Below are 113,979 nucleotides of genomic sequence, written 5' to 3'. Positions count from 1 at the left end.
GCAGGTCTGTCGCCACCTCGGCGATCATCCTGCGCATCCACATCACATCAGGCGCAGCATGGCAGCGCTCATGCCAGAGCTGGTAGAACCGCATGCGCGGGAAGGCCACCGGCGAGGCCACCATCCGGATCGGCAGGTATTGCGCATAGTGCGCCGCGAACTGGCGGCCTGTCGTGAAGACCATGTCCGTCTTCATCAGTACATACGGCACCAGCCCGAAATACGGCAGCGTCACCTGGATATTGCGCTTGTAGCCCTGCTCCGCCAGCGCCTGGTCGATCATGCTGCGCTGCATCGAGGCATACGGCGCAGGTGCCAGATGCGGCATCTCCAGATAGTGCTTGAGCGTCAGTCCCTTGCGCGCCAGCGGGTGCTGGGCGCCGAGCATGCAGACCACCTCGTCGTCGAACAGCGGCGAGATATGCAGATGCTCCGGCGGGGAAAGCCAGTTGCCCACCACGATGTCCAGCTGCCCCTGTTCCAGGTCCTCGAGAAAGTCGCTCGACGAGGTCATCGGATGCACGAACAGCTTGGCGCCCGGCGCCAGGCGGCGCACGCGCTCGACGATGTTTGGCAGGAAAAAGGCGTCCAGGTAGTCAGGCGCGCCCAGATGGAAGGTGCGGGTCGTCGTGGCCGGATCGAACTGCTGGGGCGGGCGGGCGATGCGGTCCATCGCCGCCAGGCTCTGCTCGGCCAGCGCCAGCAGTTCGCGCCCCCGCTCGGTGGGCACCATGCCGTTTTTGCCCCGCACCAAAATGGCATCGCCGGTGATCTCCCGCAGCCGCTTTAGCGTGTTGCTGATGGCCGGCTGGGACTGGCCCAGGCGCACGGCAGTACGGGTCACGCTCTGCTCGGTCAGCAGGGTGTGAAGCACCCGCAGCAAATAAGTATCGAGATGGTCGCGTCCGTGCATGGCGATGGGAGTCCTTCCGGCCGGGGCTGGATGGGTGGCGTGGGGGATGGGAACGGCGCATAGTGTATGTCACGCACCCCGTAATCGGTCAAATCCGGCCACGCCCTGTCCACTTGCCGGCCATTTGCCGCCCAACCGGCGTGCCTGCTGATGGGGCATATCACCTGGGCCGAATATTGCATGAATGGCGCCAATGCTATGTTTCCTCCATCACAGAAAGAGAGAAGACCATGGAGACGCAAACCATCCGCTTTTTCCACCGCGGCCAGGTCCAGGAAGTATCCGACGCCCCCGTTACCCGCACCGTGCTGCAGTACCTGCGTGAAGACGCGCGTTGCACGGGCACCAAGGAAGGTTGCGCCGAAGGCGACTGCGGCGCCTGCACCGTCGTGATCGGCGAGCTGCAGGACGGCGGCGATGTCGAATTCAAGGCTGTCAATTCCTGCATCCAGTTCCTGCCCACGCTCGACGGCAAGGCCCTGATCACGGTCGAGGACCTGCGCCAGGCCGACGGCACCCTGCACCCCGTGCAGGAAGCCATGGTCGAGTGCCACGGCTCGCAATGCGGATTCTGCACCCCCGGCTTCGTGATGTCGCTGTGGGCGCTGTACCAGCAATACACGCCGGGCAGCGAAGCGCCCTCGCGCACGACCATCTGCGACGCCCTGACCGGCAACCTGTGCCGCTGCACCGGCTACCGGCCGATCATCGATGCCGGCGAGCGCATGATGGCCCTGCCCGCCCCGCACGCAAGCAAGCTCAATCCGAAGCAGATCGCCGACACGCTGCGCAACCTCAAGCGCGGCGAGACCTTCCGCTACAGCGCGCAAGGCCAGAACTTCTATGCCCCGCGCACGGCCTCCGAATTCGGCGCCATCAAGGCCGCCGAGCCTGGCATCCGCATCCTGGCGGGCAGCACCGACGTCGGCCTGTGGGTCACCAAGCAGTTCCGCGAACTGGGCAACCTGCTTTACGTGGGCCAGGTGGAAGACCTGCAAACCATCGAGGAACGCGACGGCATGACCGAGATCGGTGCCGGCGTGACGCTCGAGAAGGCCTACGCCGCGTTGAACGCCGTGCATCCCGAGCTCGAAGAAATGTGGAAACGCTTCGCCTCGCTGCCGATCCGCAACGCCGGCACGCTGGGCGGCAATATCGCCAACGGCTCGCCGATCGGCGACTCGATGCCGGCCCTGATCGCCCTCGGTGCCGAAGTCGTGCTGCAGCATGGCGGTACGCGCCGCACGATGCCACTGGAAGACCTCTACCTGGCCTACCAGAAGACCGCCATGCAGGAAGGCGAATTCGTCGCGGCCCTGCGCGTGCCGGTGGCCGGCCCGCAGCACTTCAGGACCTACAAGCTGTCAAAACGCTTTGACGAGGACATTTCCGCCGTGTGCGCTGCATTTGGCATTACCGTCGAAAACGGCGTGGTCACGCAGGCACGCATCGCCTTCGGCGGCATGGCCGCCACGCCCAAGCGCGCTGCCGCGACGGAAGCGGCACTGACCGGCCAGCCCTGGAACGAAGCGACCGCGCGTGCCGGCATGGCCGCGCTGGCACAGGACTACACGCCGCTTTCCGACATGCGTGCAACCGCCTCGTACCGCACCCGCGGCGCCGCCAACCTGCTGTACCGCTTCTGGCTGGAGACGCGCGCCGATGCGCTCCCTGCAGCCTCCGTCAACGTCCGCGCCATCGGCGCCGGCACCACTGCAACCGTCACGGCCTGAGGAGAGATCGGCATGAACAAGCAAACCGAACCCTTCCTGCTCGACGCCAGCGTTGCCGCCGAGTCCACCCCGCAGGTGGGCATCTCGCGTCCTCACGAATCGGCGCACCTGCATGTGGCGGGCACGGCGACCTATACGGACGACATCCCCGAACTGGCCGGCACGCTGCACGCCGCGCTCGGCATGAGCACGCGCGCCCACGCCCGCATCAAGTCCATCTCGCTCGACAAGGTGCGCGCCGCGCCCGGCGTGGTGTCGGTGCTGACGGTGGACGATATCCCCGGCACCAATGACTGCGGCCCGATCATCCACGACGACCCGATCCTGGCGCGCGACGTGGTGCAGTTCATCGGCCAGCCGGTCTTCATCGTGGTGGCCACCTCGCACGACGCGGCACGCCGCGCCGCATGTCTGGGCGTCATCGACTATGAGGACCTGCCGCCGGTGCTGTCGCCCGAAGCCGCGCACCAGGCCGGCAGCTATGTGCTGCCGCCGATGCACCTCAAGCGCGGCGACGCCGTGCAGCACATCTCCGCCGCCGCGCACCAGGATGCCGGCAAGATCCGCCTTGGCGGACAGGAACAGTTCTACCTGGAAGGCCAGATCTCGTACGCCGCGCCGCGCGAGAACGACGGCATGCATGTGTGGTGCTCGACCCAGCACCCTACAGAAATGCAGCACGCCGTGTCCCACATGCTCGGCTGGCATGCGCACCAGGTGCTGGTCGAATGCCGCCGCATGGGCGGCGGCTTCGGCGGCAAGGAATCGCAGTCGGCGCTGTTCGCGTGCTGCGCCGCGCTGGCGGCGTGGAAGCTGATGTGCCCCGTCAAGCTGCGTCCGGACCGCGACGACGACATGATGATCACCGGCAAGCGCCATGACTTCGTGTTCGGCTATAAAGTCGGCCATGACGATGCAGGGCACATCGAAGGCGTGAAGGTCGAGATGGTGTCGCGCGCCGGCTTCTCGGCCGACCTGTCCGGCCCGGTGATGACCCGTGCCATCTGCCACTTCGACAACGCCTACTGGCTGCCGAACGTGCAGATCGACGGCTACTGCGGCAAGACCAATACGCAGAGCAACACCGCCTTCCGCGGCTTCGGCGGCCCGCAGGGCGCATTCGCGATCGAGTACATCCTCGACGACGTAGCGCGCAACGTCGGCAAGGATTCGCTGGAAGTGCGCCGTGCCAACTTCTATGGCAAGGGCGAGAACAACGTCACGCCTTACGGCCAGACCGTGGAAGACAACGTCATCCACGAACTGATCGATGAGCTGGTGGCCACCAGCGAATACCGCGCCCGCCGCGAGGCCACGCGCGCCTTCAATGCGACCAGCCCGGTCCTGAAGAAGGGCATCGCGATCACGCCGGTGAAGTTCGGCATCTCGTTCAACGTTGCCCACTTCAACCAGGCCGGTGCGCTGGTGCATGTCTACAACGACGGCTCGGTGCTGGTGAACCACGGCGGCACCGAGATGGGCCAGGGCCTGAACACCAAGGTGGCAATGGTGGTGGCGCATGAACTGGGCATCCGCCTGGAACGCGTGCGCGTGACCGCTACCGATACCAGCAAGGTGGCCAACACGTCCGCCACGGCAGCCTCGACCGGCGCCGACCTGAACGGCAAGGCCGCGCAGGACGCCGCCCGCCAGATCCGCGAGCGCCTAACCGCCTTTGCCGCACGCAAGGCAGGCGTCGAACCGGAAGACGTGCGCCTCAATGATGACCTGGTCGTCGCAGGCGAGCTGCGCCTCTCGTTCGGAGACCTGGCGCGCGAAGCCTATGTGGCGCGCGTGCAGCTGTGGTCGGACGGTTTCTACACCACGCCGAAGCTGCACTGGGACCAGAGCAAGCTGCATGGCCGTCCGTTCTACTACTTCGCGTACGGTGCGGCATGCTCGGAAGTGCTGGTCGATACGCTGACCGGCGAATGGAAGCTGCTGCGCGCCGACGCCCTGCACGATGCCGGCCGCTCCCTGAACCCGGCGATCGACATCGGCCAGGTGGAAGGTGCGTTCATCCAGGGCATGGGCTGGCTGACGACGGAAGAACTGTGGTGGAACCAGGACGGCAAGCTGATGACGCACGCGCCTTCCACCTACAAGATCCCGACGATCAACGACTGCCCCGAGGAATTCAACGTCCGGCTGTTCCAGAACCAGAACGTGGAAGACAGCATTCACCGCTCCAAGGCAGTGGGCGAGCCGCCGCTGCTGCTGCCGTTCTCCGTGTTCTTCGCCATCCGCGATGCGGTGGCAGCCATCGGCGACTACAAGGTGAACCCGCCGCTGAGCGCCCCCGCGACCAGCGAGGCGATCCTGAACGCGGCGGATGCCGTGCGCGAAGCCATCGCGCAAGCGGCCTGATGCGTCGCGCCTGCTGACGCCTCCGGACTTTCCCCCCTCGACCGTCCATCGTGGCGGCCGGGGGGCCGGAGGCAGAGGCAGGCGCGCGCTCCACGCCCGGAACACAAAGCAGCAAGAAGAACAACTACACCTGCACCAGACAGCACCCAGACCAAGGCCCCCGATCATGCAGGACGCTCCACTCAAACCCTTCCGCTTCGCCGACGCCGCACGCATGGTGCGCACCGGCGTGCCGGTGGCGATGGTCACCATCGTCGAAGTCAAGGGCTCCGCGCCACGCGAGCCGGGCATCCGCATGCTGGTCAGCGCCAACGACCTGGTCGGCACCATCGGTGGCGGCCATCTGGAATGGCGCGGCATGGACATTGCCCGCGACATGCTGACTACCGGTGAGCAGCGGCGCATCGAACGCATTCCGCTCGGGCCAGCGCTGGGCCAGTGCTGTGGCGGCGTGGTGCAGCTGGCATTCGAAGTGCTGGGCACGGCCGACCTCGCCTGGCTCGATGCGATCGAGACGGCCTTTGCCGCGGGCAAGCCCGTGCAGCGCCACGTGCCGGCATCGGGCCCGGTGACTTACTCGGCCAGCCGCGCCGTGGTGCCCGGCGTGACGCTGGAGTCCGATGGCACATGGGCCGACACCCTGGTGCCCGACGAAATGCACGTGGTGCTGTTCGGCGCCGGCCACGTGGGCCACGCGCTGGTCAAGGTGCTTGCCACCCTGCCATGCCGCGTGCACTGGGTCGACGAGCGCGACACGCTGTTCCCGGGCGGCCTGCCCGACAACGTCGAGGCCGAAGCCAGCGACACGCCGGAGGCGGTGGTCGCGCAGGCGCCGGCCGGCAGCTACTTCCTGGTCATGACGCACAGCCATGCGCTCGACCAGACCTTGTGCGAGGAGATTTTCAGGCGCACGGACTTCGCTTACTTCGGCCTGATCGGCTCGAAGACCAAGCGCGCGCGCTTTGAACACCGCATGGCCGAGCACGGCATCGACCCGGCCCGGTTTGCAGAAATGACATGCCCGATGGGGGTTCCAGGGATCACGGACAAGGCTCCGGCTATGATTGCGGTTGCGATCGTCGCCCAGATGCTCCAGGTCCGCGACCAGCGCCTTGCCGCGCTGAACGCGAGCCTGGCGGAGGCGGCGCATCCTTAACCCGAATAGCCCTCGGCAAGCGCCGACAAGACCCCATACGAGGCCCCACATGACCATCGACGCCGCGCTGGCGGACAAGATCCGCCGTACCCCGAAGGCCGAGTTGCACGTGCATATCGAAGGCACGCTCGAACCGGAACTGATCTTCCGGCTGGCCCAGCGCAACCAGGTCCAGCTTCCCTACCCAAGCGTCGAAGCCCTGCGCGCCGCCTACGCGTTCACCGACCTGCAGTCCTTCCTCGATATCTACTACGCAGGCGCCAGCGTGCTGCTGACCGAAGAGGATTTCTTCGACATGACGATGGACTACGTCAAGCGCGCCGTCGCCGACAACGTCCGCCACGCCGAGATCTTCTTCGACCCGCAGACGCATACCGCGCGCGGCGTGCCGATCGGCGTGGTGATCGACGGCATTGCCGACGCCCTGGCCCAGGCACGTACCGAGTACGATTTTTCGAGCAGCCTGATCCTCTGCTTCCTGCGCCATCTTTCCGAGGAAGACGCGTTCGCCACGCTCGAAGCGGCGCTGCCATATCGCGACCGCTTCGTCGGTGTCGGTCTGGACTCGTCCGAGCAGGGCAATCCTCCGGAGAAGTTCGCGCGCGTGTTTGCCCGCGCCCGCGAGCTGGGCCTGCACCTGGTGGCGCACGCCGGCGAGGAAGGCCCGGCACAGTACGTCACGGATGCGCTGGATATCCTCAATGTCGAACGCATCGACCATGGCGTGCGCGCCGTCGAAGACGCCGCGCTCATCGAGCGGCTCGCCAGCGAACGCGTGGCGCTGACGGTGTGCCCGCTGTCGAACCAGAAGCTCAAGGTCTATCCCGACCTGCGCGACCACCCGCTCAAGCGCATGCTCGATGCGGGCGTCATGATCACGCTGCACTCGGACGACCCGGCCTACTTTGGCGGCTACATGAACGCCAACTGGGAGGCCACGTTCGAAGCGCTGCCGCTCGACGCGGCCGATGCCCACAAGCTGGCGCGCAACAGCTTTGAAGCGGCCTTCCTGCCCCCGATGCAGAAGGCCGAGTTCCTGGCGGAAGTCGACCATTTCTGGTCCGCTCCGCCCACTTCCCCGCCCGCGACGGCTCCTGCAGCCTGAGCGCGGCACATACCAAGAGCCCGGCCTGCCGCCTGCGCGCGGCGCCGGCCTTATGAGACAAGCCATGACGACCACTCCCCCGACTCCGTCCCTCTCTCGTGCGATCCGCGGCCGCGTGCTGCATTTCCTGCGCGATCCGCAGTTCCATGAGGACGCCTATCAGTATTGGGAGGATGGTCTGCTGATCGTCACGGCCGGCCGCATCGTGGCTGCCGGTGACTACACGCAGCTGGCTGCTCGCATTCCCGCCGGCGCGGAAGTGATCGACCACCGCGGCAAGCTGATCGTGCCGGGCTTTATCGATACCCATGTGCACTACCCGCAGACCGACATTATTGCGTCGCCGTCGCCCGGCCTGCTGCACTGGCTCGACACCTACACCTTCCCTGAAGAGCGCCGTTTTGCCGAGCCCGAGTACGCGCGCGCCGTAGCCGGCTTTTTCACCGACGAACTGCTGCGCAACGGCACCACCAGCGCGGTGGTCTGGAGCACGGTGCACAAGGCTTCTGCCGAAGCACTCTTTGCCGAGAGCGAGCAGCGCAACCTGCGCATGATCACCGGCAAGGTGATGATGGACCGCAACTGCCCCGAGTTCCTGCGCGATACCGCCGAGACCGGCGCGCGCGATTCGGCCGACCTGCTGTCGCGCTGGCATAACAAGGGCCGCCTGGCCTACGCCATCACGCCGCGCTTTGCCCCGACCTCGACGGAAGCCCAGCTCGCCGCCTGCGGCGAACTGGCGCGCGCCTACCCGGACGCCTTCATCCAGACCCACGTGGCCGAGAACCGCGACGAGGTGAAATGGGTGGCCGAGCTGTTCCCGGATGCCCGCAGCTACCTCGACGTGTACGACCGCTACGGCCTGCTGCGCCCGGGCGCGTTCTACGGCCACGCCATCTACCTGGATCAGGACGACCGCCGCCGCCTGTCCGACAGCGGCGCCGCCGTGGCACACTGCCCGACCTCGAACCTGTTCCTCGGCAGCGGCTTCTATGACTTCCACCAGTCCGACGCCAACCGCCTGAACGTGACCCTGGCCACCGACGTGGGCGGCGGCACTTCGTTCTCGATGTTCCGCACCATGAACGCAGCCCACAAGGTGGCGCGCATGGGCGGCTACCACCTGACGGCCCTGCGCATGTTCTACCTGGCCACCCGCGCCGCCGCCGATGCCCTGGGCTGGGCCGATCGCATCGGCAGCTTCAGCGAAGGCTGCGAGGCCGACTTCATCGTGCTGGATCCGCAGGCCACGCCGCTGATCGCCCGCCGCAGCGGCCGCTCGGAAACGCTGGAAGAGCAGTTGTTCGCCTTCGCCATGCTGGGTGACGACCGCGTGATCGACAGCGTCTATGTGATGGGTGAGGCTGCCCACGTGCCGGCCCTCTGATCCACCCGCCACTCGGCCTGCCGGCAATACCCGGCAGGCGGCCAATACCCGGGACTGTCACCGGCTGGCTTGATGATGATCAAGATCACCCCGGACAAAGCCTTCTAATCTTTGCGGTTTCCAACGTGCGTCGTTTGAGCGACGCGCGTCGACGACCGCCAACAGAAGGTTTTGCATGACCGCCAGCCAATCCGCGCATCCCGAGGTACCGCTTCCCGAACCGATTGCCCCCGACCAGCCCCTGCCCTCGCGCAAGATCATCCGCGGCTGGCTGATCCCGCTGGGTGCGCGCAGCACGCCGCACGCACTGGCGCTGTTCGCACTGGACTATGCGCTGTTCGCTGCCGTCCTGGCCGGCGTGGTGCTGGCCTCGCACTGGCTGGCCAAGCTCGCCCTGGGCGTGCTGGCGGGCCTGATCATCGCGCGCCTGTTCATCATCGGCCACGACGCCTGCCACCAGAGCCTGACGCCGCGTCGCGGCCTCAACAAGTGGCTGGGCCGCCTGACCTTCCTGCCTTCGCTCACGCCGTACAGCCTGTGGGAAGTCGGCCATAACGTCGTCCACCACGGCTACACCAACCTGAAGGGCTTCGACTTCGTCTGGGCGCCCTATTCGCTGGAAGAATTCCAGGCGTTGCCGCGCTGGCGCCGCGTGATGGAACGCATCTACCGCACCGGCTTCGGCCCCGGCCTGTACTACCTTGTCGAAATCTGGTGGTGCAAGCTGTTCTTCCCCAGCAAGCGCCAGATGGCCACGCGCCGTTCCATCTTCACGATGGACTGCCTGCTGGTAGCGGCCTTCGGCATCGCCTGGATCGGCGCGCTGGTGTGGCTGGCTATCGTCACCGGGCAATCGGTCTGGATGCTGGTCGGTGCCGGCTTCGTGCTGCCCTTCCTGGTGTGGAATGCCACCGTCGGCTTCGTGCTCTATGTGCACCACACCCACACCAGCGTCGCGTGGTACGACACCAAGGCCATGTGGGCCAAAGCGCAGCCGTTCGTCTCGACCACCGTGCACCTGCGCTTCCGCCATGGCATTGGCACGGCGCTGCATCACATCATGGAGCACACCGCCCACCACGTGGACATGAGCGTGCCGCTGTACCGCCTCAAGCGCGCCCAGGCGATGCTCGAGCACGCACTGCCGGGCCGCATCATCATCGAGAACTTCTCGTGGCGCTGGTACTTCGATACGGCGCGCCGCTGCAAGCTGTATGACTTCAAGGCCCTGTGCTGGACCGATTTCCGCGGCCGCCAGACCAGCGACAACTCGCCGGTGCCGGCCTGATCACTCCGGTCCGACCGGCGGTGGACGACCATCGCCTCAGCCGCTATAATCGCGACTTCCATTGGGGAGTAGCCGCCCTGCTCTCACCGCGCCGCGCAATGCGGACTCCGGAGGACAGGGGCGTACGTCAACAGACTTGACCGCTTGCGGTTATGGCGTGCGCAGCTCAGGACCCGTCCGGCCAGCGTCGATCAAGTGCTGGCCCGACAGCGTCCAATGCCTGGCGAGACCGATGACCATACCTTTCTGGCCGGGCCGGGAAAGGTGTGCGTCATTGGCATCTCGCGATGCATGCGGCCCGGTTACTCACAAAACAACATGGAAGCCTTCTTCGTCTCCACTGGCATCGTCGCGCTCGCTGAAATGGGCGACAAGACGCAACTGCTGTCGCTCGTCCTGGCCGCGCGTTATCGCAAGCCGCTCCCCATCATCCTCGGCATCCTGATCGCCACGGTGGTCAACCACGGCTTTGCCGGCGCGCTGGGCGGATGGATTACCCACGTGCTTGGCCAGGATGTCCTGCGCTGGATTCTCGGCATCGGCTTTATCGCGATGGCAGGCTGGATGCTCATTCCCGACAAGCTCGACGACGCCGAGCAGGCCAAACCGGTGAAAGGCGCCATCGGCATCCTCGGCACCACCATCGTGGCGTTCTTCTTTGCGGAGATGGGCGACAAGACGCAGATCGCTACCGTGGCACTGGCCGCACGCTTCAGCGGTGAAGTGGTAGCCGTCGTGGCCGGCACGACCTTCGGCATGATGCTGGCCAACGCACCGGCTGTGCTGCTCGGCGACAAGTTCGCCAACAAGATGCCGATCGGGCTGGTGCACAAGATTGCAGCGGCGATCTTCCTGGCGCTGGGCGTGCTGGCGTTGCTGAATATCGGCGGTTGAAAGACAACTGAAAGGCAAGCGGCACCGTGGCGTAACACGCCCTTACAACACGGTGTACCGCCAGGCACATGCTCACCCGTTATCGAAGGCATCCGCACACGTGGACGCCCCTTATCAATAACGAGGAGAAACCGCAATGCCAAGCACAACCCTCCGCGCGCAGCGGCGCCTGCCCCAGCTCTGGAAGCCCGCGCTGGCGGCGCTCGCTGTCGCCTGCTCGCTGACCGGCTGCGTGACCGAGCGTGTAGTCGTTCGCGAACCCGCGCCGCAGCACCAGATGGTGCGCACCATGCCGCCGCCGGTGCACGAAGAGCGCGGACCCGCACCGGGCTACGGCTGGAACTGGGTGCCGGGGCACTGGAGGTGGGCCGGCAATGACTGGCTCTGGGTGCACGGCAAATGGGTGCAGCAGCCGGTGCCGCCAATGCCCGCCGTGATCGTCGAGCAGGTCACCGTGACGCCCGCCCCCCATGCCTACTGGGTGCCCGGCCACTGGGTATGGCGATATGACGCCGGCGGCGGCTGGATGTGGGTAAAGGGCGGCTGGCACTGAACGCAGGCGAGCGCGCCGCACGAAAAAAAACGGGGCTTGCGCCCCGTTCAAACCCTCGCCGGTCCGGTACTGACGGTTGCCAAACTGCACAACCCTCCGGACCGTCGATCACCGATGCTCGGTTTTCGTGGACCGACTCCGCGAGCCGGTCCGCATGTCTTTCAGTTCGATCACACCTCAATTGGTGGTCTTGGCTCCGCCTTCGAACCACTGGCCCAGCAGGGCGCGCTCGTCGTCCGTAATCTGGGTCACGTTGCCCAGCGGCATCGACTTCTGCTGCACGGCCTGCTGATAGATCAGCTGTGCGTGCGCCTTGATCTCGTCCGCGGTATCGAGCTTGATGCCCTTGGCCGCGGTCGGCATCATCTTGGGCGCCTCGGCGTGGCACTGCACGCAGCGCGTGTTGATGACTTCCTGCACCTTGGCAAAATTCACCGCGGCTGCAGCAGCACCGGCAGCATCGCCCTCTTTGCCGGCAACCGTTGCACGCGGTTGCGGCGCGATCAGCACGGCCACCACGGCCAGCACGGCAACGCCGGCTGCAGGCCATGCCACATTGATCTTGCCCTTGTGCTTCAGGATGAAGAACTGGCGGATCAGCACACCGGCCAGCATGATCAGGACCAGCACAGCCCAGTTGTACTTGTAGCTGTAGGTCATGCTGTAGTGGTTCGACAGCATCGCGAACAGCACCGGCAGCGTGAAGTACGTGTTGTGCACGCTGCGCTGCTTGGCGTTCTTGCCGTGGACCGGATCGACCGGCTGTCCTGCGCGCAGCGCGGCAACCACCTTGCGTTGGCCCGGGATGATCCACACCAGCACGTTGGCGCTCATGATCGTGGCGATCATCGCGCCGGTCAGCAGGAATGCCGCGCGGCCCTGGAACAGATGGCACGCCACGAAGGCAGCCACTGCCACATAGATCGCCACCAGCACGCCGACGGTACGGTCGCTCTTGCCGAAGATGCGGCAGATGCAGTCATACACGACCCAGCCCGCGCCGAGGTAGGCCAGCGCCAGCCCCACTGCCGCGCCCGGCGACATGTCGTAGACGTTCTTGTCGATCAGGTACGTGCTAGCGTTGAACAGGTACAGCACCACCAGCAGGCCGAAGCCGGTCATCCAGGTCGAATAGGACTCCCAGTAGAACCAGTGCAGGTTCTCCGGCAAGGTCTTCGGCGCGGTCAGGTATTTCTGCGGGTTGTAGAAACCACCGCCGTGCACGGCCCACAGTTCGCCGCCGACACCCTTTTCCTGCAGGTCCGGGTCAGAGGGGCGGGTGAGGCTGTTGTCGAGCCAGACGAAATAGAACGAGGAACCGATCCACGCGATTGCCGTGATGACGTGCACCCAGCGCAGCAGCAGATTGGCCCAGTCGAGAATGTAGCCTTCCATGACTTGTCTCCTGTTTCCCTATGCCACCGCTTCAGCTGCCGCGGTAGGTCGAGTACGACCAGGGCGATACGAGGAGCGGCACGTGGTAGTGCGCGGCCGTGTCGGCAATGCCAAAGCGCAGCGTCACCACGTCTAGGAATGCCGGCTCGGGCAGCTTGGTGCCCTGCGCACGGAAATAGTCGCCGGCGCCGAATTCCAGTTCGTACACGCCGACAGCGAGCGCTTCGCCTTCCAGCAGCGGCTGGTCGCAACGACCGTCGTGGTTGGTCACGACCGTCTTCAGCTTTTCGCGGCGATTGTCGACAATTTTATGCAGGGTAATCGACATCCCTTGACCGGGCGTGCCGGCGGCGGTGTCGAGAACGTGAGTGGTCAAGCGTCCCATCCTGTTTTTCCTTGGAGGTTTGGGTTGTGAGGGGCGCCGCTGCCTTCACTAGCACCATTGGTGGGAATGGTGCCCGCTCGGTACGTCATCTAACGCATCCCGGCGCTGGGTTGGTGCGTGGCGACAATGCGCCTGCACCTACCCGGTTGGCAACTCAGGGATTACCCGGAGTTGTCGAAAACCTGAGTCGGTTTTGTTGACAATATTGAATGCCCAACCAAATAATTGTCAACAATTTTCGGATCACCGCCTCCTGATACTCAGGATTTCCGGTGACCTGGCAAGGCCGCGCAATCCGCGCCACGCCTGCCTGAGCAATACGCAACGATGCGATGGTGCAACGATGTCCAAGAGCCTGAAGCTGATCGCCGGTGTCACTGACACCGCTCCTGCCGACCCGAAGCCCGAGAAGCCCGCACGCAAGGGCTCGGTCGAGGAGCGCATGTACCACGAGATCTACGACGCGATCATGGAGCACCGGCTCCCGCCGCGCACCAAGCTGACCGAGCACTCCCTTTGCGAGATCTATGCCACCGCCCGGCACACGGTGCGCAAGGTGCTGTCGCACCTGGCCGCCGACGGCATGGTGGACCTCGAACCCAACCGCGGTGCCTTTATCGCCAGCCCTTCCACCGACGAGGCGCACGATATGTTCGAGCTGCGCCAGATGATGGAACGCGCGGTGCTGGAAAAGCTCGCCGCCATGCCCGACGTGAAGGCCGTCATCACGCCGCTGCGCAAGATGGTGGCAACCGAGCGCCAGGCTTTCCTCACGCATGACCGTCCCCGCTGGATCCGCCTGTCGGCCGAATTCCACACCGCCCTGGCCGAGCTCTCGGGCAACGCACTGCTTGTCAACATGATGCGCCGGCTGGTCTCGCGCACCACATTGATGATTGCCAGCGTAGAGGCCCCCGGCAACAACGCCTGCTCGTTCGACGAACACGAAGAGATTCTTGACGCACTCGAACAGGGCGACGCCGCGCTGGCGCAGGCCCGCATGGCGCACCACCTTGGCGCCTGCGCGGACCGCGTGCAGCCGGACGAGCCAGGCAATTTCGATCTTCGCAGCGTACTAGGCCGCTCCACCTAGCACGGTGTTCCCGCCACCCGCCCGCATAAGGCCAGGTGTACGCCGGCAAGACAGCGCCCACGAGAGCGCGAGGACGGCAGATCCGACAAGAAGGCCAGGACGGTGGCGTTCCCATCAAACCAAAGGAGAGGAGACGCACCAATGACTTCCGCAAGCACTACGGTCCCCACGGACCTCACCAACGAGCGTTTGCCTTCCGGGCGCCTGCTCGCGCTTGGACTGCAGCACGTGCTGGTGATGTATGCCGGCACCGTCGCGGTTCCCCTGATCATCGGTGGCGCACTCAAGCTGCCGAAGGACCAGCTCGCCTTCCTCATCAACGCCGACCTCTTCGCCGCCGGCCTTGCCACGCTGATCCAGGCCTTTGGCTTCTGGAAGTTCGGCATCCGCATGCCGGTGATGATGGGCGTGACCTTTGCCTCGGTCGCGCCGATGATCGCCATCGGCACCGATCCCAATGTCGGGCTGCTCGGCATCTACGGCGCGGTGATCGCCTCGGGACTATTCGGGATCCTGGTTGCGCCGTTGATGGGACGGATGCTCGGGTTGTTTCCACCGGTGGTGACCGGCACCGTGATCACGCTGATCGGCGTGTCGCTGATGCGCGTCGGCATCAACTGGGCGGCCGGTGGCCAGCCCACCACGCGCGCCGTGATCGATGGCGTGGCCAAGGAAGTGCCCAACCTCGCCTACGGCGACCTGAGCAACCTGAGCATTGCCGCGCTGACGCTGGTAATCATCCTGCTGCTGACCAAGTACGGCCGTGGCCTGGTGGCCAACTGCGCGGTGCTGCTGGGCATCATCGCCGGCACGGTGGTGGCAATGGCGATGGGCAAGGTGTCATTCGAAGGCCTGAGCGAAGCCAGCTATATGGCCGTCATCACGCCGCTGCACTTCGGCATTCCGACCTTCGAGCTGAGCGCGATCCTGTCGATGTGCATCGTCATGCTGATTACGCTGGTGGAATCGACCGGCATGTTCCTGGCGCTGTCCGACATCACCGGCAAGAAGCTGAGCAATGAAGAGCTGACGCGCGGCCTGCGCGCCGACGGCCTCGGCACGGTGATCGGCGGCGTCTTCAACACCTTCCCGTACACCTCGTTCTCGCAGAATGTGGGCCTGGTGACCGTGACCGGCGTGCGTTCGCGCTACGTGGCAGCGGCCGGCGGCATCATCCTGATCGCTTTCGGCCTGTTCCCGAAGATGGCACACGTAGTGGCCTCGGTGCCGCAATTCGTGCTGGGCGGCGCGGGTATCGTGATGTTCGGCATGGTGGCCGCCACCGGCATCCGCATCCTCGGTTCGTGCGATTTCAACCGCAACCGCCACAACCTCTTCATCGTTGCCATCTCAATCGGCTTCGGCATGATCCCGACGCTGGCACCGACGTTCTTCCAGTACCTGCCGAAGTGGACCGTCCCGTTCACCCACAGCGGCATCGTGCTGGGCACCATCGTGGCTGTCGCGCTCAATCTCTTCTACAACGGCATCCAGTCCGCCGAAGAGGCCATGCGCAATGCCGCTGCTAACTCGCACGGTACAGAGTAAGCCAAGTATCTGGAGCCACGCAGACGCGAAGCGGCGCAACTGGCACGTTCATTGCGTAGATTGCGACGCTTCCGGGCGTCGCGGCATGGCTCCGGGCCGGACATCCGAATGGGTGGCCGGCCAGTTCCCTGAAGCAGAAAAGACTCATGACAAACCAGACCTATCCACGCGATCTCATCGGTTACGGCAGCCAGCCGCCGCACGCCCGCTGGCCCGGCGGCGCGCGCGTTGCGCTGCAGTTCGTACTCAACTACGAAGAAGGCGGCGAGAACAACGTGCTGCACGGCGATGCCGGCTCCGAACAGTTCCTGTCCGAAATCATCGGTGCCGCGGCCTACCCCGACCGGCACATGAGCATGGAGGGCGTCTACGAATACGGCTCGCGCGCCGGCGTCTGGCGCATCCTGCGCGAGTTCGAGAAGCGCAGCCTGCCGCTGACCATTTTTGGCGTGTCGATGGCGCTGCAGCGCCATCCGGAACTCACGCGCGCGTTCGTCGAACTCGGTCATGAAATCGCCTGCCACGGCTGGCGCTGGATCCACTACCAGGGCATTGACGAGGCGACCGAGCGCGAGCACATGCGCATCGGCATGCAGATCATCAAGGACCTGACGGGTTCGATGCCGCTGGGCTGGTACACCGGCCGCGACAGCCCCAACACGCGCCGCCTGGTGGTGGAGCACGGCGGCTTCCTGTACGACTCCGACTACTACGGCGACGACCTGCCCTTCTGGACCGAAGTGGAGGTCACCGGCGGCGAGAAGAAGCCGCACCTGGTGGTGCCGTACACGCTGGACTCGAACGACATGCGCTTTGCCACGCCACAGGGCTTCAACACCGGCGAGCAGTTCTTCCAGTACCTGAAGGACGCGTTCGACGTGCTGTACGAAGAAGGGGATCCCAGCGGACAGGACCGTCCCAAGATGCTGTCGATCGGCATGCACTGCCGGCTGCTCGGCCGCCCGGGCCGCTTCCGCGCGCTGCAGCGCTTTCTCGACTATGTGCAGGGCCACGACAAGGTCTGGATCTGCCGGCGCGTCGATATCGCCCGCCACTGGATCGACACCCACCCCTACACGCCCCGGAACCAAGCATGAGCCAGACCTACACCATCGCCCAACTCAACACCATGCCTGTCGCCGGGTTCGTGCAGGTCCTGGGCGGCATCTACGAACACTCGCCCTGGTTTGCCGAAACCGCCGCTGCGCAGCGCCCCTTCGCCAATGCCGCGGCACTGGCCGAAGCCCTGCGCAACGCCGTAGACCAGGCCGGTGAGGCTGCCCAGCTCAAGCTCGTGCGCGCCCACCCGGAGCTGGCCGGCAAGGCCGCCGTGCGCGGCGAGCTGACAGCAGAATCGACCCGCGAACAGAGTGGCGCGGGCCTGAACCTGTGCACCCCGGAAGAGTTCGACCGGCTGCAGTCGCTAAACGCCCGCTACAACGAGAAATTCGGCTTTCCGTTCATCCTTGCCGTGCGTGGCTACGATCGCCACGGGATCATTGCCGAGTTCGCCCGCCGCGTCGAAAACTCGCCCGAGGTGGAGTTGCAAACTTGCATCAACCAGATCCACCGCATTGCGCAGTTCCGTCTCGACGACTTAGTATCCGCCTGAGCCAAAAAAGGCACCACCTGTATAACAAAAACGCTGTACCCGATGCCGCCGGCACCCATGTCACCCGAGCCCAAGCCAGGCAGCACGAACAGAAGCGAAAAGACAAGAAGAACCCGCCAGGGACCCAGTACACAACGTTCTAAAGCAGGATCAACCACGGAGGTCTAACAATGCAGAAGCAGTACAAGCCGGCAATGAAGCTGGCAGCGGTAGCGGCTACCCTTCTTTCCGGCGCAGCCATGGCGCAGTCCAGCGTCACGCTGTACGGCCAGGCTGACATGTTCGTCGGCGGCGTAAAGAACCCGGGCTCGGGTGATCGCGCGTGGGTTGCCAACTCGGGCGGTATGCAGACATCCTACTGGGGCATCAAGGGTACCGAGGACCTCGGCGGCGGCACCAAGGCCGTCTTCGACCTGAACGGCTTCTTCCGTACGGACAGCGGCAGCACGGGCCGCTTCAACGGCGACTCGATGTTCAGTCGCAACGCGTATGTGGGTCTGCAGAACGACAAGTTCGGCGCGCTCAAGCTGGGCCGCAACACGACGCCGTACTTCGTGTCGACGATTCTGTTCAATCCGCTGATTGACTCGTACGTATTTTCGCCGACGATCTTCCACACGTACTTCGGCGCTGCCAGCAACGGTGTTGTGGATCCGGGCATCATCGGCGACTCGGGCTGGAACAACTCGGTGCTGTACTCCACCCCGAACTTCGGTGGCCTGACCGCAAACCTGATCTACTCGACGGGTGAGAAGCCCGGCGCGGCCGGCAAGAACAAGTGGGGCGGCAACCTGATGTACTTCAACGGGCCGTTCGCCGCCACCGTGGCCTACCAGCAGGTGCGCTTCGATGTGGTTGCCGATGACCTGGCAACCGCTGGCTTCAGCCGCCAGGATGCAGTGCAGGCCGGCATCTCGTATGACTTCAACGTGGTCAAGCTGTTCGCCCAGGGTCAGTACATCAAGACCAAGGCCACCACGGCCGCCAGCGGCGACATCAAGCACACCAACGGCCAGTTCGGCGCCTCGGTGCCTATCGGTGCTGGCAGCCTGCTGGCGTCCTACGCCTATGACAAGACCGAGAACTCGGTGAGTGACTTCAAGCGCAACACGTTTGCCGTTGCCTACGATTACAACTTGTCCAAGCGCACGGACGTGTACGCCGCGTACTACTACGACAAGATCACCGGGATCGAGCACGGCGACACCTTCGGCGTGGGCGTGCGCCACAAGTTCTGATCGAAGAACGGTCTGACCGTGGTCCTGAGCCCGCCGCAAGGCGGGCTTTTTCATTGCCGCCCCGGAATCACATTCGGCATAAACGCGTCGCTGGGATGCTGCATTGCGATATGAAGTGCCAGCGCGTCACCAGATTGGAAGTCGCCCTTTCATAGCGGTATTCAATTGGCACCGCCCCGGCACGATGCCTAGATTGATCATCCGGACTTCGAAAACCATAGCGAGACAGGTGACTCATGCGGCGATATGCGAAAACCCGGTCTGAACTGATGGCCATCCTGAACCAATGCCTGGACAACAACCCGGAGTGCGGCGAATGCGAGCTGCACGCCGTCCGAATGCACCAGCCTGACCATACCGGTTGCAACTGGAGCGCCGAAGTCGACTTTCCGCACGAGGAAGTCGAAAATCTTGGTGGCCAGCTGGCCGCCGCCAAATCGATCATCGTGGTGATGCGCGAGCAGTACAACGTGCTGCAGTAGCGCCTGCTGCGGCGCTGCGATCGCCGCGTTGCAACAAACAAAAAGCCGGGTCGTCGACCCGGCTTTTTGTTGTCCGCGCCGCCGCGGAGCGGCGCGGTCATGCGGTCACTTACCGGTGCGCATTGGACTCCGCCACCGCTACGGCCGTCATATTGACGATCCGGCGCGTCGTCGCCTGCGGGTTCAGGATATGCACCGGCCGCGCCGCGCCCAGCAGGATCGGGCCCACCGTCACGCCCTGCCCACCCGTGATCTTGAGCAGGTTGAACGCGATGTTGGCGGCATCCAGGGTCGGCATGACCAGCAGGTTGGCGCTGCCCGCCAGCTTGGTCGACGGCAGGAAGTGACGGCGCACGTCTTCGTCCAGGGCGGCGTCGCCCTGCATCTCGCCCTCCACTTCCAGGTTCGGCGCGACGCGTGCGAGGATCTGCGCGGTCTCGCGCATCTTGCGCGCCGACGGACGGTTGGACGAGCCAAACATCGAGTGCGACATCAGCGCGACCTTCGGATGCAGGCCAAAGCGCGCGATTTCCTCCGCGGCCAGCTGCGTGATGGCTGCCAGCTCTTCCGCGCTCGGGTCGTCATTGACGAAGGTGTCGGTGATGAACAGCGTGTGCTTCTCGAGCATCAGCGCGTTCATCGCGGCGAACACGCAGGCCCCCGGCGCCAGGCCGATCACATCGCGCACGTGCTCCAGGTGCGCCTCGAAGCGGCCCACCGTGCCGCACAGCAGCGCGTCGGCGTCGCCCATGTGCATGAGCATGGTGCCGATCAGCGTATTGGAGCGGCGCAGCGCGACCTTGGCCATGTCCGGCGTCACGCCGTCGCGGCCGCGCAGGTGATGGTATTCCTCGTGGTAGGCGCGGTAGCGCGGATCGTCTTCCGGATTGATCAGCTCGAAATCGACGCCCGGCTTCAGTCTCAGGCCGGCCTTTTCGATGCGCATCTGGATCACATGCGGACGGCCGATCAGGATCGGGCGAGCCAGGCCTTCGTCCACCACGGTCTGCACCGCACGCAGCACGCGCTCTTCCTCGCCCTCGGCATAGGCTACGCGCTTGGGCGATGCCTTGGCGGCCGAGAACACCGGCTTCATGATCATGCCGGTGTGATAGACGTACTGCGACAGCTGCTGGCGATAGGCTTCCAGATCCTTGATCGGACGCGTGGCCACGCCGGACTCTTCAGCCGCCTTGGCCACGGCCGGCGCGATCTTTTCGATCAGGCGCTGGTCGAACGGCGTCGGGATGATGTAGTCGGGGCCGAACTTCAGCTCGCGGCCGCCGTAGGCTGCGGCCACGGCGTCGTTCAGCTCGGCTTCGGCCAGCTCGGCGATCGCCTTGACGCATGCCAGCTTCATCGCTTCCGTGATCTTGGTCGCGCCGCAATCGAGCGCGCCGCGGAAGATGTACGGGAAGCACAGCACGTTGTTGACCTGGTTCGGATAGTCCGAACGGCCCGTGGCGATAATGCAGTCCGGACGCGCAGCCTTGGCGACTTCCGGGCGGATTTCCGGCTCAGGGTTGGCCAGCGCCAGGATGATGGGCTTGTCGGCCATGGTCTTGACCATTTCGGCGCTCAGCACGCCGGCGGTCGAGCAGCCCAGGAAGACGTCGGCACCCTTGACGATGTCGGCCAGCGTGCGGGCCGAGGTGTCCTGCGCGTAGCGGGCCTTGTTGGCTTCCATGTTGGCGTCGCGGCCAACGTAGATCACGCCCTTGGAATCCACCACCGAGACGTTCTCGCGCTTCACGCCGAGGCCGACCATGGTGTCCAGGCACGCAATGGCCGCCGCGCCGGCGCCGGACACGGCCAGTTTCACCTTGCCGATATCCTTGCCAACTACCTTCAGACCATTGAGCAGCGCCGCGCCCGAAATGATGGCCGTGCCGTGCTGGTCATCGTGGAAGACGGGAATGTTCATGCGCTCGCGCAGCTTCTGCTCGATGTAGAAGCACTCGGGCGCCTTGATGTCCTCGAGGTTCACGCCGCCGAGCGTCGGCTCCAGCGCGGCAACGATCTCGACGATCTTGTCCGGGTCGCGCGCGTCGAGTTCGATATCGAACACGTCGATGCCGGCAAACTTCTTGAACAGGCAGCCCTTGCCTTCCATCACCGGCTTGCCGGCCAGCGGGCCGATATCGCCCAGGCCCAGCACAGCGGTACCGTTGGTGACCACGGCCACCAGGTTGGCGCGCGAGGTGTACTCGGCGGCGGTCGAGGGATCCTTCGCGATTTCCTCGCAGGCGTAGGCCACGCCGGGCGAGTAGGCCAGCGACAGGTCGCGCTGGTTGGACAGGGCCTTGGTGGCGGTTACCTGGATCTTGCCCTTGGTCGGGCTGCGGTGATATTCCAGCGCGGCGAGACGCAGTTGCGCTTCGGGACTATTGGGGGCATGTTGCGGTGCATCACCGCTGGTCTTGCTGCTCATTGGCTCGTCCGGAAAATGGCCCTGCTCCTTTTCGAAGTCCGCGCGCATCCCGCCATGGATCACTGGGGCGCGACGGCCGGCAGCGAAAGGCAGCATCCTGACGGGCTCCGGCGGCATGGGCCGGAAAATCGAGCAGTTATTCTAGCCCACGTGCACTCTCCTGGAGCCCCCTCACAAGGCCGAAACGCCGGTTTTTCGGTCGATTCCTCTAGTTAAACAGCTTTTACCAACGGGTATGCAATGGCATGCCGCCGCGTGCGAGTGAAGGCATTGCTGCGCCGCCCGCTACTTCGCGTCCTTGTCGACCGTCAGGGTGACCTGCCGCGGCCTGCCGCTCTCGGCCGGGAAGTCGGTGAAGGCACTGCGAATGAGGTAAGGCATCATTGCGGCAACGTTACCCCCCTCGCTCTGGTTCTGAGCGGTAACCTGGTACACCCGCTGACCAGTGGCCGCATCCTTGAAATACACGCGCAGGCTGGCGAAGGTTACCGGCACATCACGCACCACGGTCTGCGGCGGCCAGTAGCCCGGCCCCCATCCCCACGGCCCCCAGGGCCGGTAGAAGCCGTACGGACCGTACGGGCCCCACGGGCCATACCAGGGATCGCCGGGGTAAACGGTTTCAGCCACGCGGACAATGCCGGGAGCCGAATCGTATTCCATGCTGACGCGGTAGCGGGCCTGCTTCGCCGGTACCTGTTCGAAGCCCAGGCCGGCCAATGTGCTGGCCAGCCATTCCTCATACGTCTGACGATCCAGCTCGGCCGCCTGCGCGGCGCTGTGCTCGAAGCTGTAGGTGCGCGGTGCCTCGTTCTGCCAGCCGGGCTGGCGGAACGCCGTGACATCAGTGACTACCGTGCTGGCGCAACCCGACAGCAGCAAGGCACCAAGCAACACCAATCCGCATGCCAGCCTGCCAAAGGTCCAGTTCCCGCCAATACCCCCACCGCTGCCGGCGCGGCCAATCCTCTGCCACATAGAGAAGCCTCTCTTGTTGTTGGTTCGTGCATGCCGCACGTGTCTCTGAGACCACGCCCGCCGCACGGAATTCCCACGCGCGCTCCGGGAACGGCCTGCGGCGCTTGGCTACAATGGTTACTTCAGCGCCCACTCTTCACTGCCGAGGAGCCGCGCCCTTCTTTACGGTCTTCCGAAGACAGGATTCCTCCATGCTGCGCACCGATACGCCCGTTACCGTCTATCGCAAGGACTATACCCCGCCCGCCTTCGCCATCGACCACGTCGACCTGGTGCTGGACCTGGACCCGCAACGTAGCGTCGTCACCAGCACGCTGCGCTTTGCCCGCCATCCGTCGGCGGCGCAGGATGCACCGCTGGTGCTTGCCGGCGAAGAGCTCGAACTGGTCGGCGTAAGCCTTGACGGCAAGCCGGTCGCGAATGCCACGCAGGAAGCCGGCTCGCTCACCGTGCCCGGCCTGCCCGCGCAAGGCACCCTCGAAATCACCGTGGCCTGCCAGCCAGCTGCGAACACGTCGCTGTCGGGGCTCTACGTCTCGAACGGCAACTTCTTCACCCAGTGCGAGGCCGAAGGCTTTCGCCGCATCACCTATTTCCTTGACCGCCCCGACGTGATGACCACCTACCGGGTCACGCTGCGCGCCGACCGCGCGGCCTACCCGGTGCTGCTGTCCAACGGCAACCTCGTCGGCGAACGCGAACTCCCCAACGGCCGCCACGAAGCAGTCTGGGAAGATCCGTTCCGCAAGCCTTCCTATCTGTTTGCACTGGTGGCCGGCAAGCTGGAGTGCATCGAGGAACGCATCCGGTCCGCCTCGGGCAAGGAAAAGCTGCTGCAGGTCTGGGTCGAAGCGCGCGACCTTGAAAAGACCCGCCACGCCATGGATTCATTGATCCACTCGATCCGCTGGGATGAAAAGCGCTTCGGACTGGAACTGGACCTTGACCGCTTCATGATCGTCGCCGTAGGCGACTTCAATATGGGCGCGATGGAGAACAAGGGCCTGAACATCTTCAATACGAAGTACGTGCTGGCCAACGCGCAGACCGCCACCGACACCGACTTCGCCAATATCGAGGCCGTGGTCGGCCATGAGTATTTCCACAACTGGACCGGCAACCGCGTGACCTGCCGCGACTGGTTCCAGCTCTCGCTCAAGGAAGGCCTGACCGTTTTCCGCGACCAGGAATTCTCGGCCGACATGATGGGCTCGGAATCCGGCCGCGCCGTAAAGCGCATCGAGGACGTGCGCGTGCTGCGCCAGGTGCAGTTCCCCGAGGACGCCGGCCCGATGGCGCACCCGGTGCGCCCTGACAGCTACGAGGAAATCAACAACTTTTACACTGTCACGGTGTACGAGAAAGGCGCCGAAGTCGTGCGCATGTACCAGACCCTGCTGGGCCGCGACGGCTTCCGCAAGGGCATGGACCTGTACTTCAAGCGCCACGACGGGCAAGCCGTCACCTGCGACGACTTCCGGGCCGCCATGGCCGATGCCAACGGCCGCGACCTGACGCAGTTCGGCCTGTGGTACAGCCAGGCCGGCACCCCGGTGGTGACCGCGCGCACTGCCTGGAATGCCAATGACGGCAGCCTGACGCTGACGCTGTCACAACGCTGCCCCAAGGTCGGCATCGAAACCCACGCCGGCACGCCGGACAAGCAGCCCTTCCACATTCCGTTTGCCATCGGCCTGCTCGGTGCGGACGGCAAGGACCTGCCGCTGCAGCTGGAAGGTGAAGCCGCACCGGCCGGCACCACCCGCGTACTGGATTTCACGCAGGCCGAGCAGACTTTCCGCTTCGTCAACCTGCCGGCCGGTGCCGCCGCACCGCTGCCTTCACTGCTGCGCAATTTCTCGGCACCGGTGATCGTCGATGCGGAGTACACCGACGCCCAGCTCACCTTCCTGCTCGCGCACGACAGCGACGCCTTCAACCGCTGGGAAGCCGGGCAGCGCCTTGCCACGCGCGCGCTGCTGCAGCTGGTGGCGGACGTGCAGGCCGGCCGCGAGCTGAAGCTCGATCCGGCACTGGTCAGCGCTGTGCGCGCCGTGCTGACCGATGACACGCTCAGCCCCGCCTTCCGCGAACAGGCGCTGGTGCTGCCGGCCGAAGCCTACCTGGCCGAACGCATGGGCGTGGCCGATCCCGCCGCCATTCACCGTGCCCGCCAGTTCATGCGCGAAGGCCTGGCCCGCGCGCTGCAGGCCGACTGGCTGGCCGCCTACGAGGCCAACGCCACTCCCGGCACGTACAGCCCGGATGCCGATGCGTCAGCCCGGCGCGCGCTGCGCAACCTTGCGCTCGGCTACCTTGCGGACAGCGGCAGCGCCGCCATGCAGGCACTCGCCGACGAGCAGTACCGGAATGCGGACAACATGACGGACCGATTCGCCGCGCTCGGCGCGCTTGTGAACAGCTTCGCACCGGGCCGCGAAGCCGCGCTGGCGGACTTCTACGAGCGCTTCGAGGACGACGCCCTCGTCGTCGACAAATGGTTCTCCCTGCAAGGCATGCAGCGTGGCGAAGTCGGCCCGCGCGCCGGCAAGCGGACCATCGACACCGTCCGCGCGCTAATGGAGCACCCGGCCTTCAACCTGCGCAACCCCAACCGGGCGCGTTCGCTGATCTTCAGCTTCTGCTCGGGCAACCCCGCGCAGTTCCATGCCGAAGACGGCTCGGGCTACCGCTTCTGGGCTGACCAGGTGCTGGCGCTGGATGCGATCAACCCGCAAGTGGCCGCGCGCCTGGCCCGCGTGATGGACCGCTGGCAGAAGTACGAACTGACGCTGCGCGACCGCATGCGCGCCGAACTGGAGCGGGTGGCGGCATCGAGCGAGTTGTCCCGCGATGTCCGCGAGATCGTCAGCAAGGCGCTGGCCGCCTGAGCGCACGGAGGACGGGAACGCCGCCCGCACTTTCGCCCCCCGGCCACGTCCGGGCACGCCGCCAGCGCGGCCCGGCCTGCCAGGCATGTAGAATTGCGGCCATCCAAGGAGAACCATCATGACCCGCATCAGCCTCACCCGCTACCTGGTCGAGGAGCAGCGCAAACACAATACGATCCAGCCTGAACTGCGGTTGCTGATCGAAGTGGTGGCGCGCGCCTGCAAGGCCATTTCCAACTCCGTCAACAAGGGCGCCCTGGCCGGCGTGCTTGGCTCGGCAGGCACCGGCAATGTGCAGGGCGAAACCCAGCAGAAGCTGGACGTGATCGCCAACGAAGTCCTGCTCGACGCCAACGAATGGGGCGGCCACCTCGCCGCCATGGCCTCGGAAGAGATGGAATCGTTCTACGAGATTCCCAACCGCTATCCGAAGGGCGAATACCTGCTGATGTTCGACCCGCTCGACGGCTCGTCCAACATCGACGTCAACGTGTCGATCGGCACTATCTTCTCGGTGCTGCACATGCCCAAGCCCGGCCAGACCGTGACCGAGGCCGACTTCATGCAGCCCGGCACCCACCAGGTCGCCGCCGGCTACGCCGTGTACGGCCCGCAGACCACGCTGGTGCTGACCGTCGGCAACGGCGTGCACGTGTTCACCCTCGACCGCGAGGCCGGCAGCTTCGTGCTCACGCAGTCCGATGTGCAGATTCCCGAAGACACCAAGGAATTCGCCATCAATATGTCCAACATGCGCCACTGGGCCCCGCCCGTGCGCCGCTACATCGACGAATGCCTGGCCGGCGAAGAAGGCCCGCGCGGCAAGAACTTCAACATGCGCTGGGTCGCCTCGATGGTCGCCGACGTACATCGCATCCTCACGCGCGGCGGCATCTTCATGTACCCGTGGGACAAGCGCGAGCCGGGGAAACCCGGCAAGCTGCGCCTGATGTACGAAGCCAACCCGATGGCCATGCTCGTCGAGCAGGCTGGCGGCGCCGCCACCAACGGCCACGAACGCATCCTGGACGTGCAGCCCGAAAAGCTGCACCAGCGCGTTTCGGTGATCCTGGGCTCGAAGAACGAGGTCGAGCGCGTCACCCGCTACCACCAGGAAGAAACCGCCAAGGGCGCCTGAGGGAGGACTTCGGCTGAAGAGAACGGGGCGCCACTGCGGTGCCCCGTTTTTCTTTGAAGGCCGCCCACACCGGCATGGCCGGCACGACACAAAAGCTTCCCACGGCGAAAAAACGCTGTTATTATTGCGGGCTGTTCCAGTTCACCGGAACATGTTGCCGAAGTAGCTCAGTCGGTAGAGCAGCTCATTCGTAATGAGAAGGTCGGGGGTTCGATTCCTCTCTTCGGCACCAAAAGAATTCCATGGCAATCGCAGCATTGCCCACGCAAACCCGGACAGCTCAAGGCGCTCCGGGTTTTTTGTTGCCCGCCCCTCCCGCATGAGCAAACAAAGCCCGCCTTCCGGCGGGCTTCCAGACCGGCACTGCCCAGGATCGGGGCCAATCTCTAGTGCCGGTGAATCAGATGATCGAACCAGTTGCGTACTGACTGTTCCTGAGCCGACAGCAGCGTCGGGTTCTTCTCGCGCAGTGTCCAGATGACAAGCACGGCACAGAGCGCGAGGCCGATGATCAGTAGCAGAGCTACGGTGAGGGTGGCAACCATAGCAACCTCCTTGGGAAGTGGTTGCACCTTCAGTGTAGGTCGATCCGCGGACAGCGGGCAGAAACAGAAAGGCCAGCCTTCAAGGCTGGCCTTCCGCAATCCAGTGCCACGTGAGTCGGTTCCATGTAACGCTTTCACGGATTGCTGTTCCGCTTCCGCATTCACTGCCCAACACTAGCTATCCCATCGCCGATCCTGCGGCACCCCAGGACACAGTTTCAGGATAGTACAAATTCGACGCCGCAGCGCCACGTCCCGATCAGCTCACTGTGATGCGATCGTCGACAAGGCGAATCTGGCCGCCCGGTTTATCTTCCATCACCTTCAGCACGCGGTTGCCGACCTGCAGCGTGACGCCGCCGTGGATGCGGCGGCCGGCTTCGATGACGGCGCCCGCAGCGGGCTGCATCTGCTGGCTGAGTTCGTTGAGGCGCGTTTCGAGCTCGAAGAGATCCCGCGAAGACTTGAACAGCGTGGCCCGGGCTTTTTCGCGCAGGTCGCCGACTGCCTTTTCGGGGTGCTTGGTGAAGAAATCGACCAGCTGCTTCACCTTCGCCTGTTCTTCGAGCATGCGGCGGCGATCGGCTTCGAGTGCGGCGCGCTGTGCATCGGCATACGGATTCAGGCCGACCTGGACGCTGGTGGCACTTCCTGCCGGCGCGCCCAGTACCGCTGCGCTCACCCCCAGCAGGGCGCGGGTGCGGCCGCCGCTGATGCTGCCCTGCCCGCTTTTCCCGCCCACGGCAATGCGCGCGCCCGCCGCCACGTCGCTCTGGCGGATGCCGCTTTCCACGTTCACTTCGGTGCCGGCTTCGACCACGGCGTTTTCGATGAAGCGTGCCTGCACCGAGCCCTTGCAGCGCACGCTGGCGCGGCTGATGGTGCCGTCGCTGCGACCGGTTTCGGTCTTGCCGATGATGCCGCCCTTGACGACGACGTTGCCGCCGGCCTCGATTGTGGCCGCTTCGATCGTGCCTTCCACCACGACGTCGCCGCTGACGCGCACCGACATGCCGGTGCGGACATCGCCAGACACGCGCAGCGTGCCATCGAATGCGACATTGCCAGAATGCAGGTCGACCGACTCGACCTGCACGACGGGGCTCACGGCGATACCATGCACGCCGACCACGGGCGAGCCTGCGATCACGGCAACCAGCAGGTCCGGATCATCGGGATCCGCCGCGGCACCGGTCAGTCCCTCTGCGAAGGGATAGTCGTCGACCGGATCCGCCGCCAGTGGCTTGCCGAAGACATCGATGCCATCGCTGCCTGCCACCGCGGGCTCGCGCCGCATCAGCGGCGTGCCGGGGCTGACCAGCAGGAGACTGCCAAGATCACGCAAATCCATGCGCGCGGCTTCATCTTCGGCCTGCGTCGGCTTGCGCGGCTCTAGCAGGTTGATGAAGCGTGCCGCCTGGCCCTGCCTGGGAGCGACGCCGGCCGCGATCACCTGGTACTCGCAAGCGCCCTGGTCCAGGGCGGCGTCCAGCGCGAGCGTCTGCACCTGCGCGACGACGCCGCGCTCGGCAACGGCGCGCCGGATCTCGTCCGCGCTCACCGGGCGGCCGCCCTCCGGGGGAAACAGCGTCAGCCGCACGGCGAGGCCGTCGGCGGTGATATCGAGCTCGAACGCGCCGTCGATCAGCGCGCCGATATTGGCGTCGATCTCGTGATCGGTGTGCTGGCACTGGCTGAGAAACTGCCTGACTGCGGCCTGGTCCAGCCGGGCGCCGGCCCAGCCATGGCTGGCCAGGCACGCATTCAGGCTGGCGTGATCCGGCGGTAGCCGTCCCGCTTCCGGTACGTAGCGCGCACGCACCTGCTCGCCTGGCTCGCTGAGCTCCAGGCGCAAACCCGACTCGTGATCCATGAGTCCCCCGAACTTCTCGTATGCCATGGTGCCGGCAACTGCCGCGGCACCTGGCCTGCGGCAGCTTTTGCGGAGCAATCGCCATGGATGCCCTGGGCATCCGTTACGTTTGTCACGGCTGTAACGCCGCCGGCACTTCTGCTTGTTGTCGATCTATTACCTACGGCAACGGGGCCAAGAACTTGAGGAGGACCAAACCCTCCTGTAGCGGGGCGTCGGGCTGGCCGGCCCCTGGATTGCGCCGCAGAAGCGTGCCCGCGGCCGGGGTCATGGAGAGTTTTCGGTAAACTGTCGGGGTCCGGCGCGCTCCGCGCCCCCGCCATTCCCCCCGCAGTCATGCCAAATACCCACGAAATCCGCCCCGGCCAGTCGATCGAGCTGCTCAAGGAACTCCACATCCTGACGCGCGACGGCAAGATGAACCAGGACAGCCGGCGCAAGCTCAAGCAGGTCTACCACCTGTTCCAGTTCATCGAACCGCTGTTGCAGGAAATCAAGGCCGAGCGCGGCCGCGTCACGCTGGTGGACCACGGCGCCGGCAAGTCCTATCTGGGCTTCATCCTGTACGACCTGTTTTTCAAGACACTGCAGGACGACTCGCACATTTTCGGCATCGAGACGCGCGAAGAACTGGTGAAGACCTCGCAGGCCCTGGCGGCGCGGCTGGAATTCCCCGGCATGTCTTTCCTGAACCTGTCGGTGGCGGACTCCATCACGTCGCCCGAGCTGCCTGCCACGGTAGACGTGGTCACTGCCCTGCATGCGTGCAATACGGCGACCGACGATGCGATCCGCTTTGCGCTGGCCAAGCAGGCCCGGCACATCGTACTGGTGCCGTGCTGCCAGGCCGAGGTCGCCAGCGTGCTGCGCAAGAACAAGGGCAAGCTGCTGGCGGGCAACCCGCTGACCGAGATCTGGCGCCATCCGCTGCACACGCGCGAATTCGGCAGCCAGGTGACCAACGTGCTGCGCTGCCTGCAACTGGAGGCGCACGGCTATCAGGTCAGCGTGACTGAACTGGTCGGATGGGAACACTCGATGAAGAACGAACTGATCATCGCGCAGTTCAAGGACCTGCCGCGCCGTCGCCCGACGGAGCGGCTGGAGAGCGTGCTGGGTACGCTTGGGCTTGAAGAGATGCGTGAGCGGTTCTTCGCCACGCCCTGAGCAACGCCGGCTCCGGGTTTACTGTTCCGCGTCGTCGCCCTTGCCAGCCATCCAGCGGCGCCAGCCTTCATGGCCGAGGCGCCGCATGGTTTCCTGGTTGCGCTCGTAGATGTCCGCCGCATCGGGAAACGCAGCCGCCGCGCGCGCGATGCTGTCTTCCCGCAGCAGGTGCAGGATCGGATACGGGGCGCGGTTGGTGTAGTTCTCGATATCGTCCGGCTCAGTGCCGCTGAACTGGTACTGCGGATGGAAGCTGGCGATCTGCAGCGTGCCTTCCAGGCGCAGGCTCCCGAGCAGGCGCTCGGCAAAGTACAGCAGGTCGTTGTAGTCGATGAAATCGGCCAGCGCGTCCGGCACGATCAGCAGCGTAGTGTCGATCTGGGCCGGATCGGCGTCGGCCAGCAGCTTCAGTTCGCGCTCGAGGTCATCCAGCACGTCCGGCGCTTCGGTCGCCGTACTGACCACATAGCGGACCTGTTCCTTCACATACACGCTTTTCGCAAACGGGCAGAGGTTGAGCCCGATCACGGCGCGCTCCAGCCAGTGGCGGGTGGCGGCGATTACGGCGTCGGCGGGGCTGGTGACTGAAGACATGGCGGCGATGCGGAGGAAACCGTCATTTTAGCCCCGGCGCAGGCTCTATAATCCGCGGCGGAAGCGGCCGTTGGCCTGACGTGTGTCCGCACCGCCCGACTCCCCCATTTCCTCGCCCCCCGATGCCATCAGCTGAAACCTCTCAAACCACGCCCGCCACCCACTCGTCCAGCATCGAAGTCGCCGTGATCGGCGGCGGTCCGGCCGGGCTGATGGCGGCGGAGGTGCTGGCGGCGCGCGGCACCAGGGTTGCGGTCTACGATGCCATGCCCTCGGTCGGCCGCAAGTTCCTGATGGCTGGCAAGGGCGGCATGAACCTGACGCACTCGGAAGCCGGGCCCGCTTTCCTCGGCCGCTACGGCGAGCGCGCGCAAGAGATTGCGCCGATGCTGGCCGGCTTTGGCGCGCAGGCGTTGCGCGACTGGGTGCACGGTCTTGGCATCGAAACCTTTGTCGGCAGCTCCGGCCGGGTCTTCCCGACCGACATGAAGGCCGCGCCGATGCTGCGCGCATGGCTGCACCGCCTGCGCGAAGCGGGCGTGCGGTTCCATATGCGGCATCGCTGGCTGGGATGGGAGGCTGGCGCTGTCGATGGCAACAACCGTCATACGCTGCGCTTTGCCACGCCGCAGGGCGATGTCAGCGTCGAGGCCAATGCCGTGGTCCTCGCGCTCGGCGGCGGAAGCTGGGCCCGGCTCGGATCGGATGGAGCATGGGTCCCGCTGCTGGCGGCGCGCGGCGTCGATATCGCGCCGCTCAGGCCGGCCAACTGCGGCTTCGACGTGGCATGGAGCGAGGTATTTGCCGAGCGCTTTGCCGGCGAACCGGTCAAGCCGGTCGCTATCGCGATAACCGACTGCGGCGGCCAGGAACACTATCGGCAGGGGGAATTCGTCATCAGTGCCGGCGGCATCGAAGGCAGCCTGGTCTATGCCTTGTCGGCCCCGATGCGCGACCTGGTCGAGCGTGACGGCGAGGCCGTGATCAGGCTTGATCTGCTGCCAGGCCAGAGCGCAGGGCACGTCAACGCGGAGGTGATGCGTCCGCGCGGTGCCCGCTCTTTGTCCAGCCATTTGCAGAGCCGATTGGGCATTACCGGCGTCAAGGCGGGACTGCTGCGCGAATGCTTGTCGAAGGATGCGATGCACGACCCTGTCACGCTGGCCGCCGCTATCAAGGCACTGCCGTTGCGACTGCTGCGCGCGCGGCCGATCGACGAAGTGATCAGCAGCGCCGGGGGCATCCGCTTTGAAGCGATGAACGAAAGCCTGATGCTGTCGGCATTGCCCGGCGTGTTCTGCGCCGGCGAGATGCTCGACTGGGAAGCCCCCACCGGCGGCTATCTGCTGACCGCCTGCTTCGCCAGTGGGCGGACCGCCGGCCTCGGCGCGGCGGCCTACCTCAGCGGAGTTTAAGCACCGCGCTGGCCGTTGACGATGCTCAGCGCCACCGCTTCGGCCACTTCGATGCCATCGATCGCGGCGGAATAGATGCCGCCGGCATAGCCCGCGCCCTCGCCCGCCGGATACAGGCCCTGCACGTTGATGCTCTGGTAGTCGTCATTGTTGCGGCGGATGCGCAGCGGCGACGACGTACGTGTCTCCACGCCCGTCAGCACGGCATCGTGCATCGCGAAGCCTGGCAGCTTCTTGTCGATTTCCGGCAGTGCTTCGCGAATGGCTTCGATCACGTAGTCGGGCAGCGACGTGCTGAGGTCGGTCGGCGTCACGCCCGGCTTGTACGAGGGCTCGACGGAGCCAAGCGCCGTCGAAGGCCGGCCAGCGATGAAATCGCCCACCAGCTGGCCCGGCGCGCAGTAGTTGCGTCCACCCAGCTCAAACGCGCGCTCTTCCCAATGCCGCTGGAATTCAATGCCGGCCAGCGGTCCGCCCGGATAGTCTTCCGGCGTGATACCCACCACGATGCCCGCATTGGCATTGCGCTCGGCCCGCTTGTACTGGCTCATGCCGTTGGTCACCACCCGGCCCGGCTCCGACGCCGCCGCCACCACCGTGCCGCCCGGGCACATGCAGAAGCTGTAGACGGAACGGCCGTTGCTGCAGTGATGCACCACCTTGTAGTCGGCCGCGCCCAACAGCTTGTTGCCGGCAAACTTGCCGAAGCGGCTGCGGTTGATCAGGCCCTGCGGATGCTCGATGCGAAAGCCCAGCGAGAACGGCTTGGCCTCCATGAACACCCCGCGGTCGTGCAGCATCCTGAAGGTGTCGCGCGCGCTGTGGCCCACCGCCATGATGACGTGGTCGCACTCCAGGTATTCGCCGTTGGACAGCTTCAGGCCGCGCACCTTGCCGTTCTCGATATCGATGTCGTCCACGCGCGTTTCGAAGCGGACCTCGCCACCCAGCGCGAAGATCTCGGCCCGCATCTTCTCCACCATGCTCACCAGGCGGAACGTGCCGATATGCGGGCGCGCCTTGTAGAGGATGTCTTCCGGCGCGCCGGCGCGCACGAATTCATCGAGCACCTTGCGGCCGTAATGCTTCGGGTCCTTTATCTGGCTGTACAGCTTGCCGTCCGAGAAGGTGCCCGCGCCGCCTTCGCCGAACTGCACATTCGATTCGGGGTTCAGCTCGCTCTTGCGCCACAGCCCGAAGGTGTCCCTGGTGCGCTCGCGGACTTCCTTGCCGCGCTCCAGGATGATCGGGCGAAAGCCCATCTGCGCCAGGAGCAGCCCGGCCAGCAGCCCGCACGGTCCCATGCCGATCACTACCGGGCGCGGGTGCACGCCGCCCTCCGGCGCGCGCGCGACGAAGTGGTACGTCATGTCGGGCGTCACGCTCCAGTTGGGCTTGCCCGCCATCCGTTTGATCGCCGCGGCCTCGTCGCTGACCTCGATATCGATGATGTAGGTCAGCTTGATATCCGAGCGCTTGCGCGCATCGTGGGCGCGGCGGAAAACGGTATAGCCGATCAGGCCGTCGCCCTGGACGCCGATCTGCGCCAGGCTGGCGCGCACGACGGCATCCAGGTCGCTTTCGGTATGGTCGAGCGGGAGTTTGACTTCACTTAGACGTAGCATGGGGAACCAGGAAACTGCGGCCGGGGGGTTGGGCACGGGAACGTACCAGGCCGGCCGGAGCGCAATTTTATAGTTTTTCGGGCGCCGGGGCCGGGAATCGGCGTGAGGAACAGCGACGCCGGCGGTCCGGACAGGCAGGCGCGCACTCGCTGTGCTTCATACATCTCCTGGCGCACCCTCCCTTTTTGCAATACCGCTCCCAATTTCCGGTGCGCTGGCCTATCCTAACGCGCTGGCGCAGATACCCTTTCCCGGCTGGTCCCCGGGGCGAAAGACGGGTTTTCGCTGCGCAAACGGGAACGAAAAAGAAGAAGGGATATGGCCTTGAGCAACGCATCCGCAGCGTCGTGCCTCGACGACGACTATCAAATCTTGTTTCAGCTGGCGCCGGTTTCGCTCTGGCTGGAAGACTTCAGCGCAGTGCGGCGATATTTCGAGCGCCTGCGCGCCGACGGCGTCACCGACCTGCGCGCCCACCTGCGCGCCAACCCGGCCGAGGTCGCGCACTGCTCCTCGCTGATCCGCGTGATCGCGGTCAACAAGCGCACGCTCGATCTGTTCCGCGCCGCCGATCGCGAGGATCTCGTCGCCAATCTCGACACCGTCTTCCGCGACGACATGTTCGATCAGCACGTGGAAGAACTCGGCCAGCTGTGGGATGGCGGGCAACGTTTCTCCAGCCAGACCGTCAATTACACGCTCGATGGCGAGCGCCTGGACATCCGTCTGGAAGCCACCGTGATGCCCGGCCACGAAGGCACGTGGGAACGCGTGCTGCTGTCGATCGAGGACATCACCGCACGCGTGCGCACCGAGCGCGAACTGCGCCGCGGCGAGCAGTACGCGCTGGGGCTGTTCGAGCATTCGCCGGTGTCGCTGTGGGTGGAAGACTTCAGCGTCGTGAAGATGCTGCTCGATGAAGTCCGCGCGGCCGGCATCACGGATTTCCGTACCTTCCTCAACGTGCATCCGGATTTTGTCTCGCGCTGCATGCAGGAAATCCGCGTGCTCGACGTCAACCAGCAGACCCTGCTGATGTTCGGCGCGGCATCGAAGGAGATCCTGCTGTCCCGCCTTGGCGACGTCTTCCGCGATGACATGCGGATCCACTTTGCCGAGCAGCTGATCGATCTCTGGCATGAGAAGCTCTGGCAGCAGCGCGAGGTCATCAACTATGCGCTGGATGGCCGCGCGGTGGACGTATTCATGCAATGGTCGGTCTTCCCTGGCCGTGAGGCCGAATGGGACCAGGTGCTCGTGTCGCTCACCGATATCACGGCGCGCAAGAAGGCCGAGGCCTATGTGGAATTCCTCGGCAAGCACGACGTGCTGACCAAGCTCTACAACCGGGCCTTCTACGAAGACGAGCTGGCCAGGCTCGGCCGCAAGGGGCCGTGGCCGGTCAGCGTGGTGGCGGTGGACCTGAACGGGCTAAAGACGGTCAATGACCAGTTCGGGCATGGCGACGGCGACGCACTGCTGCGCCGTACCGGCGAGGTGCTGAAGAAGGCGGTCGGCGAGCAGGCGTGCGTTGCCCGGACCGGCGGTGACGAATTCATGGTGCTGCTGGCCGGCCGCGACGAGCGCGGCGCGGCTACGGTCGTCGAGCAGATCCAGCAGGTGGTGGAGCTGAACAACCAGTTCTATCCCGGCACCGGCCTGAGCTTCTCCATCGGCACAGCCACGTGCACGCAGGGCGAACGGCTCAGCGACATCGTCAAGCTGGCCGACAGCCGCATGTACGAAGCCAAGCGCGCGTACTACGAATCGCTGGGCGACGACCGGCGCGGCGACTGAACGGGCATCAACCCGGCGCGCAGTCGCCGCGCATCAACGCCCATTCCTCGCATTGCTGGCCGGACGGGAAGGTGCAAATGCCGACCTGGCCGGCGGGCGTCGACACAATGCTCAGCTTGCCGCCGCGCTGTGTGCAGTTGACCGACGCAGGGTTCGCCATGCCGACAGGCGCTGCGTCCTGCGCAGGCATCGCGGTCGTGCTCGCGGGCGTGGTGTTGCACGCGGCAAGGCCGACCGTGGCAGCAATCAGGCACAGGCCAATGCAATCACGCATGAAAATCTCCGGGTCGGAATGTGAGTAAGCGTTGGCGGCGGCAACCGGCCGAACGCAAAGAGCCGGCTTGCGCCGGCTCTCTTGCTCATCACAGGTAGACGATCAGCGCCACACCCGCCACGATCAGCCCGAACTTCGTCACGTAATACAGCTTGCGGTTCCACGCCTTGTAGCGGCGGCGGTACTGCCCAGCTATCCAGACGAAGCGGAACAGCCGGTTGATCATGCCCGTCTTGTCATTCTCGTCATTCGGCGAACTGGCCGCGGTCATCACCTTGCGGCCCAGCCAGCGGTTGACCTTGCCGGCCCAGCCATAGCGCATCGGACGTTCGATATCGCAGAACAGGATCAGCCGGTTGGCGTCGCTCTTGTTTTCGGCCCAGTGGAGGTAGGTTTCATCGAACACCACGCCCAGCCCGTCGCGCCAGCTGTGGCGCTCGCCGTCCACCTCGATAAAGCAGCGGTCGTCGTTGGGCGTGGCAAGGCCCAGGTGATAGCGCAGCGAACCGGCAAACGGGTCGCGGTGCGGATTCAGCTTGCCGCCAGGCGGCAGCTCGGCGAACATCGCGGCCTTCACGCTGGGCAGGCCGCGCAGCAGTTCGACCGTCTTCGGGCAGAGCGTCTCGGCCGATGGGTGATGGGCTTCGTACCATTTCAGGTAGAAGCGCTTCCAGCCGTACTTGAAGAAGGAATTGAAGCCGGCGTCGTCGTTCTTCTCGGCGGCCTTGATCTTGCGCATCGTGGCCAGGGCCAGGCCCTCATCGCGAATCTCCGGCCAGGCGGCGCGGATCTTCTCCAGCTCAGGGAACTTCTCCACCGGAATGTAGGGCGTACGCGGCACGCCCGAGAAGGCGTACATAAAGCAGTTCACCGGCGCGACCAGCGCCGAATGGTCCAGCAGCTGGCGCCAGATGCGCAGTCGTACCTTGCCGCGGAAGTGCACATACAGGATGGCACCGAGGTAACCCGCGACGATTATCCACTTGATCACCCGAAATCCTCCAAGTCAGTCCGAAACCGTGCCGCCCGCTCGTGCGGGCGCGCGACAGTATAGCCGTGAGGGCGAAAACCGATATTTTAGCGAAACGCAGCCTTGCCGCACCGTGAAACGGCAAGCGCACATCGGAATGTGACCCGGGCCGCCCGGGCGAGGCGGCTACAAAGCGGCCCGATTCGCTCAGGGCTGGCCGCGAGACTGGCGTGCAATGCGCTCGATCAGGGCCCTGGCATCGTCCGGCATGCCCTGCAGCGTCAGCAGGCGGGCATTGAGCACCATGTTCTCGAGCACCAGCTTGGCGGTCGATGCCCACATGGTGGCCAGTAGCGCCTCGACCGGCATGCCGGAGGCCTCCATCTGCACCGAGCGCTCGGCGATCAGCTTGCACGCCAGCTGGCGCAGCGCGGCGTCGTCGAACGGCAGGTTGGCATAGTCGATGGGGTCTTCCTTCTCGACCTCCACCATGAGTTGCAGCAAGGTGTCTTCAGTCATCCAGCCATTCTCCTTGCGAGTCACTTCACCACGACTTCACGCTTACACGCGGAAATCCGCCGCCATGTCCGCATCGGTGCGGGCTTCCAGCCGTCCGGAGCGGCACGCCGCCACGAAGCGCTCGTAGTCCTTCTCGACCTGATCGGCATAGGCGTTCGAATAGGCTACCATCGTTTCGGCCATGCGGTCGCTGCGGCCCAGGTAGCCGGTGATCTCGGCAGCCAGCCCCCCCGCCTTGGCGTGGCCGCGCGCCAACACCCAGCCGCACAGCGCGGCGTACTTGCCAAGCAGTTCGGCGTCCATCAGTTCGATCTGGGGCGACAGCTTCATGTCCCGCAACTGGCGGAAGTAGAAGTGGCGGCCGAAGGGGCCCTTGCCCCAGCCCAGGAAGAGGTCACTGGCCGCCTGCATCAGGCGCTGCCCTTCGACCACGCGGCGGCCTTCGTGCGTCACCGCCGGGCCCTTGAAGTAGCGTGCAACCACCGAGCGGCTGGCCTCCTTCACCTGGAGGAAAAGGGGCTTGTCGTGGCGGTCGATCATCAGCTGGATCAGGCAGCGCGTGCCAACGCTCCCCACCCCCACCACCTTGAAGGCCACGTCGTGCCGCGTGAAATGGGAAAGCAGCTCGCGGCGATCCGGCGCCAGCGTGGCGAGGTATTCCTTGAAGACCTTCTCCACGGAAGCGGTTGCCTCCGCGTCGTCCTTGGTCATCCAGTCGTCGTCCTTGTCGAACAGGGTCTGCTTGCCCCGCACGTGGAAGAGCGCCGGCGGCGCATCCAGGATGATCCATCTGTCGCCGACCCGTTCCGCCAGCTTCGGCAGCAGGGATTCGTGGGTCCGGTCGGCGGCGCGTTCGATGCCGCGCCGGATCCGCTTCTGGACAACGGGCGACGTTTCTTCTTCCAGCAACCGGTCGAACGTGATCCGGTCATACCAGGTGTCCAGGATGCTCATTTCGGCATAGGACTGCATACGCGACTGGTAGCTGCGGACCAGCTGGTAGACCAGATCGTCGGCAACGCCGGGGCTGTGCCGCAAATGGCGCGCAGCCACGATGAAGCTGGCAGCGACGCGCTTCAGGTCCCATTCCCACGGGCCGAAGCTGGTTTCGTCGAAATCGTTGAGATCGAAAATGAGCGCCCGTTCGGGCGAGGCGAACCCACCGAAGTTGGCAAGGTGGCAGTCGCCGCAGATCTGCATGTGCAGCCCGGAATTGGGCGTACCGGCCAGGTCATGCGCCTGGACGATGGCGCTGCCGCGGTAGAAGGCAAAGGGCGATTCGATCATGCGCCCGTAGCGCAGCGGCACCAGCCGGGGCACGCGTCCTTCGCTGCTGAGCTCCAGCAACTCGACCGGATCGCGGTCCACGTTGCCGATTGCGGTGTGCGCGCCGCGCGGAACGTGCCGGCGGACCGACTTGCCATTGTCACGCCGGACCTCAGGGATTTCCGGTGCCTCCACAATGCCTCCACGCCGGCGCCGCCGGTCCAATTGTGCAGTATCTGCAACTGAAGCTAATGCACCGGCATGGCCTTGTCAATCAGACCGATGTGGAGGTTGAACCGCGCTCAGACCGCCGGCGGCTGGAGGCGGAAACCGACGCCAAAGCGGTTCCACGCATTGATGGTGGCGATCAGCAAGGTCAGGTCGGCAATTTCCTTGTCCGAGAACACTTCACGCACGGCGTTGTAGTCGGCATCTGGCGCCTGGCTTTGTGGCAACAGCGTCAATGCTTCGGTCCAGGCCAGCGCGGCACGCTCGCGGGCGTTGAACCAGCTGACCTCGCGCCAGGCCGGCAGCACATGCAGGCGGCGTTCGTTCTCGCCGTGCTTGCGTGCATCGGTGGCGTGCATGTCCAGGCAGAACGCGCAACCGTTGATTTGCGAGGCGCGCAGCTTGACCAGTTCCTTCAGGCTGGACTCCAGCCCGCAGCGGGCCAGGTAGATTTCCAGCCCGACCATCGCCTTGTAACCCTCGGGGGCCGCGTCCTGCAGATTCAGTCGTTGTTCCATGGAGTTCTCCTAGTTTGTGGCCGGGGCACGGCATTGCGCCCTCAGTGGTATGTACGATAGACGGCGAGATTGGTGCCGTACACTGCCAATTCTTCACAAGATTGGTAGACCAATTTCCTGGTTCGCATGGAATTCCATCTCTCGCTCGACAACAGCCACGACCTGACCGCCCAGATCGTCCACCAGATCCGCGACGCCATCCAGGCCGGGCGCCTGCCCGCCGGCCAGCGGATGCCGCCGACGCGGCTGCTGGCCGGCCAGGTGGGCGTGGCGCGCAAGACCGTCACGACGGCGTATGAACGGCTGATTGCGGAAGGCTGGCTGCGCGCGCGCGTGGGCGACGGGACTTATGTGGGAGACGGCCTGGCCCGCCCGCCTGCCATTGAGCCGGCTGCACGGATCCTGCCAGCGGGCGTGCGACGCTGGATGGCGGTCGACACGCCGTTTCTCGAGCCCGGCGGAGGCGGCGCCCGTTACGGCTTCCGCCCGGGGCAGGCGGACACCACCCGCTTTCCGCACGACGCCTGGGCGCGCTGCGTGCGTGCCGCACTGGTATCGGAACGAAATCGCGCCCCCGGACCCGCCGAGCCTGCGGGCGAGATGGTGTTGCGGCAGGCGATCTCCCGGCATATCGCCTTCACCCGCGGCGTGTTGAGCGCCCCGACCGACATCATGGTCGCCAATGGCGCGCAGCAAGGAATCGACCTGATGGCCAGGCTCCTGCTTGGCCCCGGCGCGGTGGTTGCCATGGAGGAGCCGGGCTACCCCATGGCCCGCGCCCTCTTCCAGGGGATGGGCGCACGGGTAGTGCCGGTGCCTGTCGACGCTGAGGGTCTTGTCGTCGATGCCCTGCCCCAGGACGCCGTCATGGTCTACGTGACGCCCTCGCACCAGTCTCCGTTAGGCGTTCCGATGAGCCTGGCGCGCCGGCAAGCCTTGCTCGACTGGGCGACACGGCGGCACGCGGTGATCCTGGAGGATGACTACGACAGCGAGTTCCGCTACGGCGGGCAAGCCCTCGACGCCCTGCAGACAATGGACCGCCACGATCGCGTGGTGTATCTCGGCACATTCTCGAAGACGCTGGTGGCCAACCTGCGCGGCGGCTATCTGGTGGTGCCACCGTGGCTGATGCCGGCCGCGCGCAAGGTCCGGCACCTGATGGACTGGTACACGCCCACCCTCACGCAGCAGGCGCTGGCGCGCTTCATGTCGGAGGGCCATCTGCTGCGCCATATCCGCCGCTCGCATGTGCGGCACGCGCAACGCCGGACGCGCCTGCTGAGCCGGCTCGGCGGCGACCTCGCGCGTTGGCTGGAGCCGCTGCCGGCGTCCGCCGGTTTTCATCTCGCGGCACGGCTGCGGGTGCCGCTGCAGGCAGACATGCTGGTGTCGCTTGCCCGGCTGGCAGACCTCGACCTCGCGACGCTGGATCCCTTCTACGCCAATCCGCCCGAGTCCTGCGCCGGGCTGCTGTTCGGCTTTGGCGCGATCGACCTGCTGGACATCGATCCGGCGCTCGACCGGCTGGGAATGGTACTCTCAGGACTGGCTCCCGACCGGAGTGGCTGACCCGGCGCAAGATGCGCCGGTGCGTGCCCCAAGCCGCACAAAATGCAGCCCATCGAGGGTTTTTCCCGGTGTATCGCGAGATGCACTGAACGAAGCGAACGAGCTATAGTCTCATCCGCATTCCATCAGGAGAGTCGCGTTAATGACCAAGCGTTTGTTATCCGCCATGCGTCAGTACGCATGGTTTGCAGGAGTAAAGCATCACGTTGTCCAGGGCGTCGAGGCGCTGGCAGAACTCCTCAAATCCCCTTCCGTTGCGGCGCGTGCCGTGGCAGCAATCATTTCCGAAACCGAGCACGGTGTTCAGGTCTGGGTTTCGTATTTTGGCAAGCCACTGGACCCGCACACCAACTACGTGCTGTGGCCGAACCGCGTGCTCAGGCCGGCGCGACGGCGAATCCAGCCACACCCGCTTGAACACTTGCGAGATCGTCGCTGACAACGCTCGACGCCGGCTTCTGCCGGCGTTTTGCTATGGCGGCTCAGGCGTCAGCCCAGCGCCGCAGCAGGTTGGGATACACCCCGGTCAGGCCGATCACGGCATCGTGCTCCTGGCCCATTTGCTGGGCGACCTGGCGAATCCGTCCATCCAGTTTGAACAGCATGGCGCGTTGCCCGTCATCGCGGACCATGCTCTGCATCCAGAAAAACGACGACACCCGCGCGCCGCGCGTGACGGGCGTGACATGGTGGATGCTCGTCGCGGGATATAGCACAAGGTGTCCTGCCGGCAGCTTCACGTGCTGCTGCCCGTAGGTGTCCTCTATCACCAGTTCGCCACCGTCGTAGTCATCGGGCTCGGTCAGGAACAGCGTCGCCGAGAGATCGCTGCGAATGCGAAACTGGTGCCCCGCAGGTAGCGGATCGCGTTGTCGACGTGATTGCCGAAGGTGTGGCCACCCTCATAGCGATTGAACAGCGGTGGATATACCTTGAGCGGCAGCGCCGCGGAAAAGAACAGCGCGTGGTTGCCCAGCGCGTCCTGGATCAGTTCGCCAACCTGCCGCGCCGCCGGCGATCCCTCGGGCAGCTGCTGATTGCGCTTGGCCAGGGCCGACTGATAGCCGGAGGTCTCGTTGCCATCGGTCCACTCCGCTGCGTCGATGATCTGCCGGCATTGGGCGACCTGCGCCTTGGATAACACGTCGGGAATTTGCAGCAGCATGATGGCGACAACCTCTCGGAACAAGGAATTGCTGGTGGCCGCACGGGTGCGGGCGGCACGGAATCGGGAATTGTAAGAGAAAGATCAGTAGCTCATAAACAAGAATCATTACTATTTGATTTGGAGCAGGCGCCTGCTCCACTACAATGACTGGGTATGGTCCCGCCATCGACAAGGAGACGACATGCCCGAACCGCTACATGACGAAGCGCTGGTCAATCTCTACCTGGAACGTGTATCCGCCCTGTCAGTCAGCGCCTTCGACGGCGCCGATGTCAGCAAGGAACTTGACGCGACGATCGGCGAAGCCGTGACGAGGTGCCGCGCCGATGGCGATGCAAGATCGAGCGGCACACTGGCGGTGCTGGCGAAACGCCTGCGCGAACGCGCCGATGCCGCAGACCGCGAAGGCCAGCCGCTTGTGAGAGACACCTTTGCGCGCGCGGCCAGTCTCGCAGGCACGCCTGCATAGGCTTGCATCGCGAGGCCGCTCAATGACGCGGAAAGCGTGACCGCAGACGCGAGTCATCCGCCTGCGGACAGGCAACTAACAAGTTTGGGAATTGCGGCCGGACGGCCTGAGAACAACAAGAAAGGCGTTGGTTGCGGGGGCAGGATTTGAACCTGCGACCTTCGGGTTATGAGCCCGACGAGCTGCCAGACTGCTCCACCCCGCGTCTGAAGGAGACGGATTATGGGTGATCCTCGCGCGCAACGCAAGCACTATCTTTCGCTGCGCGCGAAATCGACGCATCAACGCTCTGGCGTGCATCGCGCGAGGGGCAATAGATCATGACATGATATAAGCCATTGCCAGCACCGCAATAAAGATGGAATGCGGCGCGCAAGCCCGCCAGGCGCTGCAAAGTGGCTATTGCGCGGGGCCGAGCAACCGGTCGACCAATGCGTAGCCGGCGCCGAATGCCGCGACTTCCGCAGCGTGGCGCGTGGCGAAGTACTGCTCGCCGCTGGTCAGCAATTCGGTGTCGCCCGCGTCCGCAGGATCCGCACCTTCCTGGCACACGCGCACTTCATAGCGCCAGCGCCCCGCAACATCGAGACTGCGCACACCGTAATCGTGCTGCTGGGAAACCAGGGCATAGACATCCATGCCGCGATACGCTTCCACACGCCACTCAGCATCGCCCATGCTTTTCTCCGCTCATGATGAAGTCGTGCCTGACTTCGAGCCTAGGTGCGTGAGCGTGTGACTTCAAGGCCAGCGGCGTGGCATTGGCAGGCAGCCCCGACCTGATGCAGGGCGAAGCAACGCGAAAAGCGGAGAATTGGGGAGAGGAAATGAAAAAGGGCTTCCGTTTCCGGAAGCCCTTTTAATAGGTGGCGCGGCTGGCAGGATTCGAACCCACGACCCCTTGGTTCGTAGCCAAGTACTCTATCCAACTGAGCTACAGCCGCACTCGAGAAAAAGATTATATCTGAATTTTTGGATTTGTGAACCCCCTTGGCGCACATTTTGTCGGTTTGGCTCGCCCGCAGCCGATTTTCTATAATGACTACCCCAAGAAGTGATCCGGACCATGAACAAGGCATTTGTCAAAGAGTCGTCAGGCGACGAGGACGACGACCTTCCCGAAGGCGCAACGCCACTCCCCCCCGGCACCAAGAACTACATCACTGCCAGCGGCTACCAGAGACTGCGCGATGAGCTGATGCACCTGATCGACGTCGACCGGCCCGACGTCGTGCAGATCGTCTCGTGGGCGGCCTCCAACGGCGACCGCTCCGAGAACGGCGACTATCTCTACGGCAAGAAGCGTCTGCGCGAGATCGACCGGCGCATCCGCTTCCTGACGCGCCGGCTGGACAAGGCTGAAGTCGTGGATCCGTCGCTGCAAGGGGACAACGACCAGATCTTCTTCGGCGCGACCGTCACCTACGCCAACCGCGCCGGCGAGGAAACCACGATTACCATCGTCGGCATGGATGAGGTCGATCTCGACACCAACCACGTCAGCTGGATCTCCCCCATCGCCAAGGCGCTGATCAAGGCGCGCGAAGGCGACACGGTGCCGCTGCGAACACCGGCAGGCGTCGAACAGATCGAGATTCTGGAGGTCCGCTATCCGCCGCGAATTGCGCAGTGAGCGTGGAGGCCGTTTCAGGGCGAAGCGCAGCGGTTCTGGCTAGGGCGAAGCAGGGAATTCGGCTCGCAAGCGAGCCGCCTGCGTAGCGGCATGCGCCTGCCAGCGCATGCGCGCCCTGCAAGGGTGCGGCCGCAGACAGTACAAGCCGGTACGGCAAGGCCGCGCAACGACGCCAGAATCGTCCTGAAACGGCCTCCTAGCCGTCGTTGCGGTCGCGGAAGATGCGAATAACGTCAGGATTGCGGCGCAGTGCCCGCATCACGTTGGCCAGGTGCAGGCGATTCTGTACCTGGATGACGAACTGCATGTAGGTCGCTTCCTGATGGCTGCCGTCCTGCTGCTCCATCGCCACGTGCGCGACGTTGGCATCGGCCGCGGTCAGGTCGGCAGCCACGCGGGCGACGATGCCCCTCACGTTGCGCACCATCACCCGGATCGACACGTCGAACGCGCGCGCGGTCTTCTTGGCCCACATCACGTCGATCCAGTGCTCGGGGTCCTTGCTGTGCAGGCGCTTGGCCACCTTGCAGTCCTGCACGTGGATCTGCAGGCCCTCGCCCTTGCCGAGGTAGCCAACGATCGAATCGCCGGGAATCGGGCGGCAGCAGGCCGAGAAGACGATCGACATGCCTTCGTCGCCGGTGATAGCCACCGCGGGCGCTTCTTCGCCGGCGAAGGTCTGCACCGCGGCCAGCAGCGCACTGTCGACGTCGCCGGAGAGCTCCTGCAGCAGGATCTCCATGCGCTTGGCCACCACCGCCGGCACGCGGCGGCCCAGCGCAAGGTCGGCGAAGATGTCTTCGCGATGCTTGTTGCCGGTCCACTGGATCATGCGGTCCCAGATTGACTGCGGCACCGCCTTCAGCTCGATGCCGAGCTGGCGCGCCGACTGCTCCAGCAAGCGCTCGCCAAGCTGGATGGCCTCATCGAGCTTGGTGGTCTTGAGGTAGTGCCGGATCGCCGCGCGCGCCTTGCCGGTACGCACGAATGCCAGCCATGCCGGATTCGGCTTGGAATACGGCGCGGTCACGACCTCGACGATATCGCCGCTCTTGAGCTCGGTGCGCAGCGGCAGCAATTCGTTGTTGATCTTCACCGCCACGCACTGGTTGCCCAGGTCGCTGTGCACGGCATAGGCAAAATCGAGCGCGGTCGCGCCGCGCGGCAAGGCGCGGATATGGCCCTTCGGCGTGAACACATAGACCGCGTCGGGGAACAGGTCGATCTTGACGTGCTCGAGGAATTCCTGCGAATCGCCGGTCTGGCTCTGGATATCGAGCAGCGACTGCAGCCACTGGTGGGCCTGCTGCTGGATATCGTTGGCATGGTCGGCCTGATGCTTGTACATCCAGTGCGCGGCCACGCCTGCCTCGGCGATCTGGTGCATGTCGCGCGTGCGGATCTGGAACTCCACCGGCGTGCCGAACGGCCCGACCAGCGTCGTATGCAGCGACTGGTAGCCGTTGATCTTGGGAATCGCGATGTAGTCCTTGAACTTGCCGGGCATCGGCTTGTACAGGGCGTGCAGCGCCCCCATCGCCATGTAGCAGTGCATCTGCGTCTCGACCACCACGCGGAAGCCATACACGTCGAGCACCTGCGAGAACGACAGCTGCTTGTCGTGCATCTTGCGGTAGATGCTGTAGAGCGTCTTCTCGCGCCCCGAGAGCTCAGCGACGATGCCAGCATCGGCCAGCGCCTTCTGCGCGGCCTCCAGGATGCGCCTCACAACCTCGCGCCGATTGCCGCGCGCGGCCTTGACCGCCTTTTCGAGCGTGGCGTAGCGGAACGGCGAGCCGACCTTGAACGACAGCTCCTGCAATTCGCGGTAGATCGTATTGAGACCGAGCCTGTGCGCGATCGGCGCATAGATCTCCATGGTCTCCAGCGCGATCCGTCGCCGCTTTTCCGGCGGCACGAAATCGAGCGTGCGCATGTTGTGCGTGCGATCGGCCAGCTTCACCAGGATCACCCGCACATCGCGCGCCATCGCCAGCAGCATCTTGCGGAAGCTCTCCGCCTGCGCCTGCTCGCGGCTCTGGAATTCAAGCTTGTCCAGCTTGGTCAGGCCATCCACCAGTTCAGCGACCTTGGGGCCGAATTTCTCGGCTAGCTCGCTCTTGGTGATGCCCTGGTCTTCCATCACGTCGTGCAGCAGCGCCGCCATGATGGACTGCACATCCAGTTTCCAGTCGGCGCAAAGCTCGGCCACCGCCACCGGATGGGTGATATACGGCTCGCCGCTCTGGCGGTACTGGCCCAGGTGGGCCTCGTCGGAAAACTGGAAGGCCTCGCGCACAAGCGCCTGGTCGGGCGCCTTCAGGTACGCGAGCTTTTCCATCAGCCGGGTGATGGAAATGACCTGCTGGCGCGGCGGAACCGCCGGCTGCGAGGTCGGGCCGAAGAAGTGCCGGTATGACTCCGCCAGCACTGCATCGATAAAAAGATCGTCACCGGCGGCCGCCGGTGGTGCTTCCTGCACCGCAGCCAGCTCGTCCCGCGCCGCCGACGCGGCCGCCCGTGCCTTGCCCTGCGCCATCGGAGGCACAACGGCTCGCTCGCCGACAACATTGTCGCCGAGCGGATCAGGCAGGTTGGGAGCGCCGGTGCGCGCGTTCACGGATGACTGGCCGGGGGTGGCGCGCTTACGCGCAGGTGCCGGGCCAGCTTCGCTGCCCGTCTCGGCGCGCGGGAGCGCAGCGCCGGCCGGATGGCCGGGCGGGACGGTGGGCGAGGAAGGCTGGGAAGAAGGCATAAGGGCGGCCCCTGGAATCCGGATGGATGCTTGAGGACACGATGCAAGGCTGAACCACGGCCGCCCCTGAAATCAGGTCGGGACCTTCTTGAGCATCTCGATGCCAACCTGGCCCGATGCGATTTCGCGCAGCGCGACCACAGTGGGCTTGTCCTTGGCTTCGACCTTGGGAGTATGGCCCTGCACCAGCTGCCGTGCACGGTACGTGGCCGCCAGTGCGAGCTCGAAGCGGTTCGGGATGTGTTTCAGACAATCTTCGACGGTAATACGCGCCATATCAAATCCACCTTGGGACAAAACCTGTTCGTTGGGTAGCCATTTTACAGCACCCTGCGGAAAACGCTCCGGAGGCGCGCTAGCTCAGTGAATCCCGAGCTCGATAAAGAGCTCGGTGTGCCGGGCCTTCTGCGACGAAAAGCGCAGACGGGTAGCACGAACCACGTCGCGCAGCTGCTCCAGCGCGTCGGCAAAGACCTCGTTGATGATGACGTAGTCCGACTCCGACGCATGTGACATTTCACTGCCGGCGGCCAGCAGGCGGCGCACGATCACATTCGGCTCGTCCTGGCCGCGCTTCTTCAGGCGCTCTTCCAGCGCCGTCAGCGAAGGCGGCAGGATGAAGATCTCGACCGCGTTGGAAAAACGCTGGTGCACCTGCTGCGCGCCCTGCCAGTCGATCTCAAGCAGCACATCGTTGCCCTGGGCCATCTGTTCCTCGATCCACACGCGCGAGGTCGCGTAGTAGTTGCCATGCACTTCGGCCCATTCCAGGAATTCGCCGCGGTCGCGCGCGGCGCGGAAGGCGTCGACCGTAGTGAAGTGGTACTCGCGGCCATTCTGCTCGCCGGGGCGCGGCGCGCGCGTGGTGTGCGAGACCGACAGGCGGATGGCGGAATCTTCGGCCAGCAGGGCATTGACCAGGGTCGACTTGCCGGCCCCCGACGGTGCCACCACCATGAAGAGGTTGCCGGGGTAGACGGTATCGATGGCAGTGTGAGACGTGTCGCTCATGATGTTTCTTGAATCGTTCTTTATTCGAGGTTCTGGATCTGTTCGCGCATCTGCTCGATCAGCAGCTTGAGCTCCATCGAGGCATCGGCCAGCTCCTTGGCGGCAGCCTTGGAACCGAGCGTGTTGGCTTCGCGGTTGAGCTCCTGCATCATGAAATCGAGCCGCTTGCCGACCTGACCACCCTTCTTCAGGATGTGCCGGGTCTCGTTCAGATGCGCCTGCAGGCGCGACAATTCTTCCGCGATGTCGATGCGGATGCCGTAGACGGTGGCTTCCTGGCGGATGCGCTCGGCGATTTCATCGCGGCTCATCGACGGCATGCCCTGCGGGGCGGCCAGGTTGAAAGCCTCTTGCAGGCGCTCGGTCAGCTTTTCCTGGTGGTGTGCGATCAGTTGCGGGATCGTCGGCGTCAGGCGCTCGACGATGGCCAGCATGGCCTCGATGCGCTCCACCAGCGTGGCCTTGAGCGCCTCGCCCTCGCGGCGGCGCGCCTCCAGCAGCTGGCTCAGGGCCTCGCGCGCGGCGCCCATCACGGCTTCGCGCAGCGATTCCTGCGACAGTTCGGGCTCCACCAGCACGCCGGGCCAGCGCAGGATCTCTCCCATGCGCAGCGTGCCGGCGCCGCTGAAGGTTCCGGCCACGGTGGCTTCCAGCGCCCGGATCTGGCCCAGCAGGTTTTCGTTCAGCGCCAGCGTGGCGCCGCCGGTATCGGTGCGCTGCAGGTTGATGCGGCATTCGAGCTTGCCGCGCGACAGTTCGCCCATCAGCATTTCGCGCAGGGCCGGCTCAAAGGCGCGGCATTCCTCAGGGGCCCGGAACAACAGGTCGAGAAAACGCGAATTGACAGTACGGAATTCCACCGAAACGGAAGCCGTCCTGCCGCTGGGCTCGCCCTGCGCGTTTGTCAGCGGTGCCTGGCGGGTTGCCAGGCCATAACCTGTCATGCTGTGGATCATTGGATGTTCTCGCGAAATGGCGGACGGGCCGAAGTCGGTCGAAACGACGGCCGGCCCGCCTGAAAGGCGGCTTGATAACGCCGAAATGGGGCAAAAAAGCCCGCTATTGTGTTCTTTACAAGTGACCGATTAGCCGTGACAATCCGGAGGCAATTCAGGTCCCTATACCTATGACAGAATCCAAGGGCACTACACAACCCAAGAGTGCACCACTGCCCGTCGGCACGCTGTTGTCCAACTATCGTATTGTAAAGAAGTTGGCCAGCGGGGGGTTCAGTTTCGTCTATCTCGCTACCGATGAAACGGGGGCGCCGGTAGCCATCAAGGAATACCTGCCATCGTCGCTGGCGCGCCGCAACCCGGGGGAACTGATCCCGGTGGTGCCGGAAGAAAACGCCGCGTCGTTCCGGCTGGGCCTGAAATACTTCTTCGAAGAGGGCCGCTCGCTCGCCCGTATCTCGCATCCCAGCGTCGTCCGCGTGGTGAATTTCTTCCGCGAGAACGCCACCGTCTACATGGTGATGAACTATGAGATGGGCAAAACGCTGCAGGAGCATATCCTTGCCGCCCGCCAGCAGGGCCGCGCCAAGGTGCTGCGCGAGCATTTTATCCGCAAGGTTTTCCACGACCTGATGAGCGGGCTGCGCGAGGTGCATATCCACAAGCTGCTGCATCTGGATATCAAGCCCGGCAACATCTACCTGCGCGAAGACGAATCGCCGATCCTGCTGGATTTCGGCGCCGCGCGGCAGATCCTGACGATGGAAGCCGCCCGCTTCCAGCCGATGTACACGCCCGGCTTCGCGGCCCCCGAGCTGTACGGCAAGCACAGCGAGCTCGGCCCCTGGACCGATATCTACAGCCTGGGCGCCACGCTCTACGCCTGCATGGCCGGCATGCCCCCGCAGGAAGCCAACCAGCGCGAGAAGGACGACCGCATGGCCGACGGCATTACGCGCCTGCGCAGCAGCTACACCGGCGGCCTGGTCGACCTGGTCGAATGGTGCCTCAGGCTGACGCCGTCCGAGCGCCCGCAGTCGGTCTTCCGGCTGCAGAAGGAGCTGCGCGAGCAGACCAACGCCCTCGGCGAGCAGGCAGCCGCGGCGGTCGCTGCCCCGGCCGAGCGCCCGGCACCCACTTCCCGTTTCATGACCTTGCTGCGCCGTCGTGACGAACCCGCCGCAGCGATGCCACAGGGCACCGCCAGCACGAGCGGCGACTAAATCACCCGGCAATCGCCGACCAACCGACTTCCCCGAGCCAACATGCGATTCTCCGTCTACCAGGAAAGCAGGAAAGGCGGCCGCCGCGTCAATCAGGACCGCATGGGCTACTGCTTCACGCGCGATGCCCTACTGATGGTGCTGGCCGACGGCCTGGGCGGCCATGCGCATGGCGAAGTCGCCGCGCAGCAGGCGCTGCAGACGCTCGCCCGCCAGTTCCAGACGCAGGCCCGGCCGGCCATTCGCAATCCGGCCGACTTCCTGCAGGACACCATCATGCTGGCCCACCGCGAGATCCACCGCTACGCCGAAGCCCACCGGCTGGATGACGTCCCGCGCACGACGGTGGTGTGCTGCCTGGTGCAGCATGGCCAGATCCACTGGGCCCATGCCGGCGACTCGCGCTTCTACCTGGTGCGCAAGGGCCGGCTGCTCACGCGCACGCGCGACCATTCGAAAATCGAGAACCTGCTGCAGCAGGAACGCGTGCTGCCGATGGAAGTGGCCAACCATCCTGAGCGCAACAAGCTCTACAACTGCCTGGGCTCGCCCAACCTGCCGCTGATCGACATCGGCGGCCCGGTGCGGCTGGATCCGGGCGACGTCGCCCTGCTCTGCTCCGACGGCATGTGGGGCAGCCTCGAGGAGCCGGTGCTGGTGGACAGGCTCACGCGGCTGTCGGTCGTGCAGGCGGTGCCGGAGTTGATCGAAGCGGCCCTGAACAATGCCGGCGAAGGCGCGGACAATACGACCGGCATCGCCATGATGTGGGAACACGATGCCAACGCAGCCAGCGAGGATTCGGTGATGACCGACACGCTGCCGCTGAACGCCTTTACCACGTCAATCCTCGAGCGCAACGGCAATGAGGGCGACCTGCTCTCCGAAGAGGAAATCGAGCGCTCGATCGCCGAAATCCGCGCCGCCATCGACAAGACCAGCAACCTGATGCGCTAGCGGGAATGCCCGCCGGGTGCGGGCACGCGATGCCCGGCGGCGTTAGAATCGCGGTCTCAACCCGATTCCAACGAAAGATTCCCATGCGACCCAGCGGCCGCGCAGCCGATGCGCTGCGTTCCATCAGCCTGACCCGTCACTACACCCGCCACGCCGAAGGCTCCGTCCTGTGTGCCTTTGACGATACCAAGGTGCTGTGCACCGCCAGCGTGCTGGCCAAGGTGCCGCCGCACAAGAAGGGCAGCGGCGAAGGCTGGGTGACAGCCGAATACGGCATGCTGCCGCGCGCCACCCACACCCGCTCGGACCGCGAGGCCGCGCGCGGCAAGCAGACCGGGCGCACGCAGGAAATCCAGCGCCTGATCGGACGCGCCATGCGCTCGGTGTTCGACCTGGCGGCATTGGGCGAATACACGATCCACCTCGACTGCGACGTGCTGCAGGCAGACGGCGGCACGCGCACGGCCGCGATCACCGGCGCCTTCGTGGCCGCGCACGACGCGGTCTCGACCATGCTGCGCGATGGCCTGATCGCCAAAAGCCCGATTCGCGACCATGTCGCTGCCGTATCGGTGGGCATGGTGGACGGCGTACCGGTACTCGATCTGGACTACGCCGAGGACAGCAACTGTGACACGGACATGAACGTGGTCATGACCGGCAGCGGCGGCTTCGTCGAGGTGCAGGGCACCGCCGAAGGCGCGCCCTTCAGCCGCGCCGACCTGGACGCCATGACCCGCCTGGCCGAGGCCGGCATTGCACGGCTGGTGCAGTATCAGCGCGACGCCCTGGGCCTGGCGTCGTAAAGCGGAGCCGGCATGCAACGACTGGTCCTGGCCTCCAACAATCCCGGCAAGCTGCGCGAGTTCGGGGCGCTGCTGGCGCCACTTGGCTTTGACGTGGTGCCGCAGGGCGAACTCGGCATTCCCGAAGCCGACGAGCCCTTCTGCACGTTCGTCGAGAACGCGCTCGCCAAGGCGCGTCACGCCAGCCGCCTGTCCGGCATGCCGGCGCTGGCCGACGACTCGGGCATCTGCGTGCATGCGCTGGACGGCGCGCCGGGCGTCTATTCGGCGCGCTATGCGCAACTGGTGGGCAAGGCAAAGTCCGACGAAGCCAACAATGCCCACCTGATTTCGCAGCTGGCGGGCAAGCTGGATCGCCGTGCGCACTACTACTGCGTGCTGGTGATGGTGCGGCATGCCGACGATCCGTGCCCGATCATCGCCGAAGGCATCTGGGCCGGCGAAGTCGTCGACGCGCCACGCGGCGCGGGCGGCTTCGGCTATGACCCGCATTTCCTGCTGCCGCAACTCGGCAAGACGGCGGCCGAGCTGCCACCGGAAGACAAGAACGCCATCAGCCATCGCGCACTGGCGCTGCAAACGCTGATCGCGCGCCTGCAGGCAGACGGATCGCGAGTGATACGTCAATGATTCCGATCGTTCCCGCGCGCGGGCAGGCAGCAACGCCGGCCGCAGCCGACCGCAACCAGCTGTGGCTCAAGCCCGGGCAACTCGCCCTGCCCGGCTCGCCGCCGCTCTCGCTGTACGTACACATACCCTGGTGCGTGCGCAAGTGCCCGTATTGCGATTTCAACTCGCACGCGGTCCCAGGCAAGGCCGACAGCCACGAGATTCCCGAAGACGCCTATCTCGACGCACTGCGCGCCGATCTCGAGCAATCGCTGCCGCTGGTCTGGGGCCGGCCGGTGCATACCGTCTTCATCGGCGGCGGCACGCCCAGCCTGCTGTCAGCGGCCGGCATGGACCGCCTGCTGTCGGATATCCGCGCGCTGCTGCCGCTCGATGCCGATGCCGAGATCACCATGGAGGCCAATCCCGGTACGTTCGAAGCGGAACGCTTTGCCAGCTACCGGGCCAGCGGCATCAACCGCCTGTCGATCGGCATCCAGAGCTTCAACGACCGCCACCTGGAGGCGCTCGGCCGCATCCACGGCAGCCGCGAAGCGCGCGCCGCGATCGACATCGCGCAAGCCAGCTTCGACAACATCAACCTCGACGTGATGTACGCGCTGCCGGGACAGACGATCGACGAATGCCGGCAAGACCTCGAAACGGCGCTCTCGTACGGCACCACGCACTTGTCGCTGTATCACCTCACGCTGGAGCCGAACACGCTGTTCGCCAAGTACCCGCCTGCATTGCCGGACGATGATCTCGCCTATGCGATGCAGGACCTGATCGAGGCCCGCACGGCCGAGGCCGGATACCGGCACTACGAAACGTCGGCCTACGCGCGCCCGCATCGCGAAGCGCGCCACAACCTCAACTACTGGCGCTTTGGCGACTACCTCGGCATCGGTGCGGGTGCGCACGGCAAGCTGTCGTTCCCGCATCGCATCCTGCGCCAGATGCGCCACAAGCATCCGGCCACGTATATGGCGCAGGCGATGGCAGGCAATGCCGTGCAGGAAGCCCGCGACGTCACCGCCGACGAGCTGCCATTCGAGTTCATGCTCAACGCGCTGCGCCTGACCGACGGCGTACCGGCCTCCAGCTTCTACGACTACACCGGACTGCCGCTGCATACCATCAGCCGCCAGCTTGCCGCGGCGGAAAAAAAAGGCCTGCTGGAAGCGGACCTGACCACCATCCGCCCGACCGAGCTGGGCCGGCGCTTCCTCAATGATCTGCAGGAGATGTTCCTGAAGGACTAACGGCGCCGCGCAAACGAAAAAAGGGCCATGCATCGCATAGCCCTTTTTTCTGCCGGGACGGGATCAGTACGGCGTCGCCATATCGTTCGCAACGCGTGCGCGCATGCCAACCTGCAGGTTGCCGATATTGCTCTGCGTCACCGTGGCCACGCGGCCATCGTCCAGCCGCACGTTGACCCGATACACGGTCTGCGTGTTGGTGGCGGCACGCTTCTCGACCTGGTTGCCAGCCACGGCGCCGAGCACCGCGCCGCCGATGGTCGCGACAGTCTGTCCGGTTCCGCCGCCAATCTGATGGCCGATCAGGCCGCCGGCAGCGCCACCGATCACGGTGCCGAGAATGCCGGAGCTGTTCTGCGTGGTGGTGACCGGTTCAATCGATTCCACGCGCCCGTAGTACACCGACCCAGCCGGTGCCTGCGTGGTATTGGGGTCCTGGTATCCGGTATTCGGCGGAGGCGGCGCGTTGTAGCCGTTGTTGTAGCCACCGGGCGCTGCACAGCCCGCCAGTCCGATGGCCGCTGCGGCGGCCGTCAGGGTCAGCCAGTTCTTGGGTTTTCCGTTCATTCGAGTTTCTCCTCTGTTGCCAGGTGAAAGCCGGGAAAGCAACATTCGCGGATCCCGCCGCCGCCCGGCCACGCCAGTATGAGCCCGAAGCCCGTCATAAGGTTCCGCCATGTCGGACAGACACCGACACGACTGGCTTTGCATTCACACAAGAAACCGCGCGACCCTTGTATAATGCGCGGCCGGCACGCAGCGCGATCCGCGCTACAATGCCCGCACTTTTCCAGGAAGCGTGGCCGAGTGGTTTAAGGCAGCAGTCTTGAAAACTGCCGATGGGGTGACCCATCCGTGAGTTCGAATCTCACCGCTTCCGCCAGGCAAGAACGGCCCGGGCAACAGCTTGCCCGGGCCGCTTTCATTCGTGGCCGGAACGCCCCTCCGTCAGCAGGCGGTACGCTTCGCTCTCGGAAATCTTAAGCCGGTACTTACGAGCCAGCACGCGCGCGAGCCCATGCGCCGCATCGGGTGCGCTGTGCCTGAGCTGCTCCCGGTAGGCTTCGACCTCATAACGAAGCCGCCAGCGCCGGCTCGCAAGATAGAGCACACCCATCAGCCCCCAGCTGCGCCAGAATTGCCGGACGTGCACTTTCTCGTGCTCGATCAGCGCATCGCTGGCGCCGGGGCGCACCAGGATGACCGGCCCGGGCGTAAAGCCGTCGAAGCCGCGTGGGATCAGCCAGCGGGTCTCGATCAACAGGCACAGGGGCGAACGGCAATAGCGGACCATGCTTAGAGCATACGCTTTGCCGACCGGCGGGCTCAGGCGGCCGCGCGCATTGCCTCCTGCATCACGGCGGCATTGCCGCGCGAACGGCCGGAGCTGAGATAGCCGGCAATCGATTCCTGCGTGACTTCGCCCAGGTAGGCGCCGTCACCGTCGACCACGGGCAGCCAGCTCGTGTTGTGCTGGTACATGCGCGACAGCACGATGCGCAGGTGCTCGTCGAACGCCGCCGTCACCGCAAACGGCCGCATGACGCTTGCGCATGGGCCCGAGCCGGAGCGCGCGTCGCGGCGCGTGACGTAGCCCACTGCGCGCTGCAAGTCGTCCACCACCGGGAGGTGCCGCACGTCGGCGTCGTCCATCACACCCAATGCCTCGGACAGCGCCATGTCCGGGCGGCAGCTCGGCGGCATGGTGGCCGCATCGCCGGCGCGCACCAGCAGCAGGCGCTTGAGCGTGTTGTCGTGGCCGACGAAGGCCTGCACGAATTCATCCGCCGGGTGCGCCAGCAGCGCGTCCGGCGGATCGAACTGCACCAGCTTGCCGCGGCGGAACACCGCCACCTTGTCGCCCAGCTTGATCGCTTCGTCGATGTCGTGCGAGACCATGATCACGGTCTTGCCGAGCTGGCGCTGCATCTGGAAGAACTCGTTCTGGATGCTCTCGCGGTTGATCGGGTCGACCGCGCCGAACGGCTCGTCCATCAGCAGCACCGGCGCATCGGCCGCCAGCGCGCGGATCACGCCGATACGCTGCTGCTGCCCGCCCGACAGCTCGCGCGGATAGCGGCTGAGCATCAGCCCGGGATCGAGCTGCACCATCGCCATCAGTTCGCGCGCGCGCTCGCGGCATTGCTTCTTGTCCCAGCCGAGCAGGCGCGGCACCACCATGATGTTCTCTTCGATGGTCATGTTCGGGAACAGGCCGATCTGCTGGATCACATAGCCGATCTTGCGGCGCAGCGTCACGCCGTCGATGCCCGAGGTGTCTTCGCCCTCGATGCGCACAATGCCCGAGGTGGGCTGGATCAGCCGGTTGATCATCTTCAGCGTGGTGGTCTTGCCGCAGCCGGAAGGCCCCAGGAACACGCAGATCTCTCCGCGCGGCACCGTCAGCGAGACCGCATCGACGGCACGCACTTCAGAGCCGTCTTTCTGCGGGAAGGACTTGGTGAGTTGGTCGAGTGCGATCATAGCCGGATTCCTTTTGGCGTCAGCGCCCGCTGCAGCCACTGCAGGCAGGCATCCGCCACGATTGCGAGCAGGCTGACGAGGACGGCGCCCATCGCCAGCTTGCTCATGTTGCTCTGGCTGATCGCTTGCAGGATCAGCACCCCAAGGCCACCCGCGCCAATGATGGCGGCAATGGTGGCGACCCCGATATTCATGACGACGGCCGTGCGCACGCCGCCCAGGATCACCGGCACCGCCAACGGCAGGTCGACCAGCCGCATGCGCTGCCAGGTGGTCATGCCGATGCCGCGGCCCGCTTCCTGGATGCCGGGGTCGACATTGGCCAGGGCGGTGTAGGTATTGCGCATGATCGGCAGCAGCGAGTACAGGAACACCGCCGTCACCGCCGGCACATAGCCCAGCGCATGGCCGAAGCGCGCGAAGATCGGGATCATCAGCCCGAACAGCGCGATCGACGGCAGCGTCAGCACAATGGTTGCCAGCGCCAGCAGCGGCGTGGCCAGCCAGCGGAAACGGGTGATGACGATGCCCAGCGGCACGCCGGTCAGGATCGCCAGGCCCACGGCGGAGCCAACCAGCGCCAAGTGCTGGCCGGTCATTTTCAGCAGCGTGGGCCAGCTATGCTGCAGGTAAGAGAACAAGTCCATGCGGCCCTCCTCAGATCAGTCCGTGGCTGCGCAGGAAGTCCTCCGCGACCTTGTCCACCGGCTGCTGGCCGATGTCCACCTTGTGGTTCATATCGGTCATGCTCTCGTTATCGAGCGTGGCCGCCAGCGCGTTGAGCAGGCCGGCCAGCTCCGGATGCTGGTCCAGCACCGGCTTGCGCACCACCGGCACGGCGTTGTATGGCGGGAAGAAATGCAGGTCGTCTTCCAGCAGCACCAGGCCAAAGCCCTTGACGCGGCCGTCGGTGGCGTACACCAGGCCCAGTTCCACCTGATTGTTCTTCAGCGCCGTGTAGACCAGGCCCGGATCGAGCTGAATCACGTCGCGGCGCGAGAACGGCAGCTTGTACAGTTCCTTGAGCGGCTCCAGGCCGTCCGGGCGCGCGGCGAATTCCATGTCGACCGCGAACGGGTGGCTGGCGTCGGGGCCGGCCTTGCGCATCTGTTCGGCAAAGCCGGACAGCGTGGTGACGCCGCTGCCGGCGCGTTCCTTCGGCATCGCCAGCGCGTAGGTGTTGTTGATACCGGAGGCATCCAGCCACACCAGCCCGCGCGCGCCGTCCATCTGCCTGACGCGCTCGTAGCTTTCCTTGGCACCCAGCTTTTCCTGGACCTTGTTGAACACGATCAGCGCGGTGCCGGTGTAATCCCAGACCACGTCGAGCTGGTTGCTTTCCATCGCCTGGCGCATCAGCGTGCTGCCCAGCCCCGCGGTCAGCTCGGTGTCGAAGCCTTTGGCGCGCAGGTACTTCGACGTCATCGACGACAGCAGCAACTGCTCGGTGAAATTCTTGCCGCCCACGCGGATCGGCGCCCTGGCGGACTCGGCGGCATGCGCGTCCGGCGCAGTGGCCAGCGCCAGGCCTGCCGCAAAGGCCGTGACGGCGGCCACCAGCATGGCGATGCGCCGCGCACGACGTCGGATGAATTGCATTTGGTCCTCCATATCGGTCCCCCGTTCAGCGCGCCAGCCCGTGGCGGCGCAAGTACACCTGGCCGGCGGCGGCGAAGAGCGCGTCAAGTGCCAGTGCCAGCAGCGCCGTGGCTGCGGCACCCAGCAGGAGCAGCGACTGGTTGTTCAGGTAGATGCCCGGGAAGATCAGCTCGCCCAGGCTGTTGGCGCCGATCAGGAACGACAGCGGCACCGTGCCGACATTGATCACCAGGCTGATGCGGATGCCGGCCAGCATCACCGGCAAGGCATTGGGCAGCTCCACGCGCACCAGCCGCTGGCACGGCGTCATGCCGATGCCGCGCGCCGCTTCCAGCAGCGTGGGTGAAACATTGCGCAGGCCTTCATAGGTGTTGCGCACGATCGGCAGCAGCGACGCCAGCCACAGGGCCAGGATGGCCGGCCGCTCGCCGATCCCCAGCACTGCCAGGGCCAACGCCAGCACGGCCAGCGACGGCACTGTGTTGCCGATATTGAAGATCTGCATCAGCCGGTCGGCCCAGCGCCGCATGCCGGGACGGCTCAGCACGATGCCGGCCGGGATGCCAGTGGCCAGCGCCAGCGCCATCGAACATGCGACCAGGCGCAGGTGATCGGCCACGTCGTAAAACAGGCGGTCCTGGTGCTGACGGATGACATCGACACCGATCCACGCCACCAGTCCTGCCAGCGCGGCCAGCGTCAGGCATCCCCAGGCAAGCGCCCGTACGGATTGCTTTGACATACTCCCCCTCGTTCCGCATGGAAATGCACAATGCGCCACTTCCCGGTAGCGGAAAACAGTTTGGGCCAGGCGGTTGCGAGTGGGGCGCCGCCGGCCCAGTTCAGATTGCATTACCGCCATGACCGGCAGAGGCGCCGGCGGACGGTGTCGGGGTTCCATGCCAGGCGGCAGGAAGCCCAATTGACGGGATGCCGGGTCTGGAGACCAGCGACAATCCCTGAAGCGGCGCAACCGAAAAACGGTTGGCCAGTGGCAGCGCAAAAATTGAAGGTTCCGACGCGCCGCCGGATCAATCGGCCGCTGCTGCGCAAGGCCGGCAAGGTGCCGGACGCATGCATTCCGCAGCAACGGATGACAACGAGAGCACTATTATACACATCTTCAGCGATCTTGTCACATCCCACCATTCCCAGCCCGATCCGGCGCGGATTTTCCGACTTCTGCACGGTGCGTCTGCCGCTGTTTCCGGCACGAGAAAGCAGCAGTCGTATCGTTTCATTTTCGGATCGTACGAGCAAGGAATCGGAGCATGGATAGAACAATGTGTTCCCTATGCGCCCTCTACTCTTTCCCCGCCAAACCTCTACATTGTTGAGGTAGCTGAAACGACGAGGTTCGGCGGCAGCGGCAAGCGTGCCGCCCCTGCCGGCCCCGCCCACAGGAGAGAATGACCATGGATACCCGCACCACCCTCGCCACCGTCCCGGCCACCGCCACGGAGAGCGTGCAACGCTCGCGCACGGTGGATCGCGTCGTACGCGGCATCGCCACCTCGGATGGCGCCGGCGTGAAGCTGACCCGCGTGCTGACGCAGAACCTGCAGCGCCGGCTGGATCCGTTCCTGATGCTCGATGCCTTTGGCACCGACAGCAAGGACGACTATATCGGCGGCTTTCCCGATCACCCGCACCGCGGCTTCGAGACCATCACGTACATGCTGGCCGGCCGCATGCGCCATCGCGACAGCGCCGGAAATGAGGGCCTGCTGGAAAACGGCGGCGCGCAATGGATGGTGGCCGGTGCCGGCGTTGTCCACTCGGAAATGCCTGAGCAGGAAGACGGCCGCATGGAAGGCTTCCAGCTCTGGCTGAACCTGCCGGCTGCCGACAAGATGACGGCGCCGTGGTACCGCGACCTGCCCGCCACCGACATTCCGACGGTTGCGCTGGACAACGGCGGCACCGTCCGGGTGCTGGCCGGCGCCACGCATGGCGTGGCCGGAGCCATCACGCGCCCGGTGACCGAGCCGGTCTACCTGGACGTGTCCCTGCCGGCTGGCCAGCAGTTCCGGCAGGCATTGCCGGCCGGGCACAACGCCTTTCTCTACGTGTACCGGGGCGAAGTGTCGGTCGGTGACGGCAGCGACAAGGCGGTGGTGGAAGCGCAGCGCATGGGCGTGCTCGACAACGCAGGCCGGGCCGATGGCGTCGTCATCAACGCCGAAGTCGATGCGCGCTTCCTGCTGATCGCCGGCAAGCCGCTGGGCGAGCCGATCGCGCAGTACGGGCCGTTCGTGATGAACACCCAGGAGCAGATCTACCAGACCCTGGCAGATTTCCGGGACGGGCGCTTCGCCAGCATCCCGGCGTCCACCGGCGCCTGACCAGCCGGGCATTCGGCCCATGGCCGCCGTCCTCCGCAAGGAGGACGGCGGCCTTTTTGCTTTAGTGCCCGGCATGCGACTTGCAACCAGCCCCCAACCGTTGCGGAGACTGGACAGTCACCGGATTCGGCCCGCCTGGACCCCGCTCACTTATATAATTCGTAACCAATATTGGGCATCACCAGACCATGATGACAGCTGCAATGCGTCGCGGCCATGCTGCGCCACGCACTGCCGCTGATTGACTCATTTCCACGTTGCTGCCAATACAACAACCCGAGCCGCCTCAGTGACATCACAAATACCCCCCAGGCTGGCGCTAGCTCATATCAGCAAGCGCTATCCGGGCGTCGTCGCCAACGACGACGTCAGCCTCAGCGTCGGGCCCGGCGAAATCCACGCCGTCCTCGGCGAGAACGGCGCCGGCAAGTCCACCCTGATGAAGATCATTTTCGGTGCGGTCCGGCCCGATGCCGGCGAGATGCACTTCAACGGGGCACCGGTCACGATCAACAGTCCGCACGACGCCCGCAACCTGGGCATCGCCATGGTGTTCCAGCATTTCTCGCTGTTCGACACCCTGACCGTCACCGAGAACATCGCACTCGGCCTGCCCGGCGGCAGCGAAGGCGCAGGCGGGGCCGGCATGAAACAACTGGCCGAGCGCATCCGCGCCACGGCCGAACGCTACGGTCTGCCGCTCGAGCCGAATCGCCATGTGCACACCCTGTCGGTCGGTGAGCGCCAGCGCGTGGAGATCGTGCGCGCGCTGCTGGCCAATCCGCAGTTGCTGATCCTGGACGAGCCCACGTCGGTGCTTACGCCCCAGGCCGTCGAGACCCTGTTCGTCACGTTGCGCCAGCTCGCCGCCGAAGGCACCAGCATCCTGTACATCAGCCACAAGCTCGACGAAATCCGCGCGCTGTGCCATCACGCGACCGTGATGCGCATGGGCAAGGTCACCGGCGTTTGCGATCCGCGCCAGGAAAGCGCGGCATCGCTGTCGCGCCTGATGATCGGCGGCGAGCCGCCGCGCGAAGCGCGCATTGCCGCCCAGCGTGGCGCCGTGCGCCTCAGCGTGCAGGAATTGTCGCTGCCGCGCTCCCATGCCTTTGCCACCGAGCTGCACAAGATTTCGCTGGATGTCCACGCCGGCGAAATCGTCGGCATCGCCGGCGTCTCGGGCAACGGTCAGCAGGAACTGCTTGCCGCGCTGTCCGGCGAGGACGTGCGAGCCGGCAACCAGTCGGTGCTGCTTGGCGGCAAGCCGGTGGGACGCCTTGACGCGCGCCAGCGCCGCCGCGCGGGCCTGGCCTTCGTGCCGGAAGAGCGGCTGGGCCGCGGCGCGGTGCCGGGCATGAGCCTGTCCGCCAATATCCTGCTGTCGCACCAGACGCCGCCGTACGTGCGGCAAGGCATGATCTCGCCGAAGGCCGCGACCGGGCTGGCCGCGGCCGTCATCAACCGCTTCCGCGTCAAGGCGAGCGGCCCCGACGCCCTGGCACGCAGCCTGTCGGGCGGCAACCTGCAGAAATTCATTGTTGGCCGCGAGATCGAAAGCGGCCCGAAGGTACTGATCGTGGCGCAGCCGACGTGGGGCGTGGACGTCGGCGCGGCCGCGCAGATCCATAACGAAATCCTGGCGCTGAAAGCTACCGGCTGCGCCATCCTGGTGGTCTCGGAGGAGCTGGACGAACTGTTCGGGATCTGCGATCGGCTGCACGTCATCGCCAAGGGCCACCTGTCGCCCTCGGTGCCGACCGAAACCGCCACGCGCGAGCAGATCGGGCTCTGGATGAGCGGCTTGTGGGATGGCGGCCCCGCGCAAGGGCAACACGATGCGGAGGCCGCGAATCATGGCTGAACTGCGACATATCCTGCCCCGCTCCCCGATCACGCTGGCGCCACGCGGCACGCCGTCGCGGGGCATGGCCTATGCCTCGCCGGTGATCGCGCTGGCGCTGACACTACTGTTCGGCGCCCTGCTCTTCCTGGTGCTGGGCAAGGACCCGGTGGCCGCGCTCAAGGTATTCCTGGCAGATCCGCTCAAGGACAAGCGCGCGATCGGCGAGGTGCTGCTCAAGACCGTGCCGCTGGTACTGTGCGCGCTCGGCCTGTCGGTCTGCTACCGGGCCAATATCTGGAACATCGGCGCTGACGGCCAGCTGATCCTCGGCGGCATCTTCGCAGGCGCGACCGTGCTGGTTTTCGACGTGCCCGGCCAGACCATGAACGGCACAGCGGTGCTGGTGCTGGCCTCGCTGGCCGGCATCGTCGGCGGCATGTTCTGGGCCGCGATCACCGCACTGCTCAAGGACAAGTTCAACGCCAACGAGATCCTGGTTTCGCTGATGCTGACCTATATCGCGCAGCAGCTGATGCTGTGGGTGGTCAACGGGCCGCTGAAGGACCCCAACGGGATGAACTTCCCGCAATCCAAGGTCTTCTCGTCGGAATACCTGCTGCCAAACCTGCTGTCCGGCTCCCGCCTGCACGCCGGCTTTGCGGTGATGCTGGTGCTGGTGGTGGTGATGACGGTGTTCATCTTCCGCAGCTTTGCCGGCTACCGCCTGCAGGTGGGCGGCACCGCGCCGGCCGCGGCACGCTATGCCGGGTTCTCGGCACGCAGCTCGCTGTGGAGTGCGCTGCTGATCTCGGGCGCCACCGCCGGCCTGGCCGGCGCCTTCGAGGTCACCGGCCCGATCGGCCAGCTGCTGCCGTCGATCTCGCCCGGCTATGGCTTCACGGCCATCATCGTCGCCTTCGTCGGCCGCCTGCATCCGGTCGGCACCATCTTCGGCGGCATCATGATGTCGCTGTTCTATATCGGCGGCGAAATGGCGCAGTCGCGGCTGGGCCTGCCGTCGGCCATTGGCTGGGTGTTCCAGGGCATGCTGCTGTTCTTCCTGCTGGCCTGCGACACCCTGATCGAAAACCGCCTGCGCTGGCGCGCCACGGCAGCCTGAGCGGAGCTACACAACAATATGGAACAACTCGCTCCCCTCATTGCCACCGCCATCAATGCCGGCACGCCGCTGCTGCTGGCGGCGCTGGGCCTGCTGATCAACGAGCGCTCCGGCGTGCTCAACCTGGGCGCCGAAGGCATGATGCTGGTCGCCGCCGTGGCTGGCTTCATGGTCGCCTACCAGACGCAATCGCCGCTACTCGGCTTCGCGGCGGGCACGCTCGCCGGCATGCTGATGGCCACGCTGTTCTCGTGGCTGGCGCTGGTGCTGGCCACCAACCAGGTCGCGACCGGCCTGGCGTTGTCGATCTTCGGCACCGGGCTGTCTGCCTTCATGGGCCAGCGCTTCGTCGGCTTCGCCATGCCGGCGCAAGCCAAGTCGATCCCCGGCCTGGCCGACCTGCCCTTCGTCGGGCCGGCCTTCTTCCAGCATCACTGGATGGTGTATTTCAGCCTGCTGCTGTGCTTTGCCATCATGTGGTTCCTGTTCCGCACGCGCGCGGGGCTGACGCTGCGCGCCATTGGCGAATCGCCCGAATCGGCGCACGCGCTTGGCTACCCGGTGCGCACTATCCGGTTCTGCGCGCTGCTGTTCGGCGGTGCCTGCTGCGGGCTGGCAGGCGCCTACCTGTCGCTGGTCTACACGCCGATGTGGGTCGAGAACCTGGTCGCCGGGCGCGGCTGGATCGCGCTGGCGCTGACCACCTTTGCCACCTGGCGCCCCGGACGCGTGCTGGTGGGTGCGTGGCTGTTCGGCGGCGTGACCATCCTGCAGTTCTACCTGCAGGGGATCGGCGTGTCGGTGCCGTCGCAGTTCCTGTCGATGCTGCCGTACGCGGCGACCATCGTGGTGCTGGCGCTGATCTCGCGCAACCCGGCGTGGATCCGGCTGAACATGCCGGCCTCGCTTGGCAAGCCGTTCCGCCCCGGCAATGCCTGAATTTTTCTGACGGAAATCCCTGAGCAGTCCAAACAATTCATCACAAGGAGAAATCATGATCGTCACGCGCAGGAAGACCCTGGCGGCACTTGCCGCCACCGCAGTGCTGGCCCTGGCCGGCTGCGGCAAGAAAGAGGCCGAGAAGCCTGCCGAGACCGCGGCACCGGCCTCCGCGCCCGCTGCCGAGCAGAAGGCCGAGCCGCTCAAGGTCGCCTTCGTCTACATCGGGCCGGTGGGCGATGCCGGCTGGACCTATGCGCACGACGCCGGCCGCAAGGCCGTCGAGGCGAAGTTCGGCGACAAGGTCAAGACCACCTACGTCGAGAACGTGCCCGAGTCCGCCGCTGACGCCGAGCGCGTGTTCCGCGACCTGGCCAGCCAGGGCAACAAGCTGATCTTCGGCACCACGTTCGGCTACATGGAGTCGATGCTCAAGGTCGCCAAGGAATTCCCGGACGTGAAGTTCGAGCACGCCACCGGCTTCAAGACCGCCGAGAACCTCGCCCAGTACGACGTGCGCACCTATGAAGGCGCGTACCTCGCCGGCGTGGTGGCAGGCAAGATGAGCAAGACCGGCAAGATGGGCGTGGTGGCTTCGGTGCCTATCCCCGAAGTGATCCGCAACATCGACTCGTTCACGCTCGGCGCGCGCAGCGTCAACCCGAAGGCCACCGTGAAGGTGGTGTGGGTCAACAAGTGGTTCGATCCGGGCAAGGAGCGCGAGGCCGCCACCACCCTGATCGGCCAGGGCGTTGACATGCTGATGCAGAACACTGACTCCGCCGCCGTGGTGCAGACCGCGCAGGAGAAGGGTGTGTACGCCTTCGGCTGGGACAGCAACATGAGCAAGTTCGGCGAGAAGGCCCACCTGGCCGCCTCGGAAATCTCGTGGGGCGTCTACTACAACAAGGTGGTCGAAGACGTGCTGAACAACCAGTGGAAGAACAACACCACGTGGTGGGGCCTGAAGGAAGGCATGATCGACCTGAAGGACTTCAACCCGGTCGTGACTGAAGAGGCGAAGAAGCTGGTCGAAGAGCGCCGCAAGGGCGTGATCGACGGCACCGCCCCGATCTGGAAGGGTCCGATCAAGGACAACACGGGCAAGGAACAGCTCGCCAAGGACCAGGTTGCCGACGATGGCTTCCTGCACGGCATCAAGTTCTACGTCGAAGGCGTGGAAGGCAAGATTCCGGGCTGATCAAAGCCGCTTGCCGGGCCGCGTGCCAAGCTGGCACGCGGCCTCGCCCCCCGCTTCGTGCGGGGGCGCATCGTTCACCCTTTCTGTCTCGCCTCGGCCCGCTTCGGGCAACTTCCCCCTCCCCCGCTCGCATCCGGAACTTGAAGCCGTCCCGAACGGCCCAAGCTATCTGTGCATGCGCCAGTGACCGGCGCCCGCAATGTGAAGGAGGCCTCTCATGTGGAAGCGATTTTCGGCCCTGTGGACGCTGGTGCGCCGCGACGGCCGCCTGTTCTGGTTCGCACTGCGCCATCCGGACGCCCCGCCATGGCTGAAGCCGGCCGCCGTCGGGCTACTGCTCTATGCGATTTCGCCGATCGACCTGATTCCCGACTTCATCGCCGGTCTTGGCATCGTGGATGATGTCGTCCTGATTCCGCTGGCCGTGCACCTGATTCTCAAGCGGCTGCCGCCGCATATCCTGCGGCAGGCCGAAGCACGCGCGACAGCCACTACGGTCAGGCCGCACTGATTCGCCGCTAAAGAAAAACCCCCGGTGCCCCTCCGGTGCTCCGGGGGTTTTCTTTGAAGCGCCGCGCCGCCTGCGTCAGTTCGGCAGCAGGATGGTCGAGCCCGTCGTCTTGCGCGACTCCAGGTCGCGATGCGCCTGAGCCACGTCGGCCAGCGCGTAGCGCTGGCGGATGTCGATCTTCACCTTGCCAGTGGAAACGGCATCGAACAGGTCAGCCACCATCGGCTCCAGCAGTTCGCGATGCACCACGTATGTCATCAGCGTGGGCCGCGTCAGGCGCAGCGAACCCTTGCTGCCCAGCACCGAGAGATCGAACGGCGGCACCGGCCCCGATGCATTGCCGAAGCTGACCATGGTGCCACGCGGCGCCAGGCAGTCGAGCGAGCCGTTGAAGGTATCGGCGCCGATCGAGTCATACACCGCAGGCACGCCCTTGCCGCCCGTAATTTCCTTCACGCGGTCCACGAACGATTCGCGGGTGTAGACGATGGTGTGCGTGCAGCCGTTCGCACGCGCCAGCTCGGCCTTCTCGTCGCTGCCGACCGTGCCGATCACCGTCACGCCCAGCGCCTTCAGCCACTGGCAGGCAATCAGGCCGACGCCGCCGGCGGCAGCGTGCAGCAGCACCGTGTCCCCGGCCTGCGCCCGATAGCTGTCGCGGATCAGGTACTGCGCGGTCAGGCCTTGCAGCATCATCGCCGCACCCTGCTCGAACGAGATCGATTCCGGCAGCCGGACCACGATATCGGCCGGCATCACGCGCACCTGCGCATAGGCACCCGTAGGACGGCCCGCGTAGGCCACGCGGTCGCCCACCTTCAGGTGGGTCACGCCTTCGCCGACAGCCTCGACCACGCCGGCGCCTTCCATGCCCAGCCCGGCGGGCAACGGCTGCTTGTAGAGGCCGCTGCGGAAATAGACATCGATGTAGTTCAGGCCGACTGCCTCATGGCGCACGCGCACCTGGCCGGGGCCGGGCTCGCCCACCTCGACATCCACCCACTGCATCACTTCGGGACCGCCGGTCTGCTCAATCCGGATGGCTTTGCTCATCTGTCTTGCTCCTGTTGTTGTGTGGGGATTTTCAGGCCTGTGCCTGCTGCGACACCGTGCGGCAGAGTTCCACGATCAGCATGTCGGCCGTCGCCACATTGGTCGCGCATGGCACGTTGTGCACGTCGCAGGCGCGCACCAGCGCGTTGATGTCTGGTTCGTGCGGCTGCGGGGTCATGGGGTCGCGCAGGAAGATCACCGCCGTGACGCGGCCCTCGGCCAGCTGCGCGCCGATCTGCAAGTCGCCGCCCCAGGGGCCAGACAGCATGCGCGTCACGTCCAGCCCGACTTCGTCGACCAAGCGGCCGCCAGTGGTGCCCGTGGCAAGCAACTCGCATTGCGACAGGAAATCGCGGTGGCGGGCGGCAAAGGCGACGATGTCATCCTTTTTCCGGTCATGGGCAATCAGTGCGATGCGGGGGCGGCTCATCAGTAATTCCTTGTGACGAATGAAGCGACTGCGGAATGGAAATGATCAATGCAATGCGGCCGCACATGGCGGCCGCAGTCGGACTCAGAACGTGCCGGGGTACGCTCCGCCGTCGAGCAGGATATTCTGGGCGGTGATAAAGCCGGCGTGACGGCTGCACAGGAACGCACAGGTGGCGCCAAACTCGGCCGGGTCGCCAAAGCGGCGCGACGGGTTCTGCGCGGCGCGGCGCTCCGCCACCTCCTCGACCGACAGGCCGGCCTTCTTGGCACCGCCTTCCATGGTCTTGAAGAGGCGGTCGGTGTTGAACGGTCCCGGCAGCATATTGTTGATGGTTACGCCGTGCTGCGCCACTTCGCGCGCCACGCCGGCCACGAAGCCAGTCAGGCCGAAACGCGCACCGTTGGACAGGCCAAGCACGTCGATCGGTGCCTTCACCGCCCCGCTGGTGATGTTGATGATGCGGCCCCACTTGCGCGCAATCATGCCGTCCACGGTGGCCTTGATCAGCTCGATCGGGGTCAGCATATTGGCGTCGAGCGCTGCCAGCCAGTCATCACGATCCCAGTCGCGGAAATTGCCCGGCGGCGGGCCACCGGCGTTATTGATGAGGATGTCGAGGTCGCCAAGCTTGGCCGCTGCGTCCAGCGCCGCCTTGCGGCCGGCGGGCGTGGAGATATCGGTAGCCACCGCGACCACGCGGCGGCCGTGGCGGGCGCGCAGGCCGGCGGCAGCCTTCTCCAGCGCCTCGGCGCCGCGTGCCACGATCACCACATCGACGCCTTCGGCGGCCAGCGCGTCGGCGCAGGCAAATCCGAGTCCCTTGCTGGCACCGCACACCAGTGCGTGCTTACCGCGCAGTCCGAGATCCATCTCTTGCTCTCCTTGATCCTTGTTGGTCGGTGGCTTGTTCATTGCCGGCCGTCAGCGCCACGCTGCCGCCTTGAAATCATTTCCTCTTGCGTGCGGATAGCAGGTACATGCCACCCAGCACCAGGGCACTGCCCGCCAGTTGCACGCTGCTGATCGGTTCGCCGAGCAGCCAGAAGCCCAGCAGCAGCGTCGACACCGGGCCGAGCATGCCTGCCTGCGAAGCCATCGGCGCGCCAATGCGCGACACCGCAACCATGGTCAGCGACACCGGCAACACCGTGCAGAACACCGCATTGATGAGTGACAGCCACATCACCGGCGCCGGCTGCGCCAGTTCCGGCACGGCCCGTCCCAGCGCCAAGTACTGCAGCACGCAGCACGCGGTGGACACACACATCGCATACGCCACCAGCCGCAGCGAGCCGATCCGGCGCACCAGCTCGCCGCTGGCGATCAGGTAGATACCATACGTCATGGCACTGCCAAGCACCAGCGCGCCGCCCAGCCAGACCTGGCTGCCGCTGACATCCAGGTCATGCGCAAACACCAGCACGATGCCGACGTAGGCCAGCAGCAGAGACACCCACTGCCGCGCACTGATGGGCCGGCGGAATACCAGCGCCGTCGTCAGCAGCACGAATGAAGGCGTGAGGAACAGGATCAGCCGCTCCAGCCCCGCCGTGATGTATTGCAGGCCAAGGAAATCCAGGAAACTGGACAGGTAGTAGCCGATGAAACCGAGAAAGACCACGCGCCCGCGATCGGCCCAGGACAGCGGCGGCAGCCGCCTTGCCTGCCACCAGCCGATGGCCATGAATAGCGGCACCGCAAACAGCATGCGCAGCGTGATCACCATCACGGCATCCACGTTGTAGCGGTACATCAGCTTGGCAACGATCGCCTTGGCGGAGAACAGCACCGCGCCGACGGCGGCAATGGCAAGCCCCGAACGCTGCGGCGACGGCAGCGCGGCAGGTACGGCGAGAGACTTCTGGGAGGCGGGCACGGGGAATACTGGGGGAAAAGCGGGCGGGCACGTCGGCCCCGCGAAACGACCCGACGATTGTATTCTAAAAGACGCAATGGCATCGGCGCCCACTACGGGGCGCACCGGCTCCGCCGCCCATGCCTGCAATCCCATACAATGGCCGCGCGCCGGCTGCGTCACCGCCGCCGCCAGAACAACAGACCAACGAGGAGATCCCGCCATCATGCCAACCCGTCCCGCACACCCCGGCCGCCCCCTCCTGCTCGCCGCGATGGCCGGCGCCGCCGCCCTGGCCGGCAGCTTCAGTGCCAGCGCAGCGCCTGGTGGCGCCTTCCCCTCCAGGCCGATCCGGTTCGTCGTCCCCTACGCCGCCGGCGGTACCACCGACCTGGTGGCGCGCACCGTGGGCCAGCGCGTGGGCGAGAAGCTGGGCCAGCCAGTGGTGATCGAGAACCGCCCCGGCGCCGGCGGAAATATCGGCATGGACGCCGTGGCCAAGGCCGCCCCGGACGGCTACACGATCGGCTTCGGTGCGATTTCCACCAATGCGCTGAATCCGCATATCTACAAGCAGGTGCCGTTCGACCCGCGCAAGGACTTCACCGCGATCAGCCTGCTCGGCACCTCGACCATCGTGCTCGAAGTCAGCCCGACACTACCGGTGAAGAACGTCAAGGAACTGGTGGCCTACGCCAAGGCGAATCCCGGCCTGACCTATGCGACCGCCGGCACCGGCACCTCGATGCACCTGGCCGGCGCGATGTTCGCGCAGATGACGCAGACCAGCCTGACGCATGCGCCCTACAAGGGTAGCAGCCCGGCCATCAACGACATGCTGGGCGGCCATATCGCGGTGATGTTCGACAACCTGCCGGCTTCGCTGCCGCATATCCAGGCAGGCAAGCTGCGCGCGCTGGCAGTGGCCGGCAAACAGCGCGCGGCGTCGCTGCCGGATGTGCCTACACTGGCCGAGGCCGGATTGCCGGATTATGCAGTCGAGCCGTGGTTCGGCGTGTATGGGCCCGCCAACCTCCCGGCACCGGTGGTGCAGGCGCTCAACGCGGCGTTCGTCGAAGCGCTGGCCCGTCCCGATGTGCGCGAGAAGCTGGCGCAGGCAGGCTTCAACCCCAGGGGCTCGGGCGCGGCCGAGCTGCAGGCGCTGACGCAGTCGGAGTACGAGCGCTTCGGCAAGGTCGCGAAGACGGCGGGCATCACCGTCGAATAAGCAGCGGATATACTCGGGGCACGCTCATCCACCGCATTACGATCGACGTGCCCCAGCCCTCCGCTTCCGCCGCAGACACCACTGCCACCGACTACGATTTCACCGAGCAGGTGGGCCACCTGCTGCGGCGTGCCTACCAGCGCCACGTGGCGATCTTCCAGCAGACCATTCCGGATTCGCAGCTGACCGCGGCGCAGTTCGTGGTGCTATGCGCGGTCAGGGACCGCCAGCCGTGCTCGCTCAATGAAGTGGTGCGTGCGACGGCGATCGACCAGGCAACGGTGCGCGGCATCATCGAGCGCCTGAAGGCACGCAAGCTGATCGCGGTGTCGCATGATCCCAATGACCGGCGCAAGGTGGTGGTGACGGTAACGCCCGCCGGACTGGCATTGATCGACGAGACGGTGCCGTTTGCGAAGCAGATTTCGGAGCAGACCTTCGGCAGCCTGAATCCCGCGGAGCGGGTGGCGGTGACTTACCTGCTGCGCAAGATGAGCGAGATCGATGAGGGCAATGGCGGCGGTTAAGCGCGCCAGTGTCTGACAATACCCGCCAAGGTCAACCGCTTCGCAAAGCCGCCAACACTGTCTCCGGCACGAACGGCGGCCGACGCAGCCGCACACCAATCGCATCGAACAACGCATTGGCAATCGCCGGCGCTCCCGGCAGCGATGCCGACTCCCCCGCTCCCAGCGGCGGCTCTGACTGCCGCGGCATCAACACCACCTCGATCGGCGGAATCTCCGGAAACGTCAGCAACGGATAGCTGCCCCATTCACGGCTGGCGACGCCGTCCGCATCGAAGCACACCTGCTCCTTCAACACACGGCTCAGCGACTGCACCACGTTGCCGTGAATCTGGTGCCGCACGCCGTCCGGGTTGACCATCATGCCGGTGTCCTGCCCGACCACCAGCTTATCGACCTTGATGCGCCCCGTCGCGGCATCCACCGACAAATCGACAACCCATGCCGCCCACGCCGCGCCGAATCCCGGAAAGCGGCTGTGGACATAGCGCGCGTAGGCAACACCGCGCCCGCGCAACTGGCCATCCGCATCGGGCGTACCGCGCGAGCCTTGCACCCCGCGCTGCCAGCCCGCGGCGTTCGCCACCGCGCGCAGCAATTCGGCGGCACGCGGATCCGGCAAATGGCGCAAGCGGAAATCCACCGGATCGACGCCGGCCTCGGCGGCGAGTTCATCGATCATGCATTCGTGCGCAAACGAGTTCGGCAGCGCCGAGACGCCGCGCAGCCATGACGCGCGCACGATCGCAGGCGTGTCGTCGCAAGCGATGCGGCGCGCACGGTAGGCGTATGGCGGCACCGCGGTGCGGTCACCCATTTCCAGCGTGCGCGGCGCATTGGGCACGGTGCCGGTCAGGACCAGTGCCAGCGTCGGTGCATCGTTGGACGGGTAGCGGCTGGTGAAGTCATAGCCGAGCAGCTCACCGTCGGTGCCCAGCGTGGCACTGACGTCCATCAGCTGGGCCGCGCCCTTGGGTTCCCACAAGTGCTCCTGCTCGCGGGAGAGCTGAACGCGCACCGGCCGGCCGGCCGCGCGCGACAACAGCGCCGCATCGGCGCAGACATCGTCCGCGCAATTGCGCCCGTAGCAGCCGGCGGCTTCCATGCGCACGATCTCGATGCTGTCCTCGCCGAGTCCGCACAACCACGCGAGGTCGATGCGCAAGACATGCGGGTTCTGCGTGCCGGACCAGACTGTCAGGCCGTCCTCATGCCAGTCCGCCACCGCGCAAGACGGGCCGATCGAGCCGTGCATCTGGTATGGCCAGACGTAGTGCCGATCGAGGATCCTGCCTGCACCGCCCGGCGGCATCTCGCCCTCGCTCAGCAGCTCGCGCCGCTGCGCGGGATTGGCGCGCAGCGCCGGCTCGGGGTCGTCCAGCGCCGGCAGCGGCGGCACAGGCTTCCATTTAAGCCGCAGCCTGCGCGCGGCCAGCACCGCGTATTCCTCGCGCTCCGCCACCACGCCGACGAAGTCGCCCTGCACCACCACGTCGACCAGGCCTGGCACGTCGCGTACGGAATCGCGATCGACTTTCAGCAGGCAATTGCCGACGAAGCCGCCGCTATCTCGCCCGGCGTAGGGCGGGCGCACCACGCGGCCATGCAGCATGCCGGGCACACGCACATCGTGCACGAAGGTGAGCACTCCGCGCGCCTTGTCCGGGATATCGACGCGGCCGGCCGGGCGGCCGACGATGCGGTAGGACTCGACCGGCTTGGTCTGCACGTCATCGGCCAGCGGCAAAGCGACATGTTCGCCTTGCACCAATGCGCCGTAGCCAATGCTGGCCTCGGTGCCGGGCACACGGAATACGCCGTCCTCCGCCTCCAGCCTGCCCGGCTCCACCCCGAACTGCCGGGCAGCCTGCGCCTGCAGCCACGCGCGCGCCTGCGCGGCGGCGCGGCGCAGCGGAATGGCGGAAATCTGGATCGACGCGCTGGCGATGGTCGGACCCTGGTTGGGCGTGGCCTCGGTATGGCCCAGCACCATGCGCACCCGCTCCAGCGGCACGTCGAGCTCCTCGGCCACGATCTGCGCCAGTGCGGTGCGGATGCCGGTGCCCAGGTCGACGTGGCCGTTGAAGGCCAGCACCTCGCCGCTGTCGCGCACCGCGATAAAGATATCGGGCAGCGCCGGCACATAGTCCGAGGCCGCGCCGGGCTGCCCGGGCGCAGGACGCGCCGCCGGCTGCGGCGCGCGCGTGACCAGCAGCACGCCGCTGGCCTGCAGCAGCGCCAGCCGCAGTGCGCGCGGCGTGGCGGGGTCGGCCTGGGCCGCGGGTGGCAGGGTCGTTGCCGTCATTGTCTTGCCATCTCCTTCACCGGCCGGGCTGCGCGGCCCGGCGCGCCGTTATACTGCGAGCCAGACGTGACACAGCCCAACCCACCATCATGACGATCACCACTGCGACCAAGCCTGCCGCCAGGCGGGCGGCCGTCGGCACCCGGGCCAGGCAAGCGCAGGACAGCCGCGACCGCATCCTGAAGGCTGCGATCAAGGTATTCGCGCAGCGCGGCTACGACGGCGGGCGCATCGAGCGCATCTCGTCGCTGGCCAAGACCTACGACCGGATGATCTACTACTACTTCGGCAGCAAGGAAAAGCTGTTCGTCGAAGTGCTGGAAACCATCTACCTGCAGCTCAACGAGGCCGAGCAGAAGCTCGAACACGAACTCGACGCCGCCGACCCGGTGCGCGCGCTGTCGCAGCTGATCGACTTTATCTGGCAGTACTACCTCGACCATCCGGAATTCGTCGCGATCCTGACCAGCGAGAACATGAGCCAGGGCAAGCACGCGAAGAAGTCCGTCCGGCTCAGGGAAATCTCCAGCTACGCGCTGTCGGTGCTGGACGGCATCCTCACGCGCGGCAAGGCCGCCGGGCTGTTCCGGCCGGACGTGGGGGCGCGCGACGTCTACCTGGTGATCGCTTCGCTCGGCTACTTCTACAACTCCAACCATCATACGCTCAGCGCCTTCCTGGGCGAGGCCATGATGAGCGCGCCGGCACTGGCGCACTGGCGCGATATGATCCAGCAGACGGTGCTGCGCACGGTGGCCGTGCCTGGCTCCGAGCCAGCTGTGGCGCCGCCGGCCGCGCCGCGCAAGACGGCGCGCGCCAGACGAGCAGCGGCAGCCTGAAGACGGGCCCGGCCGCATCGTCTCGTCTCAGGCAGCGGCCCGGACGCCAGCGCCGGCGATCTGCGCCAGCGCTTCATCGCGCGTCAGCACCGTGGCGTACTTCTGCGCCATGTCGAACAGGTTGGCGTCGTGCGGGCCGAGCGCGCGGTCGCCCACGCAGTCGGATACCACCAGCGGGCGGAAGCCCAGCGACATCGCGTCGACCACGCTGGCGCGCACGCAACCGCTGGTCACGCAGCCCGCCACCAGCAGCGTCTGCACGCCGCGCTGCGTCAGCCACGCGGCCAGCGAGGTGCCAAAGAACGCCGACGGCACTGTCTTGCGCACCACCAGCTCGCCCGGCGCCGGCGCCAGCTCCGGCACGATCTGGCTGTTGTGGCCATCTTCCTTCAGCGTCAGCATGCCCGGCACCTTCAGCGTGAAGATATTGTGGTCGCTGTCGTCGTCGGCAAACACGATGCGGCTGTGCGCCACCGGCCAGCCCTGCTCGCGCGCAGTGCGCAAGAGCGGCCGCGTGTTGCGGATTGCCTCCGGGATATTGCCGCCGCCGAACACGGCCGGATCGGCAAAGCCATTGACGAAGTCGATGATCAGCAGGCCGTACGGCGCACGCAGTTCCATCGACGCGCCGAAGCCCTGGCGCTGGTAAGTCTGCATTGCGTCATCCATGGCGCGATTCCTTATAGAGCGATGCGGCGGGGGCATGGTGCCCGTCCATCACCTTGCCGCGCACCACCACCGGCTCGCCGTCGAGGCTGACCGTGCAATGGCGCACCGGGATGTCGATATGGCAGGCGGTAGTGCGGCCGCCGCCAGCTTCATTGTTGGGACCGAACGAGCACAGGAAGTTGCCCTCGTAGGCGCGCGCGTCCATGCCGATGGTGGCCTCGCGGTCGTACATCGCCAGCGCCGACCAGCTTGCGCGAGGCTGCAGCCCCCAGCCGATATGCGACATCGCATAGGCTTCCGGGTCATTGAACGAGGCCATGTAGTCCGCCAGCAGCTCGGCATCCACGCCGCCTTCGATGCGGCGCACGTAGCCCGCCTCGACCGTGATGCGGATCGGCGCCTGGAGATAGGACTTCATCGGCAGCAGGATGTCGCCGCGGTCCAGCACGATGGTGCCGTTGGTACCGCCCTCGTCCGGCCAGGTCAGCACGAAGCCGCTCGGCCAGTGGTCCCAGCGGCCGGGCTCGTCGACGAAGCCGTACTCGCTGATCGCCGGGAATTCGCCGAGGCGGCAGCGCAGGTCCATGCCCGCATCGGACACGATATGCATCTCGCGCGCCTTGCCCAGCCGTGCGGTCGCGGCCTTGACGCGGGTGCGGTCGGCCTCGGTCGGCACCAGCCGCGCCAGCACTTCGGGGGGCTCCACCGCCAGCAGTATCCTGGTGCCACCGGCCAGGATCTCATGCTGCTCAGGCGAGAACAGCAGCGTCATCAAATCCAGCACCAGGTCACTGGCCTTCAGCGCGGCAATGGCGGCCGGGTTGCCGGTCAGCGGCGTGGTGCCGAGGTAGGCCAGCGCATCGCGGCTCAGTGCCTTCTCGCCATTGACTGGCGGCAGGTCGAGCCGGTTGACGATGGCGCCCATCGACTGCGCCGCCACCAACGCCGTGCGCAGCGTCTGCGGGTGCGTGGCCGCGCCGGTCAGCACCGTGACGGTCTGCCCCGGCTGCAGCTTCGACAGCGTCAGCACCTGCTTCCATGCCGTGGTCAGGTCGTAATCGCTTATGGGCATGTTCCCTCCTTGGTCAGTTCAGTGCCGCGCCGAGGAAGTCGCCGAAGGCGCGGTAGAAACCCGGCTCGTCGTCCCACGGGATCATGTGGCCGGCATTGGCCACATGCGCGACCAGCAACGCGGGCAGCAACGTGCCCATTTCCTGCACGTCTTCCGCGCGGATCACATCGCCGCGCCCGGCGGTCATCAGCAGCGCCGGCACCGACACTTGCGGCAGGTCGGCGTGGATATCGTCCTCATGGAAGCCGTTGAAGCTGGCCAGGATCGCGCGCTCGTCGCAGGTGTGCAGCCACTGCGCGCGCAGGCGCAGCTGGTCCTCGGTCCAGGTCGGGCAGAAGCGGCGCATGCCTTCCACATCGATGCCCTGCTGTGCCAGCCGGATCGAATCGACGTACCACGGCAGTTGCGACGGGTACGGACGACGCCCCGGCCCCGACACCGGCGGATCGACCAGCACCAGCCGCGTCAGCCCGGCGGGCGTGGCGCGCGCGGCGCGGATACCGATGCGTGCGCCCATCGAATGGCCGACGATGGCATAGCGCCGCAGCCCGAGGGCCTCGGCAAAGGCAACCACGTCCGCCGCCTGCGCGTCCAGGCTGTAGTCCAGCTCTGGCCCGGCCTGCGACAGCCCGCGGCCGCGCACATCGAGCACATAGGTATCGAACTGCCGCCCGAACTGCTCGCCGACAAAGCCCCACGTCACCGCCGGGCTGGTAATGCCCGGCACGATCACGATGGCATCGCGCTGCGCGCGCGCACCATCCTGCCCGCCGTAGCGCAGGTAGTGCTGGCGGATGCCGTTGGCGTGGACGTTGGCGCCGTAGAGGAAGGTGCTGGTCGTCATGGCCGGCCCCTTCAGTAAGCGCCCGACAGCAGCGCGCCCGCGCCCGGCACCACCGGCTCCAGGCCCAGGCGCTTGAGCAACGCGTAGGTCGTGGCGATGGCGGCGGTGACCACCGGCTTGCCGGTCATCGCCTCCACCCTGGCCACCGCCGGCAGCGACGGCATTTGCACGCAGGCGGACAGCACGATGACATCGGCGTCGGCGGTATTCATCTGCGCGACGATGTCGGGCAGCCGGGACGGGTCGTGGCGGCCCACTTCGAGGTTGTCGGGGATCTCCAGCGCGCGGTAGTCGACGACCTCGTAGCCTTCATTGCGGATGTAGTCGACCACCAGCTCGGTCAGCGGCTTCATGTAGGGCGCCACCACGGCGATGCGCTTCGCGCCCATCACCTTGAGCGCATCCACCAGCGCACCGGCGCTGGTGATCACGGGCGCGTCGCCGCCGTTCTCGGCGGTATGCGCCTGCAGGCGCTGCTCGGAGACACGGTGGTAGCCGTGGCCCATCGCCATGATCGCCACCAGGCAGGCGTAGCCAAGCACGTCGACGCGGGCGTCGCTCAGCTCCACCGCGCAGCGGTCGGATTCGGCGTCCATCGCCGCCAGCTCCTCCTTGACCACCTTCTTCATCCGCATCCGGCTTGAATGGAAGGTGAAGCGCTCCGGGCGCACCAGCTGACGCGCGGCCAGCATCGCCGGGATCTCGGTTTCCATCGTGGTGTTGGAGCTCGGCACGATCTGGCCGATTCGGAAAACTTTCTGCACTGTCGACTCCGTCATTGGTTTGTCTGTCTACCCGCCTGCGCTGGCTTGCCGGCCCTGCACGCTTCGATCGATTGTAGTGTACACACTTTATCTAGGCAAACAGAATCTGCACCGGGAATATTTCACTCATTCAGTGCACACTTAATTAACCAATCCATGTTTTTGCACATAAATTCACCGATATAGCGCAGCGTGGATGCTCAATCATGTTTTCATCAGGGTTTTCCATAGGTTCGCGATTTTCTTCCTTTACGTTGATATTTTGAGTGTGTACACTCATTTTCAACGGTCGGCCACACGGCCATCCCCGCCCCTAAACGACCCATGTGTCATTGCCCCAGGAGAAAGAACGTGCAAGGCAAACCGCGAATCGCAGTTGTCGGCGCCGGACTCGGAGGGACGGCCGCGGCCGCCCTGCTGCAGCGAGCCGGCTTCCAGGTCAGGCTGTATGAACAGGCACCGGCGTTCTCGCGCCTGGGCGCCGGCATCCATGTGGGGCCCAATGTGATGAAGATCATGCGGCGCATTGGCATCGAGGACGCGCTCAACGACATGGGCTGCCACCCTGACTACTGGTACAGCCGCGACGGCCTGACCGGCGAGGTGATCGCGCAGATCCCGCTGGGCGACTACGCGCTGCGCCACTACGGCGCCAGCTACCTGACCGTGCACCGCGGCGACTTCCACAAGCTGCTGACCGATGCCGTGGCGCCCGGCACGCTGCTGTTCGACAAGAAGCTGGAAAGCGTCACCGACCAGGGCGACGTGGTGCAACTGCGCTTCACCGACGGCACGGTGGAAGAAGCCGATATCGTGGTCGGTGCCGACGGCGTCAATTCGCGCATCCGCGAAACCCTGCTGGGCGCCGAGCCGCCCAAGTACACCGGCTACGTGGCGCACCGCGCGGTATTCCCCATCTCGCGCGTCAAGGGCTTTACGCACGAGCGCTGCACCAAGTGGTGGACCGACGACCGCCACATGATGGTCTACTTCGACACCAGCAAGCTGGACGAGATCTACTACGTGACCGGCGTGCCGGAGCCCGAGTGGGACATGTGCAAGAGCTGGGTGCCGAGCAGCATCGAGGAGATGCGTGCCGCCTTCGATGGCTGGCACGAAGGTGTGCAATCGCTGATCGAAGGCACCGTCGAGGTGACCAAGTGGCCGCTGCTGGAACGCGACCCGCTGCCGTTATGGAGCCGCGGCCGCATGGTGCTGCTGGGCGATGCCTGCCACCCGATGAAACCGCACATGGCGCAAGGCGCGGCAATGGCGATCGAGGATGCGGCCATGCTGACGCGCTGCTTCACCGAGGCCGGCGTTGACGACTACGCCAGCGCGTTCGCGCTGTATGAAGCCAACCGCGCCGAGCGCGCCGGCAAGGTGCAGCTGGTCTCGCACAACAACACCTGGCTGCGCAGCAACGAGAACCCGGACTGGTGTTTCGGCTACGATGTGTTCAACGTGCCGCTGGTATCGGCCGGGACCAGGCCGCTGTCCGCGGCGGCCTGACCGCCTGCCAGATCCTGCCCGCCGCAGCCCCTCGCCAAGGAAGGGGCGCGGCGCCGCGAAGCGTGACGTTCAAACCGCCCCCAGCCCCCGATGAACACGCCCCGCCCCCCTGTCCGCATGGTGCTGCAGGTCAACCACGCCGAGCACACACTCAGCGTGGCGCCTGACACGCCGCTGCTTTATATCCTGCGCAACGACCTGTGCTGCAACGGCCCCAAGTACGGCTGCGGGCTGGGCCAGTGCGGCGCGTGCACGGTGCTGGTGGACGGCTTGCCCGCACGCGCTTGCGTGCTGCCGGTCCGGGCCGCGGTGGGCCATGCGGTGACCACGCTTGAGGGTCTCGGCACGGCGGAGCTTCCCGATCCGGTGCAGCAGGCCTTTATCGACGAGCAAGCCGCGCAATGCGGCTATTGCCTGAACGGCATGATCATGACCGTCAAGGCGCTGCTCGCGCAGAATCCCGATCCCGACGAAGCGCAGATCCGCGAGGCGCTGCGCTTCAACCTGTGCCGCTGCGGCACGCATGTGGAGATCGTGCGCGCGGTAAAGCGCGCCGCGGTGCTGCAACGGCGGGCCAGCGAGGGAGCGGCATCGTGACGCAAAGACTCGTGCCGCACGCCGGGCGTGCCAGCGTTGTGGCGGAGCTTGCGCCACCGCCGGCGGCGAAATGCCTCGTCGCCCATGTGCTGACGCCGCCCGGCCTGCGCTGGATCGGCGGCAAGCCGCTCTCGCCGCGCCTCCTTGGCGCTGACCACCACGCGGCACTGGCACTGCCGGGCGTGCGCGCGGTGGTGCTCCGCCACCGGTTTGCGGGCGTTGTGGCGGAGTCGGATGCGCTCGCAGCCAATGCCGCGCATGCCTTGCAGGCGCGCTGGTCGGCACCCCCGCGCGCTGACGGCGCACCCGTGCCGCGCCGCGCGCTCACGCAAGTCGGCGCCCCCAGCGAAGTGCTGGCCAACGCCGCGACGCGCCACGCGCAGGACTACCAGTGGCCGCTGGCCGGCACCAATGCAGAGGCCCGCTGCACCGTCATCGCCGACTGGCGCGACGGTATGCTGCATGTGTGGCTGCCCGGCACGCGCCCGGGCGCATTGCGCGAGGAACTGGCCGCGCTGCTGGGCATCGCGCCGCAACAGGTGGCGCTGGCCTGCTGGCAAGCGCCGGATGATGACGCCGACCCAACGCTGCTGGCGCACCACGCCGCTGCCGACGCCGCGCTGCTTGCCCATGCCGCCGGCAAACCGGTGATGCGCCGGCTGTGCGCCGACGACATCGGCTTGTCCGACGCCGTACTGTCCGTGCGCGTCGACACCGCACAGTCCGGCGCTGCCATCGATGCCTACGCCACCACGCTGGCCGGCACCGCCGCGCCGTGGGTGCCGCTGGCGCTGTGGCTCACGCATACGCCGTCGCCAGTGACGGACGGCACAGACACAGCCCAGGCAGGCAACGCCGGCAATCCGCCCTACCGCATTCCCAATGTCGATGTCGGCATGGTCGGCGCGGTCGGCGATAGCGCCACCTTCGATGCCGCACCGCTTGCCGCCGCGCGCGCGCAGGTCTTTGCGCGCGAATCCCATCTCGACGAAATCGCCGCTGCATCGGGCAGCGATCCGGTCGCGCTGCGGCTCGCGCATCTCGACGATGCGCGGGGCGGGGCGCTGGTACGGCAGGTAAGCGAGCGCGCAGGCTGGTCGCCGGCCGCGCCGCGTGCCGCCGCAGCGGCCGGCAACGTGCGGCGCGGTCGCGGCTTCGCCTATGCGCACACCGTCGACCACGATGCCGGCCAGAGCTGGTCCGCGTGGGTGGCGGAAGTGGAAGTCGACGACACCACCGGCGACCTGGCAGTCACGCGCGTGACCGTGGGCCGCGACAGCGAATCGCTGGCGCCCACACAAGCCGCACCCGCCACGCGCTCGCTTGAACAGGCAGTCGCCGACACCGCACTGCAACTGACAGCCGCCACGCCTGGCTTCGACACCTGGCCATCCGCTGCGCCCACCGCCCGGATGCTGCCAGCGACGGCTGGCATCGCACTGCCGGAAGTGCGCCTGGCCGGCACGCTCGCCGGCTACGACAAGCTCGCAGCGGGGCCGGCCGATACGCTGCCCGCCGCCGCCGCAGTTGCCAACGCCATTTTCGATGCCACCGGCGTGCGCCTGCGCGCACCGCCCTTCAGCGCCGAACGCATCCGCCTGGCACTTGCCGAGAGTGAAGACAAGCGCGGCAGCCGGCGCAAGAAGCGTGGCTGGCTTGCCGCCGCTGCCGCCACCGCGGCCGGCCTGTGCGCGACGCTACTGCCGTGGCGTGCGCCGATCGCGCCGGTCGCACCGACCGAACCCGGCTTTTACTCCGCGGCCACGCTGGAGCGCGGCCGCCTGGTGGCCGCGGCAGGCGACTGTGCGGTGTGCCATACGGCGCCCGGCGGCGTGAAGAACGCCGGCGGCCTGCCGCTGGAAACGCCCTTCGGCACGGTGTACAGCACCAACATCACGCCCGATGTGCAAACTGGCATCGGCAACTGGTCGTTCGCGGCGTTCGAGCGCGCAATGCGGAAGGGCATCCACCGCGACGGGCGCCGCCTTTATCCGGCCTTCCCGTACACCGCGTTCGCCAAGGTCAGCGATGCCGACATGCAGGCGCTGTATGCCTACCTGATGGCCGCCGGGCCGGTGAAGTCCGAGGTCCCGCAAACCCGGCTCGCATTCCCGTTCAACATGCGGCCATTGCTGGCGGGCTGGAACCTGCTGTTCCATCGCAACGAACCATTTAAGCCCGACCCCTTGCGCTCCGCGCAATGGAACCGCGGCGCGTATCTCGCCGAAGGACTGGGCCACTGCAGTGCCTGCCATTCGCCGCGCAACGCGCTCGGCGCGGAACAGGGCGGGCGCAAGTACCTGACCGGCGGCAGTGCCGACGACTGGGAAGCGCCGCCGCTGACCTCGCTCACGCACGCGCCGGTGCCATGGACCGAGGCGGCACTGTTCACGTATCTGCGCGGCGGCTATGCGCCGCATCATGGTGCCGCGGCTGGGCCCATGGCACCGGTGGTGGAAGAACTCGCGCAGTTGCCGGAATCCGATGTGCGCGCAATCGCGCACTATGTGGCCTCGTTCGCCTCGCCGCCACCTGCGCCTTCGGTGCTGGCCGCGCAGGCAGCACAAATCGAGCAGCGCAGCGCGCAGGCCGCGCTCACCCTGAACGGTCCCGGCGAACGCCTGTACCAGAGCGCATGCGCGGTATGCCACCAGTCGGACCAGGGCATCGCGCAATTCGGCGTCAAGCCAGCGCTCGCACTGAATACCAACCTGCACAGCAAGCTCCCGGACAACGTGATCCAGGTGCTGCTGCAAGGCATGCCCGCACCGCCCGACAGTGAGCTGGGCGCGATGCCCGCCTATGCCGACACGCTCGACGACCGGCAGATCGCGCAGCTGACGCAGTACCTGCGAGCGCGCTTTGCCCCTGACCAACCCGCCTGGCAGGACCTGGAGAACACTGTCGCGCGCCTGCGTGCGGCACCTGCCCACTGAGACCAACGGAGACCCGCGCGGCGGGCTCGCCGCGCCTTCCGCATTCACGCTGACCGCACATACGCCGTGCCTGGCAAGGCGCTTCGCCACCGGGCAGGGAGCCGTGCGCTCCCTCGCTGGCGCCATGCGCGCGACGCGCGGGAAAACCCCGAGGAGGGAAATCGCAATTCGGCCTTGCCCGCCAGTTTCATGTAGCTTACGCTGAACGATCATGTAGTGCGCACTACATGAGTGCCGAAAGGCGCGCAGCGGTGCCTCCCCGCACAAGGAAAGCGCGCCGCAAGTGGCAGACGAGACAACACAACTACAAGATTGGCCCTTTACATCACCGGAAGCGCTGGCCCGGGGCTTGCATAGTCCATCGCCGTGCCGAGCGGGAGGCCGGGCCTGGACCAACCAAGGGTAGACAAGGAGTGACTATGTCGTATCAGCATCAGAAAGGTGGCGCGAGCGTACTACCGGGTTAGTTCCGGCCTCGCCAGATTGGAGTAGTCACCACGTTCGTTGCAACCCGGTGCGATGGCATCACGCATGAGTTGGTACCGTACTCTGGCCCTGCTTCGATAAACGTGTGCTTCCGAGTTCAAGAACCAGCCTATAAAGACAGGTAGACAAATGTCGTCATCAATTTCATCCATGGCAACAACGGCAATCCCAGAAGCAACGATCAGCCCGGCCCCCCAGCCGAGCGCGAGGGCAGCGTCGTCTCAGACCATCACGATTGAGCAGGGCATCCGCGCGGCCGGCGTCGGCCGGTTCCAGTATCGGCTGTTTGTCATATTTGGCCTGGTCTGGCTCGCTGACGCGATGCAGGTGCTCTCGATCGGATTTACCGCACCGTCCGTTGCGGCGACATTCGGCATTCCCGTGCCGACGGCTTTGCAGACCGGGACGATGTTCTTTGTCGGCATGCTGATCGGCGCTTTTGTGTTCGGTCGGCTTGCGGACAGGATCGGCCGCCGACCCGTGCTGATGATGGCGGTGGTCATTGACGCCATCTGTGGTGTCGCATCCGCCTTCGCACCCGACTTCCAGTGGCTTCTGCTGCTGCGCTTCCTGACAGGCATCGGCGTCGGCGGCACTTTGCCCGTTGACTACACCATGATGGCCGAGTTTCTGCCTTCCGACCGGCGCGGCCGCTGGCTGGTCCTGCTGGAGTCATTCTGGGCGGTCGGCACGATCTTGCTCGCCATTCTTGCGCTGATCGCTGTTTCGCGAGGCGACGGTGCCTGGCGGCTGATCTTCTTCGTCACTGGCATCCCCGCCCTGGTCGGCGTGGTATTTCGGTTCTTTGTTCCCGAGTCTCCGCTCTATCTGAACAGGGCGGGACGCTCGGCAGAGGCGCGCGCGGTGCTTCAGCGTGTAGCCGCCGCCAACCGCGTTTCCGTGGAGATCGGCTCGCTGGAGCCGCAGCAGATGGAGCGCAAATCGGTGCTTGCACTCTTCGCGGCCGGATGCCGGCGCCGCAGCATCTGCCTGCTGGCCGCCTGGATGCTCATCTCAATCGCCTACTACGGCGTCTTCGTCTATCTTCCGGTGAAGCTGGCTGGTCAGGGCTTTGGCTTCATGCGTGGACAGGTCTTCCTGATCCTGCTCGCACTGGTACAGCTTCCCGGGTTCGCGCTCGCCGCTCACGGCGTCGAGCGTTGGGGTCGGAAGCCGACCCTGATCGGCTTCCTGCTTCTCAGCGCGGCAGGTTGCATGCTCTATAGCCTGGGCCAGTCCACTGCGCTTGTCGTCGGCTCGACCTTGCTGATGAGCTTCGCGCTCCTCGGTACCTGGGGAGCACTCTATGCCTTCACGCCCGAGGTGTATCCGACGGATCTGAGGGCCAGCGGGATGGGCACCGCGGGTGCGATCGCACGCTTTGGCGGCCTCTTCGCACCGTCAATCATTGCACCCGTCATGGCCAGCCAGTTCACACTGGCCCTTGCGATCCTTTCGTCATTTCTTGCCATGGCAGCGCTCGCCATTTTCATGGTGGATATCGAGTCGAGAAACCGCGCGCTTGATTAGAGCCAGGCATCGGCGAGCCCGTGGGCGGTCCCAGCGGTCGAGGGAGCCCGCCGACGGTGCCAGCCTGGGCGGTACTCAACACGAAGCCACGGTCAGGGCGGCCCGCTTCCATTACAATCCGGCTGCAACGGCGCGGCGCCAGTGTCATCGATCTGGCGCCCGCTTCACCCTCTTCCGCCGAGCCTCGCCGCCTGCCATGAAACAAGATCCGCGCTTTCCCAACCTGTACATCCTCGACCACCCGCTGATCCAGCACAAGCTCTCGCACATGCGCGACAAGGACACGTCCACGCGCACCTTCCGGGAACTGCTGCGCGAGATCACGCTTCTGATGGGCTACGAGATCACCCGCAACCTGCCGCTGACCACGCGCCACATCGAGACGCCGCTGGTCGAGCTGGATGCGCCGGTGATCGCCGGCAAGAAGCTGACGATCGTGCCGGTGCTGCGCGCCGGGGTCGGCATGAGCGATGGCCTGGTCGAACTGATTCCGTCGGCGCGCATCGGCCATATCGGCGTCTACCGCGACGAGCAGCATCGCCCGGTCGAGTACCTGGTGCGCCTGCCCGATGTGGAAGACCGCAGCTTCATCCTGTGCGATCCGATGGTCGCCACGGGCTACTCGGCCGCGCATGCGGTGGATGTGCTCAAGCGCCGCGGCGTGAAGGACGAGGCCATCACCTTCGTTGCGCTGGTTGCGGCACCCGAGGGCGTCGAGGTGTTCCAGAAGGCGCATCCGAACGTGCAGTTGTTCGTGGCCTCGCTCGACAGCCACCTGGACGATCACGCGTATATCGTGCCAGGCCTGGGCGATGCAGGCGACCGCTTGTTCGGCACCAAGAACTAAGCACTGACGCGGGCCGGACTGCCAGCAGACGGTCCGGTCAGCGTCGAGCGGGCTTGATCCACCTCAACGGCGCGCCCGACGCCGCTCCCTACACTTGACGGCGCGCGGCCATCCGCCGCCTCAGTGTTTCAAACCCACAGGGAGCATCGCATGGAAGCCTTCAAGATCCTGTTTTCGACCAGCACCGGGCTGATGAGCCTTGCCGTGATTCTTTTCATTATCGGCATGGCCTGGTTCTTTGCGCGGATGTTCAGCCGCAAGATGCGCGAGGACGCAGCTGCGGCCAAGGCCGCGCGCTCGACGCCAGACGCGCAGCAGTGAAGCCCGCGGGTCGCCGCCACGCAGGCGACCCCGCCCTGACACCACCCCGCCTTACTTCTTCTTCCCGCCCAGCAAACTGCCAAGCACGCCGCGAATCAGCTCGCGGCCGACCTGCGAGCCTACGGTGCGCGCCGCCGATTTGGCCATCGATTCAAGAATCGAATCGCCCCGGCCGCTCTTGCCGGTGCCCTTGGTCAGCGTGCCGAAGATTTCTCCCGCCTGACCCAGCCAGCCGCCGCTTTCGGAGCCACCGGCAGCATCTCCCGCGGGCTTCTGTCCGGCCGTTCCGTTACCCGCCGCCGCAACGTTCCCTCGCAGCTTCTCATAGGCCGATTCGCGGTCGATGGTCTTTTCATACGTGCCCGCTACCAGCGAGGTCGCAATCAGTTGCTTGCGTTCGTCCTCCGTGGCCGGACCGATGCGGCTGCCGGGCGCCAGCACCCAGGCACGCTCGGTCACGCACGGCGTGCCCCTGGCGTCGAGGAACGACACCAGCGCCTCGCCCACGCCCAGTTCGCCGATCACCTTCTCCACATCCAGCTTGGGATTGGCACGCATGGTGGTAGCGGCCACCTTGACGGCCTTCTGGTCGCGCGGCGTAAAGGCGCGCAGTGCATGCTGCACGCGATTGCCGAGCTGGCCGAGCACGGTATCGGGGATATCGGCCGGATTCTGCGTGACGAAGTACACGCCTACACCCTTGGAACGGATCAGCCGCACCACCTGCTCGATCTTGTCGAGCAGGGCCTTGGGCGCGTCGTTGAACAGCAGGTGCGCCTCGTCGAAGAAGAACACGAGCTTGGGCTTGTCCAGGTCACCTGCCTCGGGCAGTTTCTCGAACAGCTCGGACAGCATCCACAGCAGGAACGTCGCGTACAGCTTGGGCGAGTTCATCAGCTTGTCCGCCGCCAGGATGTTGACCACGCCCTGGCCCTTGTCGGTCTGGATGAAGTCTTCCAGGTTGAGCATCGGCTCGCCGAAGAACACGTCGGCGCCCTGCGATTCCAGCGCGACCAGGCCACGCTGGATCGCGCCGATCGAGGCTGCCGAAATATTGCCGTACTCAGTGGTGAACTGCGCCGCGTTGTCGCCCACGTACTGGAGCATCGCGCGCAGATCCTTGGCGTCGAGCAGCAGCAGCCCGTTGGCATCGGCAATGCGGAACACCAGGTTGAGCACGCCCTGTTGCGTGTCGTTGAGCTCGAGCATGCGGGACAACAGCAGCGGTCCCATGTGCGACACCGTCGCGCGCACCGGATGCCCCTTTTCGCCAAACACGTCCCACAGTGTCGTCGGGCACGCACCCCACACCGGTTCCGGCAGGTTCAGCTCGGCCAGGCGCGCCTTGAGCTTGTCAGATGGCTGACCAGGCTGGGAAATGCCGGTCAGGTCACCTTTGACGTCAGCCAGGAAGACCGGCACGCCCAACCGGGAGAATCCTTGCGCCAGCGTCTGCAGCGTGACCGTCTTGCCGGTCCCGGTGGCACCGGTGACCAGGCCGTGCCGGTTACCCATCTCAGGGAGCAGGAATAGCTCTTGTTCGGCGTTCTTGGCAATGAGGATGGGTTCGGCCATGATCTCTCTGGTTCAAAAGGCCCTGTCCGGCGGGCCGCCCCAGAGGAGCGGCGCAGGCAAGGGCGCGTGATAAAATCCTGGGCTGATTATAGCCAGCAGCAAGGCACATCAGTCACCTGGCGCGCCCAGGCAGCAGCCAATACGCAACCAGCAAGCAGCCAGCGCGCGCAACGCACGGCAACCCCGCGCAACATCACCGCAACGTCTCAGTTTCCGCCTCGGAGAGAATCATGGCCGGTCATTCAAAATGGGCCAATATCAAACACAAGAAAGCCGCCGCTGACGCCAAGCGAGGCAAGATCTGGACCCGCCTGATCAAGGAAATCACCGTGGCCGCCAAGCTGGGCGGCGGCGATGCCGATTCCAACCCGCGCCTGCGCCTGTCGATCGACAAGGCGATGGACGCGAACATGCCCAAGGACAACATCCAGCGCGCCATCCAGCGCGGGGTGGGCGGCCTGGAAGGCGCCAATTACGAAGAAATCCGCTACGAAGGCTACGGCCTGGCCGGCGCCGCCATCATCGTGGACTGCCTGACCGACAACCGCACCCGCACCGTGGCCGAAGTCCGCCACGCGTTCTCCAAGCATGGCGGCAACATGGGCACCGAAGGTTCGGTCGCGTTCATGTTCACCCACTGCGGCCAGTTCCTGTTCGCCCCCGGCACGCCCGAAGACAAGCTGATGGAAGCCGCGCTGGAGGCGGGCGCCGACGATGTGCTCACCAACGACGACGGCTCGATCGAAGTGACCTGCCCGCCCAATGACTTCTCCGCGGTAAAGGCTGCGCTGGAAGCGGCCGGCTTCAAGGCGGAAGTGGCCGACGTGGTCATGAAGCCGCAGAACGAAGTCAGCTTCACCGGCGACGACGCGGTCAAGATGCAAAAGCTGCTCGACGCCCTGGAAAACCTGGACGACGTGCAGGAAGTCTTCACCAACGCAGCAATCGAAGACTAAGCAATAGCAAGCCCCCAACGGCGGCTGCCCGGACAAACAGACCAGGCGGCCGCCTTTTTGTATGCGTTTCTTTTCTGGCAGTGGATCATGAAAGTATTGGTTGTCGGCTCGGGTGGACGTGAACACGCGCTGGCCTGGAAATTGGCCCAATCCCCCAAAGTACAGGTGGTGTACGTCGCGCCGGGCAACGGCGGTACCGCGCTCGACAAGCGCCTGCAGAATGTTCCGCTGACGGATCCGGAAGTCGTCGCGGCCTTTGCCGAACGTGAAGGCGTGGCCTTCACCGTGGTCGGCCCGGAGGCACCGCTGGCGGCCGGCATTGTGGATATCTTCCGCGCCAAGGGCCTGCGCATCTTCGGCCCGACGCAGGCGGCAGCGCAACTGGAATCGTCCAAGGACTTTGCCAAGGCCTTCATGCACCGCCACGGCATCCCGACCGCGGCCTACCAGACCTTCTCGGACCCCGCGCAGGCGCACGCCTACATCGACGCGCAAGGCGCGCCGATCGTGATCAAGGCCGATGGCCTGGCCGCCGGCAAGGGCGTGGTGGTGGCGATGACGCTGGAAGAGGCGCACGCGGCCGTCGACATGATGCTGGCCGACAACAAGCTCGGCGATGCCGGCGCGCGCGTGGTGGTGGAAGAGTTCCTTGAAGGCGAGGAAGCCAGCTTCATCGTGATGGTGGACGGCAAGAACGTGCTGGCCCTGGCCACCAGCCAGGATCACAAGCGCCTGCTGGACGCCGACGCCGGCCCCAACACCGGCGGCATGGGCGCGTACTCGCCCGCCCCGGTGGTCACGCCCGCGCTGCACGCCCGAGCGCTGCGCGAGATCATCCTGCCGACCGTGCGCGGCATGGAAAAGGACGGCATCCCGTACACCGGCTTCCTCTACGCCGGCCTGATGATCGACAAGGACGGCAACCTGAAGACGCTGGAATTCAACTGCCGCATGGGCGATCCGGAAACGCAGCCGATCATGGCGCGCCTGAAGACCGATCTGGTCGACGTCATGGACGCCGCGGTGTCGGGCAAGCTCGACAGCGTCGAACTGGACTGGGACCGCCGCACCGCGCTGGGCGTGGTGATGGCCGCCCACGGCTACCCCGACGCGCCGCGCAAGGGCGACGCCATCACCGGGATCCCGGCCGAGACCGACGACAGCGTGACCTTCCACGCCGGCACCACGCTCAAGGACGGGACCCTGCTGACGACCGGCGGCCGCGTGCTGTGCGTGGTGGGCCTGGCCGATACCGTCAAGGCGGCGCAGCGCGCGGCTTATGCGGCGATCGAGCAGATCCGCTTTGATGGCATGCAGTACCGCACCGACATCGGCTACCGCGCCATCAAGCGCTGATTGCCGATATCCAGGCCAACCAACAGGAAATGACGACACGGCGGCGGTCAAAAGGGCCCCGCCAGCCGTCCCCGGACCGTCCGGCAAGGCCAGCCGGTACAATCGTGACAATGTTGTGACTTGCCGGGCGGGATCGCCTCCCGCCCGGCCGTTGTCCGCCCGGTCCCTCCGACACCGCAAATCATGATCGATTCCCAGGCAGTCCGTGCCTATCTGCTCGGTCTGCAAGACCGCATCACCGACGCCATTGCCGCCGTGGACGGCCAGGCGTTTTCGACCGACGCCTGGGAAAAGCCGCCCACCGAACGCCTGCGCGGCAGCGGCCGCACCCGCATCCTGGAAAACGGCAGTGTGATGGAGCGCGCCGGCGTGGGCTTCTCGCACGTCAGCGGCGACACCCTGCCCCCTTCGGCCAGCGCCAGCCGGCCAGAGCTGGCCGGACGCAGCTTCGAGGCAATGGGCGTGTCGCTGGTCTTCCATCCGCGCAATCCGTACGTGCCGACCGTGCACATGAACGTGCGCTGCTTCATGGCCGTCAAGCCCGATGCCGAGCCGGTCTGGTGGTTCGGCGGCGGCATGGACCTGACACCCTATTACGGCAACGCGGACGACTGCGCCGACTTCCACCGCACCTGCAGGCAATCGCTGGCGCCGTTCGGCGACGAGCTCTACCCGCGCTTCAAGCAGTGGTGCGACGAGTACTTCTTCCTGCGGCACCGCGGCGAAGCCCGGGGCATTGGCGGCATCTTCTTCGATGACTTCTCGGCGCTGGGCTTCGACCGCAGCTTCGAGATGATGCGCTCGGTGGGGGATGCCTTCCTCGACGCCTACCTGCCGATCCTGCAGGCGCGCAAGGACACGCCGTACGGTGAGCGCGAGCGCGACTTCCAGGCGTATCGCCGCGGGCGCTATGTCGAATTCAACCTGGTGTTCGACCGCGGCACGCTGTTCGGGCTGCAGTCCGGCGGGCGCGCCGAATCGATCCTGATGTCTATGCCGCCGCTGGTGAAATGGCGCTATGACTGGCAACCGGAACCGGGCAGCCCCGAAGCGGCGCTGTATACCGATTTCCTGCCGGCACGCGACTGGGCCTGACAGACCCCATGGCACATTCCCAGCAAGCCGCCAAGCCTGCCCCCGCGGGCTCCGCCGACCGTCCTTACCGCCTGGGTATCCTGGGCGGCACTTTCGACCCGCCGCATATCGGCCACCTCGCCCTGGCGCAGTTGTGCATCGACCACCTGGCGCTGGACGAACTCGTCTGGATCCCGACCGGCCAGTCCTGGCAGAAAAGCGCCGATGTGACGCCCGCCGCGGACCGGTTTGCGATGACCGAACTCGCCGCCGCCGCGCTGGCCGGGACGCCGGCAAAGATCCGCGTCAGCCGCATGGAAGTCGACCGGGCCGGCCCCAGCTACACCATCGACTCCGTGCGCCAGCTGCGCGCCGAATATGGCCCGCAGGCCTCGCTGTGCTGGCTGATGGGCGCCGATCAATTGCTGCGCCTGCACACCTGGCACGGCTGGCAGGAACTGTTCGAACATGTCCACCTGTGCACGGCCACCCGCCCCCGCTTCGAGCTGTCGGCACTGGAGGGTCCGGTGCTGAAAGCACTGGCCGAACGCCAGGCCGACACGCACCTGATACAATGCACGCCCTCCGGCCGGATGTGGATCGACCAGATGCTCGCCGTCGACCTGTCCTCCACCAGCCTGCGCCAGCGCCTTGCCGCCGGCGAGCCGGCAGATGACCAACTGCCTGCCGGCGTGGCACACTACATCGCGAGCCACGGGCTCTACCGTGACCCATCAGGCAAGGCCTGACCTGGCCGCCCCCAAACCGATCTCAGCTGAACAAGAACACACCATGGATATTCGTAAACTGCAACGCGCCATCGTCGACGGCCTCGAGGATGTCAAAGCGCAGGACATCAAGGTGTACGACACCACTCACCTGACCGAACTGTTCGACCGGGTGGTGATCGCCAGCGGGAACTCCAACCGCCAGACCAAGGCGCTGGCGGCTTCGGTGCGGGACACGGTGAAGGAAGCCGGCGGCCATATCGTTGCAGTGGAAGGCCTGGAAACGGGCGAGTGGGTGCTGGTCGACTGCGGCGACGCCGTGGTGCACATCCTGCAGCCGCAACTGCGCCTGTACTACAACCTGGAAGAGATCTGGGGCGACAAGCCGGTGCGCATGAAGCTGGCGACCGCCCGCGGCCTGGCCAAGGCCAGCGAGCCTATGGAAGACGAGGACGAAGTTCCGGCCGCGCGCGGCACCCGCCGCGCCAGCAGCCTGCGCCCGGCGCTGGCTCGCCTGCCCGAAGGGATGAAGGAGCCGTCGCCGCCGATGGGCCACGAAGACACCGACCCGGACGCCATCGCCACCATCCGCAAGCCGGCCCGCAAGACCGCCGCCGCCAAGAGCACGACCGGCCGCGCGCCGGCCACCAAGGCAGCCGGCACCCGCGCCGCCGCCCCGCGCAAGACGGCTGCCGGCACCACCGCGCGCAAGACCACGACGCGCACGGCGGCTGCCAAGACCGGCGCCGCCAAGCCGGCTGCACGCAAGCGCACCACCCGCTCGGCCTGAGCCTGACCGCGTGGCCGTTCCCCGGCCACGCCGCAATACGCATGCAACTGGTCATCGTGGCCGTCGGCCACAAAATGCCTGGCTGGATCGAAACCGGCTTCAACGAGTATGCCAAGCGCATGCCGCCGGAGCTGCGCATCGAGCTGCGCGAGGTCAAGCCGGAAGCCCGCTCCTCCAGCAACAACGCCGCCACCGTGATGCAGCGCGAAGCCGCGCGCATCGACGCCGTGCTGGCTTCCCTCTCGCGGCAGTGCCGCATCGTGGCGCTGGACGAACGCGGGCGCGACTTCACCACCGTGCAACTGGCCGACCAGCTGACCGGCTGGCAGCGTGAAGGCGGCGACGTGGCCTTCCTGATCGGCGGGGCCGACGGCCTCGATCCGGCGCTCAAGGCGCGCGCCCAGACCCTGATCCGCCTGTCCAGCCTGACGCTGCCGCACGGCATGGTGCGCGTGCTGCTAGCCGAGCAGCTTTACCGCGCCTGGTCGGTGACGCAGAACCACCCGTATCACCGGGTCTGAGCCACCGGGACTGGCACCGCCAGCAGGTACAATGCGCCCCAACGCCGCGGCGTATCCCGCCATCCGGCGGCCGCCCGACCTTTCCCGTACCCTCGCTCCAGCCAGCCCGCCGTGCTCCACGACTATCTCTACCTCGCCTCCCAGAGCCCCCGTCGCCGCGAACTGCTGACCCAGCTCGGCGTGCAGTATGAACTGCTGCTGGCCGACGACGACGAAGACGCCGAAGCGCTCGAAGCGATACTCCCGGGCGAAACGCCGGATGATTACGTCCAGCGCGTCTGCGCGCTCAAGGCGGAAGCCGCGCTGCGCCGCCGCGAACGCCGCGCCCTGCCCGACGCGCCCATCCTGACTTCGGACACCACGGTATGCCTCGGCGGCACCATCCTCGGCAAGCCCACCGATGGCCCGGATGCCGCGGCGATGCTGGCCTCGTTGTCGGGCGCCACGCACCGTGTGCTGACCGCCGTCACCGTCGTGTCGACCGTCGGCATGCACCACGCGCTGTCCACCTCCGAAGTCACTTTCCGGCCAGTCGATGCGGCGGAGATCGCCCGCTATGTCGACAGCGGCGAACCGCTCGGCAAGGCCGGAGCCTATGGCATCCAGGGCCGCGCCGCGGAATTCATCGAACGGATTCAGGGCAGCTATTCGGGTATCATGGGCTTGCCCTTGTTTGAGACGGCAGCGCTACTTAGACAGGCCCGGTTGCGGTTCTGAGCGCCCGTGCCGTCCGAGGCAAGATCCGGCTGATCCGCCGGACAAACATCACAAAGCCGGCCCACCGGCGACGCGTTGCATCCGCTATGACTGAAGACATCCTCGTCAACATCACGCCACAAGAGACCCGCGTTGCCATCGTGCAGCAGGCCGCCGTCCAGGAACTGCACGTCGAGCGGACGCTGACGCGCGGGCTGGTTGGCAATATCTATCTGGGCAAGGTCGTGCGCGTGCTGCCGGGCATGCAGTCGGCCTTTATCGACATCGGCCTGGAACGGGCAGCCTTCCTGCATGTGGCCGACATCTGGCATCCGCGCGACGCGGACAAGAACGGCGCGACACCACAGCTGGCGATCGAGAAGACCCTGTTCGAAGGCCAGGCGCTGATGGTGCAGGTCATCAAGGATCCCATCGGCACCAAGGGTGCACGGCTGTCCACGCAAGTGAGTATCGCCGGGCGCACGCTGGTCTATCTGCCGCAGGATCCGCATATCGGCATCTCGCAGCGCATCGAAGGCGAGATCGACCGTGAAGCCTTGCGCAGCCGGGTGCAAGGGCTGGTGCCGGCCGACGAGCGCGGTGGCTTCATCGTGCGCACCATTGCCGAAGAAGCCAGCGACGAGGAACTCGGCAACGATATCGCCTACCTGCGCAAGATCTGGGGCTCGATCCGTCAGAACGCCACCACGCAACCGGCACCGCACCTGCTCTACCAGGACCTGAACCTGGCCCAGCGCGTGCTGCGCGACTTCATCAACGACGCCACCGGCGTGATCCAGATCGACTCCCGCGAGAACTACCAGATGCTGCTGGAGTTCGCCCAGGAGTACACGCCGGCGGTGCTGCCGCGGCTGTCGCACTACACCGGCGAGCGGCCGATCTTTGACCTCTTCAATATCGATGCGGAGATCGAAAAGGCATTGTCGCGCCGGGTCGACCTGAAGTCCGGCGGCTACCTGATGCTCGACCAGACCGAGGCGATGACGACCATCGACGTCAATACCGGCGGCTACGTGGGGGCGCGCAACTTCGACGACACCATCTTCAAGACCAATCTCGAAGCGGCCCACACCATCGCGCGCCAGCTGCGGCTGCGCAACCTCGGCGGCATCATCATCATCGACTTCATCGACATGGAGAATGTCGAGCACCGCGAGGCGGTGCTGTCGGAACTGAAGCGGGCGCTGTCGCGCGACCGCACCCGCATTACCGTCAACAATTTCTCGCAGCTCGGCCTGGTGGAGATGACCCGCAAACGCACCCGCGAGTCGCTCGCGCACGTGCTGTGCGAACAGTGCCCGGTCTGCCAGGGCAAGGGCCAGGTCAAGACACCGCGCACGGTCTGCTACGACATCCTGCGCGAGATCATGCGCGAATCGCGCCAGTTCAATCCGCGCGAGTTCCGCATACTGGCGTCGCAGGAAGTCATCGACCTGTTCCTGGAAGAAGAAAGCCAGCACATGGCCATGCTCGGCGACTTTATCGGCAAGCCGATCTCGCTGCAGGTGGAATCGACCTTCCACCAGGAGCAGTACGACATTATCCTAATGTGACTTATCAGTCGGTTTCATACCATCTCACGCATCGCCAGAAAACCCAATCTCATCAAGGACTTTCACCGCTACGCCATCTCACAGCGTATCATCCGAGCAAGCTACAGCGCACTTAAAATTGGTAGCTACATTGGTAGCTAGCCTCGGAGCAATGCGACATGGCAAAGCGGCAAACCAAGGTTCTTTCGGACGTTCAGTTGCGGCACTGGATCGCCGAAGGCGCACCAGTAGCCAAAAGCGACGGCGACGGGCTGACGTTCACCCTGTCCCCTGCTGGCGCTGCATCGTGGGTACTGCGATTTAGTCACAGCGGACGGCGTCACGAGTTGACGCTTGGCAGTTACCCCGACCTTACTCTTACGGCGGCGCGCAAACTCGCAGCGGCGCGGCGCGTCGAAGTCCAACAAGGCATCAACCCGGCGACAGAGAAGCGCAAAGAGAAATCGCGTAAGAATTGGTCCGTCCGCCAGCTAGCGCAGAACTACCGGGAGCTTGCCTTACCCGCCCTGGCCGCCAGTACGCAACGCAGCTACGGGCGCAACCTGAAGCGCATTGAGGCCGAGATTGGAGCAATGCCTGTAGCGGTCGTGGCCGCGCGTGATGTTGTCGCCGTCATCGAGCGCAACGATGCACTTGGATGGGTGGAAGCACAAATGCTGCTCGTCACCATGAAGGTGCTTTTCAAACACGCAGCGGGCCGCAAGCTGATCGACGCCAACCCATGTAGCGGCGTCGAGCTATCTGCGCTGCGCGGGGAACGCCCCAAGCCCAAGAAGCGCCTGATGCTGACGGAAGCCGAGATTCACGCCTTCATGACTGCCCAGATGAACCGGGAAAATGCCTTGGCCATGCGCGTGCTTCTGGCGACTGGCGTTCGGGTATCCGAGCTTTACACGGCGCAATGGCAGCACGTCGATCTGGATGCCGGTAACTGGCACCTGCCCAAAAGCAAGACCGGCCCGGAGATGGATATTCCCCTCGCGCCTGCTGTCGTCGAATGGTTCCGGGAACTGCGGGTTCTGGCCGGCGAATCTCCTTTCGTGTTGCCCGGCAGACGACTTTCAAACGGCGACGGGCATATCAGCAAGGACACGCTCGCGGCGGCAATTTCCTTCTGGATCGACGAACACAAGCCGAAAGTGCGCAGATTCACCCCGCATGACCTCCGCAGCAGCATGAAATCCCACATGCGGGCCCTCGGGGTGTCGCGCGATATCAGCGAGATGTGCCTGAATCACAAGCTTCCCGGTGTCGAGGGCATCTACGACCGGCACACGTACTACGACGAGCGGCGGGCGGCGCTGGAGCTTTGGGCGTCACTCCTGACGAATTGCGAGGCGGGCAAGCCTTGGAATGTGACGCCGCTTCGAAAGTCGGCCTAGATGGTTTGCTACGGCCACAGTTGCTACATTTGCTACAGACGAATGACCAGGATCGGACGACCCAAGAAAGACAATGCACTGAATGACGCGGAACGGCAAAAGCAGTATCGAGCCCACAGAAAAAGTAGCCCGCTCAGGTAAAAGCCTCGGCGGGTTTTTTGCTTTAAGGTGGTGTCTTGACGTCTTGGATCAAGTCACCTAATATTTCGCTAATCTTAGGATTCGAGTAACTACCGCGCGCCCAGCGCGTTTTTTTTCGTCCACAGTCGCCCCTTCTGGCGGCTTTTTTTGTTTGCGAGTCGATAAGCCGAACGCCCCCGAAGCGCAAATCCGCATCTCATCTATGCGCGCCCTTGGTCGGACGATGAGAGCCAAGCATTTTTGATTTAAGGGGATGTCTTGACGTCTTGGGACAAGTCACCTAGTATTTCGCTAATCTTAGGATTCGAGTAACTACCGCGCGCCCAGCGCGTTTTTTTTCGTCCACAGCCGCCTTCGGGCGGTTTTTTTTCGTCCACAGCCGCCTTCGGGCGGCTTTTTTCGTTTACGGAGTACGTATGCAAAACAGCAACATCAAGGCACCTTCGAAGCTGCTGTCCAACCTGATCGGCAAACTGCCCGACACTGGCTATGTCCGCCAGTCCCAGCTAGTCCCGTCCATCGTTCCCTTCTCTGCCGCCACACTCTGGCGCAAGGTAAGGAACGGCACGTTCCCGAAGCCCGTAAAGCTGTCCGAACGCGTCACGGCGTGGCCGGTCGAGGCAATTCGGCAATATCTGGCCGACCCGCTGAACTACCGCGCGGAGGTCTGAACACGATGCAGAACGCCCAAATGAAAAAGGGCTGCGCCCACCGCAAGGACGCGACCCCGACCGCCACGGCGAATTGTAGCCAGACTGCGCCTACGTTCCTGCTTCACCTGCAAGAGCTTGCTGCACGCCATTCCCTGCTTGGGCTATCCGCCGGCACGGCGGCGCTGTCCCTGGTTGAGCTATGGGGCATCTATTGCTCTCTGAACGGCATCGAAGGGAGCGGTTTATGAGCGCCGACACCTTGCTGTCGCGACTGGATAGCGTCAGGCAGACGGGCCGGGGCCGATGGGTTTGTAACTGCCCTGCCCATGAATCCAAGTCCAAGCAATCACTCGCCGTTCGGGAACTGGACGATGGCCGAGTGCTACTGCATTGCTTCGCCGGATGCTCGCCGCACGAAGTCATGTTTGCGGTAGGACTAGATATGTCCGACCTGTTTCCCGATGCGGCGGCAACGCACCTGCCGCGTGAGCGCAAGCCGTTCAATGCGCATGACGTGTTGCGTTGTGTGGCTTTCGAACTGGCAGTTGCCGTCCAATTCCTGAACATGGTTCGCCGTGGCGAGCCGCTGAGCGATCAACACAATGAGCGGTTCCTCGCTTGCGTGGAACGACTCATCACGGCGGAGGAAATCGCCAATGCGTAATGACTTTGCATTGATGGAACGCGGCGCAACGGAACTCGACGCACTGGCAGCGATCCGCATAGCGCGGCGGGATTGCGTAGAGAATTCGGGTACATGGCCGGAGCCGCAAGCGCTCATTGCCAAGGTCGAGCCGGAGCCGTACCCATTGCAGGCGTTGCCGTCTGGAATCCGCGCCGCTGTCGAGGAAGTCCAATCCTTTGTCCAAGCGCCTGTCCCATTGGTCGCGGGCTGCGCACTGTCTGCACTGTCGCTGGCAATTCAGGCCCACACCGATGTGCAACGGGCCGAGAAGCTGCAAGGGCCGTCCTCTCTATTCCTGTTGAGTATCGCTGACAGTGGCGAGCGCAAGTCATCGTGCGACGGGTTCTTTATGCAAGGTATCCGGGATTACGAGCGCGCCCGGGAGGAAGCCGGCAAGCCCATCATAAAGGCATACAAGGCCGATCATGCCGCATGGGAAGCGAAATGCGAGGGCGTGCAGCAGCGCATCAAGGAGGCAGTCAAGAAGGCACAGCCCACCGCCGATTTCGAGGACGAATTGCGCGATCTGGAACTGCATGAGCCGGAGCCGCCTAAGATTCCGCGCCTGCTATACGAGAACATCACGCCGGAGAAACTCGCTTTTGAGCTTGGGACCGCGTGGCCGTCTGGTGGCATTGCCTCTGCGGAAGCAGGCGTAGTGTTTGGCGGGCACGCGATGAGTGCAGATAGCGTTATGCGCAACCTGGCGCAGCTGAATCAACTATGGGACGGCGCATCTATCCGAGTGGATCGACGCACAAGCGAATCGTTCTCTGTTCGAGGTGCGCGGCTGACCGTGGCTTTGCAGATTCAGGACGCGACCCTGCGCAGCTTCTTTGACCGGGCCGGGGCGCTGGCACGCGGCACCGGCTTCCTCGCACGGTTCCTAGTGGCGTGGCCGCAATCGACCCAAGGAACGCGCCTATTCCGCGATGCGCCTGCGAACTGGCCTCATTTGTCTGGGTTCAATCGCCGCATCACCGAACTACTGGAGCAGCCTGCACCTATTGATAGTGGCGGCGCACTGGCACCAGCAATGCTGACGATGACGCCGGAGGCAAAAGCCGCTTGGATCGCCTTTCATGACGAGCTAGAACGCGCCCTCACCGGCGACCTATACGATGTGCGGGACGTAGCCAGCAAGACGGCGGATAACGCAGCCCGGCTGGCGTGCCTGTTCCACACCTTCGCGAGCACTGGCGGCGCAATCGACGCCGATGCAGTCGAGCGAGCCTGCGCTATTGTTTCCTGGCACCTGAGCGAATCGCGCCGCTTCTTTGGCGAGCTTGCCCTACCCCAGGAAATGGCCGATTCATGCCGCCTCGATGACTGGCTGTTGGCATATTGCCGCCGCGAGCACACCCACATGGTCGGCAAGAACTATGTGCGCAAGCACGGGCCGCTGCGCGACGGCCGGAAGCTGGATACGGCCATCGCCGAGCTTGCCAACCTGGACCGCCTGCGAGTGCAGAAGGACGGCAAGCGCATCACAATATTTCTTAACCCGGCGTTGCTCGGAGGTCAGTAACTATGAGCTTTTCCGAACGCATTCGAAAATACGCAGGCGGGCGAATTGCGACCGCATCGGCCATGGTTTCCAAAGACGTGGAAACAGAACGCCCATACGTAGCAGCGGTGGCAAATGTACCAATAACAAATTTGCTAATCGATCGCACAGCCCCCGTTCGTAGCAACTGTAGCTACCGTAGCAGTAGCAACGCCGAAAATGCGAAAAGCACACCCCCCTTAGCCACTGAAACCGACGCCCCCTTCACACCGTACTATGTGCCAATGCCGGCGAATTGCGTGGACGCGATGCTGGCGGAAATCCGGGAATCTATCGCCATCCTTGCCTACGCCGAGAGGTGGCCCGAGGTCCACCGGACGCGCCTGCTGGACATACTGCGGCGGCAACCCGCGTCCACCCTAGCCGACGATCTGGCGCACTTCCGGGCACGTCTAGACGCCCTGCCCGCAGCCAACCGCACCGCCGAGATTTTGGTACGCACCTGCGGCACCTGCGCGCACCGGGCCGAGCAAGCCCACGGCGTGAGGGCGCACTGTGCGATGGCGCGGGCGATGGATTGGCGGCATCACGATTGGCTAGACACACCGGACGAGCAAAACGACTGCGCGCTGTACGAGCGGCTGGGCCAATGAAATATTATCCGTTGGGAAACGGATGCGGCAACGCCCCCGGGAACGCCTGATTGACGAGCTTTGCCGCATCGAGGACGCTGCCGATGTTGTCCTGTCCGGGCAGTTGTCGCGCCTCGTGGGAAACGCTGAAGGGTCTAAGTTCCGGTAGGCACTTTTCGGGTTCAGCCCCGAATTCCGGGGAGGGTGCTGACGGCCGAGACCGGCCAATCTCAGTCAGTCACCGCCGGCTGTCCAACGGCTGGTTTGTCTGTCAACGCACACACATAAGCCTGTCTGCGCCTGATACTGTTTGAAACGTAGTGAAGATCGCGCAGCTATCGGAAGGCAACCGAACTAGCGGTCCGCCGGTGAGCTTTTTCGCCGTATGCGGCCCGTCAAGATGGAAACACAAGGAGCGACGCCATTGGCAGCGTCATACGAAGACCACACGTAGCATATCCATCCCCAATCGACGGCCTCTACCTCGGACATACAGTTATCAAGATGCGGCAGGCAACTTTCGATTTAGAACTGGCATTGCTGAGCCCAAGCAGCGTTTGGAATGATTTGCAGAGCCACCTCCGTGATACCTGCACGTTAGAGGACCGCATGGAGCAGGGTTGGGGAATAGTCATTCGCCCAACCGATCCCCAGACCGGTTCACTTGCTGAACAGATGCGAGGTTTTCTGTCCGTGCTAGCAGGCAACGAGGCGCTGATTCGCAAGTGTGATCCTATTCTAAGAATTGCGGTCTTCAATCCAAACGCGACCGTTACCGTCCTTGTCGAAGATTTGACCCGAGTCTGCTCGTTGGGTGCCAGAGTTGAACTAAGTGTCTATCCAGTCGAATGAGTGTGGATACATCAATGCATGGGCTGAGTCCCCAGGGGGCGACGCACCGCTAAGCAAGGCTCTACCAAGCACGTTGGGGGGTTACGTTCTCGCTCAGCAGATTCGGCCATTCGACCCCAACGGCCGACTGTCCGAGTAGGGTCGGCAGCCGCCGATGACCGCCATCGGCCCTAAAACGGCGAGCCGACGACGGAGTTCGGCCATGAACGGCCAGTCATTTGCGCGCCGGAAAGCGGTCACAGACCGCGGAGCGATTGTCATGAATCATCCGTGGCGCCAGGGCCTACGCGGGCCGCTATCGCAGCGAGGACGGCCGGCAGATCGGCTGGCTTTACAAAATGATGATCGAAGCCGGATCTGATTGATTCGGCATGCTCGGAAGGCGAAGTAAGAGCGGTAACCGCCACCAGCATAGGGGCCGGCGCGGATTGTAGGCGCCGAATCTCCCTTGCCACCGCGTGCCCGTCCAAACCGGGCATCTGAATGTCGAGAACAACCGCGTCCGGACGCCACGCAAAGTACGCCGCGAGCGCGTTCGCGCCGTCTCCTGTTGTCCGGGTCTCGTAACCATGAGCGTCGAAGAACAACTCGTATGCTGCCAACGCATTCGGGTCGTCGTCCGCGATCAGCAGGCGCACCGCGTTTCGGGTAGGCATGAGGTTCTCCAATTTCCTACCATAAGCAATAGATGTACCCGACAAAATCAGGTGCAATTTTGCTCACCGCAAAAATGCGTTATGCGACGCATTTCCCGCTCTTCGGAAGCAAACATGCGATTAGCCGACTTTATCCTGGACCATATGGATGCCATTTTGTTGCAATGGGAGGCATTTGCGCGCACCCAGTTGCCGGCAGCGGCCGATATGAGACCGCTGGCCTTACGAGACCATGCGCAGCAGATCATGGTGGCCGTGACAAAGGACCTGTCTACTTCCCAAAGCAGGCAAGAGCAATTCGAAAAGTCCACGGGGCACGCGCCAAAACTGGCCGGAACTCCCGAGACAGCCGCCCAGATGCACGCCCTTCTGCGCGCGCGAAGCGGCTTCGATATCAACCAGATGGTTGCCGAATACCGTGCCCTGCGCGCGAGCGTACTCCGACTGTGGATGGACGAGTGCGCGCCCGACAGTCATCACGAGGATGACATGATCCGTTTCAACGAGGCCATCGATCAGGCAATCGCTGAATCGGTAGATTTTTTCAGCATGCAGGTAGACTTGGCCCGTAATCTTTTCCTCGGAATGTTGGGGCATGACATGCGCAGTCCGCTCCAGACCATTCAGATTACAGCGTCGTATCTGGCAGCGCTGAACGCCGGCGAAAACGTGTCGGGAGCCGCGTCCCGTTTGATCAGAAGCGGCGCTCGCATGCAGGCGCTGCTGGACGATATGGTTGATTTCAATCGAACCAGGCTCGGTTTGGGTATCAATATGGCGCCGACCAACATCGATCTGGCCCAGTTGTTTGCCGATACGCTGGACCAGTTGCGGGTAGTACATCCGGGCCGTCAGATGGATCTGGACGTGGTCGGTGACTGCATGGGTGTCTGGGATGGCCGACGTCTCCAGCAATTGTTGGGCAATCTGGTACTAAATGCGATCAAGTACGGAGTGCAAGACGCGCCGGTATGTGTGACAGTGACCGACAAGGGTGCGGAAGTCCTACTGGAAGTGAGGAATACCGGCACCATTGAGCGGTCGACCCTCGACCTCATTTTTAATCCACTCCAGCGCGGCCCGAACCATCAAGGCACAAATACCGACAGCAGTCTGGGGCTTGGGCTATATATCGCGCGCGAGATTGCCAAGGCACACGGGGGCGATATCGATGCGCGATCCGACGCAACAGAAACGGTGTTCTCTGTAAATCTGCCTCGTGGCAAATAGCGAGCATTGTGTGGTACGCGCAGATCGCTGCCAGTCTGCGGTACGGCTGTCCGCTTCCGCTGGACGCCGTTGGCTGCTTCGGGTCGGTCAGAGACCGTCGAATCGCTTAATAGCGATCGTAACGCGCGGATCGTCTGGGCGCTGCTGACACAGAACCGGGTCTGTTCCTGATTACCGGTCCACCGCTGCCCTCAGGGCGAGGCTAGGTCCGGCAACAGACGTTCGAACTCCCGCTTCACGACCGCGTAGCACTCGCACACGCGCTTTTCCAGCCCCGCCCGGTCGAGTACCGCAATATGCCCGTGGCTGTAGCGAATCAGGCCCGCGGCCTGAAGCTTTAAGGCGGCTTCCGTCACGCCCGAGCGTCGCACCCCGAGCATGTTGGCGATGAGCTCCTGCGTCATCGTCAGGTCGTTGGAGGGCAGCCGGTCGATGCTCAGTAGCAGCCATCGGCACAGTTGCTGGTCGATGGAGTGATGGCGGTTGCAGACGGCGGTCTGCGCCATCTGGGTAATGAGCGCCTGTGTATAGCGGAGCAACAGATGCTGCATCGCCCCGCCTCGCACGAACTCCTGCTTCAGGATGGCAGAGCTCAGGCGGTAACCGTACCCGGCGCTCTGCACGATGGCGCGACTCGGCGTTGTTTCTCCGCCCATGAAAATGGCGATCCCGACCATCCCCTCATTGCCTACGATGGCGATCTCGGCGGACGCGCCGTCTTCCATCACGTACAACAGTGAAATGATCGAATCGGCAGGAAAGTAGACGTAACCGAGCTGATCCCCAGACTCGTACACCACGTGGCCCAAGGGCAGTTCCACTGGCGTAAGGTGCGGCGCAAGACGCTCCCAGTCGGCTGTCGGCATCGCAGCGAGCAGGTGGTTGGATTTCGGATCATGCGTCGCGTTCATGACTGATACTCCCCAGACCCAAGCAGGACGAAATCAATAATGTGGACGTCAAAGTCGAGGTTGATCCGGCGGCTGACAAAGGATTACTTCAGATCCACACCACGGGACGGCAGTGAATCGCTTACCATTTTATGCATGGGACGGCGGATTTACCAGGCAACGAGGACCTGGTGCATCTTCGCGCGGCGTAGGGTGTAAGGTGTGACAGAGCCAGAGGTCCGACCCTGCTGGCGAAAGTCGAGGACGTCGCGCTGGCGCTGCACGACGAGGCAGCATGGCACAGGTCCCAGTTCGGGCCGTATCATTTTGCCCTCTGCGCGTTGCTTTGAATGACCGTTGCACCTTCGGGAGCGGTCTTCGAGACTACGCAAGCTCAACGGCCGGGATGGGTCGGCCAGAGACGGTGGCAGCTTCGCGGCTGGCACCGGCCAGGAACGGACGGTCGAAGTCAGCATATAGTTCATAGACAATTGATGTGGATGTTTTTGGTCATTGAACGTCACAGAAAACGTATGAGTACCTATGGAGCGAGAGTTGACTGATGTCGAGCTGGAGCTGTATCGAAGGGTAGATGAGGTCTTGTACTACGTCTGGGACCCAATCGGGGTTGCGCACAGCCCGGCGGCACGCGATGAGTATCAAGGGTATCTGCTGACGGTGTTTTCCATGTTGCAGGAGGGCGCGGACGCATCGTCCGTCGCGGCATATCTGGACGCAGTCGCGACCGATAGAATGGGCTTGCACGATAAGGGCGAGCATTCGAAACGCGCCGCCGAGCTGCTACTGGATTGGAAGACTGAGATTTACAGATCTCGGTAGCGTGCGCCCGATAAATTGGCTTGAAGCGGGGAGATGACGAATGGTGACGAAGGATACTGTCGCACTCATCGTAGATCCTGAATTTGGAACTCGTATTCGAGACGTGGCCGCAAGAGTCTGGCACACGTGGGTTGTTGCTACCCCCGCGAATGCTGTCGTTGCGGAGCAAATCTGGGCCGCAACACCTAATTCGACCGGACTCAACATGCAAGGCGGCGTTACTACGTTCATTCAGTATGGAGCAGATCGAGAAAGCTGGTGTGATGCCATCCTAGATTCTGTAGACGAGCATCACAATAGTTACTCCCAAGATCCGGGTTACTCGATTCTGGAGGTCTATGGGATCCCGATTACCGAGCGACTGCGGCCGGCCTTTGTCGAGTTCGGGTTCTCAATTTTTACGCCGACGGACTATGGTTTTTGTGCGCGCAAGCTCCAACCTTCCTAGAAGACAGTAGGGGCGTGGACGTCCGTATTGGGAAGCCACGGCTGGCCGCTTCGGGTCGACGTGCGCTTCAATCTCCTTGCACGTCGGCGGTGAACCTTTTTCATGTGCGACTGCAAGCGCGTGCTACGCAAAGCGAATAGAGGCCCTATGGAGGCTATTGCGTGGCGCATGACTCCAGAGATTAGCGACGCTGTATCCGTGCAACCAAGCCCCCCGCCAGCGTACCGAAGCTGTGCCCCACAAGGGGGAGGGGCTCTGCATCCTTGCATGCTGCGACGCAATGACCGCCGGGGTAGGCATTTTCTTGTCGCCGCGAAATTAAGCAACGAGAATGATTATCATTGATTACGGAAATGCGGCCTTGGTTGCAAGTTATCGAAAGCGAATTGGTGGCTAAAGGCGGTGCCCAGCTTTTGTGGCAACCGGCGTCGATACCTTATGAGCGTAGCTTGAACGATTTGCAGGGGATGAAACGGATGGTTGTGATCTCACGACAGCTCACTCCAGCGCACCCCAAATTGGTAGCTAGATAGGTAGCCAGGGGAAAAATCGACTCGTTGATCTCCCCGCAAACCCTTATTTCGTGCGGATATTTCGCTTTACGTACGCACAGTACGACATCATCCTGATGTAAGCACCGGCCATCAGGCAGACGTAGTATTTGTCCCTACTCACGGCTGCCCACGTTCCGCTTCCGATCCTCTATAAATAAGTCTGAGAAGAAGGCCAGCGAGGAGTCAGCATGAACGCCACGAAGTATGGGGCCTGCCTGCTGGCTGCGGCGCTGTGTGCTGGCTGCGCGGAATTGCCGCGTGCCACCCGCCCCGCCTTGCAGGCGCCACCAGCGGCCAAAGAAGCCCCCCCGGCTCCGCAAGCGCGCGCGACGCCGATCGCTCCGCATGAAATCGACCTGGCTGGCACATGCCGGCGCACCGAGGACGACGGCTTCCGGGAAGATGCTGAGGTGCGCGTTTCCCACAACAATGTGCAGGCGCTGAAGTGGAAGCTATGGGTGTCGCGCCGCGGCTCGTGCCAGTTCGACCTGTCCGATTTCCGGCAGGTCAAACAGACGCCGCATATCGAACTGGAAGCCATCGACGGCAGCAAGTGCACATTGATGGTGTGGCAGGATCCGCGCCGCATCACCCTGGCGCACGCCCGCTGCGAGAAGCACTGCACGCCAGGCATCTATGAACAGGCCTGGCCGGTCCTGTTCGATCCCAAGAGCGGCTCGTGCGCCGAGATCCGCTGAGCTGAGCCGCCTCCGCGCGCCCTACTTGCCCTTGGGCACCCGGCCCATCAGGTAGAACTCGTCATTGGGACGCATGCCGATCGTATTGGCCATGCGATTCGACAATCCGAAGAAGGCCGTGATGGCGGCGATGTCCCAGGCGTCTTCGTCAGTGAGCCCATGCTCACGCAGCGCAGCAAAATCCGCCTCGTCGACCTCGTGCGACGCCTTGCAGACCTTCAGCGCGAAGTCCAGCATGGCGCGCTGGCGCGGCGGTATATCAGCCTTCAGATAGTTGACCGCAACCTGGTCCGCGACCAGCGGCTTCTTCTCGTAGATCCGCAGGATCGCGCCGTGCGCCACCACGCAGTACAGGCACTGGTTGGCGCCTGAAGTGGCCACCACGATCATTTCGCGCTCACCCTTGGTCAGGCCGCCCTCCTTCAGCATCAGCGCGTCGTGATAGGCGAAGAAGGCGCGGAATTCGTCGGGGCGATGAGCCAGCGTCAGGAAGACGTTAGGCACGAAGCCTGCTTTGTCCTGGACTTCCAGGATGCGCTGGCGGATGTCGTCCGGCAGGTCTTTCAGGGTAGGAACGGGGTAACGGCTGATGGGGAACGTGGAACCGGCCATAATTGTCTCCTGTCGTAGTTCTGGCAAATATTAGCGAATCCGGAGGATGAGTGACCACAAGCGTGCCGCTCACCCGGCGTGCGTACAGATGTCAACAGGATGAGGCATACTACGCGGCTTCCAAACGCGCCAAGCGTCCCACATAACCCGCCATTCCCCCATCTCCCGATGAAACGTATTCTCATCGTCAAGCTCACCTCGCTGGGTGACATGGTATTCACCCAGCCGCTGGTGGCTGATCTGCAGCGGGCATTTCCCGGTGTAAAGATCGACTGGATCGCCGACTCGTACTGCGCCGATGTGCCGCGCTGGAACCCCAATATCGACCGAGTGATTGCCGCACCGCTGCGCGCCGTCAAGAAGTCGCGGAAATGGTCCGACCTGCGTGCCATCTTCGGCGCGCTGCGGGAACTGCGCCGCGAGAAATACGATGCGGTGCTCGACGTACATGGTGTCTACAAGAGCGCCATCGTCTCGTTCCTGGCACGCACGCGTCATCGCTATGGCTATCCGGTGGGAGAGCTTGGCGAGAGTGGTGCCCGCTTTGCCTACAACCATATCTTCGCGCCATACATCGATGCGGATTGTGCACGGCAGCGCATGCGCCGCGCAGTGAGCAGGGCCTTCGGCTTCGAGCTCACCAAAGAGATGGACTATGGACTGGAAATGCCGCCGAACACGCCGGCCCTGGCAGACAAGGGCCCATATGCGATGCTGTTCCACGCCACTTCGAGCGAGGAGAAGAAATGGCCGGTGGCCGACTGGATCAGCGTGGGGAGCGCGATCTCGGCGCGTGGATTACGCGTACTGGTGCCATGGGGAAACGATGCCGAGCGCAGCGAAGCCGAGACCATCGCCGCCAGCGTGCCCGGCGCCGAGGTCATGCCTCGCCTGAGCATCACCGGGGTCGCGCAGATGGTCGGCAAGGCCTCGCTGGTGGTCGGTATGGACACCGGGTTCGTGCATATCGCCGACGCCCTCCGCCGCCCGACGATCATCCTGTTTACCCAGACTTCGCGGCACCTGTATGGTGTCAACGCGCCCGGGCGCGCAGTCTCGCTGGGCGGGGGTGGTGTCGTGCCGGAACGGGCCGAAGTGCTGGCGGCCATCGACGAAGTCCTGGGCGTCCAGCCGCCAGTCGCTTCGCAACACTGATCGGCAAGTGAGAGGGTAGCCGGCGCGCCGCGGCGGCCGGCTGGCGGGAGGATCTCCCGCCGATTCAATGCGTCGCGAACTGGATCCGATGCAGTCCGGCGTAGAGGCCGTTGGCTGCAAGCAGTTGCTCGTGCGTGCCTTGCTCCGCCAGCCGGCCGTGGTCCAGCACCGCAATGCGATCGGCGTTCTCGATGGTCGACAGGCGGTGCGCGATCACCAGCGTGGTCCGGCCCTTCATCAGTTCTTCCAGCGCCGCCTGCACCTGGCGTTCGGATTCCGAATCCAGTGCCGAAGTGGCTTCGTCCAGGATCAGGATCGGCGCATCCTTGTACAGGGCGCGGGCGATTGCCAGGCGCTGGCGCTGGCCACCGGACAGCTTCATGCCGTTGTCGCCGATGTTGGTGTTGACACCCTCCGGCAAGCCCTTGACGGTCTCGGTCAGGTAGGCGGCCGCCAGTGCGCGCTCGACGCGCGCCATGTCGATCTCGCTTTCGGACTGGACACCATACGCCACATTGGCGGCCACGGTGTCGTTGAACAGCACCACATCCTGGCTGACGAAAGCGATCTGGTTGCGCAGGTCCTTCAGCCCCAACTCGGGCAGCGGCATGCCGTCCAGCAGGATCCGCCCATCGGTGGGGTCGAAGAAGCGCGGCACCAGGTTGACCAGCGTGGTCTTGCCGCTGCCCGACGGGCCCACCAGCGCCACCACCTCGCCCGGGCTGACGCGCAGATTGATTCCCTCCAGCGCGGGGCGCGGCGCCTCGCCATAGCGGAAGCCGACGTTCTCCAACGCCAGTTCGCCACGGGCACGGCCAAGCGACTTGCCGCCGTCCTGCGGCTCGACCGGCTCGTCGATCAGCCGGAAGATCATCTCGGCGGCGGTGATGCCTCGCGTCAGCGGCTGGTTGATGTCGGTCAGGTGCTTGAGCGGCGAGATCAGCAGCAGCATTGCCATCACGAAGCCGGTGAAGCCGCCTACCGTGGTCTGGTTGCCCTGCGCCTGCACCATCGCGATAGTGATGATGACCGACAGCGCCAGCGCGGCCAGGAAGGCCGTGACCGGCTGGTTCAGCCCGCCGGCCACCGCCATGCGCATCGAGTAGTTCTTCAGCCGCTCGGCCACGAGGCGGAAGCGAGATAGCTCATAGGACTCGCCGCCGTGCAGCTTGACTACCTTGAAGCCGCCCACCGCCTCTTCCACGACATAGGCCGCATTGTTGGTGTAGGTCTGGTGATCGCGGTTGAGTTTGCGCAGCCGGCGGTTGATCTTCGACATCAGGTAGCCGATCACCGGCAGGATCACCGCAACGATCAGCGTCAGGCGCCAGTTCGTATAGAACAGGTAGATCAGCAACGCCACCACAGTCAGCGAATCGCGCACCAGCGTGATGAACACGCTGGTCAGGATCTGCAGCACCTGGTTGACCTCGAAGATCACCGCATTGATCAGCGACGCAGCGGTGTTACGGTGGAAGAACCCCGCCGGGGCATGCAGCAGGCGCTCGAACATCTGTATGCGCATCTTCAGCAGCACGCGGTTCGAGATCAGGTTCAACAGGTAGCCAGAAGCAAACTGCGCCACGCCCCGGATCAGCGCCACGCCGGTCAGGATGGCGGGCACATGCCACAGCGTGCCGGCGTAGCTGCCGCCGAAGCCTTTGTCGAGCAGGTCGTTGACGACCTTGGGGATCACCCCCTCACTGCCCGCGACAACCGCCATGGCGAGGATGGCGCCGATGAAGACGCGCAACTCAGGACGCAGGTAGGACCATAGCCGGGCGGACATGCTTCCCGGCACGGCGGTGCCCGGCAGGATGGGGGGTTTGGATGTCGTCACTGCAGTGCTTTTTGTAGGGATATGGGGGCTCGGCCGCAAATGCTAACCCGGCCGCTTCTGCCGGGCCACGCGCAGGAAAGGCCTGACGAGGATCTGGAAAATAAAGCGCTGGTAGAGATAGCGGCGCAAATAATAGCCGATGCTGCGCTGTGCCTTGTCGGAGGCGTCCAGGCTGGCACGGTGGGTTTCCAGCGACGAGGTCTCCGCCAACTCAGTCAGACCGATGCAATATGGCACCACCGCCCGCGCCGCCACCAGGCCCCTCCGCTCGAAAGCGGACCAGTAATCGGCCGCGCACCACAGCGGCTGCAGGCCATCCGACAACTGTTGCGCAGCGGCTCGCGTGACCACATAGCCATGCGCGAGCCACCACTCACCGTAGCGTCTGACCAGCTTGCGGCCCCCGCCGAGCGAACAGGTGCCCCAGCGAGTGTACTTGTCGACGTGGGATAGCAACACGACTTCTGCGCGATCGGAATCGAGCTGAGCTTCCAGCTCTGCCAGCACAATCGGGAGGTCTTCACCAAGTGATGCATCATCCTCCAGCACCAGGGCGAAGCCGACGCCATCGTCGAGTATCTTCCGGTACACACCGAGGTGACTCAGTGCGCAGCCAACCTCGCCACGACTCATGGGACGGTAGTGCGTCGAAGCGGCCTCAGCGTCGTATCTGCGTGCGACCTCCTCCTCTGCCAACGCGCGCCCGTCCACCGCAGAAAAGATCTGGAAAGGGATACCGAGGCTCGCCAGCTGGCCGGAAATGCGCTGCCTGCGCACTTGCGCGCTGTCGAGATTGATGACGTAAGCGCCGATCATGCGGCCGTCAACCGCGCGTCAGGCTGTCCTTGCACCCCGGGCGGATCCTTGCGGGCGATCACCATTGCAAAGCAGATGGCGACCATCAGCGTGTAGAAGGCGTTCGTCATTGAGATAAAGAACATCGCCTCGGTCAGGCCGAACAACAGGAAGCCGATGCTGGTGGCCAGGCCCATGACGGCGGCCACGCGCGCCACGGCGTCGCGGTCGCGCACATGCCGCATGAAGAAGCCAGCCGGCACCAGATAAAGCGCCAGCACCGCCAGCAAGCCCGGCACGCCGAGCGTGGCACCGGCATACAGGATGTCGTTATGCGAGTGCCCGAACTGCGCCGTGGCGGGAGTAATGAAGCCGCTGGCCGCCATCGCCTCCAGGGTGGGCGAGAAGCCGTCGGGACCCACGCCGGCCAGCGGATGCGACTGGATGATGCTGAGCGAGGCCTTCCACAGCTGCAGCCGCCAGCCCTCGGACGTATCCAGCCCCCTGTGCCCGGTGTGGGCCAGGATGGCCGTGATATTCGACACCGCGTCATTGATGCGCGTCTTGACGATGCTGCTGCAATAGCCGGCTGCCGCCATGCCGCCGACCAGCACCGCCAGCATCGCCGTCCGGCTGCGCGCGCTCAGCCCCCTTATCGCCGTGAGCATGATCAGCAGCAACACGGGAATCGCAATCCAGCCACCGCGCGTGGCGCTGATATAGGATGTGTACAGCCCGGCAGCTCCAGCGAGCAGCTTCACGCCGATCGACAGAAAGTTGCGCCGGCGATCCCAGGCCACCGAGATCAGCGCGAGCATGCCCATCAGCAGCGTCAGATTGGCAAACGGGATGACGTTATTGATGCCGACATGGATCGGCCGTCCGTTTTCCGCCAGCCCGTGAATCCATACGGCGGACACGATGGCGCCCACCACCAGCCCCCACTGCACGCACTGCAGCAGCCGCGCGCCGAGCCGGGTCAGGCCCCATGCCAGCAGCGCGAACAGCGCGAAGCGCAAGTACAGGTAGGGAATGTCCGGCACCTCACCGCTGACGACCTGGCGCAGCAGCAGCGCGGCCGGCAATGCCGCCATCGCGGCCACCATCGGCCAGTAGGTTCGCAGCATCGCTCCCCAGGCGTCGAAACCGGCGCGCCGCTGCGTGGCCAGGGTGACCAGGGACCAGGCCAGCAATGTGGTAAAGCCGGTATTGGCCGCCGACGGATAGGTCAGCAGCAGGACAGGAAAGGAGATTAATGCGGCACACGCCGGCAGGGAGAAAACCTTTTCCATCCCTGTAAAACGGGACAAATGTGCTCGTATCATCAAATTTGCGATTGAGAAAACGGCCTGCGGACCGGCTTGGAAGTCACCAGGCGTCCGCAGGGATCATTGCGACAGTGCGGTAGAATACACGGTCTCCATCCCGCGCCTGGCGCCGTGGGCGACTCCGGCGGCCCAGTCGGTCTTGTCCGACACATGCGCCGCCCATATGTTCCATGAGAGTCTCTGCCGTCATCATCACCAGGAATGAAGCTCACAATATCGGGCCATGCCTCGAAAGTGTGTCCTGGTGCGAAGAGGCGATTATAGTGGATTGGGCCAGCACGGATGACACCGTAGCCATTGCACGCGCTGCCGGTGCCACCGTGATTCAGACCGAGGCCTGGCCCGGCTTCGGTCCGCAGAAGAACCGGGCGGTCGATGCGGCCAGCGGTGACTGGATTCTCAGCCTGGATGCCGACGAACGCGTGACCCCGGCCCTGCGCGACGAGATCCTTCGCCAGCTTGAGCAGCCGGGCGCGCAGGCGCTCGCGCTGCCGCGCCTGTCCGCGTTCTGTGGCACCTTCGTGCGGCACGCCGGCTGGTATCCCGATTACGTGACCCGCGTCTTCCGCAAGGGCCGCGGCCGCTTCACCGACGACCTGGTTCACGAGCATCTCAAGGTTGATGACCCTGTCGCGCGCCTGCGCGAACCGCTGATCCACTACAGCTACCGGTCACTGTCGGACGTATTGCGCAAGATCGACGCCTACTCCAGCGCTGGCGCGCAGCAGGCCTATGCCCGCGGCAAGCGCAGTTCGGTGGCATCGGCGGCCGGCCATGGCTTGTGGGCGTTTGTCCGCACGTATCTCCTCAAGCGCGGCTTCCTGGACGGCAGCGCGGGGTTCGGCGTGGCGCTGATGAATGCGCAGGCAAGCTATTACAAATACGCCAAGCTGGCTCAGTTGCACGCCGCGCAATCCGCCGACATGAGACCCGCGCCCTGAGCGAAGTCGCCCCCATCCAATCTATCTACCGATGAAAGTTGGCATTTCCTGCAATCGCTTCGGCGCCGGCGGTGGTCTGGAGCGCTATGCGCTCGACATCAGCCGGGCAATGGCGGCTCGCACCGGCACCGAGGTATCGGTCTACGCGCGCCGTTTCGACGCGGGCGTGGCGGAGGCGGCCGGCATCACGCCGCACCGGATCCAGGTGTCATGGCTGCCCGGCAAGCTGCGCGACCGTTATTTTTCCTGGCGCCTGCAATCACGCCTGCCCACCAGCGAAGTGCTGATCGGCTGCAATCGCGTGCGAGGCTCCGATATTGCCATCTGCGGCGGCACCCATCGCGGCTACCTGGCGGCCCGTGGCACACCGCCCGGGATGACCGATGCCTGGCAGATCGAACTGGAAAGCGCCCAGTATGCAGGCGCGCGCTGGGTGGTTGCCCATTCGGCTCTGATGCGGCAGGAAGTGATCGAGCTGTACGGCGTACCGGAAGATCGCGTGCGCCTGCTCTACCCGCCCGTTGACACGCGACGCTTCACGCCAGTGGATGCCGCGACGCGGGCGGCCTTGCGCAGGGAGTTCGGCTTCGGCGACGACGAGATCGTCTTCCTGTTCCCCTCCTCCGGCCATGCCCGCAAAGGGTTCGACCTGCTGGCGGACTATTTCTCGAATTCCGCCCTTCCCATCACCCTGGCCGTAGCGGGCCGTCCCGTCGGCCGCAGCATCCCGCGCGTAAGGGAACTGGGTTACAGCAACCGGATCGATGCGCTTTACCGCGCCGCGGACTTCACCATTCTGGCATCTGGCTACGAACCGTTCGGGCTGGTCGGCGTGGAATCGATGCTTTGCGGCACGCCACTGGTCTTTGCGGACAATATCGCCTGCCTGGAAGTCATCCGGCCGCAAGCGGTGCACGCCTTCACACGCAATCGTGCGGAAACGCTGGATCGGGCCATCCGCGCCGCCGTTGAGGCTGCGCAGTCTGGTCAGGCCCGGCTGGCGGACCCTATGTCACTGCTGGGCTATGACCCCGCCATCGACACGCACGTAGACGCCCTCCTCGGCCTGGCCGCACGGGCGCGAGACGAGCGGGCCGGCTGAGGCAGCCGTTCCGTCAGACTTGCTCATTCCTGCTCAAACGGGAACAAAGCTGACGTTCTGCTTCACTGAGATACTATGAAGGGCCGCGGAGGAAGCCCCTGGA

106 protein-coding genes, 4 tRNA genes, 1 pseudogene and 1 riboswitch (1 of these 112 only partly in view) are annotated in these 113,979 nt (G+C 65.0%); of the genes and pseudogenes, 67 read left to right on the top strand and 44 right to left on the bottom strand.

Annotated elements, in window-relative coordinates:
* A protein-coding gene (locus RM96_RS12770; protein ID WP_039010938.1) for a LysR substrate-binding domain-containing protein crosses the window boundary here: on the bottom strand, positions 1-913 show its 5' portion. The gene continues 35 nt to the left of window position 1, outside the view; only the first 913 of its 948 coding nucleotides appear in the window; it begins with the start codon at positions 911-913; its stop codon lies beyond the left edge, outside the window.
* A 230-nt stretch (positions 914-1,143) separates the two neighbouring features.
* On the opposite strand from RM96_RS12770, the gene xdhA reads away from it, so the two are divergent.
* The 8 genes from xdhA to RM96_RS12730 all read left to right on the top strand — a co-directional run bounded on the left by xdhA (position 1,144) and on the right by RM96_RS12730 (position 11,396).
* Positions 1,144-2,646: a xanthine dehydrogenase small subunit gene (xdhA, locus tag RM96_RS12765; protein ID WP_039010937.1), complete on the top strand. Its 1,503-nt coding sequence runs from the start codon at positions 1,144-1,146 to the stop codon at positions 2,644-2,646.
* Positions 2,647-2,658: 12 nt separating this feature from the next.
* Positions 2,659-5,013 carry a xanthine dehydrogenase molybdopterin binding subunit gene (xdhB, locus tag RM96_RS12760; protein WP_039010935.1) on the top strand — a complete coding sequence of 785 codons (2,355 nt, stop codon included), beginning with the start codon at positions 2,659-2,661 and terminating at the stop codon, positions 5,011-5,013.
* A 166-nt stretch (positions 5,014-5,179) separates the two neighbouring features.
* Positions 5,180-6,169 (top strand): xanthine dehydrogenase accessory protein XdhC, encoded by a 990-nt coding sequence (gene xdhC / locus RM96_RS12755; protein ID WP_039010934.1) that lies wholly within the window; start codon positions 5,180-5,182, stop codon positions 6,167-6,169.
* A 49-nt stretch (positions 6,170-6,218) separates the two neighbouring features.
* A complete protein-coding gene (locus RM96_RS12750; RefSeq protein ID WP_039010933.1) occupies positions 6,219-7,274 on the top strand; it encodes an adenosine deaminase in 1,056 nt (351 codons plus the stop codon).
* A gap of 64 nt (positions 7,275-7,338) precedes the next feature.
* The gene (gene guaD / locus RM96_RS12745; RefSeq protein ID WP_039010931.1) at positions 7,339-8,661 is read left to right on the top strand and encodes a guanine deaminase; all 1,323 of its coding nucleotides are present in this window, start codon (positions 7,339-7,341) and stop codon (positions 8,659-8,661) included.
* A gap of 175 nt (positions 8,662-8,836) precedes the next feature.
* Complete coding sequence (locus RM96_RS12740; RefSeq protein WP_039010929.1) at positions 8,837-9,949, top strand: fatty acid desaturase; 1,113 nt, start codon at positions 8,837-8,839, stop codon at positions 9,947-9,949.
* 51 nt (positions 9,950-10,000) lie between these two features.
* Positions 10,001-10,149, top strand: a riboswitch (yybP-ykoY riboswitch).
* Positions 10,150-10,267: 118 nt separating this feature from the next.
* Complete coding sequence (locus RM96_RS12735; protein WP_039011054.1) at positions 10,268-10,843, top strand: TMEM165/GDT1 family protein; 576 nt, start codon at positions 10,268-10,270, stop codon at positions 10,841-10,843.
* A 136-nt stretch (positions 10,844-10,979) separates the two neighbouring features.
* Positions 10,980-11,396, top strand: a complete 417-nt coding sequence (locus tag RM96_RS12730) for a YXWGXW repeat-containing protein (RefSeq protein ID WP_052279484.1) — start codon at positions 10,980-10,982, stop codon at positions 11,394-11,396.
* Between the two features lie 177 nt (positions 11,397-11,573).
* Here the strand turns inward: RM96_RS12730 and RM96_RS12725 are convergent, their stop codons facing one another.
* Positions 11,574-12,791, bottom strand: coding sequence for a urate hydroxylase PuuD (locus RM96_RS12725; RefSeq protein ID WP_039010928.1), 1,218 nt, complete (start codon positions 12,789-12,791; stop codon positions 11,574-11,576).
* Between the two features lie 31 nt (positions 12,792-12,822).
* Positions 12,823-13,176 carry a hydroxyisourate hydrolase gene (uraH, locus tag RM96_RS12720; RefSeq protein WP_039010927.1) on the bottom strand — a complete coding sequence of 118 codons (354 nt, stop codon included), beginning with the start codon at positions 13,174-13,176 and terminating at the stop codon, positions 12,823-12,825.
* A 343-nt stretch (positions 13,177-13,519) separates the two neighbouring features.
* Here uraH and RM96_RS12715 point away from each other — a divergent pair, with 343 nt between their 5' ends.
* From RM96_RS12715 to RM96_RS12690, 6 genes are all read left to right on the top strand, one after another.
* Positions 13,520-14,269 (top strand): GntR family transcriptional regulator, encoded by a 750-nt coding sequence (locus RM96_RS12715; protein WP_039010926.1) that lies wholly within the window; start codon positions 13,520-13,522, stop codon positions 14,267-14,269.
* A gap of 141 nt (positions 14,270-14,410) precedes the next feature.
* Entirely contained in the window at positions 14,411-15,817 is a 1,407-nt protein-coding gene (locus RM96_RS12710; RefSeq protein WP_039010924.1) for a nucleobase:cation symporter-2 family protein, read from the top strand.
* Between the two features lie 146 nt (positions 15,818-15,963).
* Complete coding sequence (gene puuE, locus RM96_RS12705; protein WP_039010923.1) at positions 15,964-16,914, top strand: allantoinase PuuE; 951 nt, start codon at positions 15,964-15,966, stop codon at positions 16,912-16,914.
* The gene (gene uraD / locus RM96_RS12700; RefSeq protein WP_039010922.1) at positions 16,911-17,429 is read left to right on the top strand and encodes a 2-oxo-4-hydroxy-4-carboxy-5-ureidoimidazoline decarboxylase; all 519 of its coding nucleotides are present in this window, start codon (positions 16,911-16,913) and stop codon (positions 17,427-17,429) included. Before puuE ends, uraD begins: the two co-directional genes overlap by 4 nt.
* Positions 17,430-17,599: 170 nt before the next feature.
* The gene (locus RM96_RS12695; RefSeq protein WP_039010921.1) at positions 17,600-18,667 is read left to right on the top strand and encodes a porin; all 1,068 of its coding nucleotides are present in this window, start codon (positions 17,600-17,602) and stop codon (positions 18,665-18,667) included.
* Positions 18,668-18,903: 236 nt separating this feature from the next.
* Complete coding sequence (locus RM96_RS12690; RefSeq protein WP_039010920.1) at positions 18,904-19,149, top strand: hypothetical protein; 246 nt, start codon at positions 18,904-18,906, stop codon at positions 19,147-19,149.
* A gap of 109 nt (positions 19,150-19,258) precedes the next feature.
* Here RM96_RS12690 and RM96_RS12685 read toward each other — a convergent pair whose 3' ends face one another.
* Both RM96_RS12685 and RM96_RS12680 read right to left on the bottom strand, forming a co-directional pair.
* Positions 19,259-21,580, bottom strand: coding sequence for an NADP-dependent malic enzyme (locus RM96_RS12685; RefSeq protein ID WP_039011050.1), 2,322 nt, complete (start codon positions 21,578-21,580; stop codon positions 19,259-19,261).
* Between the two features lie 285 nt (positions 21,581-21,865).
* Complete coding sequence (locus RM96_RS12680; protein WP_039010918.1) at positions 21,866-22,480, bottom strand: DUF4136 domain-containing protein; 615 nt, start codon at positions 22,478-22,480, stop codon at positions 21,866-21,868.
* 269 nt (positions 22,481-22,749) lie between these two features.
* On the opposite strand from RM96_RS12680, the gene pepN reads away from it, so the two are divergent.
* From pepN to RM96_RS12665, 3 genes are all read left to right on the top strand, one after another.
* Positions 22,750-25,449, top strand: a complete 2,700-nt coding sequence (pepN, locus tag RM96_RS12675) for an aminopeptidase N (protein WP_039010917.1) — start codon at positions 22,750-22,752, stop codon at positions 25,447-25,449.
* Between the two features lie 118 nt (positions 25,450-25,567).
* A complete protein-coding gene (locus tag RM96_RS12670; protein ID WP_039010916.1) occupies positions 25,568-26,587 on the top strand; it encodes a class 1 fructose-bisphosphatase in 1,020 nt (339 codons plus the stop codon).
* A gap of 156 nt (positions 26,588-26,743) precedes the next feature.
* A tRNA-Thr gene (locus RM96_RS12665) sits at positions 26,744-26,819 on the top strand.
* A 154-nt stretch (positions 26,820-26,973) separates the two neighbouring features.
* Here RM96_RS12665 and RM96_RS39340 read toward each other — a convergent pair.
* Together RM96_RS39340 and RM96_RS12660 are read right to left on the bottom strand one after the other, a co-directional pair.
* A complete protein-coding gene (locus RM96_RS39340) occupies positions 26,974-27,132 on the bottom strand; it encodes a hypothetical protein (RefSeq protein WP_193752444.1) in 159 nt (52 codons plus the stop codon).
* Positions 27,133-27,391: 259 nt separating this feature from the next.
* The gene (locus RM96_RS12660) at positions 27,392-29,005 is read right to left on the bottom strand and encodes a DUF342 domain-containing protein (RefSeq protein ID WP_039010915.1); all 1,614 of its coding nucleotides are present in this window, start codon (positions 29,003-29,005) and stop codon (positions 27,392-27,394) included.
* A 336-nt stretch (positions 29,006-29,341) separates the two neighbouring features.
* On the opposite strand from RM96_RS12660, the gene RM96_RS12655 reads away from it, so the two are divergent.
* Positions 29,342-30,172 carry a class I SAM-dependent methyltransferase gene (locus RM96_RS12655; RefSeq protein WP_039010913.1) on the top strand — a complete coding sequence of 277 codons (831 nt, stop codon included), beginning with the start codon at positions 29,342-29,344 and terminating at the stop codon, positions 30,170-30,172.
* A gap of 18 nt (positions 30,173-30,190) precedes the next feature.
* Here RM96_RS12655 and RM96_RS12650 read toward each other — a convergent pair whose 3' ends face one another.
* On the bottom strand, positions 30,191-30,766 hold the full coding sequence (locus tag RM96_RS12650; RefSeq protein ID WP_039010910.1) for a DUF1415 domain-containing protein: 576 nt from the start codon (positions 30,764-30,766) through the stop codon (positions 30,191-30,193).
* Positions 30,767-30,888: 122 nt separating this feature from the next.
* Between RM96_RS12650 and RM96_RS12645 the strand changes: the two genes are divergently transcribed.
* On the top strand, positions 30,889-32,181 hold the full coding sequence (locus tag RM96_RS12645; RefSeq protein WP_039010907.1) for a TIGR03862 family flavoprotein: 1,293 nt from the start codon (positions 30,889-30,891) through the stop codon (positions 32,179-32,181).
* Here the strand turns inward: RM96_RS12645 and RM96_RS12640 are convergent.
* The gene (locus RM96_RS12640) at positions 32,178-33,806 is read right to left on the bottom strand and encodes an NAD(P)/FAD-dependent oxidoreductase (RefSeq protein ID WP_039010902.1); all 1,629 of its coding nucleotides are present in this window, start codon (positions 33,804-33,806) and stop codon (positions 32,178-32,180) included. The two genes, RM96_RS12645 and RM96_RS12640, sit on opposite strands and share 4 nt — an antisense overlap.
* 318 nt (positions 33,807-34,124) lie before the next feature.
* Here RM96_RS12640 and RM96_RS12635 point away from each other — a divergent pair, with 318 nt between their 5' ends.
* Complete coding sequence (locus RM96_RS12635; RefSeq protein ID WP_238587249.1) at positions 34,125-35,603, top strand: sensor domain-containing diguanylate cyclase; 1,479 nt, start codon at positions 34,125-34,127, stop codon at positions 35,601-35,603.
* A 7-nt stretch (positions 35,604-35,610) separates the two neighbouring features.
* On the opposite strand, the gene RM96_RS12630 is transcribed toward RM96_RS12635, so the two are convergent.
* From RM96_RS12630 to RM96_RS12610, 5 genes are all read right to left on the bottom strand, one after another.
* Positions 35,611-35,877 (bottom strand): putative hemolysin, encoded by a 267-nt coding sequence (locus RM96_RS12630; RefSeq protein ID WP_039010899.1) that lies wholly within the window; start codon positions 35,875-35,877, stop codon positions 35,611-35,613.
* A gap of 88 nt (positions 35,878-35,965) precedes the next feature.
* Complete coding sequence (gene lpxO, locus RM96_RS12625) at positions 35,966-36,868, bottom strand: lipid A hydroxylase LpxO (RefSeq protein WP_039010897.1); 903 nt, start codon at positions 36,866-36,868, stop codon at positions 35,966-35,968.
* 186 nt (positions 36,869-37,054) lie between these two features.
* Complete coding sequence (locus RM96_RS12620; RefSeq protein ID WP_039010895.1) at positions 37,055-37,366, bottom strand: hypothetical protein; 312 nt, start codon at positions 37,364-37,366, stop codon at positions 37,055-37,057.
* Between the two features lie 42 nt (positions 37,367-37,408).
* Positions 37,409-38,827 carry a DUF2252 domain-containing protein gene (locus RM96_RS12615; protein ID WP_039010893.1) on the bottom strand — a complete coding sequence of 473 codons (1,419 nt, stop codon included), beginning with the start codon at positions 38,825-38,827 and terminating at the stop codon, positions 37,409-37,411.
* A 107-nt stretch (positions 38,828-38,934) separates the two neighbouring features.
* Positions 38,935-39,378, bottom strand: a complete 444-nt coding sequence (locus RM96_RS12610; protein ID WP_039010892.1) for a carboxymuconolactone decarboxylase family protein — start codon at positions 39,376-39,378, stop codon at positions 38,935-38,937.
* A 126-nt stretch (positions 39,379-39,504) separates the two neighbouring features.
* Here RM96_RS12610 and pdxR point away from each other — a divergent pair, with 126 nt between their 5' ends.
* Together pdxR and RM96_RS37055 are read left to right on the top strand one after the other, a co-directional pair.
* Positions 39,505-40,950: a MocR-like pyridoxine biosynthesis transcription factor PdxR gene (gene pdxR / locus RM96_RS12605; RefSeq protein ID WP_039010891.1), complete on the top strand. Its 1,446-nt coding sequence runs from the start codon at positions 39,505-39,507 to the stop codon at positions 40,948-40,950.
* Between the two features lie 142 nt (positions 40,951-41,092).
* On the top strand, positions 41,093-41,389 hold the full coding sequence (locus tag RM96_RS37055) for a hypothetical protein (protein WP_082016532.1): 297 nt from the start codon (positions 41,093-41,095) through the stop codon (positions 41,387-41,389).
* A gap of 43 nt (positions 41,390-41,432) precedes the next feature.
* On the opposite strand, the pseudogene RM96_RS12600 reads toward RM96_RS37055, so the two are convergent.
* Positions 41,433-42,115, bottom strand: a pseudogene (locus RM96_RS12600) (Fe2+-dependent dioxygenase).
* A gap of 184 nt (positions 42,116-42,299) precedes the next feature.
* On the opposite strand from RM96_RS12600, the gene RM96_RS12595 reads away from it, so the two are divergent.
* Positions 42,300-42,587 (top strand): hypothetical protein, encoded by a 288-nt coding sequence (locus RM96_RS12595; protein WP_039010890.1) that lies wholly within the window; start codon positions 42,300-42,302, stop codon positions 42,585-42,587.
* Between the two features lie 128 nt (positions 42,588-42,715).
* Here RM96_RS12595 and RM96_RS12590 read toward each other — a convergent pair.
* The 3 genes from RM96_RS12590 to RM96_RS12580 form a co-directional block, all read right to left on the bottom strand.
* Positions 42,716-42,792: transfer RNA gene (locus RM96_RS12590), tRNA-Met, on the bottom strand.
* A gap of 194 nt (positions 42,793-42,986) precedes the next feature.
* The gene (locus tag RM96_RS12585) at positions 42,987-43,265 is read right to left on the bottom strand and encodes a hypothetical protein (protein WP_039010889.1); all 279 of its coding nucleotides are present in this window, start codon (positions 43,263-43,265) and stop codon (positions 42,987-42,989) included.
* 189 nt (positions 43,266-43,454) lie between these two features.
* Positions 43,455-43,531, bottom strand: a tRNA-Arg gene (locus RM96_RS12580).
* A 122-nt stretch (positions 43,532-43,653) separates the two neighbouring features.
* On the opposite strand from RM96_RS12580, the gene greB reads away from it, so the two are divergent.
* Entirely contained in the window at positions 43,654-44,220 is a 567-nt protein-coding gene (gene greB, locus RM96_RS12575) for a transcription elongation factor GreB (RefSeq protein WP_039010887.1), read from the top strand.
* Positions 44,221-44,416: 196 nt separating this feature from the next.
* Here greB and RM96_RS12570 read toward each other — a convergent pair whose 3' ends face one another.
* The 4 genes from RM96_RS12570 to RM96_RS12555 form a co-directional block, all read right to left on the bottom strand.
* Positions 44,417-46,840, bottom strand: coding sequence for a RelA/SpoT family protein (locus tag RM96_RS12570; RefSeq protein ID WP_039011042.1), 2,424 nt, complete (start codon positions 46,838-46,840; stop codon positions 44,417-44,419).
* A gap of 207 nt (positions 46,841-47,047) precedes the next feature.
* The gene (gene rpoZ, locus RM96_RS12565; protein WP_006578656.1) at positions 47,048-47,251 is read right to left on the bottom strand and encodes a DNA-directed RNA polymerase subunit omega; all 204 of its coding nucleotides are present in this window, start codon (positions 47,249-47,251) and stop codon (positions 47,048-47,050) included.
* A gap of 84 nt (positions 47,252-47,335) precedes the next feature.
* Positions 47,336-47,986 carry a guanylate kinase gene (gmk, locus tag RM96_RS12560; protein ID WP_039010885.1) on the bottom strand — a complete coding sequence of 217 codons (651 nt, stop codon included), beginning with the start codon at positions 47,984-47,986 and terminating at the stop codon, positions 47,336-47,338.
* 20 nt (positions 47,987-48,006) lie between these two features.
* Positions 48,007-48,942: a YicC/YloC family endoribonuclease gene (locus tag RM96_RS12555; protein WP_039010884.1), complete on the bottom strand. Its 936-nt coding sequence runs from the start codon at positions 48,940-48,942 to the stop codon at positions 48,007-48,009.
* 170 nt (positions 48,943-49,112) lie between these two features.
* Here RM96_RS12555 and RM96_RS12550 point away from each other — a divergent pair, with 170 nt between their 5' ends.
* The 5 genes from RM96_RS12550 to hemW all read left to right on the top strand — a co-directional run bounded on the left by RM96_RS12550 (position 49,113) and on the right by hemW (position 53,802).
* Complete coding sequence (locus RM96_RS12550; RefSeq protein WP_039010883.1) at positions 49,113-50,165, top strand: serine/threonine protein kinase; 1,053 nt, start codon at positions 49,113-49,115, stop codon at positions 50,163-50,165.
* Positions 50,166-50,207: 42 nt separating this feature from the next.
* Positions 50,208-51,122 carry a PP2C family protein-serine/threonine phosphatase gene (locus RM96_RS12545; RefSeq protein WP_039010881.1) on the top strand — a complete coding sequence of 305 codons (915 nt, stop codon included), beginning with the start codon at positions 50,208-50,210 and terminating at the stop codon, positions 51,120-51,122.
* An 83-nt stretch (positions 51,123-51,205) separates the two neighbouring features.
* Positions 51,206-51,928, top strand: coding sequence for a ribonuclease PH (rph, locus tag RM96_RS12540; RefSeq protein ID WP_039010880.1), 723 nt, complete (start codon positions 51,206-51,208; stop codon positions 51,926-51,928).
* Positions 51,929-51,940: 12 nt separating this feature from the next.
* Positions 51,941-52,558, top strand: a complete 618-nt coding sequence (rdgB, locus tag RM96_RS12535; RefSeq protein WP_039010879.1) for an RdgB/HAM1 family non-canonical purine NTP pyrophosphatase — start codon at positions 51,941-51,943, stop codon at positions 52,556-52,558.
* Positions 52,555-53,802, top strand: coding sequence for a radical SAM family heme chaperone HemW (gene hemW / locus RM96_RS12530; RefSeq protein ID WP_039010878.1), 1,248 nt, complete (start codon positions 52,555-52,557; stop codon positions 53,800-53,802). Before rdgB ends, hemW begins: the two co-directional genes overlap by 4 nt.
* Before the next feature lie 63 nt (positions 53,803-53,865).
* On the opposite strand, the gene RM96_RS12525 is transcribed toward hemW, so the two are convergent.
* Complete coding sequence (locus RM96_RS12525; RefSeq protein ID WP_039010877.1) at positions 53,866-54,369, bottom strand: glycine zipper 2TM domain-containing protein; 504 nt, start codon at positions 54,367-54,369, stop codon at positions 53,866-53,868.
* A gap of 226 nt (positions 54,370-54,595) precedes the next feature.
* On the opposite strand from RM96_RS12525, the gene RM96_RS12520 reads away from it, so the two are divergent.
* Positions 54,596-54,685, top strand: a tRNA-Ser gene (locus tag RM96_RS12520).
* 39 nt (positions 54,686-54,724) lie between these two features.
* On the opposite strand, the gene RM96_RS12515 is transcribed toward RM96_RS12520, so the two are convergent.
* From RM96_RS12515 to RM96_RS12495, 5 genes are read right to left on the bottom strand one after another with little or no spacing between them, the layout of a single operon-like run.
* Positions 54,725-55,096 (bottom strand): hypothetical protein, encoded by a 372-nt coding sequence (locus tag RM96_RS12515; RefSeq protein ID WP_039010876.1) that lies wholly within the window; start codon positions 55,094-55,096, stop codon positions 54,725-54,727.
* A 32-nt stretch (positions 55,097-55,128) separates the two neighbouring features.
* On the bottom strand, positions 55,129-56,286 hold the full coding sequence (locus tag RM96_RS12510; RefSeq protein WP_039010875.1) for an osmoprotectant ABC transporter ATP-binding protein OsmV: 1,158 nt from the start codon (positions 56,284-56,286) through the stop codon (positions 55,129-55,131).
* Positions 56,283-56,933 carry an ABC transporter permease gene (locus RM96_RS12505; protein ID WP_039010874.1) on the bottom strand — a complete coding sequence of 217 codons (651 nt, stop codon included), beginning with the start codon at positions 56,931-56,933 and terminating at the stop codon, positions 56,283-56,285. The genes RM96_RS12510 and RM96_RS12505 overlap by 4 nt, the downstream gene beginning before the upstream one ends.
* Before the next feature lie 10 nt (positions 56,934-56,943).
* Positions 56,944-57,885 (bottom strand): glycine betaine ABC transporter substrate-binding protein, encoded by a 942-nt coding sequence (locus RM96_RS12500; RefSeq protein ID WP_039010873.1) that lies wholly within the window; start codon positions 57,883-57,885, stop codon positions 56,944-56,946.
* A 25-nt stretch (positions 57,886-57,910) separates the two neighbouring features.
* Positions 57,911-58,627, bottom strand: a complete 717-nt coding sequence (locus RM96_RS12495; protein WP_039010872.1) for an ABC transporter permease — start codon at positions 58,625-58,627, stop codon at positions 57,911-57,913.
* Between the two features lie 242 nt (positions 58,628-58,869).
* On the opposite strand from RM96_RS12495, the gene RM96_RS38595 reads away from it, so the two are divergent.
* The 7 genes from RM96_RS38595 (at position 58,870) to RM96_RS12465 (ending at position 65,847) form a co-directional block, all read left to right on the top strand.
* On the top strand, positions 58,870-59,298 hold the full coding sequence (locus RM96_RS38595) for a hypothetical protein (protein ID WP_152624102.1): 429 nt from the start codon (positions 58,870-58,872) through the stop codon (positions 59,296-59,298).
* 2 nt (positions 59,299-59,300) lie between these two features.
* Complete coding sequence (locus RM96_RS12490; RefSeq protein ID WP_039011040.1) at positions 59,301-60,230, top strand: pirin family protein; 930 nt, start codon at positions 59,301-59,303, stop codon at positions 60,228-60,230.
* Positions 60,231-60,519: 289 nt separating this feature from the next.
* Entirely contained in the window at positions 60,520-62,094 is a 1,575-nt protein-coding gene (locus tag RM96_RS12485; protein ID WP_039010870.1) for an ABC transporter ATP-binding protein, read from the top strand.
* Entirely contained in the window at positions 62,087-63,196 is a 1,110-nt protein-coding gene (locus RM96_RS12480) for an ABC transporter permease (protein WP_039011039.1), read from the top strand. Before RM96_RS12485 ends, RM96_RS12480 begins: the two co-directional genes overlap by 8 nt.
* An 18-nt stretch (positions 63,197-63,214) precedes the next feature.
* Entirely contained in the window at positions 63,215-64,135 is a 921-nt protein-coding gene (locus RM96_RS12475; protein WP_039010869.1) for an ABC transporter permease, read from the top strand.
* Positions 64,136-64,190: 55 nt separating this feature from the next.
* The gene (locus RM96_RS12470) at positions 64,191-65,336 is read left to right on the top strand and encodes a BMP family ABC transporter substrate-binding protein (RefSeq protein ID WP_039010868.1); all 1,146 of its coding nucleotides are present in this window, start codon (positions 64,191-64,193) and stop codon (positions 65,334-65,336) included.
* Positions 65,337-65,553: 217 nt separating this feature from the next.
* Positions 65,554-65,847 carry a YkvA family protein gene (locus RM96_RS12465; protein ID WP_039010867.1) on the top strand — a complete coding sequence of 98 codons (294 nt, stop codon included), beginning with the start codon at positions 65,554-65,556 and terminating at the stop codon, positions 65,845-65,847.
* Positions 65,848-65,922: 75 nt separating this feature from the next.
* Here the strand turns inward: RM96_RS12465 and RM96_RS12460 are convergent, their stop codons facing one another.
* The 4 genes from RM96_RS12460 to RM96_RS12445 all read right to left on the bottom strand — a co-directional run bounded on the left by RM96_RS12460 (position 65,923) and on the right by RM96_RS12445 (position 69,170).
* Positions 65,923-66,900, bottom strand: a complete 978-nt coding sequence (locus RM96_RS12460) for a quinone oxidoreductase family protein (protein WP_039010866.1) — start codon at positions 66,898-66,900, stop codon at positions 65,923-65,925.
* A 31-nt stretch (positions 66,901-66,931) separates the two neighbouring features.
* Positions 66,932-67,333 (bottom strand): methylglyoxal synthase, encoded by a 402-nt coding sequence (locus RM96_RS12455; RefSeq protein WP_193752448.1) that lies wholly within the window; start codon positions 67,331-67,333, stop codon positions 66,932-66,934.
* A gap of 81 nt (positions 67,334-67,414) precedes the next feature.
* On the bottom strand, positions 67,415-68,203 hold the full coding sequence (locus RM96_RS12450; protein ID WP_039010864.1) for an SDR family oxidoreductase: 789 nt from the start codon (positions 68,201-68,203) through the stop codon (positions 67,415-67,417).
* A gap of 76 nt (positions 68,204-68,279) precedes the next feature.
* The gene (locus RM96_RS12445; protein WP_039011037.1) at positions 68,280-69,170 is read right to left on the bottom strand and encodes a DMT family transporter; all 891 of its coding nucleotides are present in this window, start codon (positions 69,168-69,170) and stop codon (positions 68,280-68,282) included.
* Between the two features lie 244 nt (positions 69,171-69,414).
* On the opposite strand from RM96_RS12445, the gene RM96_RS12440 reads away from it, so the two are divergent.
* Positions 69,415-70,416, top strand: a complete 1,002-nt coding sequence (locus RM96_RS12440; RefSeq protein ID WP_039010863.1) for a tripartite tricarboxylate transporter substrate binding protein — start codon at positions 69,415-69,417, stop codon at positions 70,414-70,416.
* A gap of 47 nt (positions 70,417-70,463) precedes the next feature.
* On the top strand, positions 70,464-70,943 hold the full coding sequence (locus tag RM96_RS12435) for a MarR family winged helix-turn-helix transcriptional regulator (protein WP_039010861.1): 480 nt from the start codon (positions 70,464-70,466) through the stop codon (positions 70,941-70,943).
* A gap of 31 nt (positions 70,944-70,974) precedes the next feature.
* Here the strand turns inward: RM96_RS12435 and RM96_RS12430 are convergent, their stop codons facing one another.
* A complete protein-coding gene (locus RM96_RS12430) occupies positions 70,975-73,248 on the bottom strand; it encodes a xanthine dehydrogenase family protein molybdopterin-binding subunit (RefSeq protein ID WP_039010860.1) in 2,274 nt (757 codons plus the stop codon).
* An 89-nt stretch (positions 73,249-73,337) separates the two neighbouring features.
* On the opposite strand from RM96_RS12430, the gene RM96_RS12425 reads away from it, so the two are divergent.
* Positions 73,338-74,087 (top strand): TetR/AcrR family transcriptional regulator, encoded by a 750-nt coding sequence (locus tag RM96_RS12425; RefSeq protein WP_039010859.1) that lies wholly within the window; start codon positions 73,338-73,340, stop codon positions 74,085-74,087.
* Positions 74,088-74,114: 27 nt separating this feature from the next.
* Here RM96_RS12425 and RM96_RS12420 read toward each other — a convergent pair whose 3' ends face one another.
* From RM96_RS12420 to RM96_RS12405, 4 genes are read right to left on the bottom strand one after another with little or no spacing between them, the layout of a single operon-like run.
* The gene (locus RM96_RS12420; protein WP_039010858.1) at positions 74,115-74,756 is read right to left on the bottom strand and encodes an N-carbamoylsarcosine amidohydrolase; all 642 of its coding nucleotides are present in this window, start codon (positions 74,754-74,756) and stop codon (positions 74,115-74,117) included.
* Positions 74,749-75,828, bottom strand: a complete 1,080-nt coding sequence (locus RM96_RS12415) for a 2,5-dihydroxypyridine 5,6-dioxygenase (RefSeq protein WP_039010857.1) — start codon at positions 75,826-75,828, stop codon at positions 74,749-74,751. The genes RM96_RS12420 and RM96_RS12415 overlap by 8 nt, the downstream gene beginning before the upstream one ends.
* A 13-nt stretch (positions 75,829-75,841) precedes the next feature.
* Positions 75,842-76,672 (bottom strand): alpha/beta fold hydrolase, encoded by an 831-nt coding sequence (locus RM96_RS12410; RefSeq protein ID WP_039010856.1) that lies wholly within the window; start codon positions 76,670-76,672, stop codon positions 75,842-75,844.
* 11 nt (positions 76,673-76,683) lie between these two features.
* Entirely contained in the window at positions 76,684-77,436 is a 753-nt protein-coding gene (locus tag RM96_RS12405) for a maleate cis-trans isomerase family protein (protein WP_039011035.1), read from the bottom strand.
* Positions 77,437-77,787: 351 nt separating this feature from the next.
* Here RM96_RS12405 and RM96_RS12400 point away from each other — a divergent pair, with 351 nt between their 5' ends.
* From RM96_RS12400 to RM96_RS37045, 6 genes are all read left to right on the top strand, one after another.
* Positions 77,788-78,948 carry an FAD-dependent monooxygenase gene (locus RM96_RS12400; protein WP_039010855.1) on the top strand — a complete coding sequence of 387 codons (1,161 nt, stop codon included), beginning with the start codon at positions 77,788-77,790 and terminating at the stop codon, positions 78,946-78,948.
* Between the two features lie 90 nt (positions 78,949-79,038).
* Positions 79,039-79,545 (top strand): (2Fe-2S)-binding protein, encoded by a 507-nt coding sequence (locus tag RM96_RS12395; RefSeq protein ID WP_039010853.1) that lies wholly within the window; start codon positions 79,039-79,041, stop codon positions 79,543-79,545.
* Positions 79,542-82,481 carry a c-type cytochrome gene (locus tag RM96_RS12390; protein WP_039010852.1) on the top strand — a complete coding sequence of 980 codons (2,940 nt, stop codon included), beginning with the start codon at positions 79,542-79,544 and terminating at the stop codon, positions 82,479-82,481. The genes RM96_RS12395 and RM96_RS12390 overlap by 4 nt, the downstream gene beginning before the upstream one ends.
* Positions 82,482-83,096: 615 nt before the next feature.
* Positions 83,097-84,497, top strand: a complete 1,401-nt coding sequence (locus tag RM96_RS12385) for an MFS transporter (RefSeq protein WP_238587247.1) — start codon at positions 83,097-83,099, stop codon at positions 84,495-84,497.
* A 196-nt stretch (positions 84,498-84,693) separates the two neighbouring features.
* Positions 84,694-85,344, top strand: coding sequence for a uracil phosphoribosyltransferase (gene upp, locus RM96_RS12380; RefSeq protein WP_039010851.1), 651 nt, complete (start codon positions 84,694-84,696; stop codon positions 85,342-85,344).
* Between the two features lie 150 nt (positions 85,345-85,494).
* Entirely contained in the window at positions 85,495-85,665 is a 171-nt protein-coding gene (locus RM96_RS37045; protein WP_082016530.1) for a DUF3149 domain-containing protein, read from the top strand.
* Between the two features lie 51 nt (positions 85,666-85,716).
* On the opposite strand, the gene RM96_RS12375 is transcribed toward RM96_RS37045, so the two are convergent.
* Positions 85,717-87,240, bottom strand: coding sequence for a helicase HerA-like C-terminal domain-containing protein (locus RM96_RS12375; protein WP_039010849.1), 1,524 nt, complete (start codon positions 87,238-87,240; stop codon positions 85,717-85,719).
* A 230-nt stretch (positions 87,241-87,470) separates the two neighbouring features.
* On the opposite strand from RM96_RS12375, the gene RM96_RS12370 reads away from it, so the two are divergent.
* From RM96_RS12370 to RM96_RS12305, 14 genes are all read left to right on the top strand, one after another.
* The gene (locus RM96_RS12370) at positions 87,471-88,196 is read left to right on the top strand and encodes a YebC/PmpR family DNA-binding transcriptional regulator (RefSeq protein WP_039010848.1); all 726 of its coding nucleotides are present in this window, start codon (positions 87,471-87,473) and stop codon (positions 88,194-88,196) included.
* An 87-nt stretch (positions 88,197-88,283) separates the two neighbouring features.
* The gene (gene purD / locus RM96_RS12365; RefSeq protein WP_039011031.1) at positions 88,284-89,552 is read left to right on the top strand and encodes a phosphoribosylamine--glycine ligase; all 1,269 of its coding nucleotides are present in this window, start codon (positions 88,284-88,286) and stop codon (positions 89,550-89,552) included.
* A gap of 183 nt (positions 89,553-89,735) precedes the next feature.
* Positions 89,736-90,647, top strand: coding sequence for an oxygen-dependent coproporphyrinogen oxidase (gene hemF / locus RM96_RS12360; protein ID WP_039010847.1), 912 nt, complete (start codon positions 89,736-89,738; stop codon positions 90,645-90,647).
* 8 nt (positions 90,648-90,655) lie between these two features.
* A complete protein-coding gene (locus tag RM96_RS12355) occupies positions 90,656-91,375 on the top strand; it encodes a nicotinate-nucleotide adenylyltransferase (RefSeq protein WP_039010846.1) in 720 nt (239 codons plus the stop codon).
* Positions 91,376-91,418: 43 nt separating this feature from the next.
* Complete coding sequence (gene rsfS, locus RM96_RS12350) at positions 91,419-92,144, top strand: ribosome silencing factor (protein ID WP_039010845.1); 726 nt, start codon at positions 91,419-91,421, stop codon at positions 92,142-92,144.
* Between the two features lie 41 nt (positions 92,145-92,185).
* Positions 92,186-92,665, top strand: a complete 480-nt coding sequence (gene rlmH, locus RM96_RS12345; protein ID WP_039010844.1) for a 23S rRNA (pseudouridine(1915)-N(3))-methyltransferase RlmH — start codon at positions 92,186-92,188, stop codon at positions 92,663-92,665.
* 111 nt (positions 92,666-92,776) lie between these two features.
* Positions 92,777-93,382, top strand: a complete 606-nt coding sequence (locus tag RM96_RS12340) for a Maf family protein (RefSeq protein ID WP_039010842.1) — start codon at positions 92,777-92,779, stop codon at positions 93,380-93,382.
* Positions 93,383-93,468: 86 nt separating this feature from the next.
* Positions 93,469-94,935, top strand: a complete 1,467-nt coding sequence (gene rng, locus RM96_RS12335; protein WP_039010841.1) for a ribonuclease G — start codon at positions 93,469-93,471, stop codon at positions 94,933-94,935.
* 158 nt (positions 94,936-95,093) lie between these two features.
* Positions 95,094-96,317: a tyrosine-type recombinase/integrase gene (locus RM96_RS12330; protein ID WP_039010840.1), complete on the top strand. Its 1,224-nt coding sequence runs from the start codon at positions 95,094-95,096 to the stop codon at positions 96,315-96,317.
* 557 nt (positions 96,318-96,874) lie between these two features.
* Positions 96,875-97,129, top strand: coding sequence for a helix-turn-helix transcriptional regulator (locus RM96_RS12325; RefSeq protein ID WP_039010839.1), 255 nt, complete (start codon positions 96,875-96,877; stop codon positions 97,127-97,129).
* A 5-nt stretch (positions 97,130-97,134) separates the two neighbouring features.
* A complete protein-coding gene (locus RM96_RS12320) occupies positions 97,135-97,359 on the top strand; it encodes a hypothetical protein (protein WP_039010838.1) in 225 nt (74 codons plus the stop codon).
* Positions 97,356-97,775: a hypothetical protein gene (locus RM96_RS12315; protein WP_039010837.1), complete on the top strand. Its 420-nt coding sequence runs from the start codon at positions 97,356-97,358 to the stop codon at positions 97,773-97,775. Before RM96_RS12320 ends, RM96_RS12315 begins: the two co-directional genes overlap by 4 nt.
* Complete coding sequence (locus tag RM96_RS12310) at positions 97,768-99,324, top strand: YfjI family protein (RefSeq protein ID WP_052279483.1); 1,557 nt, start codon at positions 97,768-97,770, stop codon at positions 99,322-99,324. The genes RM96_RS12315 and RM96_RS12310 overlap by 8 nt, the downstream gene beginning before the upstream one ends.
* A 278-nt stretch (positions 99,325-99,602) precedes the next feature.
* Positions 99,603-99,956 carry a hypothetical protein gene (locus tag RM96_RS12305; RefSeq protein ID WP_152624101.1) on the top strand — a complete coding sequence of 118 codons (354 nt, stop codon included), beginning with the start codon at positions 99,603-99,605 and terminating at the stop codon, positions 99,954-99,956.
* Positions 99,957-101,044: 1,088 nt separating this feature from the next.
* Here the strand turns inward: RM96_RS12305 and RM96_RS12300 are convergent.
* Positions 101,045-101,443 carry a response regulator gene (locus RM96_RS12300; RefSeq protein WP_039010835.1) on the bottom strand — a complete coding sequence of 133 codons (399 nt, stop codon included), beginning with the start codon at positions 101,441-101,443 and terminating at the stop codon, positions 101,045-101,047.
* Between the two features lie 114 nt (positions 101,444-101,557).
* Between RM96_RS12300 and RM96_RS12295 the strand changes: the two genes are divergently transcribed.
* Positions 101,558-102,673, top strand: a complete 1,116-nt coding sequence (locus RM96_RS12295) for a sensor histidine kinase (RefSeq protein ID WP_039010833.1) — start codon at positions 101,558-101,560, stop codon at positions 102,671-102,673.
* A gap of 191 nt (positions 102,674-102,864) precedes the next feature.
* Here RM96_RS12295 and RM96_RS12290 read toward each other — a convergent pair whose 3' ends face one another.
* Complete coding sequence (locus RM96_RS12290) at positions 102,865-103,584, bottom strand: Crp/Fnr family transcriptional regulator (protein WP_039010832.1); 720 nt, start codon at positions 103,582-103,584, stop codon at positions 102,865-102,867.
* Between the two features lie 534 nt (positions 103,585-104,118).
* On the opposite strand from RM96_RS12290, the gene RM96_RS12285 reads away from it, so the two are divergent.
* The 3 genes from RM96_RS12285 to RM96_RS12280 all read left to right on the top strand — a co-directional run bounded on the left by RM96_RS12285 (position 104,119) and on the right by RM96_RS12280 (position 106,103).
* Positions 104,119-104,403 carry a hypothetical protein gene (locus RM96_RS12285; protein WP_202966737.1) on the top strand — a complete coding sequence of 95 codons (285 nt, stop codon included), beginning with the start codon at positions 104,119-104,121 and terminating at the stop codon, positions 104,401-104,403.
* A 40-nt stretch (positions 104,404-104,443) separates the two neighbouring features.
* Positions 104,444-104,851: a hypothetical protein gene (locus RM96_RS38590; RefSeq protein ID WP_152624100.1), complete on the top strand. Its 408-nt coding sequence runs from the start codon at positions 104,444-104,446 to the stop codon at positions 104,849-104,851.
* Positions 104,852-105,593: 742 nt separating this feature from the next.
* Entirely contained in the window at positions 105,594-106,103 is a 510-nt protein-coding gene (locus tag RM96_RS12280) for a hypothetical protein (RefSeq protein WP_039010830.1), read from the top strand.
* A gap of 21 nt (positions 106,104-106,124) precedes the next feature.
* Here RM96_RS12280 and RM96_RS12275 read toward each other — a convergent pair whose 3' ends face one another.
* On the bottom strand, positions 106,125-106,715 hold the full coding sequence (locus RM96_RS12275; protein WP_039010829.1) for a peroxidase-related enzyme: 591 nt from the start codon (positions 106,713-106,715) through the stop codon (positions 106,125-106,127).
* A gap of 168 nt (positions 106,716-106,883) precedes the next feature.
* Here RM96_RS12275 and waaC point away from each other — a divergent pair, with 168 nt between their 5' ends.
* Positions 106,884-107,870 carry a lipopolysaccharide heptosyltransferase I gene (gene waaC / locus RM96_RS12270; protein ID WP_039010828.1) on the top strand — a complete coding sequence of 329 codons (987 nt, stop codon included), beginning with the start codon at positions 106,884-106,886 and terminating at the stop codon, positions 107,868-107,870.
* 64 nt (positions 107,871-107,934) lie between these two features.
* On the opposite strand, the gene msbA is transcribed toward waaC, so the two are convergent.
* From msbA to RM96_RS12255, 3 genes are all read right to left on the bottom strand, one after another.
* The gene (gene msbA / locus RM96_RS12265; protein WP_193752446.1) at positions 107,935-109,659 is read right to left on the bottom strand and encodes a lipid A export permease/ATP-binding protein MsbA; all 1,725 of its coding nucleotides are present in this window, start codon (positions 109,657-109,659) and stop codon (positions 107,935-107,937) included.
* Positions 109,660-109,752: 93 nt separating this feature from the next.
* Positions 109,753-110,526, bottom strand: a complete 774-nt coding sequence (locus RM96_RS12260; RefSeq protein ID WP_039010826.1) for a glycosyltransferase family 25 protein — start codon at positions 110,524-110,526, stop codon at positions 109,753-109,755.
* Positions 110,523-111,815 carry an O-antigen ligase family protein gene (locus tag RM96_RS12255; RefSeq protein WP_238587245.1) on the bottom strand — a complete coding sequence of 431 codons (1,293 nt, stop codon included), beginning with the start codon at positions 111,813-111,815 and terminating at the stop codon, positions 110,523-110,525. Before RM96_RS12255 ends, RM96_RS12260 begins: the two co-directional genes overlap by 4 nt.
* A 188-nt stretch (positions 111,816-112,003) precedes the next feature.
* Here RM96_RS12255 and RM96_RS12250 point away from each other — a divergent pair, with 188 nt between their 5' ends.
* Together RM96_RS12250 and RM96_RS12245 are read left to right on the top strand one after the other, a co-directional pair.
* Positions 112,004-112,774 (top strand): glycosyltransferase family 2 protein, encoded by a 771-nt coding sequence (locus RM96_RS12250; RefSeq protein WP_039010824.1) that lies wholly within the window; start codon positions 112,004-112,006, stop codon positions 112,772-112,774.
* 31 nt (positions 112,775-112,805) lie between these two features.
* On the top strand, positions 112,806-113,876 hold the full coding sequence (locus RM96_RS12245) for a glycosyltransferase family 4 protein (protein ID WP_039010823.1): 1,071 nt from the start codon (positions 112,806-112,808) through the stop codon (positions 113,874-113,876).
* Positions 113,877-113,979: the final 103 nt, after the last annotated feature.

This window comes from Cupriavidus sp. IDO, from assembly GCF_000812465.1.
Taxonomy (GTDB): domain Bacteria; phylum Pseudomonadota; class Gammaproteobacteria; order Burkholderiales; family Burkholderiaceae; genus Cupriavidus.
This window is presented reverse-complemented; position numbering and strand designations above follow the sequence as displayed.

Excerpts from the sequence above, each read along its gene's own strand:
- RM96_RS12430 (WP_039010860.1), bottom strand. The coding sequence starts at position 73,248 with ATGACGGCAACGACCCTGCCACCCGCGGCCCAGGCCGACCCCGCCACG.
- RM96_RS12505 (WP_039010874.1), bottom strand. The coding sequence starts at position 56,933 with ATGGACTTGTTCTCTTACCTGCAGCATAGCTGGCCCACGCTGCTGAAA.
- rdgB (WP_039010879.1), top strand. The coding sequence starts at position 51,941 with ATGCAACGACTGGTCCTGGCCTCCAACAATCCCGGCAAGCTGCGCGAG.
- RM96_RS12330 (WP_039010840.1), top strand. The coding sequence starts at position 95,094 with ATGGCAAAGCGGCAAACCAAGGTTCTTTCGGACGTTCAGTTGCGGCAC.
- RM96_RS12645 (WP_039010907.1), top strand. The coding sequence starts at position 30,889 with ATGCCATCAGCTGAAACCTCTCAAACCACGCCCGCCACCCACTCGTCC.
- hemW (WP_039010878.1), top strand. The coding sequence starts at position 52,555 with ATGATTCCGATCGTTCCCGCGCGCGGGCAGGCAGCAACGCCGGCCGCA.
- rpoZ (WP_006578656.1), bottom strand. The coding sequence starts at position 47,251 with ATGGCGCGTATTACCGTCGAAGATTGTCTGAAACACATCCCGAACCGC.
- xdhC (WP_039010934.1), top strand. The coding sequence starts at position 5,180 with ATGCAGGACGCTCCACTCAAACCCTTCCGCTTCGCCGACGCCGCACGC.
- msbA (WP_193752446.1), bottom strand. The coding sequence starts at position 109,659 with ATGTCCGCCCGGCTATGGTCCTACCTGCGTCCTGAGTTGCGCGTCTTC.
- RM96_RS12695 (WP_039010921.1), top strand. The coding sequence starts at position 17,600 with ATGCAGAAGCAGTACAAGCCGGCAATGAAGCTGGCAGCGGTAGCGGCT.
- xdhA (WP_039010937.1), top strand. The coding sequence starts at position 1,144 with ATGGAGACGCAAACCATCCGCTTTTTCCACCGCGGCCAGGTCCAGGAA.
- RM96_RS12635 (WP_238587249.1), top strand. The coding sequence starts at position 34,125 with ATGGCCTTGAGCAACGCATCCGCAGCGTCGTGCCTCGACGACGACTAT.
- RM96_RS12375 (WP_039010849.1), bottom strand. The coding sequence starts at position 87,240 with ATGGCCGAACCCATCCTCATTGCCAAGAACGCCGAACAAGAGCTATTC.
- RM96_RS12620 (WP_039010895.1), bottom strand. The coding sequence starts at position 37,366 with ATGACTGAAGACACCTTGCTGCAACTCATGGTGGAGGTCGAGAAGGAA.
- RM96_RS38590 (WP_152624100.1), top strand. The coding sequence starts at position 104,444 with ATGGTGACGAAGGATACTGTCGCACTCATCGTAGATCCTGAATTTGGA.
- RM96_RS12640 (WP_039010902.1), bottom strand. The coding sequence starts at position 33,806 with ATGCTACGTCTAAGTGAAGTCAAACTCCCGCTCGACCATACCGAAAGC.
- RM96_RS12410 (WP_039010856.1), bottom strand. The coding sequence starts at position 76,672 with ATGACGACCAGCACCTTCCTCTACGGCGCCAACGTCCACGCCAACGGC.
- RM96_RS12740 (WP_039010929.1), top strand. The coding sequence starts at position 8,837 with ATGACCGCCAGCCAATCCGCGCATCCCGAGGTACCGCTTCCCGAACCG.
- upp (WP_039010851.1), top strand. The coding sequence starts at position 84,694 with ATGAAACAAGATCCGCGCTTTCCCAACCTGTACATCCTCGACCACCCG.
- rng (WP_039010841.1), top strand. The coding sequence starts at position 93,469 with ATGACTGAAGACATCCTCGTCAACATCACGCCACAAGAGACCCGCGTT.
- RM96_RS12710 (WP_039010924.1), top strand. The coding sequence starts at position 14,411 with ATGACTTCCGCAAGCACTACGGTCCCCACGGACCTCACCAACGAGCGT.
- RM96_RS12690 (WP_039010920.1), top strand. The coding sequence starts at position 18,904 with ATGCGGCGATATGCGAAAACCCGGTCTGAACTGATGGCCATCCTGAAC.
- RM96_RS12480 (WP_039011039.1), top strand. The coding sequence starts at position 62,087 with ATGGCTGAACTGCGACATATCCTGCCCCGCTCCCCGATCACGCTGGCG.
- RM96_RS12315 (WP_039010837.1), top strand. The coding sequence starts at position 97,356 with ATGAGCGCCGACACCTTGCTGTCGCGACTGGATAGCGTCAGGCAGACG.
- pdxR (WP_039010891.1), top strand. The coding sequence starts at position 39,505 with ATGGAATTCCATCTCTCGCTCGACAACAGCCACGACCTGACCGCCCAG.
- waaC (WP_039010828.1), top strand. The coding sequence starts at position 106,884 with ATGAAACGTATTCTCATCGTCAAGCTCACCTCGCTGGGTGACATGGTA.
- RM96_RS12735 (WP_039011054.1), top strand. The coding sequence starts at position 10,268 with ATGGAAGCCTTCTTCGTCTCCACTGGCATCGTCGCGCTCGCTGAAATG.
- RM96_RS12610 (WP_039010892.1), bottom strand. The coding sequence starts at position 39,378 with ATGGAACAACGACTGAATCTGCAGGACGCGGCCCCCGAGGGTTACAAG.
- RM96_RS12385 (WP_238587247.1), top strand. The coding sequence starts at position 83,097 with ATGTCGTCATCAATTTCATCCATGGCAACAACGGCAATCCCAGAAGCA.
- rph (WP_039010880.1), top strand. The coding sequence starts at position 51,206 with ATGCGACCCAGCGGCCGCGCAGCCGATGCGCTGCGTTCCATCAGCCTG.
- rsfS (WP_039010845.1), top strand. The coding sequence starts at position 91,419 with ATGGATATTCGTAAACTGCAACGCGCCATCGTCGACGGCCTCGAGGAT.
- RM96_RS12750 (WP_039010933.1), top strand. The coding sequence starts at position 6,219 with ATGACCATCGACGCCGCGCTGGCGGACAAGATCCGCCGTACCCCGAAG.
- RM96_RS12650 (WP_039010910.1), bottom strand. The coding sequence starts at position 30,766 with ATGTCTTCAGTCACCAGCCCCGCCGACGCCGTAATCGCCGCCACCCGC.
- RM96_RS12300 (WP_039010835.1), bottom strand. The coding sequence starts at position 101,443 with ATGCCTACCCGAAACGCGGTGCGCCTGCTGATCGCGGACGACGACCCG.
- RM96_RS12490 (WP_039011040.1), top strand. The coding sequence starts at position 59,301 with ATGGATACCCGCACCACCCTCGCCACCGTCCCGGCCACCGCCACGGAG.
- rlmH (WP_039010844.1), top strand. The coding sequence starts at position 92,186 with ATGCAACTGGTCATCGTGGCCGTCGGCCACAAAATGCCTGGCTGGATC.
- RM96_RS12595 (WP_039010890.1), top strand. The coding sequence starts at position 42,300 with ATGCCCGAACCGCTACATGACGAAGCGCTGGTCAATCTCTACCTGGAA.
- RM96_RS12585 (WP_039010889.1), bottom strand. The coding sequence starts at position 43,265 with ATGGGCGATGCTGAGTGGCGTGTGGAAGCGTATCGCGGCATGGATGTC.
- RM96_RS12495 (WP_039010872.1), bottom strand. The coding sequence starts at position 58,627 with ATGTCAAAGCAATCCGTACGGGCGCTTGCCTGGGGATGCCTGACGCTG.
- RM96_RS12440 (WP_039010863.1), top strand. The coding sequence starts at position 69,415 with ATGCCAACCCGTCCCGCACACCCCGGCCGCCCCCTCCTGCTCGCCGCG.
- guaD (WP_039010931.1), top strand. The coding sequence starts at position 7,339 with ATGACGACCACTCCCCCGACTCCGTCCCTCTCTCGTGCGATCCGCGGC.
- RM96_RS12355 (WP_039010846.1), top strand. The coding sequence starts at position 90,656 with ATGGCACATTCCCAGCAAGCCGCCAAGCCTGCCCCCGCGGGCTCCGCC.
- RM96_RS12325 (WP_039010839.1), top strand. The coding sequence starts at position 96,875 with ATGCAAAACAGCAACATCAAGGCACCTTCGAAGCTGCTGTCCAACCTG.
- RM96_RS12730 (WP_052279484.1), top strand. The coding sequence starts at position 10,980 with ATGCCAAGCACAACCCTCCGCGCGCAGCGGCGCCTGCCCCAGCTCTGG.
- RM96_RS12310 (WP_052279483.1), top strand. The coding sequence starts at position 97,768 with ATGCGTAATGACTTTGCATTGATGGAACGCGGCGCAACGGAACTCGAC.
- RM96_RS37055 (WP_082016532.1), top strand. The coding sequence starts at position 41,093 with ATGACCAAGCGTTTGTTATCCGCCATGCGTCAGTACGCATGGTTTGCA.
- puuE (WP_039010923.1), top strand. The coding sequence starts at position 15,964 with ATGACAAACCAGACCTATCCACGCGATCTCATCGGTTACGGCAGCCAG.
- RM96_RS12725 (WP_039010928.1), bottom strand. The coding sequence starts at position 12,791 with ATGGAAGGCTACATTCTCGACTGGGCCAATCTGCTGCTGCGCTGGGTG.
- hemF (WP_039010847.1), top strand. The coding sequence starts at position 89,736 with ATGATCGATTCCCAGGCAGTCCGTGCCTATCTGCTCGGTCTGCAAGAC.
- RM96_RS12470 (WP_039010868.1), top strand. The coding sequence starts at position 64,191 with ATGATCGTCACGCGCAGGAAGACCCTGGCGGCACTTGCCGCCACCGCA.
- RM96_RS12415 (WP_039010857.1), bottom strand. The coding sequence starts at position 75,828 with ATGCCCATAAGCGATTACGACCTGACCACGGCATGGAAGCAGGTGCTG.
- RM96_RS12420 (WP_039010858.1), bottom strand. The coding sequence starts at position 74,756 with ATGGATGACGCAATGCAGACTTACCAGCGCCAGGGCTTCGGCGCGTCG.
- RM96_RS12460 (WP_039010866.1), bottom strand. The coding sequence starts at position 66,900 with ATGAGCAAAGCCATCCGGATTGAGCAGACCGGCGGTCCCGAAGTGATG.
- RM96_RS12670 (WP_039010916.1), top strand. The coding sequence starts at position 25,568 with ATGACCCGCATCAGCCTCACCCGCTACCTGGTCGAGGAGCAGCGCAAA.
- RM96_RS12295 (WP_039010833.1), top strand. The coding sequence starts at position 101,558 with ATGCGATTAGCCGACTTTATCCTGGACCATATGGATGCCATTTTGTTG.
- RM96_RS12515 (WP_039010876.1), bottom strand. The coding sequence starts at position 55,096 with ATGGTCCGCTATTGCCGTTCGCCCCTGTGCCTGTTGATCGAGACCCGC.
- RM96_RS12475 (WP_039010869.1), top strand. The coding sequence starts at position 63,215 with ATGGAACAACTCGCTCCCCTCATTGCCACCGCCATCAATGCCGGCACG.
- gmk (WP_039010885.1), bottom strand. The coding sequence starts at position 47,986 with ATGAGCGACACGTCTCACACTGCCATCGATACCGTCTACCCCGGCAAC.
- RM96_RS12555 (WP_039010884.1), bottom strand. The coding sequence starts at position 48,942 with ATGATCCACAGCATGACAGGTTATGGCCTGGCAACCCGCCAGGCACCG.
- purD (WP_039011031.1), top strand. The coding sequence starts at position 88,284 with ATGAAAGTATTGGTTGTCGGCTCGGGTGGACGTGAACACGCGCTGGCC.
- RM96_RS12525 (WP_039010877.1), bottom strand. The coding sequence starts at position 54,369 with ATGAACGGAAAACCCAAGAACTGGCTGACCCTGACGGCCGCCGCAGCG.
- RM96_RS12500 (WP_039010873.1), bottom strand. The coding sequence starts at position 57,885 with ATGCAATTCATCCGACGTCGTGCGCGGCGCATCGCCATGCTGGTGGCC.
- RM96_RS12630 (WP_039010899.1), bottom strand. The coding sequence starts at position 35,877 with ATGCGTGATTGCATTGGCCTGTGCCTGATTGCTGCCACGGTCGGCCTT.
- RM96_RS12550 (WP_039010883.1), top strand. The coding sequence starts at position 49,113 with ATGACAGAATCCAAGGGCACTACACAACCCAAGAGTGCACCACTGCCC.
- RM96_RS12655 (WP_039010913.1), top strand. The coding sequence starts at position 29,342 with ATGCCAAATACCCACGAAATCCGCCCCGGCCAGTCGATCGAGCTGCTC.
- RM96_RS12660 (WP_039010915.1), bottom strand. The coding sequence starts at position 29,005 with ATGGATCACGAGTCGGGTTTGCGCCTGGAGCTCAGCGAGCCAGGCGAG.
- pepN (WP_039010917.1), top strand. The coding sequence starts at position 22,750 with ATGCTGCGCACCGATACGCCCGTTACCGTCTATCGCAAGGACTATACC.
- RM96_RS12715 (WP_039010926.1), top strand. The coding sequence starts at position 13,520 with ATGTCCAAGAGCCTGAAGCTGATCGCCGGTGTCACTGACACCGCTCCT.
- uraH (WP_039010927.1), bottom strand. The coding sequence starts at position 13,176 with ATGGGACGCTTGACCACTCACGTTCTCGACACCGCCGCCGGCACGCCC.
- RM96_RS12510 (WP_039010875.1), bottom strand. The coding sequence starts at position 56,286 with ATGATCGCACTCGACCAACTCACCAAGTCCTTCCCGCAGAAAGACGGC.
- RM96_RS12545 (WP_039010881.1), top strand. The coding sequence starts at position 50,208 with ATGCGATTCTCCGTCTACCAGGAAAGCAGGAAAGGCGGCCGCCGCGTC.
- RM96_RS12245 (WP_039010823.1), top strand. The coding sequence starts at position 112,806 with ATGAAAGTTGGCATTTCCTGCAATCGCTTCGGCGCCGGCGGTGGTCTG.
- RM96_RS39340 (WP_193752444.1), bottom strand. The coding sequence starts at position 27,132 with ATGGTTGCCACCCTCACCGTAGCTCTGCTACTGATCATCGGCCTCGCG.
- RM96_RS12250 (WP_039010824.1), top strand. The coding sequence starts at position 112,004 with ATGAGAGTCTCTGCCGTCATCATCACCAGGAATGAAGCTCACAATATC.
- uraD (WP_039010922.1), top strand. The coding sequence starts at position 16,911 with ATGAGCCAGACCTACACCATCGCCCAACTCAACACCATGCCTGTCGCC.
- RM96_RS12685 (WP_039011050.1), bottom strand. The coding sequence starts at position 21,580 with ATGAGCAGCAAGACCAGCGGTGATGCACCGCAACATGCCCCCAATAGT.
- RM96_RS12320 (WP_039010838.1), top strand. The coding sequence starts at position 97,135 with ATGCAGAACGCCCAAATGAAAAAGGGCTGCGCCCACCGCAAGGACGCG.
- RM96_RS12370 (WP_039010848.1), top strand. The coding sequence starts at position 87,471 with ATGGCCGGTCATTCAAAATGGGCCAATATCAAACACAAGAAAGCCGCC.
- RM96_RS12280 (WP_039010830.1), top strand. The coding sequence starts at position 105,594 with ATGAACGCCACGAAGTATGGGGCCTGCCTGCTGGCTGCGGCGCTGTGT.
- RM96_RS12465 (WP_039010867.1), top strand. The coding sequence starts at position 65,554 with ATGTGGAAGCGATTTTCGGCCCTGTGGACGCTGGTGCGCCGCGACGGC.
- RM96_RS12275 (WP_039010829.1), bottom strand. The coding sequence starts at position 106,715 with ATGGCCGGTTCCACGTTCCCCATCAGCCGTTACCCCGTTCCTACCCTG.
- RM96_RS12260 (WP_039010826.1), bottom strand. The coding sequence starts at position 110,526 with ATGATCGGCGCTTACGTCATCAATCTCGACAGCGCGCAAGTGCGCAGG.
- greB (WP_039010887.1), top strand. The coding sequence starts at position 43,654 with ATGAACAAGGCATTTGTCAAAGAGTCGTCAGGCGACGAGGACGACGAC.
- RM96_RS12425 (WP_039010859.1), top strand. The coding sequence starts at position 73,338 with ATGACGATCACCACTGCGACCAAGCCTGCCGCCAGGCGGGCGGCCGTC.
- RM96_RS12395 (WP_039010853.1), top strand. The coding sequence starts at position 79,039 with ATGAACACGCCCCGCCCCCCTGTCCGCATGGTGCTGCAGGTCAACCAC.
- RM96_RS12290 (WP_039010832.1), bottom strand. The coding sequence starts at position 103,584 with ATGAACGCGACGCATGATCCGAAATCCAACCACCTGCTCGCTGCGATG.
- RM96_RS12450 (WP_039010864.1), bottom strand. The coding sequence starts at position 68,203 with ATGGATCTCGGACTGCGCGGTAAGCACGCACTGGTGTGCGGTGCCAGC.
- xdhB (WP_039010935.1), top strand. The coding sequence starts at position 2,659 with ATGAACAAGCAAACCGAACCCTTCCTGCTCGACGCCAGCGTTGCCGCC.
- RM96_RS37045 (WP_082016530.1), top strand. The coding sequence starts at position 85,495 with ATGGAAGCCTTCAAGATCCTGTTTTCGACCAGCACCGGGCTGATGAGC.